This is a genomic window from Streptomyces flavusporus (assembly GCF_046267975.1).
Lineage (GTDB): Bacteria > Actinomycetota > Actinomycetes > Streptomycetales > Streptomycetaceae > Streptomyces > Streptomyces flavusporus.
This window is the reverse complement of the sequence record NZ_CP176503.1, coordinates 2,265,332-2,380,674: the sequence shown is the minus strand read 5'-3', so window position 1 is coordinate 2,380,674 and position 115,343 is coordinate 2,265,332. Positions and strand designations below refer to the sequence as shown.

Genomic DNA, 115,343 nt, shown 5'->3' with positions numbered 1-115,343 from the left:
TCTTCGCGACTGGCGCCAGGAACCCATCGCCCGTCGCCTGCTTCATCAGCCCAGTCGCCGCCGCAGGCGCCAGAAGAACGTTACTTACGATTTCAGAGTAGAGAGAATTCCTGAGAATCGTATAGGCCAAACCTGATCCTTGGAGGTCAAGCTCGGTTTGGTAGTGGTCTTTGGCCGACAGAGCCGGATTCTTCGGCTGAACGCCTCCCACCGAGGTGTACACAACATGACGGATGCCGGCCCGTTGCGCCGCGGCGATTGCGGTCCGGTGCCCGGAAATCCTTCGTCCGAGGTTCATTCCGCTGATGAGGAAGAGTGTATCTGCGCCACTGTAGGCGGCGTTCAGGGACTCAGGATCCCGGTAGTCGCCTCGACAGACACGGAGCCCTTGCTCCGCGCGTCGGCCGAGCTTCTCCGGGTTGCGCGTCACCAGCGTCAGTTCGACACGTGGATCAGCGTTCAGAAGCAGATCAGTGACACGGCGCCCCAAATCCCCCGAGGCCCCGCTGATGACAATCCGGCCCATGGTGTGTCTCCTGTGCCTGTTCTTTGGCGACCCCGAAAGCCGCGGACGTGGCTCCGGCTGGTCGATGCAGCAGCCCGGACTCCGGGCTCTTGCCGCAGACGCCGCGGCTTCCGGGCGGGTGAGGGAAGCCCATGGCCACTGGATGACCACGGGCCTCCGTTGATCACTGCGCGGCGGAGCCGCTGTCCTGGCCCACGTAATGGACGACTCGCGGCCTGGCGACGCAGTGCGGCGCGACCGCCTCGGCGAACGCTTTCGCCTGCGGGCTCTCGGGGAAGATCTCGGTGTGGTCTTCGAGCCGTTCCCAACCGACCCGGAGCAGGTAGGTGTCGGGGTGGTCGGCACTGAGTTGTTGACCGGACTAGCGGGCGACACGCCGGGTGTGAGTGCATCCCCTGCATGGCCTAGTCGGTAGACGTTGCGCATCCGAACGATGAAGGAGCGCAACAGAGTTGACCGCAGCATCTCGTGACATCCAGTTGATCACCCTGCCGCGTTGGGGGCGGGTGGCTGAGGGCATAGGGGCGGTGCCCTGGCTGGTCTTCGATGAAGAGGGAAGGGCGGTGGAGCCGATCCGGAGGTTTCTGGTCGACTTCGTCGCTCGTGACAACCGGCCTGGCAGCGTCCGCAGCTACGCATTCGACCTGCTGCGCTGGTGGCGATGGCTTCGCGTGGTCCAGGTCGAGTGGGACCGCGCAACCTCAGCAGAGGTCCGCGACTTCGTGCTGTGGCTGCGCATCGCGACGAAGCCGCGGACGTCAGCCCGTACGCAGTCGGCGGCGACCGCGGGAACGACCAACACGATCACGAAGAAGCCCTACCTGGACGACCTCTACAAGCCGCGCACGATCCGGCACAGCAACGCCGTGATCCGCAGCTTCTATGAGTTCTGGATCGAGTCGGGCAGCGGACCGCTGGTCAACCCGGTGCCGCTGGCCCGGAGCGTGAGGCGGCGCCCGCACGCTCATCACAATCCGCTGGATCCGTACGGCAGCGAGGGTCGGCTGCGCTACAACCCCAAGGTCCCACGGCGCCGGCCCCGGCAGATGCCGGACGAGCGATGGAATGAGCTGTTCGGGGCCCTGCGCTCCAACCGGGACCGTGCGATCCTCGCCCTCGGGATCAGCAACGCCGCCCGTGCCTCCGAGCTTCTCGGAGTCCGCGGTGTCGACGTCGACTGGGGCGACCAGCTGGTCCGCGTCGAACGCAAGGGCTCCCAGGCCGAGCAGTGGCTGCCCTCCAGCCCGGAGTCGTTCATCTGGCTGCGGCTCTACCAGAGCGAGGGACCGCCGCTGGATCCGCAGGCCCCGTTGTGGTGGACGCTGCGCCGACGCGATCACGGCGAGGGGCTGGCCTATCAGCCCATGAACTACGAGGCCCTGCGCGCGGTATTCCGCCGGGCCAACGCCCTGCTGGGCACGAACTGGTCGATGCATGACCTGCGGCACACTGCCGCGCTGAGGATGGCCCGGGACAAGCGCCTGACATTGCGAGACGTGCAGACCATCCTCGGGCACACGCACTTGAGTACGACCGCCGACATCTACCTGGTCGAAGAAGAAGAGCAGGTCATCGCCCGGGTCCAGGAGTATCTGGCCGACCGCGAGGAGCGCGCAAAACACCCCGCGCCACCAACCGCCGTCGCCTCGGGCTACGAGGCGAGCGACTTGGCGGTGCTGTTCGGGGGTGCTCAGGCATGAGCTACTCAGGAGGACGCCGCGCCAACCGGACCCGACTCGCCGGCACCGGCACGACGCCGCCACGGCCGCTGTTCGTCGAACACGACCTCAAGTCCGACAAGAACCGCGTCGGTCCGCACGACCAGCGCACCCGCGACGAAGTGCTGGCCCTGCTGCCCGCCTCACCGCTCTGGCCGCGCAACAAGTACCGCCGCGGCCTCGATCCTGGCGTCAGGATCCTGGCCTTCACCGGCCGGATCCTGGACTGGCTGGAGACTCACCCCGGAGACGGCTGGCAGGCCCGGTGGCACGCGGCCGGCGCCGACGAGGACAAGGAGATCGTGCACGCTGGCGTCCTGGGCGACGACCAGCGGGACTCCCAGCGCAACGGCGTGATCTCCGGGATGAACCACCTGATGGTCAACCGGATCGTGCTGCCGGGCTACGGCTTCCTGCGCGGCTACAAGGCCACGCGGCTCTTCAAGAATGTCCAGCAGCTCTTCCCCGACGGCAAGCTGGAGCAGATGCGCCGCTACGGCGCCGAGGTCGGCATGACGGCCCGCCACATCGACGAGGGCCTGCGCCTGATCTCGTCGATCATCCTGCACACCGGCCGGGACCTCGATCAGCTCACCGCGGAGGACATCTTCTACCTGCGGGCCCGCGCCCGGCGCGAGAACGGCGAGGCATACGTCGGCACCCACAGCGCCTGGGACCTGCTGCGCGGGGCCGGCGTCATCCAGTCCAAGGACACACTCAAGGGCGCGCTCCGGCACGGGCAGCGGCCGACCACCGAGCTGGTCGACTCCTACAACATCCAGTCCACCCAGATCCGCAATGTGCTCGTGCGCTACCTCGAAGAACGTCGACCCGGCGTCGACTACGGCACCTTCCGTGGACTGGTACGCGAACTGGCTGGCGTCTTCTGGGCCGACATCGAAGCCCACCACCCCGGCATCGACACCCTGCGGATTCCCGACGACGTCATCGACGGCTGGAAGCAGCGGCTGGTGACCTACACCGACAAGAGCGGCCAGGTCCGAGAACGACGCTCACGCATCGACGTCATGATGCGCATCCGCGGGTTCTACCTCGACATCCAGGAATGGGCACACGAAGACCCGTACTGGGCCCAGTGGGCCGTGCCCAGCCCCATCACCCGGGGCGACGGCGCCGGCAACCACAAGATGGTCAAGCAGACCACCGCGCGGATGCACCAGCGGGTGCGGGAACGGCTGCCCCACCTGCCGGTGCTCGTCGAGACCGCGGAGCGAGTACGCCGCGAGGCCGTCGCGCTGCTGGACGCGGCGCGGGCCACCCCGTTCAACGAGATCTTCGAGCACGACGGGAAGCGCTACTTGCGGGTGCTGCCCGCGGTCAACCAAGTGCCCAGCCGCCTCGACCACGGCTCGCCACACGTCTACATCAAGGAAATCGGCAGCACCGGCCGGCGGATCAACCAGAGCGTCGTCGAGGACGACGCCTTCTGGGCCTGGGCCGTCATCGAGACCCTGCGGCATACCGGCGTCCGAGCCGAAGAACTCACCGAGCTGACCCACCTGGCACTGGTCTCCTACAAACTCCCCGACCAACTCCCCGAGAAGGGCGAGGTCGTCCCGCTGCTGCAGATTGTGCCTTCCAAGAGCAACGAGGAACGACTACTGCTGGTCAGCCCCGAGCTGGCCAGCGTCCTGGCCACGATCATCAAACGCCTACGCGACGCGAACGGCGGGAAGATCCCACTCGTCGCGCGCTACGACTCCCACGAGCGCGTCACCGGCCCCCAGCTCCCGCACCTCTTCCAGCGCCGACCCTACTGGCAGCCGCAGGTCATGAGCGAGGCCGCCGTCAAGCGGCTCCTGGACCGCACCCTGGAATGCACCGGCCTGCGGGACCGGGCGGGCGAGCCGCTGCGCTACACACCCCACGACTTCCGAAGGATGTTCGCGACCGAAGCCGTCACTGGTGGCCTGCCCGTCCACATCGCCGCACGCATCCTCGGACACAAGACGCTGACCACCACTCAGGCGTATCTCGCGGTCTTCCAGGACGACTTGATCAGGACCTACCGCAGCTTCCTCGACCGTCGTCGCGCCGCGCGTCCCCAGGAGGAGTACCGGGAGCCCACTCCGCAGGAGTGGCGCGACTTCCAGCAGCACTTCGAACTCCGCAAGGTCTCGCTCGGCACCTGCGGTCGCCCCTACGGCACCCCCTGCAAGCACGAACACGCCCCATTGACTGAACGAACAGTGGGAATTGGGCAGTTCAGGGGGCGGATGCTGCCTGCGGTCACTACGGTCACCGGTCGTGATGGACGATGCTCCCAAGCGGGATCTGGCGACGTTGGTGGTTCCTCGGTGGGGCCGCCTGGTGGAGACCGGCGATCGGTACGAGCCCTATCGGCTCATCGACCCCGACGGTGTGACGGTTGAGGCGGTCGCTGTCTATTTCCAGGAGTTGCTGGCGGCTGGGAAGGCTCCGTCGACGGTCCGCTCCTACGGGATGGATGTGCTCCGGTGGTGGCGGTTTCTGCAGGCAGTGGGCATTTCTTGGGACCGAGCGACCCGGGCAGAGGCCAGGGACTTCAGCCGCTGGATTCAGCTGACGGTCAAACCAAGGCGAGGTAAGACTTCGGCTCGGAGGTCGGTACAGATCGGCAACGCCCCGAACCCTGTGACGGGGAAGCCATCGGCCGGCCCCGGCTACGCCCCAAACACCGTCGCGCACAGCGAGACCGTGCTGCGACGCTTCTACGACATCCACCGCGACGCGGGGTCGGGTCCGCTGCTCAATCCGTTCCCGCTGGATCTGTCACGTCGTTCTGGTCGGCCACACGCGCACCGCAATCCGATGGACGGCTGGAAGCCGGAGCGGGTGGGGCGCTACCGCCCCAGCATTCCGCGGCGCATCCCGCGCTCGATTCCCGACGAGTGGTTCAACTCGCTGTTCGCTGCGCTGCCCTCGAACCGGGACCGGGCCCTGGTCGCGTTCTGGATCTCAACCGGAGTACGGGCCTCGGAGCTGATTGGCATCCGCCATCGCGATGTCGACCCCGGCCAGCAGTTGATCAGTGTGGTCCGGAAGGGCTCGCGGGCGGTGCAGCAGGTGCCGGCGTCGGCGGACGCGTTCGTGTGGTTGCGTCTCTATCAGCAGGACGTACACGGTCAGGTGCCACGTGGTCGTACGCAGCCGGTGTGGTGGACACGACGACGTCCACTGCGGCCGCTGACCTATCACGGTGCCCACCGGATGTTCGAGCGGGTCAATGCCTCGCTCGGCGCCGACTGGACCCTTCACGACCTGCGGCACAGCGCGGCCGCCCGCATGGTGCGCGACCCGAAGCTGACGTTGGCCGACGTGCAATGGGTGCTCGGACATGCGCATTTGTCCGCCACGGAGCTATATCTGACGCCGCACAAGGACGAGGTCGTGGCCGGGGTACTGGCCCATCACGCACGTCAGGCCCGTGAGTACAGCCAGCCGGTGCCGCCGCCTCCGGCGCCGGGATACGACCCGGCGTCGCTGGACGTCTTGTTCGGTCGGTCGTCGTGACCTCCGTCGCCAAGCACGTGACCCGCAAGCCGTTGGAGGTCTCGTACGCGACGGCAGAGCAGGCACAGGCGAGGAACAGCCAGTTGCGGGCGCGCTTTCCGGCCCGGCCGGCCGAGCCGTGGTGGCCGCAGACTGCACAGTCGATGGAGGAGACGCTGCGGCGACTGACGGCGCCGCCGTTTCTCCCGGCGGTCAACGGGACCCGAGCTGGTCGTCGACGCGGGGTGACCAGGCTGCTGCGCTGGCTGTCGAGTCTGCCTGGGGAGACCTGGCAGCAGCGGTGGGCGGCCAGCGGCGCGGAGGATCTGCCCGGAGCTGCCTGGGTGGAGCTGCCGTTGCGGTGGCTGCGCGAGTGCGGGCCCTCGCCGTTGCATGACCGCGAGGACCTGTCCTCGGGGCTACTCATGCTGATCTGCGGAGACGTCATCCGTCCCGGTCTGCCGTGGATGCTCACCCGCACGCATCGGTATCTCGCCTCCGTCATGGCCGAGGTCCGGGACCCCGACGGGTTCGCGCGCCTGCGCCAGCTGGCCGAGTCCGGGCCAGCGAGCTCGCGCAAGGACGCCCAGATCGCCGCGACACGCATCGCGACCCTGCTGGCCTGCAAGGGCGGACTGATCCGCGACATCACGGTCGGCGACTGCGTGGAACTCGTCGATGCCCAGCGCCAGGTTCACGCTCGCGGCGGGCAGAAGAAGATCGACTTCTATCTGCGGCTGCGGGCTTTGGGGATCTTCCCCGAGGGGGCCCCGGCCACGATCCGGGCATTCGGGCTCGCCCTGGGCCAGTTGAGCATCGACGAACTGGTGGACCGCTACCGGCTCCAGTGCCGGCCGGTCCGCGACCTGATCGTCGACTACCTGCGGGAGCGGCAGCCCTCGCTGGACTTCGCCAGCCTGGACGCGATCTCCCGCACTCTCGCGGGCTTGTTCTGGGCCCGGATCGAAGCCCTGGCGCCGGGGGCCGACTCGCTGCGGCTGCCGCCGGCAGTAGCCCGCGAGTGGAAGGAGGAGCTGAAGGTCAAGAAGCGCACCGTCACCGGGCCCGATGGGAAGAGCATCGAGGTCTCCAGCCCACGGCTCAATGCCAAGGACGAGCTCATGCGAGTCCGGGCGTTCTACCTCGACATCGCACAGTGGGCAGTCGAGGAACCGGCCCGCTGGGGGCCATGGGCCGTGCCCTGCCCGATTCGCGATGACGAGATCCACAAGGCGAAGGACCGCAAGCAGCGCAAGGCCCGGATGGACCAGCGCACACGCGAGCGGCTGCCCGTCCTGCCCGTGCTGGTCAGCACCGCCGATCGTCGGCGACGCGCGGCCGCCAACCTGCTCCAGGCGGCGAAGAACACCGAGCCCGGGGCCGTGATCCCCGGCACCGACGGGGCACTGCGCAGAGCTATCGCACCCAAGGCCGCAGGCCACCTGACCTGGGCCGAAGAGACATCCGGCGGACGGCGGCGGAACCTGTCCTACCAGGAAGAGGAGGCGTTTTGGGCGTTCGCCGCGATCGAGGTTCTCCGCCTGACCGGCATCCGCAACGAGGAACTTCTGGAGCTGACGCACCACAGCGTCACCCAGTACCGGCTCCCGTCCACGGGCGAAGTCGTGCCGCTGCTGCAGATCGCCCCGTCCAAGACCGACACCGAACGACTCCTGTTGGTCAGCCCGGAACTCGCCGACGTCCTCAGCACCATCATCAGCCGCCTGCGCAGCCCCAGCGGGGCGATCCCGTTGGTGGCCTCCTACGACGTCCGTGAGAAGGTCTGGAACCCGCCAATGCCGCTGCTGTTCCAGCGCGACATCGGCTCCGAGCACCGCGCGTTCACGCCGACCGCGATCCGAAAACTGTTGATCAATGCCCTGGCCGTCACCGGCCTGACCAACGCCGACGGCGAGACTCTCACCTTCTCGCCTCATGACTTCCGAAGGATCTTCGTCACCGACGCCATCATGAACGGCCTGCCGCCACATATCGCCCAAGTGATCTGTGGGCACAGGAACATTGACACGACAATGGGGTACAAAGCGGTCTATCCCGCCGAGACGATCGAGGCCCACCGCGCGTTCATCACCCGCCGACGAGCCTCTCGCCCCAGCGAAGAGTACCGAACCCCGACAGAAGAGGAATGGGACGCTTTCCTCGCCCACTTCGAGAAGCGAAAGGTGTCCATCGGCACCTGCGCACGCGCCTTCGGAACCCCGTGTGTCCATGAGCACGCTTGTGTCAGATGCTCACTCCTGCGACCAGATCCGGCTCAACGGGCACGGCTCGACGACATTCGCGACAACCTCAATGCGCGCATTGCCGAGGCTGAGCGCGAAGGTTGGCTCGGCGAGATCGAAGGTCTGCGAATCAGCCTCGCCGGAGCGGAGGACAAGCTTGCGCAGATCGACCAGCGGGGCTCGCAGGTTATCGACCTGGGCATGCCGGAGCCACCACGATGCTGAGGATGCGACGCGGTTCAGGCTATGAGCAGGCGGAGGCCGAGATCTGCCGCGTCGAGGTCGGCGAGGTCGCTGTTGCGCCCGGCCCACCGGCCGGAGTCGAGGTCGTCGCTGAGGCTTCGTACCGCCCGCTGCTCGGCCTCCGGCCCGACCCTCGTCCACACCGACATCGCACGGCGCACGTGATCCTCCAGATACGCCCCCGGTCGGCGCCAGTACGCCTCGAACAGGCCGTCAGCGCAGTCCCACGGGATGGGCACCGGCTCAGCGCGGGCGCCGATCGCGTCGGCCATCCCAGCAAGCGAAGGAAATTCTGCGAGGACGGCGGCGAACTCGGGCAGGTAGTCGCGGGTAAGCCAGAACCGGTCCTGCCATCCGGGCTCGTCGGTGTCGAACGTGAGCACCACCACGCGGCGGGCCACGCGCCGCATCTCGCGCAGCCCCGCTATCGGGTCCCCCCAGTGGTGAACGGTGGAGACGGCCATCGCGACGTCGAAGGAGTGGTCCTCGAACGGCAGGCTCTCCGCGGCGGCGGCCACGCACGGCGCCGAGCCGGCAGGCCGCTGCGACCGCATGACCGCCGATGGCTCCACCGCTGTCACGTCCCGGTCGCAGGGCTCGTAGGAGCCGGTGCCAGCCCCGACGTTCAGCACCGTCTGCGCGTCCCCGAGCGCGTCCCAGATCTGCGCGGCGATCCGCGGGTCGGTGCGGCGTGTCGCGGTGTAAGCGCCGCCGATCGCGTCGTACAGCCGTGCGCCGAGCATCTCCAGTTGCTCCTCCGGCGTCACCTTGACTCCCTTCGCCCGTGCCTCGAGTTCTCTGTCGATGGCCGCCACCATGGCATCAGCGTGATCGCGCCGTTCCAGCAGCAGGCCGCGCAGTCGGCGCAGGTGCGCGACCGCGTCGGTGGACGGGTCGCCGACCAGGTCCGCGACCTCCCGCAGTCCGAAGCCCAGGCGCCGGTAGGCAAGTACCTCGCGCAGTCGTTCCACGTCGCTGCCCGAGTAGGCCCGGTACCCGGCTGCAGTTCGCGCCGACGGCCGTACGAGCCCGATCTCGTCATAGTGATGCAGCGTGCGGACGCTCACGCCCGCCAACTCGGCCACGCGTCCCACGGTCAGGTGCTCCTCCACGGCACCGACTATGCAGCCTGACGCCACGTGAGGGTCAAGCGCCTCGCTTCTGGCAGCGAGAGCCGAACGCGGAACAGCGAGTCCGAGGCGACTGCTGCAAGCCACGGCGGGCCAGATCGCCCCTCAGTTCAGCACCGCGGCGAACCCACCCAGTTAGTTCAGAGAAGCCTGCATCCGCTGCCCAGTCCTCCAGATGGACCCCCGCCAGAAGCCCCGCCTCATCGAGATCATCCAAAACCTCCGTGAACGCATCCGCGAGGCCCGCGCCAACGCTGGCTCGGCGAGGTCGAGGGACTTCAGGTCAGCTTCGACGCCGCGATGGCCAAACTCAAGAGCCTCAAGGACATCCCCACCGACGGACGCCCTCAACTGGTTGACCTCGGCATGCCCGTCTTCACTGACACGGCAGCTGTAGTTCGTGATCACGCCGCTGCAGTGACCTCGTTCCAGTAGCGGTGGCAGGTGGCGGCCCGGTGTTGGTGGCGTCGTCGCCAGTGTGACCAGTGCAGGACGTGTTGGGCGTCGGTGACGGGCTGCGGCAGGACGAAAGCCCGTAGAAGCCGCAGGAGTTCGGGTCGGGTGAGGGCGATCATCGGTTCGTGCTCGGTGTCGGGCTCACCGCTTTCGGTGTCGCCGGGGTGCCGGGCGGCGGCCACGGCGAGAAGGGAAGCGGCGATGAGGCTGATCAGACTCCAGCGCATCCAGGAGTTCCAGCAGGTCGCCTGCCCTTGGTCGAGCCCGGCCAGGGACTTCGCGGCCTGGAAATCTTCCTCTACGCGCCAGCGACAGCAGATGACTTCGACGAGGTCGGACAGGGTGACGGGGGTGGTGGAGTGGCAGCGATAGAAGGAGAGTTCACGGGTGTAGCGGTGGCGGCGGACAAGCAGGAAGCTGTGGCCCGTCTCGTGCCCCTGCGGGATGTCGTCGGCGGTCACCTCGATCATTACCCAGTCGTAGTGGCGGTCGCCCTTGGTGCCGTGGCCGGTGCGGATCCGCTGCCAGGCCCTGCGGGGCAGCTTCGCCAGCACGCCGGCGGTGTCGAACCGGCCGGCCGGGGTGGTCACACGGTGCGAGGCGGGTACGGCGACGGCGTAGTCGAAACCGAGCTCGCGTATGCGTCTGCGCAGGTCGACGCCACCGTAGACCTCGTCGGCGGCGACCCAGCGAGCCGGGAAGCCCTGAGCGCGGGCCTGGGCGAGCATCGCGGCGGCCAGCTGCGGCTTGGTCGCGAAAACCAGCTCGTCGGGCACCCCCGTAAGCAGCCGCCGTTCCTCGTCAGCGGCCCAGTCCCGGGTCAGGTACAGGGCGCGGTCAATCAGCGCGTGCCCGGCCGGGCCCACGTAGGTCAGATGGACGGCGACCTGGCACAAGCCGACACCGCCCAGCGCGCCAGAGTACTGATGGGCGGCGCCCACCGCATCGGTCGAGGACTTCGCGTCGCCGGTCTCGTCGACCACCAACATCGCCTGGTCATCAGCGAGATGTCCCACAGTGAAGGCGGCAAGACGCGCACGGACCGCCTCGTCGTCCCACACCGCCCTGGACAGGAAGTGCTGCAGCCGGTGCGGACCGCAGTGCCCGAGCGCCTCGGCCAGCGTCCAGCAGTTGATCCGCTCCAGCCCCATCAGTACCGCCTCGACCGTCTCCCGCAGCGTCCGCCGCGTCTCACGGCGTGGAAAGCAGTCCGCTACCAGCCCCATGGCCGCCCCGAAGCCGTCCCGCCACACCGCCTGCGCTACCGTGACCTCCACGGCCACCGCGTCCTGATTCGTCGTCACAAACGGTCATGATCACGGTGGCCGTACCCATGCCCGCAAGCAGCCTCGTGGAACCGCTGACCAGCCCGGATCCGTTACCGATCACGAACTACAGCTGCCGTGACTGACGACGCACCACCGCCTCAGCCAGATGAGTAGGTGTTTTTCTTCCTAGCGCGTTGAAGCACGGCGCTCCGAGATCCAGATGGAAGGTAGATCGAGCTTGCTCATTGCGACGGATCGTCGTTGCGGAGGGCCGGTGCCCGAGGTCACAATGCGTGGAGGTGCCGGGTGGTCATCCCGGCGAAGTGTTGGAGGCGCTGCTTGTGAACACCGCACCGCGGTGCGCCTCGCCATGCGCGCCAGACGCTGACCACTTCGCTTCGCCCACCGGCTGACCTGCTTCATTCACGGTGGGCGCTTCCCCTTATGGGAGACCACCGTAGTGTCCGAAGACTTCGGGACGGTTGATCGCCGTCCTCTGGCAACGGTTCTTGCCGCCAACCTCGTTTCGATCGCCGGGAATTGCCTTACATACATGGGCGTGCCGTGGTTCGTGCTGCAAAGCACGGGCAGCGCCGCCAGGGCCGGGATCGTCGCGTTCTGCACACTGCTGCCCGCAGTGCTCGCTGCGCTCGTCACCGGTCCGGTCATCGACCGGATGGGCCGACGGCGGGTGAGTGTCGCCTCGGATCTCGCCTGCGGGGTCGCCGTTGCGGCGATCCCGCTGCTGCAGTTCGCCGGCATCCTGCAGTTCTGGATGCTGTGCGTGCTGATGGCGATGACAGGGCTGTTCCGTGCGCCGGGTGAAACCGCTCGCGGCGTCCTGGTGCCCACGCTCGCCGAACGCGCCGGAATGCCGCTGACCAGGGCTGCGGGGCTGTACGACGGTGCGGCACGCTGCGCGGCGCTGACGGCATCCGCTCTCGGAGGGGTGCTGATCGCCGTACTCGGAGCCGAGAACGTCCTGTTGGTAGATGCCGCGACCTTCGCCGTGGCCGCGCCACTGTTCGCGTTCGGGGTGCGCGGCCTGCCCGAGGCGCGGGCCCAACGACGGGCCGAGCCGGCGTCGCTGCGTGTCTACCGTCGTGAACTCGCGGAAGGGTATCACTTCGTGGCGGCCACGCCGTTGCTGCTGGGCCTGTGCCTGATGACGCTGGTCACCAGGGGCCTCGACCAGGGGTGGAGCGCTGTGCTCCTACCCGTGCATGCCCGTGAGGAGCTTGATGGTGCCGTCGATCTCGGTCTGCTGAACGCGGCGTTCGGGGTTTGCGCTCTCACGGGGGCGCTGGTCTATGGGGCGGTGGGCAGCCGCTTTCGGCGGTGGCCCGTGTTCACGATCGCTTTTCTCATCGGGGGCCTGCCGCGCTTCGTGGTGGCCGCCTTCACCGACACCTTCACCCCGCTGGTCGTGATCATGGCAGTTGAGGGCCTCGCCTTCGGTGTGCTCAACCCCATCATGGCCACCGTGACGTATGAGACGGTGCCGGAGGAACTGCGCAGCCGCGTGCTGAGCGCGACAACGGCCTCGGTGCAGATGGTCACTCCGCTGGGCGGACTGGCCGCGGGCTCCCTCGTGGATTCGGTCGGCTTGTCCTCCACGCTGCTGGCGGTTGGCGGTGTGTATCTGCTCGCCACGCTGTGCCCGGTGATCTTCCCGGCCTGGAGGCAGATGGACCGTATCGGTTCTCCCCGCGCCAGGGCGGAGGGCTCGCTGCCGCAGGGTTCGGGGGCGAAACGGGTGTAGTCACGGAGACGGCCGTCTCGGCGCTGCTCACGAACACCTGACGTCGGTGCTCCCCGTCGCGGTACTCAAGCGGGGGGCCCGGCCTTCTTAGTCCGGAAAAGGGAAGCAGCTCGGCGGATCGGCACCCGGGTGCCTCCAGCAACAGATGCCTGGCCGACGCGAAGTCCGCTTCGAGCCGGGCCCCGGCCCCGGGGCGGATGCGGAGTTCGGCGTGCTCGTAGATCATGCGTCCGCTTCACCCCTTTGCGAGCCGCCCATGTCGACGAATCCGCCGCGCAGGAAGATCAGCGGTGGATCGGTGGCCCGCAGTTCCATCGATTCGACCCGGCCGACCACCTGGTAGTGATCGCCTATGAGGTCGACCTTGAACCTGGTGCACTCCAGGGTGACGATCGCCTCGTCCAGCAGCGGGACACCCCGGTCCGACACGCTCCACTCCACGTCGAGGAAGCGGTCTTCACTGCGTCGGGAGAACGCCCGGCACAGCGCGCTGTGGCCGTGGCCGAGGATGTTGACGCCGAAGTGGCTCGCCTCGTAGAGGCGGGGCCAGGTCCTGGAGGAGCGGTCGACGAAGAAGGCGACGAGCGGCGGGTCCAGCGAGACCGAGGTGAACGAGCCGACGGTCATCCCGACCGGCCCGGATCTGGCGTTCGCGGTGACCACGGCCACGCTGGTCGGGACGTGTCCGAGGACGCGCCGGTAGTCGACGGCGTCGTCGACGGCGGACGGGCCGCTGGGAGGCGTGGCGACGGATGGTGTGGTCTGCATGGTCGTCGTGCTCACAGAGCGATCGTCGGCTCGTCGTTGCCCAGCAGCAGCCGGCCGTAGGCCTCCCTGCCGATCTCGGGGGTCACGAGGGCGTGCCGGGCGGCGGTCTCCGCGTCACGCCAGATGCGGCTGAGCACGTTGGCATCGGCGAAGGATCCGGCACCGTTGGCGGTCAGCAGCGTGTCGATCTCTTCCTTGATCAGTTCGGCGATTACGCCGGTATCGTTGCGGATCCGTCCCCGGTCTCCAGGTCGAGCAGCCGGCCATCGGTGGCGGCCTCGTCGATGTCGAGGCAGATGCGGTTCAGCGCGAGCTCCGCCAGATGCAGCTTGGTGGCCGCGTTCGCGACGCCGATCTGGTGGGTGGGTGAGAGCTTCGCCTGCTGGTAGCTGGTGTAGGCCACCGGCTTGAGGGGCAGCTTGGCCCGGGTGATCTCAAGCGCGTGCCGGCCGAGACCGATCTGCGGTGCGGCAAGGATGGCGGAAGCGACTGCGTCGAAGGCCATCGACGCCATCCGCTCATCGGTGTACGGCGTGAGGTAGCGCGATTCGAGCATGTCCTTGACTCGCTGCACCCGGTGCTCAGGCACGAAGTGGTCCTCGACCACGATGGTGTCACTGCCCGTGCCCTTCATCCCGGCGATGAACCACGTCGGCTCGATCGTGAAGGCTTCCGCGGGAATCAGCGCCATCGCCATCGCCATCGGGTCGTCGCCCTCGATGGTGATTCCCAGGCTCGCCCAGTCGGCGGCGAAGGAACCCGAGGCGTATGGCCAGCGACCACTGATCACGTAACCGCCTTCGACCCGCTCCGACTTGCTGCCCGGGGAGAAGATGCCGCACACCTTTGCCTTCGGGTTTGCGCCGAACACATCCTCCTGCGCCTGCGCGGAGGAGGTCGCGACGAATCCGGTGGCGACCGTCATCAACGCGGCGATCCACCCGGTCGACCCGTCCCCACGGGCCACCTCCGCCACCGCTTCGACGGCGGTGCGCAGCGTCGCCCCGTGGCCGCCGTACCGCTTGGGCACGAGCAGGCGGAACACATCCGCGTCATCCAGCGCCTTCACCACCTCCGGGGCCACTCGACGCGCCTCGGAACCCTGCGCGGCGTACTCGCGGATCAGTGGGACCAAATCGGTGGCGCGGCCCACCAGTTCAGCGTCGGGGCTGCCGAGATCCGACATTACGGCGCTGGACGACATTGTCATGGTGCCTGCTTTCTTAGAGCGTCGTGGGTCGATGGATGTCATGACCGACGTCGACCGCACGGAGGGATGGCAGCCAGCATGCGGATGCGCTCCGAGGGGTGTAAAGACAGACACTTCACCAGGAACTTCATGCCTGCGATGCATCAGACGCATGACTCCGCTCCCGGAGGACCGAACACGGCGTGACCCGCCCTGGCCCGGACGAGCCGGAGACCCCGCAGTTTCGCCGCGCCCAACCGTCTTCCGCGCCCTGGAGGAAATGCACCGGCATCGCGCGTTGCCACCTCTGCCTCGACGGCGACGTGATGAAGGTCATCCGGTCGGCGTCCACCCCCCTCCAGATCCCGGTCCGCGACCTGTCGTCATCCCCAGGACCGTCTGCGTCGAAGCCGTCGTGGAGCGACTGCCGGGGCGAAGACGAGCGGCAGTCCGCCCGGCCTGGTCTCGGAGCAGGTCGGTAGACGCCTGCAGGGCGCACGAACCCGGCCGACAGACCTCGCTCCATCACTTCGGCGACGGCGCTGTCGGCAAGCCGCCCGGAGTCGGCGGCGTACCGCCTGTGCAGGTGTCGTGAAACAGGGTCGGGGCCATTGTTGCTGTGGGCCGCTCGATGGGCTTCAGCCTTCAGGGCATGGCCAAGACCCGTGCCGGGAGCCATGTCCCCGACCGCGACGCTCAGTTCCGGCACATCAACGCCACGGCCGAGCGGTTTCTGGCCCAAGGTCTGCCGGTAGTGAGCGTGGATGCGAAGAGGAAGGAGCCGATCGGCGGCTTCGCCCGGGCGGGCCGCACCTACCGCCCCAAGGGGGCGCCGATCACGGCACCGGACCACGACTTCGTGGACCCCGACACCCCGATTGCGATCCCGTACGGCGTCTACGACCTGGGACAGGACACCGGCTGGGTGAACGTGGGCACCGACCGCAACACCGCGGCCTTCGCAGTGGAGTCCATCCGCCGCTGGTGGAACCAACAGGGCCAGCAGGACTACCCAGACGCATCCCGGCTGCTGATCACCGCCGACTCCGGCGGGGCGAACTCCGCCGACTCCCACCTGTTTCAAGAAGGACCTGGCCGCCCTCGCCGACGAGTGCGGACTGACCATCACCGTCCTGCACTTTCCACCCGGAACATCGAAGTGGAACAAGGTGGAGCACCGCCTGTTCTCCCGGATCACCCACAGCCTGCGCGGACGGTCCCTGACCAGCTACGAGGGCCTGCTCCAGAGCATCGCAGCCACCCGCACCAGCACCGGCCTGACCGTCAACGCCGCCCTCGACGAGAACGACTACCCCACCGGCCGCACGCTCACCAAGGACGAGCGCAAGGCGGTCCTGCAGCGCATCCAGCGGGATGCCTTCCACGGGGAGTGGAACTACGCTATCGCCCCATACGGTCCCCAGATGGCACCGCCACCCGAGCCGGACCGGGCGAAGGCACCGCCGATCCCGGCCGAGGCCACCTTCCTGCTCACGCACCCCGCCCTGACCGGCATGTGCCGCGAGCTGTTCGACCGGCTCGTGGAGGAACTCGAACCCTGTCGCCGGGTCCTGGCCGAGGCGGAGCGGGAGAAGAGGAAGGGCCTCAATCGGCGCGGCTACAACCCCGGCTTCGGCTTCCTCGACCACCGCCACCGCGTCCTGGCCGCCGTCCTGAGCCGCCGCAACACCGTCACCCTCACTCTGACGGCCCGACTCCTCGGCCGGGACCGCAACACCCTGAGCTACCACGCCCACCGAACCATGCCCCTGCTTGCCTTCGCCGCGGCCCCCGACATCACCGCAGCCATCACCCAGCCCCGGCGAACCCACCCACCCCGAACGATCGACGCCCTCCAGAACGCGATCGCTGACTACGAAAGCAACATCAAGTCAGGCAGTAGATAGTTGACGGCTCCTGAACCGCTTCCAGTTCATTGAGGACCACCACCGCGCCTGGGGCGTGAAGCGGTTGTGCGCCGTGCTGGAGGTCGCCCGCTCCAGCTTCTACAAATGGCGGGCCGGCCGTGAGGCCCGTGCCGCGCGCGAGCGGGCCGAAGTCGTGCTTGCCGAGCGGATCCGGGCCGTGCACGCCGAGTGGGACGGCACCTACGGCCGCCCCCGGATCACCTCCGAGCTACGCGACGAGGGCGAGCGTGTGAACCACAAGCGCGTCGGGCGGGTGATGCGGAAGTTCGGTATCGCCGGGCTGCGGCTGCGCAAGCGCCAGGTCACCACCGTGCCCGAACCGTCCGCCACCCCGGTGCCGGACCTGTTCCAGCGCGACTTCACCGCGAGCGCACCGAACACCAAGTACGTCGGGGACATCACGTACTTGCCTGTGGGCGACAGCGAGTTCCTGTATCTGGCGACGGTGATCTACTGCTTCTCGCGCCGCCTGGTGGGCTGGTCAATCGCCGACCACATGCGCACCGAGCTGGTCACTGACGCGCTCCGGGCTGCCGCCCGGACGCGGGGCAGCCTGGCCGGCGCCGTTTTTCACAGCGATCACGGGGCGCAGTACACCTCCCGTCAGTTCGCCGAAGCATGCGCCGAGTTGGGGTGCGGCAGTCGATGGGAGCGGTCGGCACCTCGGCGGACAACGCGTTGGCCGAATCGTTCAACGCCGCTCTCAAACGCGAGACACTGCGCGGTGCCCGCCGCTTCGACGGCGCCCGCGCCTGCCGCTTGGCGGTCTTCCGCTGGACCACGCGCTACAACACCCGCCGACGACACTCGGCGAACGGACAGCAGGCACCGATCACCTACGAACAGCAGTCAGCTACCCTGACACTTGCCGCATAACGACACGAACAAGTGTCCACCCTTCGGGGACAAGGCCCCTGGTTTTCCCATGGACCGATGCCCAGGAAAAGGCCTCCCTGTATGCCAGGGCTCTCTGTCACGACGATGGATTCCGCAAGGCGCCTTCGCACACGAAAGGCCGCCTCCGACACATGGCGAATCGCGACTCTGACGGAGAGAACATGCGTGACTACACCAAGCTGTACATCGACGGCGCCTGGCGCGAGCCCCTCGACGGCTCAGTCGTCGATCTGACCGACCCCGCGACCGGCGAGGTGTCCGGCCGGGTGGCGCTCGGCGCCGAGGCCGACGTCGACCTGGCGGTCGCCGCGGCCAACCGGGCATTCCCCTCTTTCTCCCGGACCACCCGCCAGGAGCGTATCGACCTGCTGGAGCGGATCGCCGACGAGTACGAGCGGCGCGCCGAGGACATGGCCCAGGCGGTCACCGCCGAGCTGGGCTGTCCGCTGCCGCTGTCCCGTGCCATGCACGTTGCCGCCGGGCTGATCCAGTTCCGGGCCGCTGCCCAGGTGCTCAAGACGTTCGCGTTCACCGAAGACCGTGGCACCACCCACATCCGCAAGGAAGCCATCGGCGTGGCGGCTCTGATCACTCCGTGGAACTTCCCCGCCCTTCAGCCGGCCGGCAAGACCGCCTCGGCGCTCGCGGCGGGCTGCACCGTCGTCCTCAAGCCGGCTCAGCTGGCTTCGTACTCGGCTGTCGTCCTGGCCGAGATCCTGGAGGCCGCCGGCGTCCCCGCAGGTGTCTTCAACCTCGTCACCGGCCGCGGCTCGGTGATCGGAAACGCGCTTGCCTCGCACCCCGACGTCGCCGTCGTGTCCTTCACCGGCTCGGGTGAGGCCGCGCTCCAGGTGAACGCCGCCGCGGCCAAGAGCGCCAAGCGCGTGGCCACCGAGCTCGGCGGCAAGTCGCCGCAGGTGATCATGCCTGATGCGGATCTGGACGTTGCAGTCGACACGGTGCTCACCTGGCTGATGGCCAACACCGGCCAGATCTGCAGTGCGCCGAGCCGGACCCTGGTGCCGCGCGAGCGGCTGGAGGAGTTCCTGTCCGTGCTGCTCCCGCGGGTGGAGGCGCTCCAGGTCGGCGACCCGCGCGCGGAGGGCACCGACATGGGCCCGCTGATCTCCGGCGAGCAGTGGCGGACCGTCCAGCACTACATCCAGGCCGGCCTGGATGAGGGGGCCCGGCTGCTCACCGGAGGCCTGGGCAAGCCGGATGGCCTGGAGAACGGGCACTTCGTCAAGCCCACGGTGTTCTCCGGGGTCACCAACGACATGACCATCGCCCAGGAAGAGATCTTCGGCCCGGTGATGTCGATCATCACCTACGACACGGTGGACGAGGCTATCCAGATCGCCAACGACACCCGGTACGGCCTCGCCGGTTATGTCACCGGCAGCGATCTTGCGGACGCCGCGGACGTCGCGTCCCGGATCGAAGCGGGCTACGTGATCATCAACAACGCCGAGTTCGACTGGACCGCGCCCTGGGGCGGTTACAAGGAGTCGGGCAACGGCCGCGAATGGGGCCCCGACGGCATGCAGGAGTACCTGGAGACCAAGGTCGTCCTGGGCCGCTGACGGCCGACGCTGGATTCCCACCGGAGATGGCAAGAGCATGAACGTCGGCAAGCTGGCCGCCCCCGAGACCCGGGGGCGCCGGCACCCCACCCAGCATCACCGGCCGCACCGCCCCTGGCACTTCAAGACCGTGGTCGCGATCGTCTTCGTGGTCATGGCCGCCAGCAGCGCGCCGTCTCCGCTGTACGGTCTCTACCAGCAGCAATGGCACTTCGGCACGACCACGTCGACGATCGTCTATGCCTGCTACGCCGTCGGCGCGGTCCTGACCCTGCTGCTGGCCGGGGGCCTGGCCGAGCACCTGGGCACCCAACGGACGATCGTGGTGGCACTGGCCACCATCGTCGTCAGCTTCCTGACATTCCTCCTGGCCACGGGGGCGTGGGCGCTGTGCCTGGCCCGCCTGATCCAGGGCGTCGCGGTCGGGTTGCTCACCAGCAGCGCGGGCTCGGCCCTGGCCGACCTTCACCGGGACCGCAGTCACCAGGCAGCGGCGGCGGCCAACAGCGCGGCGACCTCGACAGGCATCGCGCTGGGCGCGGTGTTCTCCGGCCTCGCCGTCCAGTTCGCTCCCGCGCCGCTGGTCGCCCGTTCGTCGTGCTGACCGTCCTGTCCCTCGGCGGTCTCGCCCTGGTGCGGGCGATTCCCGCCTGGCAGATCGCGCCCGAACGGCTCAGGCCCTGGCGCCCCCGGGTGCTGCGGCTGGGTGCGGAGCCGCGCGGGATCCTGCTCCGGGTGGCCCCCATCGTGACGGCCGGCTGGGCGGTCGTCGGGCCTGACCTTCATGGGGTCCACGAGCACCGTGACGGCGGCGATGATCGCCAAGGGCTACCCCCAGCTCCTGCCGGGGTTCTTCGCCCTGGCCTACCTGGCGGTGAGTGTGCCGGTGGTCGCCCTGGGCGCCGCTGCTTCCCGCTTCGGCGTCGCCGCCGCCTTCTCGGGGTTCGGACTGCTCGTGGCACTGCTCGCCATGGTGGCAGGCGCCATCGCTGTCCGCCGGGGTCGGCCCAGCCGGGAAGGGCCGCTGCTGGCCACAGAGAGCAGTAAATGCTGCTCCCATCGCAGCGATACGAAAATTCGCTGCATCTGACCTGATTTTTCTAACATGGAACGAATGAGAGGTAGTGGCATGGCCACTTGGTTCATCACTGGCGCGTCCCGCGGTTTCGGCCTGGAGATCGCACGCCAGGCACTGGAGCGGGGCGACAAGGTCGTGGCGACGGCCCGCAGGCCCCAGGACGTACAGGACGCGCTCTCCCAGTACGGGGACAGCCTGCTCGCTGTCGCCCTGGACGTCACCGACGAGGCGCAGGCCCGTGAGGCTGTCGAGGCAGCCGTGGAGAGGTTCGGGACGATCGACGTCCTCGTCAACAACGCAGGACGCGGTGTGCTGGGCGCGGTGGAGGAAACGTCCGACGCAGCGTTCCGCTCGGTCTACGACACCAACGTCTTCGGTCTGGCCAACGTCACCCGCGCCGTACTGCCGGTCATGCGCCGGCAGCGGTCGGGCCGCGTTCTCAATCTGAGTTCCATCGGGGGCTTCGAGAGCGTGGCGGGCTTCGGCGTCTACTGCTCGACCAAGTTCGCCGTGGAGGGCCTGTCCGAGGCGATGCGCGCCGAACTGGCGCCGCTGGGGATCCAGGTCACGATCGTGGAGCCGGGATACTTCCGCACCGACTTCCTCGACGCCACCAGCCTGCTCACGGAGGGCCGGCTCATCTCCGACTACGCCGACACCGCCGGCGCGGTGCGCCAGGCCGTCCCCGGGCTCAACCACGCCCAGCCCGGTGACCCGGTCAAGGGAGCCACGGCCATCCTCGCCCTGGCCGACGCCGCCAACCCGCCGCTGCGCGCCCAGCTCGGCAGCGACTGCGCCTCGGCCATGGACCGTAAGATCGCCCAGCTTCGCGAGGAGACCGACACCTGGCGGGAGCTCGCCCTGTCCACGGACCATGACGACGTGACGGTCAGCATCTGACCCGCCGTATGACGCGCAGGGATCGAACGAGAAGGAGACTGCCGTGACAGAACTCGGTGAATACCTGCGCGCCTGCCGCGCCCGGGTCACTGCGGAGCAGGTGGGGCTGCCCACGTCCGGGCACCGCCGGGTGCCGGGACTGCGGCGTGAGGAACTCGCCTCGCTGGCCGGCGTCAGCGTGGACTACATCGTGAGGCTGGAACAAGGCCGCGTGAAGTCCGCCTCGCCCGCCATCCTCACGGCCCTGGCCCGGGCGCTTGAGCTGCGCCCCGACGAGGAGGAATACCTGCTGCGGTGCGCGGCCGAAGCCGGCATCTCCGACCGGGCGAAGCCGGCCGCACCGAGAAACCAGCAGGTATCGCATGCAACCCAGGTCCTCCTGGACAGCATGGTGAACGTCCCGGCACTCGTGCTCGGACGCCGCATGGACATCCTGGCGTGGAACAAACTGAGCGCCGCGCTGTTCACCGACTACTCCAGGCTGCCGGCCAAGCGGCGCAACCACATATGGCTCACCTTCCTCGATCCCGAGGTCCGGGGGCTGTACGCGAACTGGGAGCAAGTGGCCCAGGAGTGTGTCGCCTACCTCCGCATGGACGCCGGCCGTTACCCGAACGATCCCGAACTCGCCCGTCTCGTCGGGGAACTCTCCGTGAAGGACCCCGACTTCCGCCGATGGTGGTCCGACCACAGGGTGCGGGCCCAGCGGCATGGCCGCAAGGAGTTCGTCCACGCGATCGCCGGGGAACTGAGCCTGGACTTCCAGGTGCTGGATGTGCGGGGCTCCACGGACCAGAGCCTGCTCGTCTACACGGCGGAACCGCACTCGCCCAGCACACAGGCCCTGACCTTCCTGGCGGGCTGGGCCGCCACCGAGCTCCCCGCCCGGCCGACGGAGGCGGCAGGACCGCCCCGCCGTCCTGAGGAAGCACCTGCGGCGGGGGAATCCAAGGACGGGGCGTAGCGCATCAGCGGGACGGCCGGGCCGAAACACTTGGGGAGCAGAGTGTGCGACAATCTGCTCCCCAACGTTCGTGTGGGTGTAACCCGTATCACAGGGGCGAAGAGTAGTGCGGCGAGGGGGCCAAGGTCTTTCCCTACGGCTCGACCTGCAGCATGTGAACCGCCGCCGTGGCTACCGCTCGCTGGGCAGCGATGAAGTCGACGATGTCCGTTTCGGGGTGAGGTTGGGGTGGGCTGCTGGTCGCGGGCCTTGGTCGGTTACTGCTTCCTGGCGAAGCTGCCGGTGTCGACCTCGGTGAGGATGCCGAGCTTGACCAGGCGTTTCAGCTTGGCGCGGGTGCCTTCGGTGTTCTTCGGCAGCAGTTCGTGGTGGAGGGCTTCGCAGACATCACGGGCCCTCAGCGGGCCACTGGCGTCGTTGAAGACGGCGAGGATGCGGGGGTAGTCCGGGTGGTCGGGCAGGTCGGGTGAGGCAGTCAACTCGTGCGCTGGGTAGTGGTGGAGGCGGATCAGCGCAAGACCACCCCCAAGATCACCGAGGACCGGGCTCGGATCGAGGGCCGCTGCGGCGCCCTTCTACATCACGGCTGGGGAAGACCCTTACCACAACCGCACACCGCTCGCGTGAGTGCACACAAACTCGCCGTCACCACCCCACCGGCAGTGAGACGGCCTGGTCTGCCCAGAACCATCAACAACCAGCAGAAACACCGCCCTCGACGAACCCAGCCCTTCAGGAATGAGCATTGCTCGATACATGTGGGCGGTGGTGTGCTGGCACCACCGCCCACGGTCGACCTCTGCGGGCGTGCGCGCGGAAGGCGACGCAAGGATCAGTGCGCCCGCGCGCCGGCGGGCGTACTCTCCGCGTCGGGTTCGGCCGGCGCGGCACGTGCGAGGCCCTTGAGCTTCCCCACCGGCATGCGGTACCCGATCGCGGCCGCGGCGCCCGGCCAGCGCAGCAAGGCGCGGCCGTCGGCGCGGTCGCCGTCGACGACCTCTGGCGGTGACGACTGCGGGAAGGTTCCGGCGAACTTGAGGTCGAGGCCGAAGGCCTCCGTCCAGCCGTAGAAGATCGGGTCGAACGGCGGCGCGTCGGCGTCGAGCAGGGCTCCGGCAGCGGCGGCGCCCTGCGTGAGCGCGTTCGTCCACGTCACGTCGCGGCGCAGTGATCCGTCGGCGCGCCGGGTCACCGGGACATCGCAGGCCGCGACGATCCCCGGCGCCACGCGGCAGTGTTCGTCGACGATGAACCCGATGCCGGGAAGGGAGTGCTCCGGAAGGAGGGCGGTCTCCGCCTCGGTGCCCAGTGCGGCCGCGACGAGGTCGGCGTCAAGCCGTTCGCCCTCGGCCGTGATCACGCCGCCGTGCGAGAACGAGCCGCCGCGCGTCGTGATGATCCGCACCCCGTGCTCGCGGGCGCGGTCGCGGAGCGTGTGCGCCAGGTCGCCGATCTTCGCCTCCAGGGCGCCAGGCCGTATGACCATCGCCGTCTCAGCTCCGGAGTCCCGCGCGGCGGAGGCGAGTTCGTAGGCGAGGAAGCCCGATCCGACGATCACCGCGGAGGCGGCGGTGCGCAGCCGCCGCCGCAGCAGGGACCGGGCGTCGTCGAGCGTGGCGAGCACCGCGACGGAGGCGTCCTTCGGCCTTCTCGGCCGCGATCCCGTGGCCAGCACCAGCCCGTCGTACCGGAGGCGATCCCCGTCCGAGGTGTCGACATGGCGGGCGACGGGATCGACATGCACTGCGCGCATGCCGCTGCGTACCTCGGCCCCCGCGACATCCAGGGCGAGGTCCTCGTGTTCGGTGTGGCCCTGCAGGAAGACCTTCGACAGCGGTGGCCGCGAGTAAGGGCCATAGGGGTCGCCACTGACCATGACGACCTCGCCGTCGTGCCCGAGATCGCGCAGGGCCACGGCGGCCGCCGCGGCCGCCGGGCCTCCGCCGACGATGACGACGCGCGAGAGGACCGCGCGTGTCACGCGTCGGCCCGCACGAGCAGCGCGGCCACCGGGCACACCCGGGCACCGGCGGACGCGGCCTCCTGGTCGGGCGCCGACACGTCGCGGCCGACGTGCTCGAACACCACGTAACCCTCGTCGTCGATGCCACGAGCCCCGGTTCGGCGCGGAGCGCGGCCCACTGGTCGGGCCGCTCCGCGAAGATGACGAGGAGATGGGAGATGGCCGTGGCCGTGGTCTCCAGCGAAGGGCCGATGTAGTCGATGAACAGGAGCGGGCACTTCTCCGCGGGGATGACTCCCTGGTCGGCGGCCTCGAGCACGGCCGCACCGAGCGTCCCGGGCATGAGTTCCCGGTTCGCCGCGAGCTCATGGGCGAATTCGACCATGAGCTGGGTCATCTCGAGGTTGTGTGGGGTGCGTTCGGTATCGGGGCCCAGCAGATCGGTGCCCACCTTCGCCCATTCGTAGAGGTGCTCGCGATTGCGTTCGGGCAGGCCGAGGAAGTCGGGGATGACCGCCATCGGCATCACCTGGGCGAGCTCCGCGACACCGTCGATCGCACCCTTCTCGACGACCTGGGTGACCAGGTCCCGTGCCTTCTTCACGACTTCGTCGGTGCGCGCGGATGGCCCGGGGCTGCAGCCCGGAGGCGACGACGGAGCGCAGCACGTCGTGTTCCGGCGGATCGCTGACGAGCGTGTTCCCCTGCATGATCTGGTTCAGCACGGGGTTGAACCCGATGCCCTGCCCGGAGATGAAGGCGTCGTGGTCCGCGAGGACGGCCTTGACCTCCTCGTAGCGCACGACCGCGTACGCGTCGGGCTCCCGGACCTGGACGACGCCGCCCAGCTCGCGCAGCCGGTGGTACTGCTCGTAGCGGACGTGCCGATCCGAGGACGCGAACAGGTCGATCTCGGACGTCGGGGTGGTCGTCATGTCTCCTCCTGGTCAGAGCGACAGCGTCGGCTCTTCGTGGCTGAGCAGGAGCCGCCCGTAGGCTTCCCTGCCGATCTCCGGGGTCAGGTAACCGTGCCGGGCGGCGATGCTGGAGTCCTGCCAGATCCGGCTCAGCACGTTGGCCTCGGCGAACGAACCGGCGCCGTTGGCTGTCAGCAGCAGGTCGACCGCCTTCGAGACCAGTTCGGCGACCGCGCCGGTGTCGTTGCGGATGCGCCCGCGGGTGAGGAGGTCCCGTGCGGCGCAGGCCTGGTCGAGGTCGAGGCTGATCCGGTGCAGTGCCAGCTCCGCCAGATGTAGGTTGGTCGCGGCCTTCGCCACCAGGGTGTGGTGCGTGGGGGAGAGCCGCGCCTGCTGGTAGGCGGTGTGGGCGACCGGCTTCCCGGGCAGCTTCGCACGTGTCACCTCCAGCGCGTGCTTGCCGATGCCCAGCTGAGGTGCGGCGAGGAAGAGGGCCGCAGCACCGGGCAGTGACACCGACGTCAGGCGATGCTCCTTGTCCGAGGAGAGGAAGTTCGCCTCGGCCATGTCCTTGAAACGCTGCACCCGGTGGTCCGGTAGGAAGTGATCCTCGACGACGATCGTGTCGCTGCCCGTGCCCTTCATCCCGGTCATGAACCAGCTCGGCTCGATGGTGAACGCCTCGGCGGGGATGAGGGCGGCGCCCAGTGGATCGTCGCCCTCGAGCAGCAGACCCAGGATCGCCCAGTCCGCCACGAACGAGGCCGAGGAGTACGGCCAGCGACCGCTGACGAGGTACCCGCCGTCGACACGCTCCGACGTGCTGCCCGGCGTGAAGACGCCACCCACCTTGGCCCGAGGGTTCGCGCCGAAGACCTCCTGCTGTGCCTGCTCCGAGAACGTCGCGGCATATCCCGCGCCGGTCATCAGCAGAGAAGTGATCCATCCCGCCGACCCGTCGCCACGGGCGACCTCGGAGACGACGTCGACCGCGGTGCGGATGGTCGCATTGGCGCCGCCCCAGCGCTGGGGAACGAGCAGGTGGAACAGCCCCGCGTCCTCCAGCGCCCGCACCACCTCGGGCACCACGCGCCGGGACTCGTCGCCCTGCGCGGCATGCTCGCGGATGAGGGTGACGAGCTCCGTCGCGCGGGTGACGATCTCGCCGTCGGGGGACGACGGATCGGTGGGGGCGGTCATCGCTGACTCAGCCACAGTGAGACCTCCATTGGTCACGGGTCAGCGCATGTCGGCTTTGACATTGCTGACCCCGCCAGCTTGGAGAATCCGGGGGGACAGGGGCAATGAGCAGGAACTTCGCCCTGAGGATGCATCTGGTGCATGACGCCGGGCGACTCCCGTCGCGGTGCGTCAGGCCGCGGAGCGTTCCGAACCGCCCGGGGCTTGGGGACCGCCCTGCTCGCGACGAAGCTCAGGAAGCGACCGGGGTGACGGGCCGTCCCTGCCGATCTGCAGGGACGGCCAGGAACTACCGTCCAATCGCGGTGAGTTGTGCAAGGGTCACACCACAGTCAACGCGAGTCGGCACCCCAACCGCACGATGCGCAATGCAATACGACGGAAACGATCGGCGCTGAGGCGCCTTCCTCAGCGCCGTCCAAGCCAGCCCAGCAGCTCAAGTGGACCAGCATCGAGGCAGGGCGTCAGCCGAGCGGTCCCCAGAAGGTTTCGCCGCCGTAGGTGTCGGAGAGCGGCGTCAGCGTCTCGGGCCACACGTCGGCCTGCACCTTCCGACGCTCGTCCTCCGGCCGCACGCGGCCGTCCCAGCCGACCTGCTCCATGTAGTAGTACAGCTGCATCACATGACCGTCGGGGGCAACGGCGTGGATCACGTAGTCGATCCCCTTGTGGATCTCCGGCGGCAGGTCGATCAGCTTCACGCCCTTCTCCTCCAAGAACGCCTTCGCCGCGCGCAGCTGCTCGTAGGAACCGACCTGTACACCGAAGGAGAGCAAGGTGCTGTCCTCCCGCGTACCGAGCACGCGGCGCAGTTCCACTGGGAGGAGTGTCAGGCTGTGGTGCTCTGTGTTCGCCCGCAGGAAGAGAACGCGGTGGCCGGCGATCTCGGATTCCTCGCTCTTCTCCAGGCCGAGGCGCTCGGTGTAGAACCTCTCCGCGGCGTCGATGTCCTGGACAAAGATGCTCACCGGTCCGATCCGCACCGGCTTGAACGGCCGAGCGAGCAGGATGCCACCGACGTCGTACGTCTTCGGCAGCTCGTCGACCCAGCGGTGACCAGACGTCAGATCGACGCCCTCCGCTTGGGCTTCGGCGAGCTCGGTCGACTCAGATTTGTACGGCAGTTCCGGATGGTCGTTGGACCACGGCCACATCACTTCGGGCTTGCTCAGGCCGTCCCAGCCGACCTGCTCGATGCCGTACTCCAGCTCGTTGGTGTGGCCGGTCGGGTCCGGGAAGTAGGTGTGCCAGTTCGAGCCGGGGTCACGGCCGTAGCGTTCGATCTTCTGCCCGAGCTCGTCCAGCCAGAGCCGCGCTTCGACGACCTCGCGGAGGCTGCCGACCTGCCAGGTGATCTGGTTGACCGTGATGTCGGGACGGGCCGGCGGCTCCCCGTGCTCGACCCACGGGCGCGGCATGAGCACGAAGGTGTGGTGGTCGCTGTTGTGCCGGAGGAAGTAGATGCGCTTGTCGGGGACACCGTCGAGCCAGGGGCCCGGGTCGTATTTCCCGAGATCGAGCGTGTCGGCCACCGCGAACCCGAGCAGGTCCCGGTAGAACTTCGCCGACTCGGCGGTGTTGTCGACGCTGATGCCGAAGTGGTTGAGTCGCCGGATCTTGAAGGGCCGGTCGTACAGGACGCCGCCGACGTTGAACTTCTTCGCGGTCATGTGCTCACTCCTCAGCCGGTCGGCTTGACGACTTCGTTGCGGATGGTGCCGATCAGAGTGGAGGAGACCTCAACGACGTCGCCGGGCTTGACGAACAGCGTGTCCGGGAACGAGCCGTCGGTCTCCTGCCGACTGGAGTCGACCGCGGTGCCCTTGGGCGTGCCACTGGCGATCAGGTCACCGGGCCACAGGGTCGTGTCCCTGGACAAGTGCTCACCGAGGGCGGCGAAGGAGTGCACCATGGAATGCGTATTGCCGCTCTGGCGCAGTTCGCCGTTGACCCGGCATTCGATGGGAATGTCCTGCGGATCGATTCCCTCGTTCACAACGATCCAGGGCCCGATCGTGGCAGAGGTGTCGAAGTTCTTCGAGTAGGCAAAGTCGGGGCCGAAGGAGACGTTGTCCCTCACCGACCAGTCGTTGAACAGGGTGTAGCCCCACACATGCGAAGTGAAGTCATCGCTCTTGATATCGCGGCCACCCTTGCCGATCACGACGGCCACCTCCGCCTCGTAATCCAGCCGCTGGGTGCGTGCCGGGTAGCGCAGCGGATCGCCGCTCGCGGAGACGGCGCGATGGTCCTTCACGAAGAACTTCGGCCCTCCCGCGAGGAGACGGTTGATGGTCGCCTCGAGGGCCCTGGCGCGGCTGGAGCGCAAGCTCGGTGTCCAGCTCTTCGACCGTCACCAGAACCGGCTGCACCTCAACAAGTACGGCGAGCTCTTCCGAGCCCATGCCGTGCGGGCGATGAACGAGATCGCGCAGGGAGAGGAGCGGATCACCACCCTTGTCGACCCGGAGCGAGGGGTGGTGTCCCTGGGATTCGTCCACTCCTTCGGCGGGTGGCTCGTGCCGGAGTTGCTGACCCTCTATCGCGACATCGCCCCGAGCACCTCCTTCGAACTCAACGGCGCCGCCGCTGACGCCGTCGTCGACGACGTGCGCAAGGCCGCGTCGACATCGGATTCGTCGCCCCCCGACCTGTCGCCGATGATCTCGAGTGGATTCCGCTCGGTCGCGAGGAGCTGTGCCTCAGCGTGCCGCCTGGGCACGAATTCGAGGGCCGCGACCAGATCGCCGTCGCCGACCTCGCCGACGAGCCCATGGTGGCGCTCAAGGTCGGATACGGGGTGCGGCACGTCACTGACCGGCTGTTCCTGGAGGCCGGCCTCAGCCCGCGGATCGAGATCGAGGTCACCGAGCTCTCCACACTGCGTGCGCTCGTGTCCGCCGGCATGGGAGTCGCCCTCGTGCCGGCCCCGCAACCCGGGCACCCCTCTGCGACCCGGAGCATCCCGCTCAGCGATGCGGGTGCGTTCCGGCCCTACGGCGCGGTGGCACGCCAGTACGGCCCGAGTGGCCGCGCCGCCAGGCGCTTCCTGACCTTCGTCGCAAGCAGGGCGGTCGCCGAGCCTCCGGGCGGTTCGGAACGCTCCGCGGGCTGATGCGCTGCGCCGGGAGCCACTCGACGTCATGCAGTGGACGCATGGTCAGAGCGAAGTTCCCATTCATTGCCCCCTTTCCCTCAGACTCTCCAAGCCGGCGGGGTCAGCAATATCAACGCCGATATTCGTTGACCCGTGACCAATGGAGGTCTCACTGTGACAGGGTCATCGATTGCCGCAACCACCGACCTGTCGACCCCCGACGCCGAGGTCGTCGCCCGCGCGACGCGAACTGCCGCCAGTCGGCGCCAGCAGATGAGTGCGCATCCCAGAGGAAAGCTTCGTGGATGTCATCGCGGATTTCCCAGTGGATCCGCAGTCGGCGGAACCAGTGCAGATGGGCAAATGCACGCACGAGGGCTGTTCGTACGATCCCCGGATGTACTACGACCACACGCGGGAAGCGGAACTCCTACCCTCCGTAAGGGAGTTGCGGGCGACCGCAGGCGAGTTCCTGACCGGGCTCGAAGCTGGCGAAGCCGACTTGAGCGAAGTGACGAGACAGCTCCTCTCAGGGATCAACGAGGTACAGGCGCGACTGCGCGAGGGATGGCTCTACGGGCTGTACGACCAGCGCAACGGTGGGCTCCATTACATCGGGCACACCAAGACCAGACCGGATGCGCGGATGGATGGGCACTTCAGAGCCCACACGGCCGTCGGCGATCGGCTGATCGCTGGCCTGTGCTGCCGGAGACGCCGACGCACAGTAGCCCGCCTACGGCCGTCGTTCGCGCGGGAGAGGGCAGAAGCGACGGCCCCCCTCGACTACAAGAGTTTTGCCGGGGGCGATCTCCGTGAACCCGGCGTCGCGGACCAACGGCAGCCCGATGGAGGTGAGTTCACGCCAACGGGCCGGGTCGGCGGTGCGCACGGCCAGCGGGAAGCCCGCGTCCCGCCAGGCCGCGCGCTCCTCGTCCGACAGCTCCCACCAGGCGAGCTGGGCGCCGTGACCGGCCTGGGCCATGGCCTTGCCGGCCGACATCTCCACGTCCGGGTTCAGCCACAGCACCGGCGCGCTCCGGTCCGCCTCGACGGGCGGCTCCGGGTCGTCGAGGTCGGTGCCGGAGACCTGGAGCTTCGCCAGCTCCTTGGGCCAGCCGTCGAGCGGAACCGGCGGAAACACCCGTACCTCCGCCGCCTTGCCCGTGACCGTGATGCCGGGCAACGCCTCCGACCGCCGCCACTCGGCGCCACGCGCTCGCCGCACCACCTTGCGGATCCGCGCGTCCTGCCAGTCCCGCATCGCCTGCGCCCACTCGCCCTCACCCAGCGACCGCTCGTCACTCAGCATCACCAGGACGGCACGGGCGGCCGTCTCCAGGGCGTCGGTTCGGGCAGGCGGCGCCCCTCGCTCGATCCGCACGACAAGCGGCAGCACAAACTGCGGCGCGGTGTCGCGTGCGCTGGGCTCGGACCGGAAGGGGCTGTCATTCAGTTCGCTGGTCACGCCGTCCAGTCTGCCAACCTCAGGGGCGCAGGGCGGTATCGGTGTGCGGCTGAGCCGCGTGGGCGGCCCCGATCAGCTCGGACACCTTCACGAACCGGTACCCCTGTCGGCGCAGCTCCGGCACGATCACCCGTACCGCGCGCTCGGTCGTCGGGGCCGCGCTGCGCGTGCAGTGCAGTACGACGACCGACCCCGGCCGTACGCCGTCCAGCACGTCCCGGGCCACGGCGTCGGCGTCCGTCGCGAACGCGTCCCCGCTCACCACGTCCCACTGCACCGCGGTCAGGCCGGCTCCGCCGAGCGCGCGCAGTGCCCGTCGGTCGTAGCAGCCGCCGGGGAAGCGGAAGTACGGCTTCGGATCCGGTACGCCCGCCCTGCGGAAGGCGGCGTACGCCCGCTCCACGTCCGCCCGCATCCGGTCCTCGGCGACCGTCGGCAGCCCGTAGCAGTCGGGCGTAAAGGCGTAGTGGCTGTAGGAGTGGTTGGCGACCTCGAAGAGGGGGTCACGGCCGATGCTCCGGGCCTGGATGGGGTACTCCTCCGCCCAGCGTCCGGTCATGAACACGGTGGCCGGCACCTGCAGCGACCGCAGCGTCGCGATCAGCGAGGGGTTGTCGAAACGTTCGCCCGCGGCTGCGCGAGGACCCTGGTCGGCGGTCATGTCCGCGTCGAAGGTGAGCGCGACCGTCCTGCCCTGGGTGCGCGGCCCGTTGGTGAAGACGGGGGTGAGGCCTTCGGGGCCCTGGGCGAGGGTGGGCGCACGGGGGTCGACGGCCGACGGGCCCGGGCGGGCCGGGCGGGGCTGCGGGCGCTCGGTGCCGCCGCAGCCGACGAGGGCGGCGCCGAGTACGCAGACGGCGGTGAGACGTCGTACGGGAAGGATCACCGAATGAACATAAGCAGAAAAGCATATAAACAGGGCATTCGGTCCCTTGGTGTCCCTTCGATGTCACCCGCTCAGCTGTCGTCGATCTCCGGAACCACGCGCGTGCCGTCCGCCTCTCGTGCCGTGGAGCGGGAGTGGTCCGGCGTGTGGGTCTCCAGGAAGCGCAGCAGCTCCACCGGGAACGGCAGCACGAGCGTCGAGTTCTTCTCGGCGGCGACGGCCACGACCGTCTGCAGCAGCCGCAGCTGGAGCGCGGCGGGCGTGTCCGCCATCTGCTGTGCCGCCTCGGCCAGCTTCTTGGACGCCTGGAACTCGGCGTCGGCGTTGATGACCCGGGCCCGCCGCTCCCGGTCCGCCTCGGCCTGGCGGGCCATGGAGCGCTTCATCGTCTCCGGCAGCGACACGTCCTTGATCTCGACCCGGTCCACCTGCACGCCCCAGCCCACGGCCGGGCTGTCGATCATCAGCTCCAGGCCCTGGTTGAGCTTCTCGCGGTTGGACAGCAGATCGTCCAGCTCGCTCTTGCCGATGATCGAGCGCAGCGAGGTCTGGGCCATCTGGGAGACCGCGAACTTGTAGTCCTCGACCCTGATGAGCGCGCTCGCCGCGTCGACCACCTTGAAGTACACGACCGCGTCCACGCGCACGGTGACGTTGTCTCGGGTGATGCCCTCCTGGGCGGGCACGGGCATCGTCACGATCTGCATGTTGACCTTGTACAGACGGTCGACGATCGGGATGATCATCGTGAATCCGGGCGGACGCACGGAACCTTTGAGCCGGCCGAGGCGTAGCACCACACCGCGTTCGTACTGCTTGACCACCCGCGCCGCTGCGGCGAGATACAGCGCGCCCGCGGAACCGACCGTCGCGGCCACGGTCAGGAGTTCGTCGAGCATGACGACCCCCTCACCCGGAGGAGCGTAATGAGTGAAAGCCTTCTCCTGTAAAGATATGCCCGGTCTCGGGTCCGGGGCCATGGTCGGTCCCGGACCCGATACCGGGCCCCGGTCAGGGCGAGGTGACCTTGACCGGTTCGGTGCCGGAGGCACTGTGCCGCTCGGCCCAGCTCTCCAGCGCCGTACGGCAGGCGTGGTCCAGGTGGTGGAGGCCGGACAGGTTCAGCTCGATCGGCCGGTCCTGGGGCAGCGCCTCCAGACTGTCCAGTATCTTCGGCAGCTGCAGGAAGGTCGCGTTGCCGGACAGGTACGCCTGGACCGGTCCGGCGCCCTTGTCTATGACCTCCAGCTTGATGTGCGAGGCCTCCCAGGCGGTCTTGGCGACCGACAGGGCCAGACCGATCAGGACGCCCTCGAACATGTTCACGGCGACGATGGCCACCGCGGTGACGACGAGGATCAGCGCCTCGCCGCGGTGCGTCCGCCACAGCGACGCGATCTGCCGGAACGGGATCAGCTTCCAGCCCGCGTGGACGAGGATGCCGGCCAGCGCGGGCAGCGGGATCAGTGCCAGGGCGCCCGGCAGCAGCGCGGCGAACAGCAGCAGCCAGACGCCGTGCAGGACGCGGGAGGCCTTGGTCTTCGCGCCCGCCTGGACATTGGCCGAGCTGCGCACGATGACCGCGGTCATGGGCAGTGCGCCGAGTGCCCCGCAGACCGCGTTGCCCGCGCCCTGCGCCATCAGTTCCTTGTCGTACTGAGTGCGCTCACCGTCGTGCAGCCGGTCCACGGCTGCCGCGCTGAACAGGCTCTCCGCGGAGGCGATCAGTGCGAAGGCGAGGACGGTGCCGAGAGCTGCCGGGCTCGCCAGCTCGCCGAAGGCGTCGGCGCCCGGCACCTGGACGGCGTCGAGCAGGCCCTGCACCTCCACGGTGGCCACCGGCAGATCGAACGCGAGCGCGGCGAGCGTGGCCAACACCACCGCCGCGAGCGCACCAGGCACCGCCCGCACGGTCTCGGGCAGCCGCTTCCAGAGCACGACCACGGCCACGGTGCCCGCGCCGATCGCGATCGAGGCCAGTGCCGTGGTGCTGCCCACGGCCTCGACGAACGCCTCCGGCAGCCCCGTGATCTTGTCGATGCCGGAGGCCGGGGCCGTCATGCCGGCCGCCGCGTACATCTGGCCCGCGATGATCACGAGCCCGATGCCGGCCAGCATGCCTTCGACGACCGAGACGGAGATGGCCCGGAACCAGCGCCCCAGCTTCAGGGCGCCCATGACGAGTTGGAGCACTCCGGCGGCGAGCACGATCGCGCCGAGCGCGGGCAGCCCGAACTCGCGGACCGCTTCGAAGACCAGCACGGTGAGCCCCGCGGCCGGTCCGGACACCTGCAGGCTGCTGCCGGGCAGCAGGCCGGTGACGATGCCGCCCACGATGCCGGTGACCAGACCGAGTTCGGCCGGGACACCGGAGGCGACGGCCACGCCGACGCACAGCGGCAGCGCGACCAGGAAGACGACGATGGAGGCGCCGAAGTCCTGCTTGAGACAAGGGTATTTGTGGGGGCTTTTCTGGGGGTGTTTGTGAGGAGAATTGGTCATGACGGGATTCACAGGGCCTCGAACGCGTCGGTGGCTGCGCGGTGTTCGCGCACGGTGCCGGTGTGCACCTCGTAGTACCAGCCGTGCAGCCGCAGCCGGCCGTCTGCGAGCCGCTGCTCGACGCACGGATAGGAGCGCAGGCGCAACAACTGGGCCAGCACGTGCTGTTGCACCGCTTCGGCGACCGTCGGGTCCGCCGGATCGGCGGACTTGGGCTCGTCGGCGGCGTGCGCCAGCCAGTCGCGCACGGCAGGTACGGCATCGAGGTCGTCGCCGCGCACCAGCGCGCCGACGGCACCGCAGTGCGAGTGGCCGCAGACCACGACGTCCTGGACGCCGAGCACCTCCACGGCGTACTCGATGGTGGCCGCTTCACCGGTGGGGCGGCCGGAGGTGTACGGGGGAACGATGTTGCCCGCGGTGCGCAGCTCGAACAGCTGGCCGGGGCGGGCGCCCGTGATCAGGGCCGGTACGACCCGGGAATCGGAGCAGGTGATGAACAGGGCCTCGGGGGACTGGCCCTGTGCGAGCTGGGCGAACTCCTCAGGGCGCTGTCCGAACGTGCGGGCGTTGTCGATGAGGGGCTGCATGATGTGGTGATTCCTCCTGGCGCGCCGTCAGGGCGCGTCGGGCGAGCAGGACAGAGGTGGGGGGGGGACTGCTCTGCTCTCAGCAGCGGAAGACCTGAAGTGCCGCTGGAGAGTGGGCTGTCGAGGGTCTCGACGCGTGGTCGTGTGCGACGCTGCGCACGCTCGCGTCGGATTCGGCCCCCTGATCCCGCGCCGGCAGCGGGCGCTCGGGCGCGCAGGGCGCGGAGTCGACCGCGCGGTGGCGGTCGCGGATACGCAGGGGACCGGTCGGGTCCCCGAACTGCGTGTGGTGGTGGCAGGCGGCGTTCTCGGCGCGCAGCGCCTTGCCGGAGGGGGTGGTTCCGGACTGGGCCGCGGCCTCTGCATGACGGGCTGTGTGCGCATGTGCGAAGGACGCCGTGGACGTGAAGAACGGGAGGGTCAGCAGGAGGGCAGTCAGGACGGAGTGCAGCGTGCGGGCCGTCCTACCTCGAAACATGAGCCTCCCTCCGGTTTGTTCACGTCTCTAGTCCGCACCAACGGTTGGTCAACGGTTGGTCAAGAAAGACATTAACCCTGCGAAGTTGTTTGCAGGGTTAACTCGACGTTTCGACTCGAAGAGAGCCTCAAAAGCGAGGGTTATTTGGCGTGATCCAGCCCTTGAATCCGAGGGGTTGGTCCGCTACGGGGCGTCGACCAGGCGCTTGGCGTCCCGGGCCAGTGCGGTCAGCCGGGAGATCGCGCGGAAGTACTTCTTGCGGTAGCCGCCCTTCAGCATGTCCTCGCTGAACAGCTGATCGAACGGCAGTCCCGAAGCCAGGACCGGAACCTCCCGGTCGTAGAGCCGGTCCGCGAGGACGACGAGCCGCAGCGCCGTCGACTGGTCCGGAATCGGCCGCACATCCGTCAGGCACACCGCCTTCAGGCCGTCGGTCAGGGCGCCGTAACGGCTGGGGTGGACCCGGGCGAGGTGGTCCAGCAGGTGCGGGAAGTCGTCGAGCGAGGCGCCCTCCGTGGCGTACGCCGCCTTTGTCACCTGTTCGTCCGAGTACGGGGCCGGAGCCTGAGGCAGGCCGCGGTGGCGGTAGTCCTCGCCGTCGATGCGCAGGGTGCGGAAGTGGGCGGACAGGCCCTGGATCTCGCGCAGGAAGTCGGCCGCGGCGAAGCGGCCCTCGCCGAGCTTGCCCGGCAGGGTGTTCGACGTGGCGGCGAGCGCGACGCCCGCGTCGACCAGCTTGCCGAGCAGGGTGGAGACCAGGACGGTGTCACCCGGGTCGTCGAGCTCGAACTCGTCGATGCACAGGAGGCGGTGGCCGGACAGTGTCCGCACCGTCTGCTGGAAGCCGAGAGCGCCGACGAGGTTGGTCAGCTCCACGAACGTGCCGAACGCCTTCAGCGCGGGCTCGGCCGGGGTGGCGTGCCACAGGGAGGCGAGCAGGTGGGTCTTGCCGACGCCGTAGCCGCCGTCGAGGTAGACGCCGCGTGGTCCCGCCGGGGTCTTGGGAGACCTGGACTTGCCGAACCCGAAGAATCCGCGCCTGCCCGTGCCGGGCACTCCGCCGAGGCCGGTTGCGAAGCCATCGAGGACCCCCACCGCCTCGCTCTGGCTGGGCTGGTTCGGGTCCGGGATGTACGTGCTGAAGCGCACCGAGTCGAAGCGGGGCGGGGGCACCATCTCGGTGACCAGGCGATCCGCGGGGACATGCGGCTCGCGGGCGCACAGGGAGAGCGGGCCGGCTTCGGCTATCGGGCTCCGCCCGGCGGCGGTAGAGGTGGACACGCTTACCCATGCTAAGGGGTGGCTCGGCTGCGGGCTGCGGGCTGTATGTGGCCGGACCCACGCGGGGGACCGCGGGCCGGCAGAGCCCCGCGCCCGCGGGTCGGCCGTGGCTCCGTCGGCGGACAGTTCCTCCTCCGCGTGGAACACTGCACCGCATGCGACGCCTGTTCCCTGTGACCGACCAGACGGACGACCGCGAGTGGAGCCTCGCCGAGCTGGCCGCGGCCTATGCCTATCCCGAGCCCGGGCCGGGAGAGCCGGTGGCGTGGGTGCGGGCCAACATGGTGAGCACGCTCGACGGCGCCGCCCAGCACGACGGTCGCTCGCAGCCCATCTCCAACGCCACCGACATGCGGATCTTCGGTACGCTCCGGGCGCTGGCGGACGTGGTCGTGGTCGGTGCTGAAACGGTCCGTCAGGAGGGGTATCGCCCGGCACGCGCGCGTGCGGAGTTCGCGGGGCTGCGCAAGGCGGCCGGGCAGGGGCCCGCGCCCGCGATCGCGGTGGTCACCGCGAGTCTGGATCTGGACTTCTCGCTTCCGCTGTTCACCTCGCCCCTGGTTCCGACCCTGATCCTCACGGGCGCCGCCGCGGCCCCGGACCGGATCGTGGCGGCCGAGAAGGCCGGCGGCCGGGTGGTGGTCGCCGGTGACGGCGTCGGAGTGGAGCCCGCCCGGGCCGTACGGGCCCTCGCCGAGCTGGGGTACACCCGACTGCTGACCGAGGGCGGCCCACGGCTGCTCGGCCAGCTGGTGGCCGCCGGGGTACTCGACGAGCTGTGCCTGACCGTGTCCCCGATGCTCACCGCGGGGGACGCACAGCGGATCGCAGGGGGGCCGTCGGTGGCGGTGCCGCAGCGTTTCGCCCTGGCGTCCCTGCTGGAAGAGGCCGGGTTTCTGTTCTCCCGTTACTGTCGGTCCTGAGATCGGCGGAATCATCCGTTCCTTTTAGCTTTCGCCGGGCACACTAGGGCTCGCAGTACCCGTGCGATCACGGGGCAGGATGGTTTCCGCAGGGCCTGGTACGGCCCACGGAGGAGAAGGGGCGCCTGGTGTTCACAAGCGTTTTGATGATCGAGAAGGCCCTGACGTCCGCCGACGTGGAGTTCGTCACCACCTTGCACGGGGACGAGCCGGTCACCTTCCACGTGCTGCTCCAGCCGCGCGGCGAGCAGGCGGACCGGTTGCTGCGCGCCATCGACGACCTCGCCCTCGGCGATCTCGACGAGGCGGTGCGCGAGGGTGAGACGCCGGAGGGGGAGGAGGCCAGAAGCGAGGGGCAGCGGGCGCTCGAGGTGTCCCTGCAGGCGCTGCGGGCCTCGGGCAGCGAGGCCGAGGGGCGGCTGATCGAGGCCCACCCGCTCGATGTGCTCAAGGACCTCGTCGAGGAGACCGGTGCCGACGAGGTGATCGTCCTGACCGATCCCCACTACGTGGAGGAGTTCTTCCACCGGGACTGGGCTTCCCGGGCCCGGCACCGGGTCGGAGTGCCGGTGCTGAAGTTGTTCTCGCACAGCAAGGTGTAGTGAGGTGCTGTCGGCCGCAGGCAATAGGCTGGGGCCCGCGTTCGCTCGCGGGCGCTGATCGTCGCATTCGGATCTTGGGGAGATACACGCATGGCACCCGGCCTTCCTACCGCCATGGACCGACCGCACTTCATCGGCATCGGCGGCGCCGGGATGTCGGGCATCGCGAAGATCCTCGCGCAGCGCGGTGCCAAGGTCGCCGGCAGCGACGCGAAGGAGTCGGAGACCGCCGAGGCGCTGCGCGTGCTGGGTGCGACCGTGCACATCGGGCATGCGGCCGAGCACCTCGCGGACGACGCCAGCTGTGTCGTGGTGTCGTCGGCGATCCGTGCGGACAACCCGGAGCTGGCCCGGGCGGCCGAACGGGGCATCCCGGTGATCCACCGCTCCGACGCGCTCGCCGCCCTGATGGACGGCCTGCGCCCGATCGCGGTCGCGGGCACGCACGGCAAGACGACCACCACCTCGATGCTGGCGGTGTCGCTGTCCGAGCTGGGCCTGAACCCGTCGTACGCCATCGGCGGCGACCTCGACGCCCCCGGCTCCAACGCGCTGCACGGTGAGGGCGAGATCTTCGTCGCCGAGGCGGATGAAAGCGACCGCAGCTTCCACAAGTACGCGCCCGAGGTGGCGATCGTCCTCAACGTCGAGCTCGACCACCACGCCAACTACGCGTCGATGGACGAGATCTACGAGTCCTTCGAGACGTTCGCCGGGCGGATCGTGCCCGGCGGGACGCTGGTGATCTCGGCGGACCACGAGGGCGCGCGGGAGCTGACGCGGCGGCTGGCCGGGGCCGTGCGGACGGTGACGTACGGGGAGGCGGACGACGCCGACGTACGTGTCCTGTCGGTCGTGCCGCAGGGGCTGAAGAGCGAGGTCACCGTCCTCCTGGAGGGTGCGGAACTCACCTTCACCGTCTCCGTCCCGGGCCGCCACTACGCCCACAACGCGGTCGCCGCCCTCGCGGCGGGCGCGGCCCTCGGCGTGCCGGCCGCGGAGCTGGCCCCGGCGCTGGCCGCGTACACGGGCGTGAAGCGGCGCCTGCAGCTGAAGGGCGAGGCGGCCGGCGTTCAGGTGATCGACTCCTACGCCCACCACCCGACCGAGATGACGGCGGACCTGGAGGCGATGCGCGCGGCGGCGGGCGACGCGCGCATCCTGGTCGTCTTCCAGCCGCACCTGTTCTCCCGCACCCAGGAGCTCGGCAAGGAGATGGGCCGGTCCCTGGCCCTGGCGGACGCCTCCGTGGTTCTGGACATCTACCCGGCCCGCGAGGACCCGATCCCCGGCGTGACCAGCGAACTGATCATCGAGGCGGCCCGCGCGGCCGGCGCGGACGTGACACCGGTCCACGACAAGGCGGAGGTGCCCGAGGTCGTGGCGGGAATGGCGAAGGCCGGTGATCTCGTTCTGACCATGGGCGCGGGCGATGTCACCGACCTCGGCCCACGCATCCTGGACCGCCTGTCGAAGTGAGGGGCTGAACGCTCATGTCGTACGACGTCGAAAAGCCGGACGAGCAGTGGCGTGCGGAGCTGACGCCGGCCGAATACGCCGTACTGCGCGAGGCCGCCACCGAGCCCGCGTTCACCGGCGAGTACACCGACACCAAGACCAAGGGCGTCTACTCCTGCCGGGCCTGCGGTGCCGAGCTGTTCACCTCGGAGACGAAGTTCGAGTCCCACTGCGGCTGGCCGTCCTTCTTCGACCCGAAGGACACCGACGCCGTGGAGCTCGTCGAGGACCGCTCGTACGGCATGGTGCGCACCGAGGTGCGGTGTGCGCGGTGCGGATCCCATCTCGGGCACGTGTTCGAGGGTGAGGGGTATCCGACCCCCACGGACCAGCGGTACTGCATCAACTCGATCTCCCTGAGGTTGCAGCCCGACGGGGAGTGAGCGCACGTTGTGGCGTGCGTCACGCAAGGTTTAGGGTTGAAGCGCCTGGAGGATCTCCCCACACGGCGAGCCGAACGACGGTGTGCGCCGGGGTCTCCTCCAGGTGAAGGAAGTGGTCCCGTTGTCGGTCGCATGGGACGACATCGGCGGTCTCGTCGATGCTCATGAGCGGTTCCTGGCCGGTGCACGGGTCGAGTCGGACGTACGCGACTCGGTGCTCGACTCCTGGAAGCGGTGCCGGTTCGCGGGGCTCGAGCCGCACCGGCTGCTGATCCCCTACGCGCCGGACCTCGCGGTCGAGGACCCGCTGCTGCGCGCCGCCGAACCGGTGCTCAAGCGTCTGACCGCGTCGTTCGAGAAGGTGAGCATGGCGGTCGTGCTGTGCGACGGGCAGGCCCGCCTGGTCCAGCGGCACGGCGGTGACCGGCAGTTGCTCGCACTGCTCGACGAGGTGAACTTCGCCCCGGGCTTCTGCGCGTCGGAGGAGGTCGCCGGCACCAACGGCGTGGGCACCGCACTGGCCGAGCGGCGGCCCGTCTACGTCGTCGGCCGTGAGCACTTCGCCGACTGCCTGTCCCTGTTCACCTGCGCGGGCGCACCCGTGCGGAACCCGCTCAGCGGACGTATCGAGGCCGTCCTCGACCTCACCTGCCTGAGGGACGAGGGCGACCCCGCCATGGTGCGGCTGGTGCACGATGCCGCCCTGGACATCGAGACCCGGCTGCTGGAGCAGACGACGGAGCGGGAGCGGGCGCTGCTCGCCGCGTACCGGCGGGCCTCGCACGCCGCGGACGGCGGCGACGCATGGCCGCGGCAGCCCGAGCAGGCGCCCACGGGCGCCGAGGCCCTCCACGACGGCGCGGACCTCGGCCGGCTCGATCTCGCCGTGCTGCGGGAGAAGGCCGAGGAGCTCATCGCCTCACCACACCTCACCTTCGACAAGGTGGCCCTCTCCGGTGGCCGAGTGGCGATCCTGCTGCGCCGGCCGATCAGGGGTGATGCCGGTGAGATCGGCGTCGTGGTCGAGGCCCGAGTGCTCGGCGGACCGCGCCTGCGGCACGTGGAACTGGCAACGGACGACCCCGCCGCGCCCGGGGCAACGCCCGTATCCGCCGCCCTCCCGACGGTGACCGCCGTGCCGGTCCCGACGCCGGGGGCTTCCGCCGCGTCGGTCACACCTGGTGTGGCGCCGACTTCTGGGTCGGGTTCGTCTGCTGTGTCGGCGTCTCCTGCCGAGTCTGCATCTTCTGCCGCGCAGACGCCTCCTGCCGCATCGGCACCTTCTGCCGCGTCGGCCCATGCTGCCGTATCGCCGCCGTCTGCGTCGGATGCTCCCGCCGTGTCACCGTTCCTGGCGGCGTCGAGTACGGTTTCCGTGCCGTCGGCGTCGGCCGTCGTCATGCGGACGGTCGTCTCCGCACCGGCCGACCCGGCTGCGCCCGCTGTCTCCGTGCCGGAGGCACTGGCTGCGCCCGCTGTCCCCCCGCCGGAGGCGCCCGCTGCGCCCGCTGTCCCCCCGCCGGAGGCGCCCGCTGCGCCCGCTGTCTCCGCGTTCACCGCGCTGCGGGAGGACGCCGGTGACTCGGCCGCCGACGGCTGGCTGTTGCTCGTCGGTGAGCCCGGTGTCGGTCGGCTGGCCGTGCTGGCGCGCAGGCGGCTCGAGCTGTTGCACGATGCCGGCGTCCGGATCGGAAGGACCCTCGACGTCGCGCACACCGCGGAGGAGCTGGCGGAGGTGACCGTTCCGCGGTTCGCCGACTTCACCGCCGTCGACCTGCCCGACTCCGTGCTGCGCGGCGAGGAGCCGGGGCCGCTCGGCGAGGACACCGCGCTGCGCCGGGTCGCACTGGGCGCCGTACCCGAGGAGTCCCCGTTGCAGGAGACCGACGGAGCGGTCCACTACGGCCCGGCCACGCCGCAGGCCCGCGGTCTGGAGAGCGGCCAGTCGGTGCTGGAACCCGACCTGGCCGCGGCCGAAGGCTGGCACGGCCAGGACGCGGAGGGGACCGAGCGGATGCTCGCGGCGGGCGTCCACTCCCTGATCACCGTGCCGCTGCAGGCGCGCGGCGCAACCCTGGGCGTGGTCAGCTTCTACCGCTCGCGGCAGCCCGCCCCCTTCGAGGACGACGACCTGTCCCTCGCCCAGGAACTGGTCGGCCGCGCCGCGATCTGCATCGACAACGCTCGCCGCTACACGCGCGAGCACACCACCGCTCTGGCCCTGCAGCGCAGCCTGCTGCCCCGCGGGCGTCCCGAGCAGAGCGCGGTCGAGGCCGCCTTCCGCTATCTGCCCGCGCAGGCCGGCGTCGGCGGCGACTGGTTCGACGTCATCCCGCTGTCCGGCGCGCGGGTGGCGCTGGTCGTGGGAGATGTCGTCGGCCATGGTCTGCACGCCGCCGCGACGATGGGCCGACTGCGTACCGCCGTGCACAACTTCTGCTCCCTGGACCTGCCGCCCGACGACCTCCTCACCCACCTCGACGACCTGGTCGGACGGCTCGACCGCGGCGAGGGCTGGGCGGTGGAGAACACCCACCCGGACGCGGGCATCGTCGGCGCCACCTGCCTGTACGTCGTCTACGACCCGGTGTCCCGGCGCTGCAGCCTCACCCGTGCCGGGCATCCCGCCCCGGTGGTCGTCGCCCCCGACGGCACCGTGGAGTTCGTCGATCTGCCGTCGGGGCCGCCGCTCGGGCTCGGCGGGATGCCGTTCGAGACCGTGGAGCTCGACCTGGCCGAAGGCAGCCAGCTCGTGCTGTACACCGACGGCCTGATCGAGGACCGGCTGCGCGACATCGACACCGGCCTGGAGCGGCTGCGTACCGTACTGGCCTGCGTCGGCCGGCCGCCGGAGGAGACCTGTGACGCGGTCCTCGACGCGCTGCTCGCGGACCGGCCGAGCGACGACGTGGCCCTGCTGGTGGCCCGTACGAACGCACTGGGGCCGGAGCGGGTCGCGCAGTGGGAGCTGCCCAGCGATCCGGCGGTGGTCTCCCGCACCCGTGTGGCGGTCACCGACCAGATGGCCGCCTGGGGGCTGGACGACATGGCCTTCACCACCGAACTCGTCGCCAGCGAACTCGTCACCAACGCCATCCGGCACGCGACCGGCCCGGTCCGGCTGCGGCTGCTGCGCGACCGTGCGCTGATCTGTGAGGTCTCCGACGGCAGCAGCACCTCACCCCGGCTGCGCCGCGCCAGGACCGAGGACGAGGGTGGGCGCGGGCTGTTCCTCGTCGCCCAGCTCACCGAGCGCTGGGGGACCCGCTACACCACGGACGGCAAGGTCATCTGGACGGAACAGCCACTGCCCTGAGGCGTCAGCCGGCGGACTCGGCGGCGTGCGGGCTGATCACGCCGAAGGTCACCAGGGCGATGATGACCAGGCCGAGGGCGATGCGGTAGTGCACGAACGGCATGAAACTCCTGGTCTCGATGAACTTCATGAACCAGGCGATGACGGCGTACCCGACGGCGAAGGCGATGAGAGTGGCCAGCAGGGTGGGACCCCAGGTGGCGTGGCCGCCCTCGGTGGCGTCCTTCAGCTCGTAGAGCCCGGAGGCGAGGACGGCCGGGATGGCGAGCAGGAAGCAGTACCGTGCGGCGGCCGCCCGGGTGTAGCCCATGAACAGGCCGCCGCTGGTGGTGGCGCCGGACCGGGAGACACCGGGGATCAGTGCCATCGCCTGGCACAGGCCGTAGATCAGGCCGTCCCGGACGGTGAGGTCGTGCAGGGTCTTGCCCTCGACGACGGTGCGGTGGCGGCCGCCGGCCTCGGCGCGGGCGGCGACGCGGTCGGCGATGCCCAGGACGACGCCCATGGCGATGAGCATGGTGGCGGTCAGCCTCAGGTCGCGGAAAGGGCCCTCGATCTGGTCCTTGAAGGTGACACCGAGCACCCCGATGGGAATCGAGCCGATCACCAGCATCCAGCCCATGCGGGCATCCTGGTCCTGGCGCGTCTTCCGGTCCACCAGGGAGCGGCACCAGGCGCTGATGATGCGGCCGATGTCGGCGCGGAAGTAGATGAGCACGGCGGTCTCGGTGCCGATCTGCGTGATCGCCGTGAAGGCCGCGCCCGGGTCGTGCCAGCCCGAGAAGGCCGCGACGAGCCGCAGGTGCGCGCTCGAGGAGATGGGCAGGAACTCGGTCAGGCCCTGGACCAGGCCGAGGATGACGGATTCAAACCAGCTCATGGGGCTTCAGCCGTTCAGTATGTCGACGTCCGGACGTCGGGAGGTCTGGACGCCCGCAGGTGGTTGCCCGGGGGAACCTGTGCGGTATGTGTCTGTTAAGCGCGTTTTAAGGTGTTCGGTGTGGCTCGATGGCTCCAGTCCTTCCGAAGACCCCCGATGGTGCACGCCGTCGGCCGTGCGGACGCGTCCGCTGCCGGCACCGGCGTGTCGTCGCGGCTGACGACGCTGCGGTCGACCGCGGCCGGGATCGGCACGACGCTGGACGAGGAGACCACCTGCTCGGAGCTGACCAGCGCGGTGTCCGACCTGATCGGCGGCGCCGCGGCGATAGTGCGGGGCGGTACCGAGACGGAGCCGGCGTACGAGGCGGTCAGTGGCGACGCCGCCGTACTGCCGGACATCAAGTGGGCCGCGGCGGTGGTCCGCAGGGTGGGCAGCCGGGTCGGACGGCACGAGGCCGGCCCGGCGCTCTGTGTACCGTTCGCCAGCGGCGAGGACCACTACGGCGTCCTCGTGTGCGCCCGGCAGGAGGGGGTTTTCACGCGCTCGGAGACGGACGCCCTCGCCCTGCTCGCCGAGCGGGCCGCCTCGCACGTCCGGCACGCCCGGGAGCATGACCGGATGGGCCGGATAGTCGGCGATCTTCAGCGCGCGCTGCTCGCCGAGCCCGGCCGGCCGCATCCGAACCTGGACGTCGCGATCCGCTATCTGCCCGTGGGGCACCGCGCCCTGGTCGGCGGTGACTGGTGCGAGACCGTCCGGCTGGACTTCGGGCGGACGCTGCTCGTCGTCGGTGATGTGATGGGGCACAGCATTGAAGCCGCCGTGGACATGACCGCCTACCGTTCGGCCCTGCGCTACATCGCCTCCGCCGACCTTCCTCCGCACCGGGTGCTGCGCCAGCTCGACGACATCGCCTCCAGCGAGTCCGACCGCCGGCCGGCCACCTGTCTGATCGTGCGTGTCGACCCCAACCGCGGACAGGTCACGCTGGCCAGCGCCGGCCATCTGCCGCCCGCGGTGATCGACGGCAAGGGCGACACGTCGCTGATCCCGGTGCCGGTCGGCCCGCCGCTGGGTACGGGACTGGGCGGTTACGAGCCGGCCACGTACGAGCTGGACGCCGAGAGCGCCCTGATGCTGTTCACCGACGGGCTCGTCGAGCACCGCGGCGAGGACATCGACCAGTCCCTGGACCGACTGGCGAGGCTCCACTTCAACGCTTCGGAGGGGGTCGAAGGCATCCTCGACACCGTCCTGGCCCGCCTCGACGCCCGGCACGCGGAGGACGACGTGGCCGTCCTGGCGGCCCGGCTGCGGAACCGGCCGTCCCCGGTGCACGAGGTCTTCGGGCACGCCTGAACGTTTCCACCACGGTCGGGTTCCTTACGAATCCGGGACATCCGGGGGCGGCGGTGCCACCTGCCGGTACCGAGTGCCAGGCTGGCGGCATGGAACAGCAGTCGTACGGGGCGCGGGTTCTGGTCGTCGATGACGACCCGACCGTCTCCGAGGTCGTCGCCGGGTATCTCGACCGAGCCGGATACGTCGTGGACCGGGCCGGTGACGGCCCCGACGCGCTCGCGCGGGCCGCCGTCCACTGGCCGGACCTGGTGGTGCTGGACCTGATGCTGCCCGGCATGGACGGCCTCGAGGTGTGCCGGCGGATGCGGGACCGCGGACCCGTGCCGGTCATCATGCTCACCGCGCGCGGCGACGAGGACGACCGGATTCTCGGCCTGGAGGTCGGTGCCGACGACTACGTCACCAAGCCGTTCAGCCCCCGCGAGCTGGTCCTGCGGGTGGAGTCGGTACTGCGCCGCGCCCGGCCCGGCCGGCAGCCCGCCGGCACCCTGCGGACCGCCGGACTCACCGTCGACCCCGGCGCCCGGCGCGCCGCCAAGAACGGAGTCGAACTCGCCCTGACCCTCAGGGAGTTCGACCTGCTCGCGTTCTTCCTCCGGCATCCCGGACGGGCGTTCGGCCGGGAGGAGCTGATGCGCGAGGTGTGGGGCTGGGACTTCGGTGACCTGTCCACGGTGACCGTCCATGTGCGGCGGCTGCGCGGCAAGGTGGAGGACGATCCGGCCCGGCCGCGGTTCATCCAGACGGTGTGGGGCGTCGGTTACCGCTTCGACTCCGCCGACGGGGAGGCGTGAGCCGTGCGTGACACCCTGCTCATCGCCCTGTTCGCCTTCCTCGGCGCCGCCGCGGCCGGGCTGCTCGGGGCGGGCGTGCTGCTGCTGATCCGCCGGCGCTCACTCACCGCGCACCTCGCCGTGGTCGTCGCCGTCGCCGTCGGTGCCATGCTCGCCGGCACGCTCGCGGTGGCGCAGGCGATGTTCCTGTCCCGGCACGACCTGACCGTCGTGACCACCGTCGTCGCGATGGCCACCGTGGTCTCGATGGCCACCGCGCTGCTGCTCGGCCGCTGGGTGGTCGCCCGCAGCCACGCCCTCACCCTCGCCGCCCGCTCCTTCGGCGACGGCGGCGACTTCACCAGCCCCGACGGCCCGGCTACCGCTGAACTGGCCGCGCTGAGCCGGGAGTTGGAGGCAACCAGCCGTAAACTCGCCGAGTCCCGGGACCGCGAGCGCGCCCTGGAGAGCTCCCGGCGCGAGCTGGTCGCCTGGATCTCGCACGACCTGCGCACCCCGCTCGCCGGACTGCGCGCGATGTCCGAGGCACTGGAGGACGGTGTCGCCGCCGATCCCGACCGCTATCTGCGGCAGATCCGCGCCGAGGCCGAGCGGCTCAACGACATGGTGGGCGACCTGTTCGAGCTCTCCCGCATCCACGCGGGGACGCTGGTGCTGAGCCCGAGCCGGATCTCGGTGTACGACCTCGTCGGCGACGCCCTCGCGGGCGCGGACCCGCTCGCCCGTGAGCACGGCGTACGGCTCGTCGGCGACCGGGTCGAGCCGCTGCCGGTCGAGGTGGACGGCAGGGAGATGAGCCGGGTGCTCGGCAATCTGCTGGTGAACGCGATCCGGCGGACCCCGGCCGACGGTACGGTCGCGGTGGCCGCCGAACGTTCGTCCGACGGTGTGGTCCTGTCCGTGACGGACGGCTGCGGCGGTATCCCGGACGAGGACCTGCCGCGCGTCTTCGACACCGGCTGGCGCGGCACCGACGCGCGGACGCCACCGGCCGGGGCCGGGCTGGGGCTCGCCATCGTGCGGGGCATCGTGGAGGCCCACCACGGCCGGGCCGCCGTACGCAATGTCACCGGTGGCTGCCGATTCGAGGTGACGCTCCCGACGGCCGACACCTGACGCGCCCGCCGGTCGACCGTCTGCCGGCGCTTCCAGAGCAACAGCAGCGGCGACGAGCCGGCGTCCCTGGGCAGCGGGCCGGACGGCACACACTGCCGTTACAGCACCTCGGACGTCACCTACTCCTGAACCTTCCTGAACCCGGAATACTCCTGAACCGGGAGCCGGACGGTGAACACCGTCCTCCCCGGTTCGCCGGCCAGCTCGATCGTGCCGCCGTGGGCCCGCACCAGTGAGCTCGCGACCGACAGCCCGAGCCCGCTGCCGCCGCGGTCGCGGCTGCGGGCCTTGTCGACGCGGTAGAAGCGGTCGAAGACCCGCTCCCGGTCGGCGGCCGGAATCCCGGGTCCCCGGTCGGTGACCCGGACCAGCGCCGCGCCGGCCGTCACGGAGGTCTCCACGCACACCTTTGTGCCGGCCGGCGTGTGCACGGCGGCGTTGGTGAGCAGGTTGTCCAGCACCTGCCGGATCCGCTGCTGATCCAGCCGCAGCCGCACCGGCCCGTCCCCGGTCGTCACCGTCAGCGGGTGGCTCGGGTGCGCGGCGCGGAAGGCGTCCGCGGCCTGCTCGACCAGCTCCACCAGGTCGGCGTCCGCGAGCCGCAGCGGGGCCTCCACCTCGGCGGCGTCCAGCCGGGCGAGCAGCAGCAGGTCGTCCAGGAGGAAGCCCATCCGGGCGGCCTCGGCGCGCAGCCGCGCCAGATGCTTCTCCCGTTCCTCGGGCGCGTTGGCGGCCGCGTACTGGAACAGGTCCGCATAGCCCCGTACCGACATCAGCGGCGTCCGCAGTTCGTGCGAGGCGTCCGCGACGAACCGGCGCAGCCGCTGCTCGGCCTCGGCGCGCACGGCGAGGGAGTCGTCGATGTGCTCCAGCATGGTGTTGAACGCCGTGCGCAGCTCCTCCACCTCCGGCCCGCCGCCTGGGCCGTCGGCCCGCAGCGGCAGCCGCGCCGCCGACTCGGTCAGATCGTGCGAGGCGATGCCGTGCGCGGTGTGCGCCATGTCGCTCAGCGGCTTCAGCCCGCGCCGCAGCATCCTCCGGCCGAACACCACCAGCGCCAGCAGGGCCAGCGCGAACGTGATCACCTGGATCGTGATCAGCTGCCGGACGGTGTCCTCGATGTCGTCCATCGGGGCGGCGCTCACCAGGACCACCCCGGGTTCGACCTCGCAGGCGCGCAGCCGGTAGGTGCCCGCGCCCCTGAGATGCGCGGTGCGCAGGAGTTCCTGGTCCGAGGAGGCCTGGGACCGGGCCAGGGCGGTGAACTCGTCGAGGTCCTTCGGCAGGTCTGCGGCGTCCTCGGGTCTGCGGAGCACGGGGGTGCCGCCCGACACGTCGTACACGGCGTAGAACCAGCGGTAGTACTTCTTTCCCTGCAGCGTGCCGTGATCCGCGATGCTCTTGGACTGGGCGAGCTGGCCGATCTGCAGCTGCTCGTTGAGCTGGGCCGACAGATAGTCCCGCATGTACGTCGTCAGGGCCGTGCCGACGACGGCGAACACGACCAGCGCCAGGGCGCCCAGGCCCAGCGCCAGCCGGGTGCCCAGACGGAGCCTGCGGTACGTCTGCCGGAGCCGGCGGATCACTCGGCGGCCCGCCGGATCACGTATCCGAAGCCCCGGACGGTGTGGATCAGCGGGGAGCCGGTGTCGTCGAGCTTGCGGCGCAGCCGGCTGACGACCAGCTCGACGACGTTGGAGCGGCCGCCGAAGCCGTACTCCCACACATGGTCGAGGATCTGCGCCTTGGTGAGCACGGTCGGCGACTTGCGCATCAGATAGCGCAGCACCTCGTACTCGGTCGGAGTCAGCGTCAGCAGTTTCCCGCCGCGCCGCACCTCACGGGTGTCCTCGTCCATCGTCAGGTCCGCCACCCGCAGCACCGACCGCTGGAAACCGGGCCCGGCGGTGCGCCGCAGCACCGTCCGCAGCCTGGCCATCAGCTCCTCCACGGCGAACGGCTTGACCAGATAGTCGTCACCGCCCCGGGTGAGCCCCGCCACCCGGTCGGATATCCCGTCCCGCGCGGTGAGGAACACCACCGGCACCATCGTCCCCGAACCGCGCAGCCGGTCCAGGATGCCGAAGCCGTCGATGTCCGGCAGCATCAGATCCAGCACGACGATGTCCGGATGGAACTCGGCGGCGCGGCGCAGTGCCTCGTCGCCGGAGTTCGCCGTAACCGCCTCCCACCCCTCGTAGCGGGCGACCGTGGCGACGAGGTCGGCGATGGGCGGGTCGTCGTCCACGACCAGGAGCCGTACTTTTTCCACCCGTTCATAGTGCGCCAACCGTTCTCCCATGCCAGACCAGGTGACCACCCCCGCCCACATCGATATCCACTTGAAAGTCGTACGACAGGAATTCGACAGCTCCCGCCAGCGAAGCTCGGAGTCCTTAAGGCCCCGATCAAGGAGTTGCCTTCCGTGACGACAGTCCAGTCACCTCCCGCGCCCACCGCGGCGCTGCGCCCCAAGGTGGTGGCCCGCACCGGTCTGTACGCCGTGCTGGCCGCAAACGTGGCCGTGGTCACCGTCTTCTTCGTCCAGGCAGGGTTCGCCTCCAACGCGCTGATCGTCCTGGGCCGGCTGGCCGGGCTGTACGGCGCCCTCCTCATGGCCTTCCAACTGCTGCTGGTGGCCCGGCTGCCCTGGCTCGACCGCCGGATCGGCATGGACCGGCTGACCCTGTGGCACCGCTGGGCCGGCTTCTCACTGCTGTGGACCCTGCTGGCCCACGCGGTGTTCATCACCTTCGGTTACGCCGACTCCTCGGGCCTGGACCCGGTGAACCAGCTGATCGACCTGACCGAGACCGTCGAGGGCGTGCTGCGCGCGGTCGTCGCGCTGGCGCTGATCATCGTGATCGGCCTGGTCTCGGCGCGGTTCGCCCGACGTCGGCTGGCCTACGAGACCTGGCACTTCATCCACCTCTACACCTACATCGCCGTCGTCCTGGCCTTCTCGCACCAGGTGGCGGTCGGTACGACCTTCGTCGCCTCGCCGACGGCCACCGCGTATTGGTGGACCCTGTGGGCCGTCGCGCTCGGCTCGGTCGCCCTGGGCCGCGTGCTGCTGCCGCTGTGGCGGAACTACCGGCACCAACTGCGCGTCTCGGCCGTCGTCCCCGAGAACGACAACGTCGTCTCGGTCTACGTCACCGGCCGCGACCTCGACCGGCTGCCCGCGCGGGCCGGCCAGTTCTTCCTGTGGCGGTTCCTCACCCGCGGCCGCTGGTGGCAGGCCAACCCGTTCTCCCTGTCGGCGGCCCCGGACGGCCGCACCCTGCGCCTGACCGCCAAGGCAGCCGGCGACGGCACCGCCGCCCTGCGCCATCTGAAGGTCGGCACCCGGGTCTTCGCCGAAGGCCCCTACGGCGCCTTCACCACCATGCACCGCACCCGCCCCGACGCCCTGCTCATAGCCGGCGGCGTCGGCGTCACCCCCATCCGGGCCCTGCTGGAGGAGCTGCACGGCCACGCCGTGGTGATCTACCGCGTGTCCAGCGACCGGGACGCCGTCCTCTACGACGAGCTGCGCGACCTCGCCCGGGCCAAGGGCGCCGAACTGTATCTGGTCACCGGCCCGGTCGCCCCGGACAAACTGGCGCCCGGCGAGCTGGCCCGGCTGGTCCCGGACGTGGCCGACCGCGACGTCTACGTCTGCGGTCCGCCCGGTATGACGGCCACGGTGCTGCGCAGCCTGCGCGAGCTCGGCGTACCCAAGCCGCAGATCCACTTCGAACGCTTCAGCCTGGCCGGATGACGGGGACGAGGTACCTACCGTGAAACGAGCACTTCCTGTCCTGGTCCTGACCGTCGCCGGACTGATCCCCGTCTGGCGGTACGTGCCCTCGGACGGCACGACCACCACCGAGGCCGCCCAGCCGGCCGCGACACCCTCCGCGGCCTCCACCGCGGGCTCCCCGGACACCTCGGCCCAGATCGTCGTCGCGGGCTCCACCGTCAACACGGAGAAGGGCGCCGTGCAGGTGGAGGTGACCTTCGAGGACGACGCGATCACCGCGATCCGGATGCTGAAGCAGCCGAACCACCCGCAGACCACGGCCGCCGTGCCGACGCTGATCGAGGAGACGCTGCAGGCGCAGAGCGCGGACATCGACGCGGTGTCCGGCGCGACGATCACCAGCGAGGGCTACAAGGAGTCCCTGCAGGCCGCCATCGACGCGAAGGGCGCCTGACATGCAGCGGGTCGAGCACGTGATGGGCTTCCCCGTCTCCCTGCGGATCGACGACGAGCACGTCCCCGCCGGGCTCACCGACGCCGTCTTCGCGTGGCTGCGCGAGGTCGACGAACGGTTCAGCCCCTTCAAGGACGACAGCGAGGTGTCCCGCCTCGACCGGGGCGAGATCGCCCTCGGCGAGGTCAGCGCCGACCTCGCCGAGGTGCTCGACCTGTGCGAGCAGTACCGCCTCGCCACCGGCGGCGCCTTCGACGCCCGCCTGCCCGGCCGCGGCCTCGACCCGTGCGCCGTGGTCAAGGGCTGGTCGGTGCAGCGGGCGGCGGAGCTGCTCACGGCCGCGGGCGTACGGCGGTACTGCCTGAACGCCGGGGGCGACGTGGTCGTCGCGGGCGGGCCATGGCGGGTGGGCGTACGGCACCCCGACCACGCCGACCGGGTGTGCACGGTCCTGGAACTTGACCACGGGGCAGTCGCGACGTCCGCGCTGTACGAGCGGGGCGAGCACATCGTCGACGGGCGCACCGGACGTCCGGCGACCGGCCTGATCAGCGTCACCGTCGTGGCCCCGACCCTGACGGAGGCGGACACCGCGGCCACCGCGGCGTTCGCGATGGGCGCGGAGGGCGTCGCCTGGGCGGCCGGACGGGAGGGCTGCGAGGTGTACGCCGTGGACGCCCGGCGGCGGGTGCGGCGTACGGCCGGGCTGCCCATGGCGGCATGACCGTCGGGGGGGGACTGCAACCGGTCAGCACGCGACGCAATCCGTCGAAGTCCTGCAACACAACCGGTCTAGACTCTCCCCGCAACGGCCCGCCGCCATGGCGAGAGCGGGCAGCGACGGCCAAACCCGAAGGGCGTTCGGCGTTTTGATACGGATAGATTCAGTCACCAAGCGGTACCCGGACGGCACGGTGGCGGTCGACCGCCTGTCACTGGAGATACCGGACCGTTCGATCACGGTCCTCGTCGGGCCGTCGGGGTGCGGCAAGACCACCACCCTGCGGATGATCAACCGGATGGTCGAGCCGAGCGAGGGCCGCATCCTCCTCGACGATGTCGACATCATGCAGCAGCCGGTGAACACACTGCGCCGGTCCATGGGTTACGTCATCCAGAACGCCGGCCTCTTCCAGCACCGCACGATCGTCGACAACATCGCCACCGTGCCCCGCATGCTCGGCTGGGGCAAGGACAAGGCTCGCTCCCGGGCCCGGGAGTTGATGGAACGGGTCGGCCTGGACGCCTCCCTCGCCAAGCGGTACCCCTACCAGCTGTCCGGCGGACAGCAGCAACGCGTCGGCGTGGCCCGGGCGTTGGCGGCCGACCCGCCCGTGCTGCTCATGGACGAGCCGTTCTCCGCCGTCGACCCCGTGGTCCGCAAGGGCCTGCAGGACGAACTCCTGCGGATCCAGGATGAGTTGGGCAAGACCATCGTCTTCGTCACCCATGACATCGACGAGGCCGTCAAGCTCGGCACCATGGTCGCCGTGATGCGCACCGGCGGCCGGCTCGCCCAGTTCGCGCCGCCCTCCGAGCTGCTGTCCCACCCCGCGGACGCCTTCGTCGAGGACTTTCTCGGCGCCGACCGCGGCATCCGGCGCCTGTCCTTCTTCCCGTCCGCCGGGCTGGAGTTGCTCACCGCGCCGATCGTCGCCGTCGACGCCACGGCCGAGCAGATCGCCGCGCGCGACACGACGGACGTCCCCTATCTCCTCGTGACGGACCTGGACGGCAAGCCCCTCGGCTGGAGCGAGCCGCGGGAGCTGGCCGCCGGGAACATCGCGGTGGACCAACTCCTGCCGTACGGGCGGCCGTTCGTGGCAGGCACGGAATCGCTGCGGGCCGCGCTCGACTGCGCCGTCCTCTCGCCCACCGGCTGGGCCGTCGCCGTGGACGGCGAGGGCCGGGCGGCCGGGGTCGTCTCCCAGCAGACCATCGGTGAGGCGATCCGTGGCGCCCACGCCGAGCGACGGGCCGACGGGACGGCCGAGACGGCCCAGAAGGTCGCGCGATGAACGAACTCTTCGACATGCCCAGCGACATCCAGCAGGGTTACTTCGGCGTGGTCGCACTGCACCTGCGCGAAGCACTGCTTCCGGTGCTGGCCGGGCTGCTCGTGGCGCTGCCCGTCGCCCAGCTGTGCGTGCGGCTGCGCTGGCTGTACCCGCCCGTGCTGTGGGTGACGACCGTGCTGTACGCGATCCCGTCGCTCGCCTTCTTCGTCGTCCTCATCGACTACACCGGCCTGAGCGAGCTCACGGTGATGATCCCGCTGGCCGTCTACAGCCTGGTGGTGCTGGTCCCGGCGATCGTGGACGGTGTGCGGTCGGTGCCGCAGGAGACGCTGGCCGCCGCCACCGCCATGGGCTTCGGGCCCGTACGACGCTATGTCCAGGTGCAGTTGCCGATCGCGGCGCCCGCGATCATCGCCGGGTTGCGGGTGGCGTCGGTGTCGAGCATCTCGCTGGTCAGCGTCGGCATGCTGATCGGCAACGAGGGAGCCCTCGGCAACCTGCTCAACAGCGGCATGATCTACCACCAGGAGCGGCTGATCTGGCTCTCCGTGGTGGGCACGGCCGTCCTCGCCATCCTTGTGGACGCCGCACTGATCGTCCTGCGGGTGCTGGTGACGCCCTGGATGCCGCGCGGCGCCCGGAAGAACACGCGCACGACCGCAGTGCAGGAGGCCGCCCGGTGAACGTCCTGAACCACATCGACGCCTTCTTCAGTGACAGCGCCCACTGGCAGGGCTACGACGGCATCCCGACGCGCGTCGTCGAGCACATCGAGTACACGCTGCTGGCGCTCGGCATCGCCGCCGCCGTCGGACTGCCGATCGGCCTGCTCACCGGGCACACCGGACGCGGCGGCAACACGCTCGCCCTGGTCGCCACCGCCGCCCGTGCGCTGCCCAGCTTCGGTCTGATGGTGCTGATGTTCGTGCTGCTCGGCCTGGGCATGGCCCCGGTGATGATCCCCCTGGTCGTGCTCGCCGTCCCGCCCATCCTGGTCACCACCTACGAGGCGATGCGCTCCGTGGACCCCGCGCCGGTGGACGCCGCTCGCGGCATGGGCATGGCCGAGGCCGGGGTCCTGTTCCGGGTCGAACTGCCGGTGGCCCTGCCGCTGATCCTGAGCGGACTGCGCTCGGCGGCCATCCAGATCGTCTCGACGGCCACCATCGCCGCGTACGTCAGCTTCGGCGGCATCGGCCGCTACATCATCGACGGCCTCTACCAGCAGAACTACGAGAAGGTCGTGGGCGGCGCCACCCTGGTCGCCGGGATGGCGCTGGCCACGCTCGCGGTGTTCTGGGCCATCGCCCGCCTCGCGGTGTCGCCCGGCGTGCGCCGCAGCAGCTGAGTCACCCCTCGGTGCGGGCCAGCGCCAGCTCCAGCACGACGAGCAGCGCGTCCCGCACCGAGCCGCGCTCCCGAGCGTCGAACACGATCACCGGGACGTGCTCGGCGACGTCCAGTGCCCAGCGGACCTCCTCCAGGGCGTGCTCGACCTGACCGTCGAAGGCGTTGATCGCCACGGCGAACGGGATCTGCCGGTGCTCGAAGTAGTCCACGGCGGCATAGCAGTCGTCGAGTCGGCGGGTGTCGACGATGACGAGCGCGCCGACCGCCCCCTCGACGATGTCGTCCCACATGAAGCCGAACCGGTCCTGACCGGGCGTGCCGAACAGATACAGCTTCAGCGTGGGATCGATGGTGATGCAGCCGAAGTCCATCGCGACCGTGGTCGTGGTCTTGCGCGGGGTGTGGGAGAGGTCGTCCACCCCCGCCGCGACCTCGGTGATGGCGGCCTCGGTGATCAGCGGCTCGATCTCGGAGATGGCGCCGACGGTGGTGGTCTTGCCCACGCCGAAGCCGCCCGCGATCACCATCTTCACCGGCAGCGGCGGCCGTACGGCCCGCTGCGCGGCCGCGCCGACGGTGAGCGGTTCAGTCGGTGTCACGGAGTACCCCCCGGGAGTCGGGGATGGCGCGGAGGCCATCGATAACCCTTCGCAGGACGGACGCGTCGTGGATGACGGCGGCGTTCGGCACATACACCGCCAGATGTCCGGCGGTGCGCAGGTCCTCGGCGAGGACCCGGACGACGTTGAGATGCAGCCGCAGCCGGGCCGCGATCTCGGCGATGGACTGCGGCTGCTTGCAGGCGGCAACGATGTCGTGCTGCTCGAAGGACAGCCGGTCGAGCGCGTCGAGCCCCTCGGCGGTGGCGATGACCTGGGTCTCGACCGGGATCGTCCGGCCGGACGCGGCCTCGCCCGCGCCCGCCACCCGGCCGGCGGTGACGAGGAACGGCCGTACGGCGGGGACGTGTCCGGCCGGGTCGGGGCCCGGGGGCGTCAAGCCGTCCGCCATGGGGTGTCTTCCTCCTCGACCGGGCGGTGACCGGTCAGCCCGTCGACGGGACGCCGACGCTGTTCTTCAGTTCGAGCACGAGCTGGGGGCTGAGCGCGGCACCGGCGCGGTTGGCGAACAGCGTCATCTCGTAGGCGATGTTGCCCAGTTTGGCCTCCTTGTCGGCGACCACGCCGAGCACGGCGCCGCTGCCGATCGCGGAGACCAGGACATGGCCGCCCTCCAGGTCGATGATGACCTTGTTGAGAGCGCCCAGGCCGTAGTTGCCGGAGGCGCCGGCGGCGAGGCTGGTGAGGCCGGAGACGATCGCCGCCAGCCGCTCGGAGTGGGCCCGCTCCCGCAGCTGTGCCACGGCGATGAGCAGGCCGTCGGAGGACACCGCGATGGCGTCGACAACGCCCGCGGTCTCGGTCGCGAAACGGTTGAGCAGCCATGTGAAGTCGGCTGCGGCGGCCCGCAGTTCGTCCGGCGTGGAGTCTCCCGTGGGAGTGCCACCTGTCGACGTGCTCACTGCTCCGCTCCTTCCGGGAGGTGGTTCTGGTCGTGCGAGTCGCTGGGTTCGCGGGTTCGGTCTGGAGCGCGGCTGTTGCCGCCGCCCTCGTTCGGGGTGTCGCTGTCGCGGTGGGCGCGTTCCACGGCCGCCTCGAACTCCTCCAGGGCGCTGCGGACCGCTTCCGCGTCGGCGGGGGCGGCTGCCGGACGGGCGGCCGTCTGCCGGTCGGCCTCGGCGGTCGTACGGAGCGTGGCGCCCCGGACGCGGCGGCGCAGCGGGCGGGAGCCGTCCGGGGCCGTCTCGGTGCGGGCCTTCGGGATCAGCGGTTTGTCGTCGCCGACCGCGGGTTCGCGCCGGGGGACACGGCGGGGGAGCGGGGTGGGGTCGTCCGCGGGGGCGTCGTGCTGCGGACGTGCGGTGTCCCCTGCGGCGTCCACCGGGTCCCCCGGTACGGCGGCTGAGGGCCGCGGCCCGGCTGCCGGAGCCGGGACGGTCGCCGTCCGCGCACCCGCGCGGTCCTCCGCCGTACCGCCGGAGGCCGGCGCGCTCATCGTGAGCAGCAGCGACGAGGGGATCGTCACCTCGGCCGTCACACCGCCCCCGGGCGTACGGGACAGGGTCACGCCGATCTCCCAGCGGCGGGCCAGGTTGCCCACCACGAACAGGCCGAGCACCTTCGTCGGTACCAGGTCGAGCCGCTCGCGCCGGATCAGCCGGGCGTTCTCCTCGGCCAGCCGCTCGGCGCTCATGCCCAGCCCGTGGTCGGCGACGGTGATCGTCGCACCGGAGTCGCCGCCGCGCACGGTCACCTCGACGGGGCTGCCGGCCGGGGAGAACGACACGGCGTTCTCCAGGAGTTCGGCCACCATCAGCGTCAGGTCGCCGACGATGTCCGGCTCCACCACGATCTCGGTACCGGCGTGCAGTTCGACCCGCTGGTAGCCCTCGATCTGGCCGAGCGCGGCCCGTACGACGTTGGTGAGCGCGGTCGGCCCGGAGTCCAGGACGGTCTCGCGGATACCGGCGAGCAGCATCAGGCTGTCCGCGTTGCGGCGCAGGCGGACCGCGATGTGGTCGATGCGGTAGAGGCGTTCGAGGAGAGCGGGGTCGGTCTCGCCCCGCTCGACGGCGTCGATGAGGGCGAGCTGCCGGGTCGTGAGGTTGCTGACCCGCCGGCCGACGTTGCCGAACATCTCGGCGACGTTGCGCCGGCTGAGCACCTGGCGCTCCAGCAGGGCGGCCGCGGTGGTCTGCACATGGTTGAAGGCCTCGGCGAGATCGCCGATCTCGTCCTTCGCCGTGACCGGGATCTCGCGCAGCCGGGGTGGCGCGTCGTCCTCGGCGTCGTCGTCGGCCACCCGGTCGAGCTCGCGGCCGGCGACGTCGGCGACCTGCCGGGCGGCCCCCGTGAGGGCCTGCACCGGACGGACCACCGAGCGGCGCACCGCCACCGAGAAGGCGCCCCAGAGGACGAAGCCGAGCAGGGCCAGGCTCAGCAGCCAGGCCGCGTTCCACAGGGCGTCGGTGGACGCCTCGTCGGCGCGGTCGGCGATCTGGTCGATGAGCGAGGCGGTGATCTTCAGCCGGCTCTCCGACTGCTCGCGGTAGGCCGGGTAGGCGGACAGGGCGAGGGTGAGCTTCGCCCGGGTCACGGCCGGCGACTCGGACTGCAGCGAGCTGGGGTCGATCTGCAGCTCGGCGTACTGCCGCAGGATGGTCGCCTGCGCGGGGCTGTGCTCGATGCCGCGCAGTTCCTCCGCCTGCTCGTCGGTGGCGAACCGGCCGAAGCGCTCGGCCTGGTGGTGGTACAGCTCGTACGCCCCGACCGCGCTGATGAACTCGATGAGCGCGTTGGAGTCGCCGGTCGTCGCCGAGAACACCGAGGTCTCGAAGGAACTGTGCGCGGCGTCGGCGCGCAGCAGGGAGTCCAGCAGGTTGCCGGTGAAGGTGGCCGCGAGGGCCGTGTTGCGGTCCAGGCCGAGGCCGTCGATCAGGCCCTTGGAGGCGTTGGTGTACGCCGGGTCGATGTTGTCGGCGGGCAGATAGCCCTGCTCGATCGTCCGTCGCAGGTTGCCCAGGCCGCTGACCTCGCGCAGCGCCTGCGCCTCGGTGTCCGGCAGCCGGTCGCCGAAGGTGCTGCGCACCTTGTCGACCTGGACGTCGACCGCCTCCTGGGCCTCGCGGTAGTCGGACAGCTGGGCCTTGATGCCGCTGCCGCCCGCCTCGTGCCGCACGGACAGCAGGATGGCCCGCTGGTGCTCGGTCTCCACCCGCTCGACCAGCTCGGCGACCTGCGCGCTGCTGCGCACGAGCCGAGCCGCGTCCGCCGCCGTCCGCGCCTGGCTCACCTGGTCGGAGATGAGGTAGCCGAGCAGTACGGCCAGCCCGGCGAGCGGCACTCCGACCAGCACGTTGAGCTTGCGGCGGAACGGCCAGCGGTCGGCGAAGCCCCGTATGCCACCCCTCGCTGCGGCTTCGCTCCGCTCGTACGTGGACACCAGGCCTCCTTCGTGGGGTGTCGCACGGCGCGCGAAGAACGCGCGTGTCCGTTCGCGTTTCGTTTTGATCGGCTCCGGCTGGTGTACACCGACACCGGTGCGGTCTGTGTCGCCGCTGTGACCGGAGAGCAACTCCGGTGAGACTATCGCCTCTTGGGTGGTGTGATCGTGCCACTCCAAGTCAAGAATCCGTTACAACCCGCTCCGCTTGAGGAGGCGTTCGTTCTCGGTTCCTTCACAACAGGTCACTCATCGAAGCCAATTGGTGACCTGGGCGCTCTTGACTGATCGAGAACTCGCTGGATTGGATCGGCGGGTGCGGTGTGTCCGCACCCGTACGCCGCACGCACCCGCACGTCCCGCCAACGCCAAGCTTCCCCACCACATCCTCAGCCCGGAACGGGAATTGTGACTTCTACCGTGAAGAGCAGCTGGTCCAGAACACGTCACCGCGGCGCGGCCGCCGTCGCCCTCGCCGTCGCGGCAGCGCTGGTCGCGGGCTGCGGCTCGTCCTCCGACGACGAGTCCGACAACCCGCTCTCGGAGGGCAAGGCGGACGGCGACACCGTCGTCGTCGGTTCCAACAACTTCGCCGAGAGCATCCTCCTCGCCGACATCTACGGCGAAGCCCTGAAGGCCAAGGGCATCAAGGTCGAGTACAAGCCGAACATCGGCAGCCGTGAGACCACCTACGGCCTGCTCAAGAACGGTTCCATCGCCGTTCTGCCCGAGTACAACGGCTCGCTCCTGGCCTACCTCGACCCCGACGCGGAACAGAAGTCGGCCGAGTCCGTGAACGCCGCGGTCAAGTCCAAGCTGGACTCCAAGCTGACCCTGCTGGAGTCGGCGCCGGCCGAGGACAAGGACTCCGTGTCCATCAACGCGGAGACCGCGAAGAAGTACGACCTCACCGCGCAGTCCACGCTCGCGGACCTGAAGGACATCGCCCCGGAACTGGTCATCGGCGGCTCGCCCGAGTTCCAGACCCGGCACCAGGGCCTTGTCGGGCTGGAGAAGGAATACGGCCTGAAGTTCAAGTCCTTCAAGGCTCTCGACGCCGGCGGCCCGCTCACCCAGGCCGCGCTGACCAAGAACACCGTGCAGGCCGCGGACATCTTCACCACCGACCCGACCATCACCAAGGAGAAGTTCGTCGTCCTGCAGGACCCGAAGAACCTCTTCGGGTTCGCCAACGTGACCCCGCTGGTCTACAAGAGCGGGCTCTCGCAGGAGGGCATCGACGCGCTCAACGCGGTCTCCGCCAAGCTCGACACCAAGACGCTGCTCGACCTGGACTCCCAGGTGCAGCTGGAGAACAAGGACCCGCTGGACGTGGCCAAGGCCTGGCTGAAGTCCGTCGGCCTGAACTGACCAACACCGGGCTGCTCCGCCTCGCCGTGCCCCGCGCCGCCCTCGGGCCCGCGGGGCACGCCTGGTGCATGGCCGACCGGCCCTCACTGCACAGCGGTTCACCGCCGCCGTAGCCGCAGGGCCAGAGCCGCGCCGCCGGCGAGGGCCAGCACAGTGGCGGCGCCGCCCGCCAGCAGGGGTGCCGAGGGGCGGAGGGGCGTCGGTCGGCCCGCCCGGTCGTCATGTGCGGAACGCCGGGAGGTGGTCTCGCACCCAGTGCCGGTAGGTGCGGGCGGGACGGCCGAGGAGCGCTGCGACCGTCGGGTCCACGTGCCCCTTCGTCCCGTCCCGACCCCGCCTCGCGCTCTCCAGCAGGGCGTGGGCCACGGGCGCGGGGTAGCGGGCCAGGAGTCCGCCCAGTGCCTGGTCCTCCGCCAACTCTGCGAAGGTCAACGGCCGTTCCAGCAACTCCGCAAGGACCGCCGTCTGTTCCACGGGACTCACCGCCGCGGGACCGGTGAGCGCGTACGCCCGCTCCGCGTGGTCCTCCGGGGCCGTCAGTGCCCGTACCGCGACGTCGGCGATGTCCCGTGGATCCACCGTCGCGTTCGCCGCGGTGCCGTACAGGGCGCGCACCGTGCCGTCCTCGCGGATCGGCCGGGCCCAGCTCAGGGTGTTGGACATGAAGGCACGCGGCCGCAGCAGGGTCCACGACAGACTCGAGGCGCGCAGCAGCCGCTCGTTCTCCCGCTGCCACCGAGTGATCAGATCGGTGGCCCCGGGGTCGGTCACCGCCTGGGCCGAGAGCTTCACCACATGATCGACGCCCGCTGCCTCGGCGGCAGTCAGGAAGTTCTCGTCGTGGGTGTGTGTGAGGGGGTTCGCGGTGACGAGCAGCGCGGACCGCACGCCGGTCAGCGCCGCGCGCAGCGCGCCGGGGTCGTCGAGGTCCCCGGACACCACCTCGGTGTGCGGGCGCACGAGCGCGGCGGCGCGGTGCGCGGTGCGGGTCAGCAGGCGTACGGGCTCGGTGTGGGGCAGGCGTTCGGCCACCAGCCGTCCGACGGTTCCGGTCGCCCCGGTCAGCAGGATCACGACGCGGGAAGGTCGAGCGAGGCGAGGACGCGGGCACCGCGGTCGGCCTTGCTGTCGAGGCCCAGGAGCAGCCCCGGCACGGCGATGCTCGGCAGGATGTGGCCCCACAGCACGGACAGCCGATGCCCGAGGTCGGCCCGGCCGCTCAGCGCCCGCGACATCAGCTGCAGGCCCGCGAAACCGCCGACCAGCAGGTCGACCGTGTCCCGCGGCTCCACCGTGGGCAGCAACTCACCCCGCTCGCGCGCCTGTTCCATGAGCACCATCAGACGCTCGCCCCACTGCCGGAACGGCCCGCTGTGATCGACACCGGAGGGTGTCGCCTGGTCCACTGTCAGCCGTACGCTCCCCCGCAACAGGGGGTTGGTCAGCAGTCGTTCGCCGACCACGAAGGTCATGTCGATGATCTCCTGCAGTCTGCAGGGCTGTTGGGGGACCGCCCCGAACGGCACCTGCTCGTCGAGAACCGCCTGGGCGAGGGACTCCTTGGAGGGGAAGTGGAAGTACAGCGCGCCCTTGGTGACTTCGGCCCGCTCCAGCACCATGGCGATGGTGGTGGAGGTGTAGCCGTGTTCGTCGAAGACCGCGCCGGCGGCTTCCAGGATCGCCCTGCGTGTTCTGATGGCGCGCTCCTGTTTCGCCATGAGAGACCCTCCCCGGCGCCCCCGTTGGCCGGTTCTGGCCGTGGGCGCCACGATCGTGCCGGAACTGCCCCGATCATAGAGTGCTACGGAGTGATCTCATTGAAAACAAACCGGTCGCCTCGTATTCTGGCGCTCACTCGCAGCGGATGGTTCACCGTCCGCCTGGCCTTCGGGGGACCGTAGGAGAGACATGCCTCAACCGCTTGCCGAGACTCCGACCCTGATGGCGACCGTTCCCCGGCAGTTCGTCCACCGCGCGGCCGTCGCCGAGACCTTCCTCACCGGCTGGAACCGCAGCGGCGCCGACCGTTTCTCGGTGGCCGCCCAATGGCCGCGCGCTCACGGGTTACACGTGTCGTCCGACCGTTCCGCGTATGAGCCACTGCTCGTCGTGGAGACGATCCGCCAGGCCGGAACCCTGATCACGCACACCGAGTACGACGTGCCCCTGGGGTACCACTTCGTGCTCCAGCAGTTCGAAGTAGACACGTTTCCCGAGCACTTGACGGTCGGCCCGATACCGGCCGAACCGCTCGTCGAGCTCGACTTCTTCGACGTGCGGTACCGCGGCGGCCGCCCGGCCGGTGCCCGCTACACCGCCGAGGTACTGCTCGACGGTGCCCAAGTGGCCTCCGCCCGCGTCGCCTTCACCTGCGTCGGCGACTCCGTCTACCGCAGGTTGCGCGGCGGCCGTACCCCGGACACCGTGTCCCCGCCGCCCGTACCGCCCGGACTGCCGGCCGACGCCGTGGGCCGCGCCCTGCCCGCGGATGTCGTGCTGGCGCCGACGGAACACGACGACCGCTGGCAGCTGCGGATAGATACCGCGCATCCCGTTTTCTTCGACCACCCCCTCGACCACGCACCAGGCATGCTCCTGCTGGAGGCGGCCCGCCAGGCGGCCTGGGTGCGAGCGGCGAAGGCCGGCTCGCCCGCCTCCTTCCACGCCGTCTTCCATCGCTACGCCGAACTGGACGAACCCGTCTGGATCGAGGCCGTGGAAGAGCGGGACACCGGGATACGGATCGTTGCGACACAGGGGGAGTCGACGGTCTTCGAGTGCCTCGTGGGAGCCGTCGCCGGGTGCGCTATCGTGTGAACAGGGAGAAACAAACGGCGTAACCCGTTTTTATTTCAGGGGAGTCCAGCCGATGGCGAGGCAGTTGCGAGCTGAACAGACCCGCGCGACGATCATCACGGCCGCCGCCGATCTGTTCGACCGTCACGGCTACGAGTCGACCAGCCTGAGCGACATCGTCGAGCACGCCCAAGTCACCAAGGGCGCCCTGTACTTCCACTTCGCGGCGAAGGAAGACCTGGCCCACGCCATCATGGAAATCCAGTCGCAGGCCTCGCGGCAGCTCGCCCGCGAGGTGGACGGCCGGGACTGCGCGTCGCTCGAAGCCCTGATACGCATCACCTTCGGCCTCACCCGGCTCACCGTCGAGGGTCCGGTCGCCCGAGCAGGCCTCCGGCTCGCCACCGGCGGAGTGGGGGTGCGGCCACCGATGCAGCATCCCTTCACCGAGTGGCTGGAGATCGTCTCGCGCAAACTGCTCGGCGCCGTCAAGGAGTCCGACATCCACCCCGACGTGGACGTCGACGTCGTCGCCCACTCGGTCGTCAGCTTCTTCGTCGGTATACGTGTCACCGGCCGCACCCTGGAATCCCTGCTCCGGCTGCCCCGCCGGGTGACCGAGATGTGGTACGTCCTCATCCGCGGACTCGTGCCCGTGACCAGGCGCCCGCGCTATCTCGGCCTCGCCGTACAGCTGGAGCGGGAGATCAGAACGGCATGAGCGGCGCGGTACGGTGAGCCGCATGCCCGCCTCCGCGCCCCTGATCCTCGGCAACGAACCCGGCTCCTTCCCGCACAGCGTGCTGGCCGAACGCCATCCCGCGATCATCCGGCAGGTGCGGGAGGCCTTCCCGTACGGCCCCGACCGCCGGCGCGCGCTCGACGCGCTGCTCGCGAGCTGCACCAAGGGCGTGATCGAACCGCTCCCCGCCGACGCGCACGACCGGGACCGCTGGGCCGCCTGGGGGCTCGACACCTACGCCGGGCGTTCCTGGTTCGACGTACCCTGGCTGTGGTCAGAGAGTTACTTCTACCGCCAACTCCTTGAATCTGTCGGATACTTCGCCCCCGGCCCCTGGCAGGGCATCGACCCCTTCCGCCCCGACAAGCTCGCCGAGCTCGACGCCCCGCAGACGGACGAGGAACTCGCAGCGCTCGACGCCCTGGAGGACCGCCCGGCCGGCGAACGGGACCGGGCCCTGTTGCACGGCTCGCTCTGGGGCAACCGCGCAGACCTGGGCTTCCGGCTGTCCGCCGGCGGAGCCGACACCTCGGCTGCCGTCCCCGGCCTGGTCGCCGACGACAGCGAGACCCTGTGGTCGCTGCTCCCGCCCTCCGGCGCGGGCACCCTGTGCCTGATCGCCGACAACTCCGGCCGCGAGCTCGTCCCCGACCTGCTCCTCATCGCGCATCTGCTCGCCGAGGGCCGCGTCGAGCGGGCGGTCCTGCACGTCAAGCCGCACCCGTACTACGTCTCCGACGCGACCCCGGCCGATGTGCTCGACGCGCTGCGCCGGCTGACGGTGGCGCCGGGCGCGGCCCGCGGCTACGGGCGGCGGCTGTGGGCGGCGCTGATCGACGGCCGTCTCACGGTGCGGGCCCATCCCTTCTCCTGCGGCCCGCTGCCGTACGCCGAGATGCCCGACGACCTGCGCGCGGAGTTCGCCGCCGCCACGGTGACGATCGTCAAGGGCGACCTCAACTACCGCCGCCTCGTGGGCGACCGGCTGTGGCCCCCGACCACGCCGTTCCCCGACGTCACCGGCTGCTTCCCCGGCCCGGTCGCCGCTCTGCGCACCCTGAAGTCCGACGTGATCTGCGGCCTCGACGCCGGTACCGAGGCCGCGCTGGACGCTGCGGAAGGCCCGCGCTGGCGGGTCGGCGGCACGCATGCCCTGATCCAGGCCAGGGCATGAGGCCGCGTCAGGTCGTGTGCCCGGGCCATGGCCGGTGGGCGGTGGCCCGGGAAGGGCGCGCGGACCGACGATGTCGCGCCCGGTACACCGGAGCGGCGGTAGCCCCTCGCGCGACCGCACTGTTCCGGCGCCGGCAGCGGTAACCGGCTCAGCCCAGGCGTACGTCCTGCCACACCAACCGGTGGTCCGACGTCGGGACCGGCCAGCCGCTGCCGACGAGGCGGTACAGCGGGTCGTCGGACGTCGGCCAGAACACACCGTTCGAGACCGGCGTCAGCCCCTTGGAGGGGATGACGTAGTCCACCCGGAGGTTGCCGGGCGCGGTGTCGGAGAAGTCGGCCGTGTCGTAGGCCGGGTTGCCGGTGTGCGCGGTGTTGGCACCGCCCTGGAGCCGCGCGGCCTCCACACCGCCCGCGCTCGAGGGTGGCGTGGCCGGCAGATTCACCGCGGGGTGGTCGAGCAACTGCCGAATGGCGTCGCCGTAGCTGTCCCCGTCGTACGGATCGGCGTTCTGGTCACCGGCGATGACGAAGCGCGCACCGGGCCGCAGCCCGCCGCGTACGCCCTTGTCGTCGTACAGGTAGGACAGCGCCTGCGCCCGCCGATGTAGTCCGCCCACAGCCGGATCTCGTCGTGGTTGCGCCGGCCGTTGCGGTCCTCGACGCCGTCGAAGGTGGGCGGCGTCGGGTGCGAGACGAGGAAGTGCACGGTCTCGTGGCCGATGCGGACCGGCACGTCCCAGTGGCTCTTGGAGGACAACCGGAAGACCGCCTCGGCCTCGTCGCTGTAGTAGTCCTTCGGGAGGAGGTTGTCCGGCATGTCCTTCCACAGGAAGCGCTGGAAGGTGCGCACCGCGCGCGTGTCGATGGGGTACTTGGAGAGCACGAGCATGCCGTACTGGCCGGGGAACCAGCCGTACCCGAAGGCGTCCTGGCCGTACGCGTCCGAACCGGGCGTCGTGACCGCGCCGCCCCGCCCGTCGAAGTCGACCCCGGAGGCGACGCCCGTGTTGACCGGGCCCGTGTAGTGGTACCGGTAGTGGACCGGGCGGGCGCCGTTCTGGCTCATGGCCAGGTAGTCGCGCCGGAACAGGCGCGCCGCCGTGCCGTCGGCGTCGTAGTCGAACTCGTTGATCAGCAGGACGTCCGGGTCGACCCGCTGGATGGTCTCGGCGGCATTGCGCGCCTGCACGTCGTCCGCAGCGGACAGGTCGGTGACGAGCGCGCCCTGAGTGTCGCGGTTCAGCGAGGCGTTGAACGTGGCGAACCGCACCGTCCGCCGGGGACCGGTAGCCGACGCCGGGAACGCCGCGGTACCGGCCAGCGCCGCCCCGGCGAGCGAGGCGAGCGCGGCGCGGCGGGAGAGGTCTCTAGGGTGGTCCATCGGGACTCCGGGAGGTCGGGGACATGTGAATTTCCGTAGTCTGCGCGCGTAGAGATGAACGCCACAAGTCCCGTCGAGAACTCCCGGATTCACCCCCGATTCATCTCGAACGAAGTCGATTCACCTTGAGTCTTGCGAGGGTGTCCCGGCGTTCACGCCGGGGAGGAATCGCATCCCGTGACGGCGGCGCGGAGCGTCGCCGTGTCCGGCCTCCCGGGGCGCGGAGCGCCCGCAATACCCCGGCGGAGCCGCCGGGGGGAAGCGAACGTGTGTGCCCGTGTTCGCTGGTTGTGGTGACTGTGGCGTGATGAGGGCACGGGTGTGCGGGTGTCGCACGTACGGTCTCCTCGCGGAAGTCGGGGTGAGCGGGTGTGGCGGGGATGATGGCGTGCCGGTGGTGAGGGAGGCCGGGGAGGGCGGGCATGCCCGGTACACGTACCGGCTGCGCGTGTCGTCGACCGCCCGCACGCGGTTACTGGCGGAGTGGGACCGGTGCCGGTGGGTGTGGAACGAGTGCGTGGCCAAGTCCAGGGCCGTGCACGCGCACAACACGGCGCACCCCGAGGACAGGCTGACGTGCGGCCCGGCCCGGCTCGACAGGATGCTGACCGAGGCCCGCGAGCGCACCCCGTGGCTGCGCGCGGGCAGTTCGGTGCCGCAGCAGCAGACCATCCGGGACTTCGGCAAGGCCCGCGCCAAGGCGCAGAAGGACATCAAGGAGCGCCTGCCCCTCAGGCAGCGGGCCGGGATGCCCGGGTGGAAGAAGAAGCGCGAGAGCGACCCGACGCTGAACTACACCCGGCGCGGCTTCCGTCTGAAGGGCGGCCGCCTGCACCTCGCCGGGAACATCGTGCTGACCGTGGTGTGGTCGCGGGCCCTGCCCGCTGCCCCGTCCAGCGTGCGCGTGTACTGCGACAGCGTCGGCCACTGGTGGACCTCCTTCGTCGTGCCCGTCGAAGTCCAGCCGCTGCCGGAGACCGGCCAGGTGATCGGCGTGGACTGGGGCGTGAAGGAGACCGCGACCACCACGAGCGACGCCCACGACCTCCCGCACGCCGAGCACGGCCGGAAGGCCCAGGCGAAGCTGTCGCGGTACGACCGGATGATGGCCCGCCGCAAGCCCGCCAAGGGTCAGGCGGCCTCCAGGGGCTACCGCGCGGCCAGGCACCTGCGCGCCAAGGCGCACCAGAAGGTGGCCCGGCAGCGGCAGGACACCGGCCGTAAATGGGCCAAACGCGTCGTATGTGACCACGACGCCATCGCGGTGGAGGACTTCCGGCCGAAGTTCCTCGCCGGGACGTCGATGGCGCGCAAGGCGGCCGACGCCGCGATCGGCGCCACCAAGAAGGCTCTGCTGGAGATGGGCCGCAAGCACGGGCGCGACGTCCGCCTGGTGCATCCCGCGCACACCACCATGGACTGCGCATCGTGCGGAGCGAGAACCAAGCACGCACTGCCGCTGTCGGAACGCACCTACACCTGCACCGCATGCGGAGCCGTGTCCCCCAGGGACAAGAACTCCGCCCGCGTGATGCTCGTCCGGGCTGGTCTCAACCCGGCTGGTGCCGAGGGCGTAAGACCTCCGGGAGCGCCGCTCCAGGAGGCAGCCTGAGCCAGGAATCCCCCTCGTTCACGAGGGGGAGGATTCAAGCGATGGTGTGATCATGCCCGGGCCTACGGATGCCCCCGGTAGGCCACGGGTAGAGCCCGGCCATGACGCAACAGCCCTTCGAACTCCCGCACTTCTACATGCCGTATCCCGCGCGGCTGAACCCACATGTCGACAAGGCCCGGGCCCACTCGACCGTGTGGGCGCGCGAGATGGGCATGCTCGAGGGTTCCGGGATCTGGGAACAGTCCGACCTCGACGCGCATGACTACGGCCTGCTCTGTGCCTACACCCACCCCGACTGTGACGGACCCGCCCTCTCCCTCATCACCGACTGGTACGTGTGGGTTTTCTTCTTCGACGACCACTTTCTGGAGATCTTCAAGCGCACCCAGGACCGCGCCGGCGGCAAGGCCTACCTGGACCGGCTGCCCCTGTTCATGCCGATGGACCTGTCGACCGAGGTGCCCGAGCCGCAGAACCCGGTCGAGGCGGGCCTCGCCGACCTGTGGGCGCGCACGGTGCCCGCCATGTCCGTCGACTGGCGGCGGCGGTTCGCCGTGGCCACCGAGCACCTGCTGAACGAGTCCTTGTGGGAGCTGTCCAACATCAACGAGGGCCGGATCGCCAACCCCGTCGAATACGTCGAGATGCGCCGCAAGGTCGGCGGCGCGCCCTGGTCGTCGGGGCTGGTGGAGTACGCGACGGCCGAAGTGCCCGCGTCCGTCGCCGGGTCGAGGCCGCTCAGGGTGCTGATGGAGACGTTCTCCGACGCGGTGCACCTGCGCAACGACCTGTTCTCCTACCAGCGTGAGGTGGAGGACGAGGGGGAACTCAGCAACGGCGTGCTCGTCCTGGAGACCTTCTTCGGCTGCACCACCCAGGAGGCCGCCGACACCGTCAACGACATCCTCACCTCCCGGCTGCACCAGTTCGAGCACACCGCCCTCACCGAAGTGCCCGCACTGGCCCTGGAGAAGGGCCTCACCCCCGAGGAGGTCGCCGCGGTCGCCGCGTACACCAAGGGGTTGCAGGACTGGCAGTCCGGTGGCCACGAATGGCATATGCGCTCCAGCCGGTACATGAACGAACGCGCCCGCGCCACCTCGCCCTGGCAGGGTCTGACCGGCCCCGGCACGTCCGCCGCCGACGTCGGCGCGCTGCTCGCCACGGCCGGCGCCGAGCGTCTTCGCGCCTATACGCACGTGCCGTTCCAGAAGGTCGGCCCGTCCCTGCTGCCCGACTTCCACATGCCCTTCCAGGTGGAGCTCAGCCCGCACCTGGACGACGCCCGCCACCGCCTCACCGGCTGGGTGCAGCGCATGGGCATCCTCCAGGAGGGCGTCTGGGATCTGGACAAGCTCCGCGCCTACGACCTCGCTCTGTGCTCGGCGGGCCTCGACCCGGACGCGACCCCCGAGGCCCTCGACCTCAGCGCGCAGTGGCTCGCCTGGGGCACGTACGGCGACGACTACTACCCGCTGGTCTACGGCCACCGCCGCGACCTGGCCGCCGCCCGTCTCACCACGGCACGCCTGTCCGCCTGCATGCCCGTCGACGGCGAGGAGGCCCCGGTCCCGGCCAACGCCATGGAGCGCGGACTGATCGACCTGTGGGCCCGGACGACGGCGGGGATGACCTCCGAGCAACGGTGCACCCTGAAGTCCGCGGTGGACGTCATGACCCAGAGCTGGGTGTGGGAGCTGTCCAACCAGCTCCAGAACCGCATCCCCGACCCGGTCGACTACCTGGAGATGCGGCGCGAGACCTTCGGCGCCGACCTCACCATGAGCCTGTGCCGGATGGGCCACGGCCCCGCCGTACCGCTGGAGGTCTACCGCAGCGGCTCCGTCCGCTCCCTGGAGAACGCCGCCGTCGACTACGCCTGCCTGCTCAACGACGTCTTCTCCTACCAGAAGGAGATCGAGTACGAAGGTGAGATCCACAACGCGATCCTTGTCGTCCAGAACTTCTTCGGCTGCGACTACCCGGCCGCGCTGGGCGTCGTCCACGACCTGATGACCCAGCGCATGCAGCAGTTCCAGCACGTGGCCGCGCAGGAACTGCCCGTCGTGTACGACGACTTCGACCTCTCGGACGAGGCGCGCGCGATCATGCAGGGCTATGTGGTCGATCTGCAGAACTGGATGGCGGGCATCCTGAACTGGCACCGGGAGGTCGACCGTTACAAGGCCGACTGGCTGGCCCGGCGCGCCCACGGCTTCCTCCCGGACCGGCCGCCCGCCCTGCCGGTCAGCTGACCTCCCGTACCCGCTCCGCGGTCTGTTCGGCGAGCTCCCGGACGCCGTTCGCGGCGTTCTCCGAGAGCTCGCCGAGTATCGCGTCGGCGGCGGTGAGGACCGTACGAGCGTCCGCGGGAAGGCCTGCGTCGGCCAGGGCGCGGGTGAGGGCGTAGTGCTCCTCGGCGATGAAGCGGCCGAGGTTCACGCCGCGCCAGTGCCGGAAGGAGTCGTCCCCCGGGTCCGCCAGGATGTCCCTCAGGGATCTCAACGTGCTGGCGGCGTAAGGAAGTTGCCCGGAACCGCGTTCCAGGCGGGCCTGGGTCAGGCGGGCCGAGACGCGGTCCCACGCCGTGTCCTGCAGGGTGGCGTAGAGGCGCTGGGCGCGCAGCGCCTGGAGGAGGTCGCCCGCCCTCTCCAATTCGCGGGCGAGCGAGCTGAGCCGCGATGTCTCCAGCCGTTTCGGATCCCCGGCCCGCCGGAGTGTGCCCTGGTCCATGACGATCTCGTCGAGCCTGCGGATCAGTGCGACCCGGGCGATTTCCGTCATGCCCTGGTCCAGGGCCAGTTCGGTCCAGGTGCACAGCGGCTCGTCGGCGGGGTCCGTACCGAACAGCGAGTCGTCCAGTTCCTGGGCCCAGCGCAGCAACTCGGCGGCCCCCGCTCCTGGTTGGGGAATCTCGCTCAGACCGCAGTGCGTGTCATAGTCCGTCTCGCGGACCTCATGCAGCAACGGCAGATCCGAGACATCGCCCCGCAGCCCCACCAGCACGGCCGCGAGCCGTAGTTCGTCGGTCATCGACGAGGACGCCTCGTGCCGCATCAGATGTCGCAGCAGGCCATGGTCGCCCTCGACGCGGTCGAACTGCGCGGCCCGCAGAGCGAGTCGGCGACGTACGGGATCCTCGGGCACCGCGTCCCACACCGCCCGGTCGCCCGCCCGCAGCAGGGCCAGGTCGGCACGTCCCTGCGCGAGCACCGGCTCCCACAGCGGGGGCCGCGGATGGCGGTCGAGCAGGTCGTACGCGCACAATTCCTCCCCGTTGAGCAGCAGGAAGTCGGGCTCGGTGCGCAGCAGGGCGGCATGCAGCAGGCCCACCAGCTCGACGGGGGAGCGCTCGGGCAGGCCCAGTGCGGTGCGGAGTTCGGCCCGCTCCGCATCGATGGAGTAGTCCTCGCGGATCTCGTCCTCGATCTCCGCGATCCGCGCGAGGATCGTCTTCTCGCCGTCCTCGGGCGACAGATCCATGTAGTCGTGCCAGCCGGGCAGACCGATCAGTATCTCCAGCGCTTCGTCCACGCTGGAGCCGATGATCCCCGCCGAGCCCTCGGAGTCCGCGTACAGCACGGAGCCGTCGGCGCACACGAAATAGGTGCCGCCCGTGTCGTCCCCGGCCACCGCCTCCAGCGGTCCGCCCGAGGCCAGGCGGACCGGCTCGACGTGGTCGTGGTCGGCGCGGGCCAGGTCGAAGTTGAAGGGGAACGTGGCCAGTTCGGCCAGCCGGGCGTCCTGCCTGAGGAGCCACAAGGCATGATCGGTCATGTCACAGAACGTAACAGCGACCACTGACAACGGGACGTGCCGCCCGGCTCACACGGGCTGACGCATGTGCTCCACCGCGGCCCGGGCCAGCGCGCGGACCATCGGATGCGGGCGCGAGCCGTCGCCGGACAGTTCCGGCTGGAAGAGCGAGGCCAGAAAGAAGGGGTGGCCCGGGAGTTCGGCGATCCGGACGTGGCCGTCCTCGTCGTGGCCGGAGAAGCGCAGCCCGTGGGCACGCAGGGTGTCGAGGTGGCGGGTGGGACCGTACGCGCAGAAGTAGCGCTCGACCGTCCGCTCGGAGCCGATCACGGACTGGGCGAGCGAGCCCGGCTCGATCGTCACGACGGCTTCGTGGCCGACGAGCGAACAGGCCAGCGGCTCGATGAGCGGGTCCGCGGCGGCGGGGTCGTTCTCCGCGTGCGCCACGCGCGTCAGACCGCAGACGTCACGGGCGTACTCGAGGAGGGCGTGCTGGAACCCGCCGCACGTGCCCAGGAACGGAATGCCCTCCACCCGCGCGGTGCGGATCGCCGTGAGCACACCGGCCTCGCTGCGGTACGGGCTGCCCGGCAGCACCCACACCGCGTCGAAGCCGCGTACGGCGTCGGGGTCCTCGGCGTCCTCGGAGGGGATCCAGTAGGCGTCGAGGACGAGCCGGTCGCGTTCCGTGAGGGCGTCGAGGAGAAGGGGGATACGAGTGTGCGAGGCGACGTTGGGGGAGCGGTCGCCGACCAGGGCCAGGCGGGCTGCTGTGTTCGTCATGGCTGTCATCCTGCGTTCGACCCGAGGTTCACGTCCAACGATGATTTCTGCACGGTCGATAAGCGTTGCTGATGCAGTGGGATCCTGAGGGGCATGGACCCGCACCTCCTGCGTACGTATGTCACCGTCGCCCGCGTCGCCTCGTTCTCCGAGGCCGCGCGGGAACTCGGCTACACCCAGTCGGCGGTCTCCCAGCACATCGCGGCGCTCGAACAGGACCTGGGGGCTCCGCTGCTCACCCGCCGTCCCGTCGCCCCCACGGCGGCCGGCGAGCGACTCCTCGAACACGCGGGTCCGTTGCTGTTGCGCCTGGACGCGGCGCGCGCGGACGTCGTACGGATGGCGGCCGCTCCCGCGCACGGCCTGACACTCGCCGCCGCGCCGACCGCGCTCGGGCCGCGGATCCTGGCCGCGCTCCCGGCCGCGGGGGTGACCCTGCGGGTGCTGTCGCGGGACGGAATTCCGGCGACCGTCGCCACCGGCGCCGCGGACCTCGGCCTAGTCGACGGCCTCGCCGCCCCCAGCGATCCGCTGCGGCTGCCCGACGTGGCGCCGCTGACCACGTACGGCGTGGGGGAGGAGCCCGTGTGCGTCCTCCTTCCCACCACGCAGCCGCTGGCCCGGCGCTCCGGCCTGCGCCTGGGCGACCTCGCCGACGCCCGCTGGCTCGACGCCCCCGACGCAGGGCTGCCGCTGGCCCACCTCCGGGCCGCGAACGGTGGCCATGGCTTCCGCCCGTCCTTGCGCTACGACGGCACGGACGTCCGCACCCTCACCGCCCTGGCCGCCGCGGGCCATGGCCTGACCCTGCTGCCCCGCTCGGCGGGAGAGGCGGTGGCGGGCACGGTCGCCGTCCCGGTCACCGAGCCGCGGGTCGTCCACCGCACGGAGCTGGTGCACGCGGGCTCGCCGCGGGGAGCGGCGGCAGCGGTCGTGGAGGCGTTGACCGCACGGGGGTGAGCCACTATGGCTTCCCGTTCTTGACCATGGGTCAGTCTCACTCGTTCGTGGCTCGTTGTGCGCCGGTGCGCCGGGTAGTGCACCACCGGAGGCGAACCATGAAACAGACTGCGTTGCGTCCCAAGCCGATGCCCGGTCGGGAGCCGGGCGGCGGCACCGGATCGAAGCCCGCCCGAAGGCCGCACGCCGCGCGCCGTCGCGGCCGACGGCTCACGACCCTGCTCTTCGGCCTGTTCATCGGAACGGTGCTGGTGCTGTCCGGCGTCGGACTGGGCACGGTGAGTGCCACGGTGATCGGCATGAGCAAGCTCGCCGAACTCCAGCGACAGGCGGGGCCGACCGGGTCGGCGGCACCGGGGGCGCGTATCAGCCCGTCCCTCTCGTCCCGCCCGAGCCCGTCCATGCCCATCACGACGACGGCCCCCTCACCACCGGCGCCCACGGGGGCGACCCTGGCCGTGGAGGTCGTGGACGCCGAGAAGTCCGGGGCCCTGGTCGTGGGGGTCCACGTCCCGGGACCCGGCTTTGCGGCGGGCCTGGTGCGCGGGGACGTACTCCTCACGTTCGACGGCACTCCCGTCGAGTCGGCGTCGGACCTGGTCCGCGCGGTGGGTACGGCGCGGCCGGGGGAGGCGGTCACGGTGACGGTGCGGCATGAAAGCGGGGGATACCAGCAGTTGACGGTGGTCCCCGGTGTCGTCACGTGACCACGCGGAAGTGGCTGGTCAGTCGTCCTGCGTCGTCCAGGACGTGAAAGGCCAGCCCGACCGGCGCGTCCCGGTCGGCGACCTGCTCGCCCTCCCAGGGCAGCCGCAGCGTCCATGTCACACCGGGACCGACGACCAGGGGCCGTCCGGCGAACGCGGTGGCCGCGGGGGTGTGCGCGTGCCCCGTGACGAGCCCGGCGATCTCGGGGCGGCGCTCCATGAGGGCGGCCAGCCGGTGCGGTTCTCGGAGCCGGTAGGAGTCGGGCAGCGGGTGATGCAGCGCGACGGGCGGGTGGTGGAAGGCGAGCAGCACCGGAACGGTTCCGTCGAGCTCGTCGAGCGTCGCCTCGATCCAGTCGTACGTCTCGTCGTCCAGTGCCCCCTCGTCGCTGCCGGGGATGCTGGAATCGCACATCAGCACGGCGGCGTCGTCGAAGACGTGCGCGCCGTTGACCGGTCCCTGGGCCGCGGGCCGCCCCAGCAGCGCCTTGCGGAACGGCTCGCGGCGGTCGTGGTTGCCCGGGCAGGTCAGGACCGGGAACGGCGCGTCGCCGGTGTCCAGGCCGAGGATGCGGGCGGCCTCCTCGTACTCCGCCTCCGTGCCGTGGTCCGCGATGTCTCCCGTCACCAGCAGCGCGTCCACGTGACCCGGCAGTCCCCACAACCGGTCGCGCACCCGCTCGGCGCGCTCCGTAGCCCGTGGGCTTCCGTCCAGATGCAGATCGCTGATGTGGGCGAGTACGAGCACGGGTGGGGCCTCCCTGGAGCGCGGATTAACGGAATGGCTGCATCTAAGCATTAGATGAAATGGGTGGGCAATGTGAAAGCGTTAGCGGATGGCCTGGGCGTGGCCGGTTTCCGGCCCGGAACCCCGGCTCACCGGCTCGCGCGGCCCCCTCCGGCCGGGCAGGATGCTGCCCGTGGTACCCGCACGGCTCGAGGAGGCCCGGATGACCGGCAGTACGGTTGCGCCCTTCACCGCCGACGACTACCGGGCCCGTATGGAGCGCGCCGCGCGGGCGGCCGCGGACGCCGGGCTCGCGGGGCTGCTGGTGGCGCCGGGGCCGGACCTGGTGTGGCTCACCGGCTATGCACCCACGGCGATCACCGAACGGCTCACCCTCCTGGTCATCGCCGCCGGGATGGATCCCGTCCTCGTCGTCCCCACCCTCGAGGCCCCCGACGCCGCGAAGGCCCCGGGTGCGCCCGCCCTGAGCCTGCGCGACTGGACCGACGGCAAGGACCCCTACGCCGCCACCGCCGCCCTCCTCGACGCCGCAGGACACTTCGGCGTCAGTGACAACGCCTGGGCCATGCATCTGCTGGGCCTGCAGAAGGCGCTGCCCGGCAGTTCCTATGCCTCCCTCACCGAAGCCCTGCCGATGCTGCGCGCCGTCAAGGACGCGGCGGAGCTGGAGCTGCTGGCGGCCGCGGGAGCGGCCGCAGACGCAACGTACGAGGAGATCCGGAAGGTTCCCTTCGCCGGCCGCCGGGAGTCGGACGTCGCCCGCGACCTCGCCGATCTGCTGCGCCGGTTCGGGCACGCCCAGGTCGACTTCACCATCGTCGCCTCGGGCCCGAACGGCGCCAACCCGCACCACGAGGTGGGTGACCGCGTCATCGAACGCGGTGACATGGTCGTCCTCGACTTCGGCGGCCTCAGGAACGGCTACGGCTCCGACACCTCCCGCACGGTCCACGTCGGCGAACCGACCGAGGAGGAGCGCCGGGTCCACGACATCGTGCGCGAGGCCCAGGAGGCCGGCTTCCGCGCGGTGCGGCCGGGAGTCGCCTGCCAGGAGGTCGACCGGGCCGCCCGCGCGGTCATCGCCGACGCCGGGTACGGCGAGTACTTCATCCACCGCACCGGACACGGCATCGGCGTGACGACCCACGAGCCCCCGTACATGATCGAGGGCGAGGAGCAGCCCCTCGTCCCCGGGATGTGCTTCTCCGTGGAGCCGGGCATCTACCTGCCGGGCCGCTTCGGCATGCGCATCGAGGACATCGTGACGGTGACCGAGGACGGCGGCCGACGCCTCAACGACACCACGCGCGAGCTGGTCATAGTGGACTGACCCCAGCCCAGGAGCCCCCCGTACGAACCCGAGTGACGACGGTCCGACCATGACCCAGGCACCGACACCCACCGCGGACACCGTCCGCCGACTGATCCTTTCCCTGCTCAAGGAGGGCGCGGGCGCCGCCGGCCCCGAGATCCGGCCGGTCACCGAGGCCGGCGGGCACGCCACATGGTGGGTCGGTACCCGCCATGTGCTGCGCCTCGCCCCCGACCGCGAGGCCGCCGCGCAGCAGCGCCGTGAACTGCGGCTGCGCGACCTCGTCCGCCCGCACGTCCCGGTCGCCGTGCCGGTCAGTGTGGCGCACGGCGAGTGGGCGCCGGGGCTCACCTACACGCTGGACACCAAGGTGCCCGGCGGCTCGGCCGCGGAGCACGACGTGTCCGCCGTCGGCGAGGCCGATCTGGCCGGACTGCTCACGGGGCTGCGCGAGGTGCCCGTACGGCAGGCGGAGACGCTCGGTGTGCCGCGCGTCTCCCCGCGCTCCCTGGAGGCCCTGCGCCGGGCCGCCGTGCGCGCCGCCGGACGCCTCGCCGCGGCCGACGAGTTCGACGCCGGGCTCCTGCGCCAGCTCACCGGTCCCGCGGCGGTCCAGCTCGCGGCGCAGCCCGGCACCACGGTCCTCGTCCACCATGGCCTCACCGGCGACCACCTCGTGGTCAGCGCCGACGGCCGGGTGCGCGGCGTCCTCGGCTGGGCCGACGCGGTCGTCGGCGACCCCGCCGAGGACATCGCCGGACTCGCCCAAGCCGTGGGCTCCCCGGCCGCCGTGCGCGCCGCCACCCTCGCCGGATACGGCGCCCGCCCCTGTCTGCGCGGTCTGTGGCTCGCCCGCTGCGACAGCGTCGTACGGCTCGCCCAGCGCCTCGCCGGCCGTGGCGACGACCCGCCGGCCCTCCTGAGGACCCAACTGCGCCACGCCTGGGAGGCGATCCTCCTGGAACGCGTGACGGAACTGCGCGAGGACGCCACGGACGACGCGCTGTAGCGCCGCCTGTGACGGGGCCGCGCGCCCGTACGACGCCCTCAGCCGCCTGGCAGGCGCGCGTGGCCCGGCGCCGTGCTCACGGCTGCGCCACCACCACGCACGACTCCCCGGGCACGCGCAGCGCACCTTCCCCGTCCGGGGTCCCGACCGGTTCCCACGCGGCGAGGACCTGGGCCGGACGGGTGCCCAGGGGGATCGTGGCCGTCTCCTTGCCCAGGTTCACGGCCACGCAGACGTCGCCGCGCCGGAAGGCGAGCCAGCGCCCCTCCTCGTCGTAGGCCACCTTGATGACGGAGAGGTCGGGATCGGTGAGGTCCGGCTGTTCGTGCCGGAGCGCGATGAGCCGTCGGTACCAGGCCAGTACGCGCGCGTGGGGCTCGTTGTCGGGTTCGGACCAGTCGAGGCAGGAGCGGTCCCGGGTCGCCGGGTCCTGTGGGTCGGGCACGTCCTCCTCGGCCCAGCCGTGCGCCGCGAACTCCCGCCGCCTGCCGCGCCGTACCGACTCCGCCAGCGCCGGATCGGTGTGGTCGGTGAAGAACTGCCAGGGTGTGCCGGCCGCCCACTCCTCACCCATGAACAGCATCGGCGTGAAGGGGCCGGTCAGTGTCACCGCGGCGGCGCAGGCCAGCAACCCGGGGGACAGGGTGGCGGAAAGGCGGTCTCCCTGGGCGCGGTTGCCCACCTGGTCGTGGGTCTGGCTGTAGCCGAGCAGCCGGTGTGCGGCCACGCGCGTACGGTCCAGCGGACGCCCGTGACGCCGGCCCCGGAAGCTGGAGTACGTGCCGTCGTGGAAGTAGCCGCCCGTCAGCGTCTTGGCGAGCGCCTTGAGGGGAGCGTGTGCGAAGTCCGCGTAATAGCCCTGGGACTCGCCCGTCAGCGCGGTGTGCAGGGCGTGATGGAAGTCGTCGTTCCACTGCGCGTGCACCCCCAGCCCGCCCTTCTCGCGGGCCGTGATGAGCCGTGGATCGTTCAGATCGGACTCGGCGACGAGGAACAGCGGGCGTCCCGTCTCGGCGGCGAGAGCGTCCACCGCGGTCGACAGCTCCTCCAGGAAGTGGCACGCGCGCGTGTCCGCCAGCGCGTGCACCGCGTCCAGCCGCAGCCCGTCGAGCCGGTAGTCGCGCAGCCACGCCAGCGCGCTGCCGACCAGAAACGCCCGCACCTCGTCCGACCCGGGAGCGTCCAGATTGACGGCGACGCCCCACGGAGTGTGGTGCCTGTCCGTGAAGTAGGGCCCGAACTCGGGCAGATAGTTCCCGGACGGGCCGAGGTGGTTGTGTACGACGTCCAGGACCACGCCCAGACCGAGTTCGTGCGCCCGGTCGACGAACCGTTTCAGCGCCTCGGGCCCGCCGTACGGCTCGTGGACCGCCCACAGTGACACCCCCTCGTATCCCCAGCCGTGCCGCCCGGGAAAAGGGCACAGCGGCATCAACTGGACGTGTGTGACCCCCAGTTCGGCGACATGTCCGAGCCGTTCGGCAGCCGCGTCCAGGGTGCCCTCGCGCGTGTACGTGCCCACATGCAGCTCGTACACGACCGCACCCTGCAGCGGGCGGCCCGACCACTCGGTGCGCCATCCGTAGCACCCGTGGTCGACCACCGCGCTCAGGCCGTCCGGGCCGTCCGGCTGCCGGCGCGAACGCGGATCGGGCCGTACGGGCCCGTCGTCCAGCGCGAAGCCGTACCGCGTACCGTCGCGGGCCTCTGCCTCCCCGGTCCACCACCCCGCTCGTTCCGGATCTCGCTCCATCGCGCGCGTGGCGCCGTCGCAATGGAGCGTCACACGGCCGGCCTGTGGTGCCCACACCTCGAACTGCACGGACGGTTCCCCTTCGTCTGCTCACCGTGATGTAGCCCGACCATCGTGCTTCAAACACGATCAATCCGCTTGTGAATACCCCTTTTGCGGCGGGTGTCGTCAGGTACGCGCGGGTGCTGGCCGTTTCCCCGATTTCTGGACACCCGGGGTTCACTGACCGACAATCACGAGCGTGACGTCGTCCTTCGAGTTCCCGACCTATCCCGCGCGGCTCTCCGACGCCGAGCGCGACAAGGCACTGAAGCGCTTGCGTGACGGCGTCGCCATGGGCCGTCTCTCGCACGACACGTTCATCCGGCGCATGGAACTGGCACTCGTCGCCCGACGCTCCGACGAGCTCGCCGTCCTCACCGCCGATCTGCCCACCGAGGGACGCCTGTCCCGTGTGGTGTTCGGCACCGTCGAGGCGGTGTCCGGCTTCACCGAGCGGCTGCGCCGGGCCTGGCAGGCCGAGCGGCTGCCCAAGCTGCTGCTGCCGCACCCGGCGGCCGGGCGCCCGCTGCGCATCGGCCGCGACCCCGGCAGCGGCCTCAGACTGAACCACGAGACGGTCTCCCGCGTCCACGCCGAACTCAGCCGCCAGGGCGGCATGTGGGTGCTGCGCGACCTCGGCTCGACCAACGGCACGACGGTGAACGGACGGCGGGTCATCGGCGCGGCCGTCGTCCGCGAGGGCGACCAGGTCGGCTTCGGGCAGATGGCCTTCCGGCTCGCGGCAAGCTGAGCGGGGCCCGACGCCGCCCTGGGGCACACCCCCATGTCGGCCCGGCCGCCGCGGTGTTGACGTACCCCTGATCTCGTGACTGACTGTGCGTACACCACACACATCAGGTGAACCGACGGCACCACGGAGGTGTGCCCTGCCGCCACTCCTCCGCTATCCGACCGTCGACGAGCTGGAGGCACGAGCGGCCGCCCTCGTCGCCCGCCACCTCCGTACCGCCCGGCTGCGCCGCATCGGCGTCTCCCGCGCGGGCACCCCCCTGCACCTGCTGTCCCTCGGGCACGGCCGCCGTCAGGCCCTGGTCGTGGCCGGACCGCACGCCAACGAGCCCGTCGGCGGCGCCACCGTCCTGCGCCTGGCCGGGCAGGTGCTCGCCGACCGCAGCCTCACCGACGGCGCCGACGTCACCTGGAACCTGCTGCTGTGCCTCGACCCCGACGGACTGCGCCGCAACGAGAACTGGCTGGCGGGTCCGTACAGCCTCGAGAAGTACTTCCGGCACTTCTTCCGCCCCGGCTTCCTGGAACAGCCCGAATGGCTGCCCGAGGGCGCGGACGGAGCCGTCCTGCCGGAGACGCGTGCCCTGCTCGCCCTCCAGGACGAACTGAAACCTTTCTTCCAGGGCTCCCTGCACGGTGTCGACATCGGCGGCGGCTTCGTCGAGCTGACCCGCGACCTGCCCGGCCTCGCCCAACGCGTGGCCCGCGCCGCGGCCCGCTTCGGCATCCCGCGCGAACTCGGTGCCTACGACACCCTGTACTGGCCGAGCCTGGGACCCGCCGTCTACCGGATCCCGTCGCCGCGCCGGGGCGATCTGGCCGCGGCCATCACCGAGGCCGCCGTCGAGTCCACGTGGTACCACCCGCACCGGCACGGCACGGTCACGGCCGTCGTGGAGGCGCCCATGTGGGGTGTGGCGGCCGTGGAGGACGGCTCCGTGCCTGCCGACCCGGACGGGGCGCTGCGCACCGTCAGCCGCACGCTGCGCCACGACACCCTGCTGCTGCGGCGGCTCCTCGCGCGCGTGCGCCCGCATGCCGCCGCGCTCCCGGACGCCGCACGCCTGCTGGCGCCGGTCGACGACTACCTGCTCGTCTGCCCAGGACTTGCCGACGCCTGGGACCCCGACCGGGGTGACCGGGCGCGCCCGCTGCCGCCGCTCAGCAGCGCCCACCTGGCCGCCCTGCGCATCGCCGGGCGGCGCCTTGCCCTGCGGACGGCCGGACTGCTGCACCAGCTCGCCACCGCCACCGGTGACGACCCGGCCGGTGTGCTCCCGGAGCTGGACCCGCTCCTCGACGCGTGGTGCGCCGACTACCGTGACGACTGCGGGGCCCGCTGGATCCCCATGCAGCGCCAGGTCGAGTACCAGTCACAGGTGGTGCTCGACGCGTTCGAACTGGCCCTGCGGCACGCGTCCGCGACCTCCCGTTCGGGTGATCCGGGCTGGGGACCCGAGCCGGTCGTGCCGATGCATCGGGAATGACGCACACCCTCACAGCGAACGTAGTACGGGGCGTTCTGCCTGCGGCGGCCGCCCTGCTCGTCGTCGGCGCGACGCCCGCACAGGGGACGGTCCAGGAGGCCCGCACCGGCGACTGGCTCTACCTCACGGTCACCCGGGGCGACGCCCGGTCCGGCGAACCACGAAGCACCCTGCTGCGGTGCGACCCGCCCCAGGGACACCGGCGGGCCGCCGAGGCCTGCAACCAGCTCGATGCGGTGGACGGCGACATCGGCCGTATCCCGCTGAAGGACGGCTACTGTCCGATGGTCTACGCGCCCGTGACCGCCCACGCCCGCGGACGGTGGAAAGGACGGCCGATCGAGTACCGGGAGACGTTCACGAACAACTGCGCACTGGCGGCCCGTACCGGTGCGGTGTTCGTGCTGGACCGCTGACGCCGGTGGGGAGAGCTCGGCACGCGCGCGTGGAGCGGCGTCGCGACGCCTCGGCGGCAGGGCTTCAGCCCGATCGTTCGCGCGCATGGAGGGCCGCCGCGACGACCGTGCGGGACTGGTGCTCGACCTGGTGCTCCAAGGGCACCCAGCGGGCGCGGAAACGCTCGGCGAAGGCGTCGCTCCACATCGCGACGAGCCGCTCGAGGAGTGGTGACGCGCGGTCGTCGTTCTCCTGAAGGACCCGCAACAGCATCGCCGCGGCACGCAGCGGCAGCCGGCGGGCGAACGCGTCGACGCTGCCCACGTACGCCCTCGTGTGGTCGGCGGGCGGTGTGTGCATCCAGTCCGCGGCCAGGCCCGGCACCAGCTCCAGCGCCCACCTCGCGGCCCGCAACAGGGGCCCGTCGACACCCTCCAGACGCGGCTGCGCCTCGTTAAGCACCCGCTCCACCTCCAGGGTGTCCCGCAGCAGCCGGCTCGCGAGGCGGCGCATCGCCGCGGCCGGCGCCGGATGCGGAGCCGGGTCGTCCACCAGGTCGCTCGCCCACATCGGCACCTCCACGACCGCGGTCAGACCGCCGTAGCGGTGCACGTGGTACCAGGTGCTGCGCCGTGCGTCGTCCGGCATGCTCGGGTACGCCGCGCCCGAACCGGGATCCGGCATCACATGCACCCCCGGGCCCGCCGTGGGCCAGCCGGCGGCGTCCGAGGCGCCCGTCTCCACCGGAATGTGCAGCTCCGCCGCCGACTTGGCGAACGGCTCGGCCAGGCCCGGGATGTCCTTCGTCAACTGCACCCAGCTGCCGCCCAGATCGGTCCCGTGCAGGGTCACCTGGAGGTACGGGTGCAGCTCGTCGATGACCCCGGTCAGGGCGCGCGTCTCGGGCGGCAACCGGTCCGGCGGCAGCACGGCCGGCGACCACTCCGGCTGCTCCGGGCCCGCGGGCCGGAAGAAGCCGAGGTGGTAGTCGAGCAGGCTGCGCGGCGCCGGTGTCACGTGCAGGCTCGCCCCGTCCGGGTCCGCGCACAGCAGGAAGTGCCAGGACACACCGGAGCGCAATGGGCGTTCCTGCACGACCCGTTCGGCGAGCGCGAGAAGCGTGGAGCCCCCGGTCGGCTCGTTCGCGTGGGCGCCCGCGACGACCAGGACGGCGCGCCGGGCGCGGCCGACGGACAGCAGGCGCAGGGGGCGGCCGCCGCGGGAGACGCCGACCTGCCGAACGACACACAAGCGGGGGTGCTGAGCGGCCAACGCCCGGGCGGACGACACGATTTCGGTCACGGTGGGGTAGCGCAGCTCCGGCAGGAGACTCACCCCCGTCATGTTTCCGCCCGGCTTCGCACCCGCAGTACCGCACGGTCTCCGTGCGGTGTCAAGGACGTCGTGGGGGAGGCGCCAGGGGGCTCCCGGAGGCACGCCGGCCGTGTTAACGGCTCCGGCGCCGAACCCATGGCTCCGCGCGCCCTTCAGCCCACCCTCTCCAGCAGGGCGACCGGCAGTGGCGCGAAAAGGTCGTCCACGCGCGTGTGCCCGGTGAACTCCCGCTCCGGAGCCAGTACGTCGGCCCAGCGACCCGGCGGCAGCGTCAGCCGCGTGTCACGCCAGCCGCCCGCCTCCGCCAGCCGCAGCGACAGCCGCGTGACGGCGGTGACGACCTCCCCGGAGCGCACGTACGCCACACAGTGGGACGCCGCAGGCCCCTCGGCGGTCAGTGGCGCGTACGTGGCCGCGTTCCCGAACACCTCCGGCCGCCGCCTTCGCAGCCGCAGCGCCGCCCCGGTCACCGCCCCCTTGTCGCCCAGATCCCCGGGCGGGAACCCGACGGGCCGGCGATTGTCCGGATCGACCAGCGCGCGGTACTCGCCCTCCGTGCCCTGGTACAGATCCGGCACCCCCGGCATCGTCAGGTGGATCAGCGCGGTGCCGAGGACGTTCGCCCGGATGTGCGGCTCCAGCGTGGCGCGCAGGGCGTGCACCCGCTCGCCCGGGGCGCCGCACGGCCCCGCCGCTACGAACGCCGCCACCGCCTCCTCGTACGGGGGCTCCTGTTCCGTCCAGCTCGTGTACAGCCCGGCCTCCCGGATGTGCTTGAGCAGCGCCCGCTGCACCCGGTCCGGATCCGCCGGGCCGAGTCCGAACACCGTCTGCCAGGCCGCCCACGCGAGCTGGGCGTCCGGTACGCCTTCGCCCGTGCGGGTCACCTCGGCCAGCGTGTCCGCCCAGCGCTGCGGACACTCGGTGAGCACGGCCAGCGCCGCCCGCACGTCCGCGCTGCGTTTGGTGTCGTGCGTGGACACCACGGTGCAGGTGCCGGGCCAGTCGCGCTGCACGCGCGCGCAGTGGGCGTGGAAGTCCTCCGGAGGCATGGCGGGGTTCCCTGGGTTCCCGCCCACCTCGGTCGCCGACAGCAGCGGCACATAGCGGTAGAACGCCGTGTCCTCCACGGACTTCGCGCGCAGCGCCGACGCCGTCTGCGCGAACCGGGTCCGGAACTCCAGATGGTCCGGACCGTCACCGTGGCACCCGAGCACCAGGCCGCGTACCACGTCGACCGCACCGGCCTCCTCGGGCACGACGAAGGCCGCCCGGGCCTGCGCGGCGGCCTCCTCGGTGACGACGGAAGCGGCATCGCCGGACTCGTACGGCCGGTACACCTGCAGCCGCACCAGCAGCTCCCGCAGGGCGGTGTGCAGCGTCCAGGGCGCGCGGTCGCGCAGCGCGGGGTCCGGCGACGTGACGCACAGCCGGCTCGCCACCCGGGTCAGCCGGTCCACCTCGGCGGCCAGCTCGTGCTCGAGCACCCGGTACGCGGCGCGGCGTACCGTCGCCTCCCAGTTCCCGCCCCGGTCCGTCTGGGGGGCGGCGAACCGCCGGTACTGGCCGAGGAGTTCCCCGGCGCCCGAGGGGTCCGTGAACAGGCCGTCGACGTGCCGCAGGGCGTCGTAGCCCGTGGTGCCCGCGACCGGCCAGGAGGCCGGCAGGTGCTCCCCGTCCGAGAGGATCTTCTCCACGACCGTCCAGCGGCCGCCGGTCGCCTCGTGCAGGCGCCGCAGGTAGGCGTCGGGATCGGCGAGCCCGTCGGGGTGGTCGATGCGCAGCCCGTCCACCACACCGTCGTGCAGGAGCTGCAGGATCTTTGCGTGCGTGGCCTCGAAGACCTCCGGCACCTCCACCCGCAGCCCGATGAGCTCCGAAATGCTGAAGAACCGCCGGTAGTTGAGCTCGGTGCGGGCCAGCCGCCACCACACCGGGCGGTACCACTGTGCGTCCAGCAGCTGCGGCAACGGCAGCTCCTCGGTGCCCTCGCGCAGCGGGAAGGCATGGTCGTGGTAGCGCAGGACGTCGCCGTCGACCTCCAGACGGTCGATCTCGGCGCCGAGCGGCTGCCCGAGCACCGGCAGCAGCACCTGACCGCCCTGCGCCTCCCAGTCGATGTCGAACCACCGCGCGTACGGCGACTTGGGTCCCTCCCGCAACACCTCCCACAGGGCGCGGTTGTGCCGCGGGGCCATGGCCATATGGTTCGGCACGATGTCCAGCACCAGCCCCAGCCCGTGCTCCTTCGCGGTGCGGGCGAGCGCGCGCAGCCCGTCCTCGCCGCCCAGCTCGGCGCGCACGCGCGCGTGGTCCACGACGTCGTATCCGTGCAGTGAGCCCGGTACGGCCTCCAGGACGGGGGAGAGGTGCAGATGCGAGACGCCGAGCGAGGCCAGGTACGGCACGGCCGCCGCCGCGGCCCCGAACGGGAACTCGGGCTGCAGCTGCAGCCGGTAGGTGGCCGTGGGCACTACCGGGTCAGGACGCTCAGGTGTCATGGAAAGCTACGTACCCGCCCCGCAGGGTTTCCTGTCATCGTCCCCTGCGCGTGAGTGACGAGCACCGCAGCGGGGCTCTCTGAGCCCACACCTAGGCGGGCCGCTGCAACACCGTGAGACTCCGGTCCGGCAGTGTCAGACGGTCGCCGGCAGCCACCTTCGTGTCCGTGCCGGGCGGTACCGCGTCGGGTCGGGCGGTGTCGACGACGACGTGCCACTGGCGTCCGTGATTGACCGGCACGACGAAGTCCAGCGCCTTGGGTGAGGCGTTGAACATCAGCAGGAAGGAGTCGTCGGTGATGCGTTCCCCGCGCGCACCGGGCTCGGAGATCGCGTTGCCGTTGAGGAACACCGTCAGCGCGGACGCCTGGGCGGACTCCCAGTCCCGTTGGGTCATCTCCCGGCCCTCCGGCGTGAACCACGCGATGTCGGACAGGTCGTCGTGGGTGCCCTCCACGGGCCGCCCGTGGAAGAAGCGCCGCCTGCGGAAGACGGGATGGTCCTTGCGCAGCCACACCATCGCGCGCGTGAAGTCGAACAGGTCGCTGCCGTCCTCGGGCCACACCACCCAGGACAGCTCGCTGTCCTGGCAGTAGGCGTTGTTGTTGCCGCGCTGGGTGCGGGCGAACTCGTCGCCGTGGCTGATCATCGGCACACCCTGGGACAGCATCAGCGTGGCGATGAAGTTCCGCATCTGCCGGGCCCGCAGCTCCAGCACCGCGGGGTCGTCGGTCTCGCCCTCCGCGCCGCAGTTCCAGGACCGGTTGTGGCTCTCGCCGTCGCGGTTGTCCTCGCCGTTGGCCTCGTTGTGCTTGTGGTTGTAGGAGACCAGGTCGTGCAGGGTGAAGCCGTCGTGGCAGGTCACGAAGTTGATGGAGGCGAGCGGGCGGCGGCCGTCGTCCTGGTAGAGGTCCGAGGAGCCCGTGAGACGGGACGCGAACTCCGCGAGCGTGCGCTGCTCGCCCCGCCACAGGTCCCGGACGGTGTCGCGGTACTTGCCGTTCCACTCCGTCCACAGGGGCGGAAAGTTGCCCACCTGGTAGCCGCCCTCGCCCACGTCCCACGGCTCGGCGATCAGCTTCACCTGCGACACGACCGGGTCCTGCTGCACCAGGTCGAAGAACGACGACAGCCGGTCCACCTCGTGGAACTGGCGGGCCAGGGTGGCGGCGAGGTCGAAGCGGAAGCCGTCGACGTGCATCTCGGTGACCCAGTACCGCAACGAGTCCATGATCAGCTGCAGGACGTGCGGGGACCGCATGAGCAGGGAGTTCCCGGTCCCGGTGGTGTCCATGTAGTAGCGGGGGTCGTCCGCGAGACGGTAGTACGACGGGTTGTCCAGGCCCCGGAAGGACAGCGTGGGACCGAGGTGGTTGCCCTCGGCGGTGTGGTTGTAGACGACGTCCAGGATGACCTCGATCCCGGCCTCGTGCAGCGCGCGCACCGCCGACTTGAACTCCAGGACCTGCTGCCCGCGGTCGCCCCAGGAGGCGTACGCGTTGTGCGGGGCGAAGAAGCCGATGGTGTTGTAGCCCCAGTAGTTGTTCAGGCCCATGTCCACCAGACGGTGGTCATTGACGAACTGGTGTACGGGCATGAGCTCCAGGGCGGTCACGCCCAGCCCGGTCAGGTGCTCGATGACCGCCGGATGGGCGAGTGCCGCATAGGTGCCGCGCAGTTCCTCCGGCAGCCCCGGGTGCCGCATCGTCAGGCCCTTCACATGGGCCTCGTAGATCACCGTGTGGTGGTACTCGGTGCGCGGCCGCCGGTCGTCGCCCCAGTCGAAGTACGGGTTCACCACGACCGACGACATGGTGTGCGGGGCGGAGTCCAGGTCGTTGCGCCGGTCGGGTGCGCCGAAGGGATAGCCGTAGACCTCCTCGCCCCACTCGATCGAACCGCTGATCGCGCGCGCGTACGGGTCGAGCAGGAGCTTCGCGGAGTTGCAGCGCAGACCCCGCTCCGGGGCGTACGGGCCGTGCACGCGGTAGCCGTACCGCTGCCCCGGCATGACGCCGGGCAGGTACGCGTGCCGCACGAACGCGTCGCTCTCCCGCAGCTCCACCGCCGTCTCGGAGCCGTCGTCGTGCAGCAGACACAGCTCTACTCGGTCCGCGGCCTCCGTGAAGACCGCGAAATTGGTGCCGGCGCCGTCGTACGTGGCACCGAGTGGATACGCCTCTCCAGGCCAGACCTGCATGGATACGACTCTTTCAGCTCGCGCGTGCCGCCGGTGGCGCCTTGGCCTCGAGTCTCCCCGAAAGTGATGGAACCTCCTATGACTTACGTCCCTCTTACCGAGTGACCAGTGCATACGCGGTATGCCGAACCAGTGGGGCAAACACGTACTCCCGTGAAGTCTGGGGGAGTAGGGGGAAGATGTGCGCACGATAGTGCACCGCCATCTGGGCAAGGTGGTGGCCGGTGCGGCCATTGCGGTGGCCTCGACCGCCGTGATGGTCGGAGTCACCCTGCCGGGGACGGCAGGGGCCGACGAAACGGGAGGAAACAAGGCGGGCGGCCAGGCGGCCGCCGCGCAGCAGCTGGGGCAGGACGAGCAGGGCGCGGCCGTCGCGCCGGGCATCGTCGAGGAAGCCCCCGCCGAGGGTGACGAGGGCAGGGGCCGTGACCCGCTGACCGACGACGAGACGGAGCGGGTCGCGAAGCTCGCCCTCAACCGGCAGCTGTTCAACGCCAGTGAGGACGTCGACGGGGACCGTGGCCCGCAGCAGCTCGGCGTCGAGCTCGCCGAGCCCGAGACGAGCGAGCTGGACGACCCGAACGCGCCGCGGCGCGCCGACGTGACGTACTACGACTACAAGGACGACACCCTCGTCACCAGGACCGTCAACCTCGACACCGGCAAGGTCGAGCAGACCTCCACCCACCGCGGCGTGCAGCCGCCGCTGAGCCGTGCCGAGGAGACCGAGGCGGCTCGCCTGCTGCTCGCCGACCCGTTGTCCGCGGGACTGAAGGGCGACTACAAGGACGCCATCGGCAAGGAGCTCACCTCGCCGGACCAGCTGCAGCTGAACAGCATGATCTTCAAGGCGGATCCGGGGATCAGGCCCGCCGCACTCGCCGCCTGCGGCGAGCACCGTTGCGCGACGCTGTCCCCGAAGGCCACGAACGGCCCGTGGATCGACACCCGGGACCTGGTCATCGACCTGAGCACCCGCAAGGTCGTCCAGATCGACCGCGGCTGAGCCGCCCGTCCGTTCGCTTTTCCAACTTGCTTCTCCTGTAAGGGAGTCACTTCTTCATGCGCGTGAACAGATTCAGCCGTGCCCGCAGGCGGACGGCCCTCGGCCTCGCCGTCGCCGCGCTGGCCGCCGGCGTGACGACCGGTGCGGGCCCGGCCACCGCCCAGCCGAAGGCCGCCCCCACGGCGGCCGCCGACTGCAGCACCGCCTACCGGATCGAGCAGAAGCTCGCCTCCGGCACGACGTGGCGAATGTGCTGGCGCTTCGAGAGCAAGGCCGGGATCGTCCTGGAGAGCATCTCCTACCAGCCGCCCGGCGAGTCCCGCCCGATCAAGGTCCTCAACAGCGCCAGGCTGGCCCAGATCCACGTGCCGTACGACGACGGCCTGAGCGAGTACAACGACCTGACGCGGTACAACTTCGGCAACGGCCTGATGAACCTGACCGCCGCGGAGTGCCCCGGCGGCACGATCAAGACGGTCAAGGTCCCGAACACGTCGTACTACGAGGGCCACCCGAACATCAAGGGCCTGTGCACCACGACCCGTTCCCGCGGCCACGCCTACCGCTTCCTGAACGCGGACCAGGACGGAAAGGTCTACCAGGCACAGGGCAAGGACCTGCTCGTCTACACGGTCAACAAGGTCGACTGGTACGAGTACATCACCGAGTGGCGCTTCCAGGACGACGGCACCATCAACATGAACGTCGGCGCGACCGGCAGCCTCTCGCCGTGGGACTACGACGCCGGCGACGGCCGCAGCTGGCCGATCGGCAAGGGCTCCGCGGCGAAGGCGGACAGCCACAGCCACAACGTCTTCTGGAAGCTCAACTTCGCCCTCGACGGCTCTTCCAAGACGAAGGTCGAGCAGTACGACTCGAAGGTCAGCGCCCCGGCCGGCCAGGGCGCGGGCCCGACCGCCAAGACCACCCGTACCAAGGTGACCAAGGAACTGGCGGGCGACATCAAGAACATGCGCTGGTGGCGCGTGGTGAGCACGGCGGGCAAGAACAAGGACGGACACCCGCGCTCCTACGAGCTCGTCCCGGGGCCCACCAGCAAGTACTCCGGCCGCTCCTTCACCAAGCACGACGTGTACTTCACCGAGTACAAGAAGTGCGAGCAGTACGCCAGCGAGAACCAGCCCGGCTGCGGCGCCGGAGCGGGCAGCTCCGTCGACAAGTTCGTGAACGGACAGACCCTCACCCGCCCCGTGGTCTGGATGAACATCGGGTTCCATCACATAGCCCGGGACGAGGACCAGCAGCCGATGCCGGTCCACTGGCAGGGCTTCTCCATCGCCCCGCGCGACGTGACCGCTATGAATCCGCTCACTCCCGCCGCCCTTGCCGGGCAGAACGGCAACTGGAACAGCGGTAGTTGAGAAACGAGCCTGTCCATCCGGCTGCACCGCCGACCGCTCCCGGAGTACCCTTCCTTGATCGTTGAGACGGGGAGTGCTCGGGGGAGCGGAAGGCGGTGCGCGGGTGGGCTCGGGAGGGCTGGAGCTGCCCCCTGGTGACGAGGGTCACGAGGGGAACTCCACAGACGTCCCGCCCGGCACGGTGTCCCTGGCCCGGCCGATGGAGACCCACTCCATCGGCCCCGAACTGGACTGGGACGCCGACGCCTGGCGCGAGGTGCGTACGCGCGCCCAGCGGGCCGGCCGCGCCTACATCTGGTTGAACCTCGTCGAACAGCGGCTGCGCGCGATCGTGGCCGCGGTGCTGCGCCCCATCTACGAACCCGTCCACGGCGACGACTGGGTGGTCGCCGCGGCCGGGCCGGCCGGGCAGGAGTGGGTGCAACGCGCGGTCGCCGTGCGCGAAGTCAGCCGCCGCAAGGGCTACTTGCTCGACCCGGCCGACGACAACGTCCTCAGCTTCCTCACGTTGCCGCAGCTGCGCGAGCTGATGGTGCAGCACTGGCCGTGCTTCGAGCCGTACATCGACGAGCGCCGGGACGTCGAGCTGGCGCTGGACGAGCTCGAGGTCACCCGGAACGTCGTCTCGCGCAACCGCGCCCTGTCCGAGGCGGTGCTGAACCAGGCCGAGCGGGCCTCGGCGCGCCTCCTCGAGATCCTCGGCACGGGCGGCGACATGCCGTCGGCGCGCAGGCTGCCGGTCGACGCGGTCGAGGACCTGGTCGGCGACCGGTACGCGGACGTGGTCGCCGTGCACTCCGACCGGGTGCGGCTGCTGCGCCAGTTCCCGGCCGAGGACATCTTCGGCGGGGCACGCCGGCTCGACGCCATCGGGATCGGCCTCAACCTGCTCGTGCAGAACTTCTCCGGTCGGCGGCTCGTCCGCCTCGCGGAGGCCGGATGCCGGGTGCGGCTGCTGTTCCTGAACCCGGCCTCCAGCGCGGTGAAGCGGCGCGAGCGCGAACTCGGCATCAAGCGGGGTGAGCTGAGCCGCGCGATCGAGATGAACATCCTGCACATGCGCCGGGTGCGGTCCCGGCTGCGTGACCCGGGTGCCTTCGAGATCCAGGTCTTCGACGAGACGCCCCGCTTCACGGCGTACCTCGTGGACGGCGACGGTTCCGACGGCATCGCGGTCGTGCAGTCCTATCTGCGACGGACGCGGGGGATGGAGGCGCCGGTCCTGGTGCTGCGCAACGGCAGCAGGGTGGTCAAGTCGGACGAGATCGACGAAGGCGGGCTTTTCCCTACGTACCGCGAGGAGTTCGAGCTCATGTGGGCGGATTCGCGGCCCGTGTCCTGACCTGTCCCACCGCGGAAGCGGAATGCGGCCCTCTGATTGTCAGTGGCGCATGGGAAGGTGGAGGCCACTGGGGGAACGCACCACCAAGAAGGGGGGCCGCCCATGGGCTGGCACCGGGAGCTGCTGATCGGCTTCGACCTGGAGACGACCGGGACGGATCCGCGCGAGGCGCGCATCGTCACGGGGGCCGTGATCGAGGTCAGGGACGGGCAGCCCATAGGGCACAAGGAATGGCTGGCGGATCCGGGCGTGGAGATCCCGGCGGACGCGGTGGCGGTCCACGGGATCAGCAACGAGCGCGCGGCCGCCGAGGGGCGCCCCGCCGACCAGGTGGCGGACGCCATCGCGGACGTCCTCGTGGCGTACTGGAAGACAGGCGTGCCGGTCGTCGCCTACAACGCGGCCTTCGACCTGAGCCTGCTCTCCGCCGAGCTGCGGCGGTACGCACTACCGTCCCTGCGCGAGCGCCTGGGCGGCCTGGATCCCGCCCCGGTCATCGACCCGTACACCATCGACCGCTGGGCCGACCGCTACCGCCGCGGCAAGCGCAACCTCGAAGCGGTCTGCCGGGAGTACGGCATCACACTCGACTCCGCGCACGACGCCTCCGCCGACGCCCTCGCCGCGGCCCGGCTGGCCTGCGCGATAGCCACCCGCCACCCCAAGATCGCGGCCCTCGGCCCGGCGGAACTGCACCGCCGCCAGATCGAGTGGTACGCCGAGTGGGCGGCGGACTTCCAGAGCTTCCTGCGCCGCAAGGGCGACGCGACGGCGGTGATCGACGGGACATGGCCGCTGAGGGAGCCGGCGGGGGAGCCGGTGGCGGGCGAGACGGTCTGAGGCCGGACCGAAAGGCTGACGGTCAGGTGACGCCCTGAGGGGCGCGGGGCTGTGACGATATGCGGCTCCGCCGCGATGGGGGTCCCCCGCTCATGGGGGTCCCCCCTCGAGCGAAGCCGAGAGTGGGGGGAGAAGCCGAGAGTGGGGGAGCGACCAGCCACATATCACCGGCAGTCGCCCTACAACAGAAAGCCCCCGAACCTCAGGCGCTCAAAACGAATACCACCGCACCGTCTCGTCCCCCTCCCGCAACGAAGCCACCCGCCGCCGAAACTCGACCAACGCCTTCGGATTGCTGGGCGCATGCTGAGCCACCCACGCACAACTGGCCGTCTCTCGCGCGCCGCGCAGCACCGAACACCCCTCCCACTCCCGCACATCCCAGCCGTATGCCTCGACAAACGAGTCATAAGCCGTCGCAGGCACCCCGTATCGGTCACGGGAAAGCACCATGACCACCAGATCGTGCTCACGCAGATCGGCGGAGAAGGTCTCCAGGTCGACCAGGGCGGGACCGTCGGGTCCGACATGGACGTTCCGAGGGAGCGCGTCCCCGTGAATGGGCCCCGGCGGCAGATGAGGCGGCAGCCCACCCGCTGCCGCCGCGAACCCGTCCCGCCGCTCACGCAGATACGCCGCGTCCGCCGGATCGATCGCGTCGCCCGCCAGCCGCAGCCAGCGCTCCACTCCGCCCAGCAGCTCACGGGGCGGTAGCTCGAAGGAGGGCGTGGGAAGGGTGTGGACGACCCGTAGCAGTTCGGCCAGATCCTGTGGCTCGGCGGGCCGTACCGGATCGGGCAGCCGGTGCCACACGGTCACCGGGTGCCCCTCCACCAGCAGCGCCTCGGGTTCGGCCGCCCGCACCGCCGGTACGCCCGCCTCGGCCAGCCACACCGCGATGTCCAGTTCGCGCCGCGCCCGGTCAAAAAGCTCCGCGTCACGGCCCACCTTGACGACCAGGTCACCGGCGGCGAACACCGCGTTCTCGCCCAGGGCGAGCAGCCGCGCGTCCCGCGCCGGACCGGGCAGTACCCCCGCCGCGACCAGTACGTCCCGCGCCCGTGCCTCGTCCATCCGTCCGCCTCCGTGTGGTCGTACGCCTCCGTGAACGGCGTCGGGTTCCCGCCATCCACCGGCCAGTCTCGCATTCGCACAGGTCGGGGCCGTGTGCACGGTGCCTTGACGAGGCCTGCGGCCTTCACGACCATGACGGGGCCCACCCGAGCCGCGCAAAGGGGCTGATTCCGTGACATTGGTGACCGAGGCGGAGAGATCGGTGAGACGCGCGCCGGGCAGCAAGAGGCAGCGGCGCGGCACCGATCACGGCGCCTGGTTCCTCGTACTCCCCGCGCTGATCCCCATCCTGATCCTGAGCGTCGGACCGCTGCTCTACGGCATCCTGCTGGCCTTCACCGACGCCCAGTCCGGACGGACCCAGCCCACCCAGTGGATCGGCGGTCTCAACTTCCGGGATCTGCTGCACGACACGCTGTTCTGGGAATCGTTCCGGATCGGTCTGGTCTGGGCCGTCGGCGTCACCGTGCCGCAGTTCCTGCTGGCGCTCGGCCTCGCCCTCCTCCTCAACCAGGACCTGCGCCTCAGGTGGCTGGCCCGCGCCCTCGCGATCGTCCCGTGGGCGATGCCCGAGGTCGTGGTCGGCGTCATGTGGCGGCTTGTCTACAACCCCGACGCCGGCATCCTCAACGAGACGCTCCGCGACCTGGGCCTCGGCGACGGCCGCGACTGGCTCAGCGGGCTCGGCACCGCCCTGCCCGCCGTGATCGTCGTGGGCATCTGGGCGGGGATGCCGACCACGACGGTCGCCCTGCTCGCCGGCCTGCAGAACACCCCGCGCGAACTGCACGAGGCGGCGGCCGTGGACGGCGCAGGCGCCTGGCGCCGCTTCCGCACGGTCACCTGGCCCGCCCTCAGACCGGTCGCCCTCGCCATCACGGCACTCAACCTGATCTGGAACTTCAACTCCTTCGCCCTGGTCTACGTCCTCACCAGCGGCGGACCCGGCGGCCGAACCCGTCTGCCCATGCTCTTCGCCTATGAAGAGGCCTTCCGTTACGGGCAGTTCGGCTACGCGGCCGCGATGGGATGCGTGATGGTCGCGGTGATCTCGATACTCCTGGCCCTGTTCCTGGTGGGCCGGCTCAGGGGAGGTGACGACGCATGAGGACCAGCCGAGCGGGCCGTGTCGGGCAGTACGTCGCACTGCTCGCGTACCTCGTCTTCCTCGCCTTCCCCTTCCTCTGGCTGATCTCCACCGCCTTCAAACCACCGCGCGAACTGGGCAGCCTGCACCCCACCTGGATCCCGAAGGATCCCACCCTCGCCAACTTCCGCCAGGCCTTCGACGAACAGCCACTGCTGCACGCCGCCCTCAACTCCCTGATCGCCGCGCTCTGCGCCGCCCTGATCGCCGTACTGCTCGCGACCCCGATGGCATACGTCATGGCCCGGCACCGCACCCCGCTCGCGCGGGCGGCGACCGGCTGGGTGGTCGTCAGCCAGGCGTTCCCGCTCGTGCTGGTGATCATCCCGCTGTTCCTGGTCCTGAAGAACCTGCGGTTGATCAACTCGGTGCCGGGGCTGGTCATGGTGTACGTCGTGTGGGCGCTGCCGTTCGCGCTGTGGATGCTCGCCGGGTACGTCCGCGCGGTGCCGCGCGAGCTGGAGGAGGCGGCGGCCGTCGACGGGGCCGGGCGGTTGCGGACGCTGGTGTCGGTGACCGCGCCGCTGCTGGCGCCGGGGATCGTGGCGACGGCTCTGTTTGCCTTCGTCACTGCGTGGAACGAGTTCTTCTTCGCGCTCGTTCTGCTGAAGACCCCCGAGAAGCAGACCCTGCCGGTCGTCCTCACGCACTTCATCGGCGCCGAGGGCGTGGCGGACCTCGGCCCGCTGGCCGCCGCCGCGTTCCTCGCGACGTCGCCCTCGCTGGTCGTGTTCGCGGTCATCCAGCGACGGATCACGGGCGGCATGCTCGCCGGGGCGGTGAAGAACTGATGCGTACGAGACTGCTGTTGGCCCTGGTCCTGACTCTGCTGCTCGCCGGATGCAGCGGCGACGACGGTGGCGGTTCCGACGGCCGTATCACCCTGCGCTTCCAGTCCCTGGCCTGGCAGGAGGAATCCGTCGAGGCCAACAAGGAGCTGGTGAGGGAGTGGAACGCGACCCATCCGGACGTCAAGGTCGAGTACATCCAGGGAAGTTGGGACAGCGTCCACGACCAGCTGCTCACCTCCTTCGAGGGCGGTGAGGCCCCGGACATCATCCACGACGCCTCGGACGACCTCGCGGACTTCGCGTACGGCGGCTACCTCGCCGATCTGACCGACCTGCTGCCGCAGCGGCTCAAATCCGATATTCCAGAACACAGTTGGGATACGGCGACCTTCGGGGACGGGATCTATGGCGTGCCGTTCCTCCAGGAACCGCGGGTGCTCGTCGCCAACGCGAAGTGGCTGAAGGAGGCAGGCGTACGCATTCCGACGCCCGAACAGCCGTGGAGCTGGGCCGAGTTCCGGACGATCACCGACCAACTGAGCGGGAACGGCAAGTACGGCGTCGCCTGGCCGCTCAAGGAGCCCGTCTCGGCCACCCTCAACCTGTCGCTGTCGGCGGGGGGACAGCTGTTCCACCGTGGCGCCGACGGCAAGGTGGCCGTCCGTTTCGAGGCGGCCGACGAGGTGATGCCGCGCACCGTCCACGACCAGGTCAACACCGACCACAGCGCCTCACCCACCACCCTGGGCAGCGGTGGCTCCGACACTCTGCCCGGCTTCTTCGGCGGCAGGTACGCGATGGTCCCGCTCGGCTTCTCCTACCGCCAGCAGATCGTGCAGCAGGCGCCGAAGGGCTTCGACTGGCAGGTGCTGCCCGCCCCGGCGGGCGCCGACGGGCTCACCCAGGGCGTCAGCCCCCAGACGCTGTCCATCGCCGAGGACAGTCCGCACAAGCGGGAGGCGGCGGAGTTCATCGACTTCCTGCTACGGCCGGAGAACATGGTGCGGCTGGCGCTGGGGGACTGGATGCTGCCCACCGGGACCGAGGCTTTGAAGGACCCGGCCCTGCACACCACCGAGAACGACTGGGCCACCGGCACCGCCCTCGCCGAGCACCTGCGCTCGGCGCCCGCGCAGTCCGTTCGGGGCTACCCGGAGTGGAAGGACAAGGTTGCCACGCCCGCCTTCCAGGAGTACTACAGCGGTGCCATCGACCTCGACGAGCTCCGCGAACGGCTGGAGGAGGACGGCAATCTGGTGCTCGCCCGCTATCAGCGCTGAGCAAATCAGGGCGCGGCAGCGGCGGAAAACCCGTTGCCCGGCACTCCTCACCCACCTAGCGTGCTGCTCGTGGGTATCAACGCGATCTACATCTCCGGTCACGGCCGGGGCTGCACGTACTCCATCCGGATGCGCCGTGGCCCCGCAGCCCTGACCGGCCCGGGAAGCCACGTCCGCTGACCGTCGTACGCCGACCGTAGTCCGTCGATCGTCCGCGGTGCGGATTCGCCTGCCGTTCTTCCCTCTGTCTTCCGGTCAGGGCCTTCGTCTGCCCTCTTCACCCTCACGGAAGACAAGGACCGCAGGCCATGGCCCGCCCCACCCGCGTTTCCCGCGCGCTCTCGCAGAACTTCCTCGCCGACCGAGCCGCCACGGAGCGCCTCGCCCGGCTCGCCGTACCGAACCGGCGACACGCCCCTCTGCTCCTCGAAGTCAGCGCGGGCAAGGGCGCGTTGACGGACACGCTCGCCCCGCGCTGCCGGGAGCTGATCGCGTACGAGATCGATCCCCGCCTCGTTCCCGGGCTGCGCGCCCGCTTCTCCGGCATGCCCCAAGTCCGCGTGGCCGCCGGTGACTTCCTCGCAGCACGGCCCCCGCGGACGCCGTTCTCCGTCGCCGGAAACGTGCCCTTCTCGCGCACCGCAGCCGTCGTCGACTGGTGCCTGCGCGCACCCTCCCTCACCGACGCCACACTCCTCACCCAGCTCGAGTACGCCCGCAAGCGCACCGGGGACTACGGCAGCTGGACCCAGCTGACGATCCTGACCTGGCCGCGCCACGAGTGGCGGCTGGTCGGCCGGGTCGGGCGGCACAGTTTCCGGCCCGTGCCGCGCGTCGACGCCGGGATCGTCCGCATCGAGCGCCGCCGCACCCCGCTGCTCGACGCCGCCGCGTACGCGGGATGGCGCGACCTCGTCGAGCTGGGCTTCACAGGGATCGGCGGCTCGTTGCACGCGTCGCTGCGCCGGACCCGCCCCCGGCGCCGGGTGGACGCGGCGTTCCGTGCCGCGCGCCTGGATCCGGGCGTGCTAGTCGGCCAGGTGGCGCCACAGCGCTGGCTGCGGCTGTACGAGGTGCTGGGGCCGTGAGAAGAACGAGTTGCACGAGACGTATCGTCTCGCCTATGGTCTTGGCCATGACCCACATCGCCATGTTCTCCATCGCCGCCCACGGCCACGTGAACCCGAGCCTCGAGGTGATCCGCGAGCTCGTCGCGCGCGGGCACCGGGTGACGTATGCGATCCCGCCGGTGTTCGCGGAGAAGGTCGCCGAAACCGGTGCCGAGGTGAAGCTATGGAACTCGACGCTGCCCTCGCCCGACGACGACCCGGAGGCGTGGGGCAGCACACTGCTGGACAACGTCGAGCCCTTCCTCGGCGACGCCATTCAGGCGCTGCCGCAGCTGATCGAGGCGTACGAGGGCGACGAGCCGGACCTCGTCCTGCACGACATCGCCTCCTACCCGGCCCGGGTGCTGGCCCACCGCTGGGGCGTGCCCGCGATCTCCCTCTCGCCGAACCTGGTCGCCTGGGACGGCTACGAGGAGGAGGTCGCCGAGCCGATGTGGGAGGAGCCGAAGAAGACCGAGCGCGGCCGGGCCTACTACGCCCGCTTCCAGGGCTGGCTGGAGGAGAACGGGATCACCCAGCATCCCGATCCGTTCGCCGGCCGCCCGGCCCGTTCCCTCGTCCTGATCCCCAAGGCGCTGCAGCCCAACGCCGACCGGGTCGACGAGTCCGTGCACACCTTCGTCGGCGCCTGCCAGGGCGGCCGCAGCGCGGAGGGCGACTGGCAGCGGCCCGCCGACGCCGAGAAGGTCGTGCTCGTCTCGCTCGGGTCGGCCTTCACCAAGCAGCCCGACTTCTACCGGGAGTGCGTCAAGGCGTTCGGTGAGCTGCCGGGCTGGCACCTGGTGCTTCAGATCGGCAAGCACATGGACCCGGCCGAGCTGGGGGACGTACCCGAGAGTGTCGACGTACGCTCCTGGGTCCCGCAGCTGGCGATCCTCAAGCAGGCCGACCTGTTCGTCACGCACGCCGGTGCGGGCGGCAGCCAGGAGGGCATGGCCACGGCCACCCCGATGATCGCCGTACCGCAGGCCGTCGACCAGTTCGGCAACGCGGACATGCTGCAGGCGCTCGGCGTCGCCCGCCATGTGCCGGCGGAGCAGGCCACCGCGGAAACCCTGCGCGAGGCGGCGCTCGCGCTCGTCGACGACCCGGAGGTGGCCCGCCGACTGAAGGACCTCCGGGCGGAGATGGCGAAGGAGGGCGGTACGCAGCGGGCGGCCGACCTCATCGAGGCCGAACTCCGGAAGTAGCAGGCACAACTGAGGGCCCGTTGGTTCCCCCGGAACCAACGGGCCCTCGGCGCAAGGCGCAAGGCGGGTCAGACCCCCACCCGTTCCCCCTCCACCGCCGGCGGCCGCGGCTGCGCCACCGCCTCGGCCGACTCGTCGTGCGTGAGGTCCGGCAGCCGGTTCAGCCACTTCGGCAGGTACCAGTTGCGCTCACCGAGCAGCGCCATCACCGCCGGCAGCAGCACGCCGCGGATGATCGTCGCGTCGATCAGCACCGCGGCCGCCAGGCCCACGCCCATCTGCTTCATGGACTGCATGGACAGCGTCCCGAAGATCGCGAACACGGCGACCATGATGACGGCGGCGCTGGTGACGACCCCGGCCGTGGTGACCACGCCGTGCGTGATGGCGTCCCGCGTCGTACGGCCCCGCAGTCGCGCCTCGCGGATCCGCGAGACCACGAACACGTGGTAGTCCATCGACAGGCCGAACAGGATTACGAACAGGAACAGCGGCAGCCAGCTGACGACGGCACCGACGCCCTCCGCGCCCACCAGCGAGGCGCCCCAGCCGTGCTGGAAGACGGCGACGAGGATGCCGTACGCCGCACCCACCGACAGCAGGTTCAGCACGATGGAGGTGACCGCGATCGTCAGTGAGCGGAACGACAGCAGCATCAGCAGGAACGCGAAGACCACGACGAACACGAAGACCGGGACCACCGAGCCGACAAGCTGGTCGTTGAAGTCCTTCGACATGGCGACCCCGCCGGTGATCGGCGCCTGAACGCCGTCGACCTTGCCGAGCGTGTCCGGCCGTACCTCGTCGCGGAGCTTGTCCAGGCTTGCGCCCGCCTTGTCCAGGTCGGAGCCGCCCACCAGCGGGACGTATACGAAAGCGACGTTCTCGGCGTCGTCCAGCTTGATCTCGACCGGGCCGCGCGAGGCGCCCGAACTGACGGCCTGCTCACGGAAGTCGGCGAGGGCGGACCGCACCTCGGACGCGTTGATGTCGTCGGCCTTGACGACCACCTCGGCAGGTTCGGAGCCGCCCGGGAAGGCTTCGTTGACCCGGTTGTACGTCTGCACGATGGGCAGCGAGTCGCCGAACTCCTGGTCCAGGGTGAGGTTCTGCGTCTTCATGCCGACCGCGGGGGCCGCGATCGCGAGCAGCGCACCGGCCGCTACCACGACGGAGACGACGGGCCTGGCGAGCACGCCCCTGAGCACGGCCGTCCAGAACCGGCTCTCCCCGGAGCCGTTGCCCTGACGACGACGGCGGCGCAGGAACGGAATCCGCCCCTTCTCCACCCGTCCGCCCAGCAGCGACAGCAGCGCGGGCAGCACGGTCACGGATCCGACCATGGCGACTGCCACGACCATCAGCGATGCCAGGCCCATCGCCTCGAACTCGGCGAGCCCGGTGAACAGCATGCCGGCCATCGCCACGCACACCGTGACACCGGAGACGATGATCGCCCGGCCACTGGTGGCGGCGGCGACCCTCAGGGCGGTCTGCGCGTCCCGGCCGGCCTCCCGTTCCTCACGCTCGCGGCGCAGGTAGAACAGGCAGTAGTCGACCCCGACGGCCAGACCGACCAGCAGCATCACGGAGTTGGCGGTCTCGCTCATCGGCATCACATGGCTGACGAGGCCCATCAGACCCATCGTCGCCATGATCGCGGTGATCGCCAGCAGCACCGGCAGCAGCGCCGCCACCAGCGCGCCGAAGGCGATCAGCAGGATGCCGAGAGCCACCGGTACGGCGGAGTACTCGGCCTTCTGGAAGTCGTCGCCGAACGCGTCGTCGAACGTCTTCATCATGCTGGCGCCGCCGATCTCCTCGATCCGCAGCGACTCGTGCTTCTGCTGGACGTCCTCGACGGCCTTCAGCACCGGCTCGATGCGCTCACCCGCGGTGTCCGACTCCCCCCGCATGTCGAACTGCACCAGCGCGCTGCGGCCGTCCTCGGAGATCGTCTTCGTGTCGTACGGCGTGGTGATGTCCGTGACCTCACCGGTCGCGTCGACGGCCTCGACGACGGCGGTGACGGCGGCCCGGAACTCCGGGTCCGTCGCCTTCACGCTGCCGTCCCTGGACTGGATCAGCACGGTCTCGGCGGCCGGTTCCTCGATGCCGGCGTCCTCGATGATCCTGGCGGCGGTGTGCGTCTCGCCCTTGAGCTGGTCGCTGTCCGCGACGTCGACTCGGCCCGCCGCCGAACCGAGCCCCATCGCCAGTACGACGAACAGCACCCAGATTCCGACGGCCGCCCATCGGTGCCGGGCGCTCCAGCCGCCTGCCCGGGCGGCGAGTCCCCGCACCCGTGTTTCTCGGTTCCCCATGACGGGCTGCCCCCTCGTGAGCGGCGGCGGCCCCCTGCCGCCACCTTTCGCTTCGAAGGTATGGGCCGGATAAAGCCATCTCGTCGTGCTGCCCGGTGAAGCGCCGGGCGCCCGGGTCCTCCCGACGGCCCCCCTCCTCTCACCACTGGGGAGGACAGCGGCCCCTTACATCCATCGGGAGTTGTCGGGGCCGGCGATCAGGGATCCCCTTCGCACCGTTTGTGATTACGAAACCTTGTTGAACAAGTCACAGGTACGTGTAGGTGTTGATCCGGGCCCGCCCATCGGCCAGAGTTTCGCGCAACCCGCACCACAGGGACGCGGCCGTCGTGCCCGCCCCCACGGGGCACGACGGCCGCTTATGGTGTGCGGGTGACGACGACGTATGCGGCGCTGCTGCGCGGAATCAACGTGGGCGGCGCCAAGAAGATGCCGATGGCCGAACTGCGCACCCTTATGGAGAGCCTCGGCTACGACGGTGTACGCACGTATCTGCAGAGCGGTCAGGCCGTGTTCACGAGCGAGCACGGCGACGAGGAGTCCCTGGCCACCGAGCTCACCCGGGCTGTCGAGCAGAAGTTCGGCTTCGGCGTCGAGGTGATCGTGCGTGACCACGCCTACCTGAAGGCGATAGCCGAGGACTGTCCCTTCCCGGCCGCCGACCTGGAGGCCAAGCAACTCCACGTCACGTACTTCTCCGTGCCCGTCGACGCCGAACGCTTCGCGGAGATCGACCAGGCCGCCTTCCTCCCCGAGGAGTTCCGGCTCGGCGACCGCGCCCTGTACCTGTACGCACCGAACGGCCTCGGCCGGTCCAAGCTCGGCGAGTACCTGGCCAGGCCGCGGCTGAACAAGGGCCTGATCGCCACGACCCGGAACTGGAACACGGTCGTCAAGCTGGTGGAGCTCACCGAGCCGACGGCAGGGTGACCGTGGCCGCCGCCCGGGCGGCCCTCAGGCGCCGACCACCGCCCGCAGCGGCGTCCGCGCCCCGTCGTACCGTTCCAGCAGCACCCGTGCCACCTCCGGCGCCGGGCCGAGGACATCGGCGAGTACGTCCGCCTCGGCCGCGCCCCGTGCGATGCGGTCCGGCAGAAAGCCGGGGGCCAGGACGTACGGGGCGACGGCGATCCGCCGGCAGCCGAGCGCCCGCAGTTCGCGGACCGCGTCCTCGGTGCGGGGAAGGGATGCGGAGGCGAACGCAGGTCGCACGGCGCACCAACCGGTGTGCCGCCACTCCCGCGCGATTTCTGCGATCACCGCGATCGCCTCCGGGTCGGTGGAGCCCGCCGAGGCCAGCACGACCCCGGTCGAGGGCTTGTCGGCCGGCGTCAGGCCCGCCTCGTACAGTCGGCGTTCGAGCGCCGACAGCAGCAGCGGGGAGGGACCCAGCACCTCCGCCTGGCGGATCCGGAGCTGCCGCGGCGCGTCCCGCAGGACCGCCGGGATGTCGGCCTTCGCATGGAACGCCCGGGTCAGCAGGAGGGGAAGGGCCACGACATCGCGGACACCCTCCGCTGCGAGAGACTCCAGTACGCGCTGCACGGACGGGACGTTGAAGTCCAGGAAACCGGTCTCCACGCGCAGCCCCGGCCGCAGCGACCGTACCCGCCGCACGAGGGCGTGCACGGTCGCGGCGTGCCGCGGGTCGCGGCTGCCGTGGGCGATGACGAGGAGTACCGGGTTGCGCATGGGATCAGCTCTTCGCCAACAGGCCGCGGCTGCGCAGCACCCGCCGCTCCAGCGGGCTGAAGATCAGCAGGTCGATCGCGATGCCGACGACCAGGATCAGCAGGATGGCGAGGAACACCATGGACATGGAGCTGGTGTTGCGGCCGTTCTCCAGCAACTGGCCGAGTCCCACACCGAGTTCCGGCGAGGACGCGATGATCTCGGCGGCCATCAGCGACCGCCATGAGAACGCCCAGCCCTGCTTCAGACCGGCCAGGTAGCCGGGCAGCGCGGCCGGCATCACGATGTGCCAGGTGCCCCTCAGGCCCGTCGCGCCCATCGTGCGGCCCGCCCGCAGGAACAGCGGCGGCACCTGGTCGACACCGGAGACAAGGCCGTTGGCGATGGACGGGACGGCGCCGAGCAGGATCACCGCGTACATCATCGAGTTGTTCAGGCCGAGCCAGATCACGGCCGGCGGCACCCACGCCACGGACGGCAGCGACTGCAGACCCGACAGGATCGGCCCGATCGCGGCCCGTACGAACCTCACCCGGGCCACCAGCAGGCCCAGCGGTGTGCCGATCGCCAGCGCCATCAGGAAGCCCAGCAGACCACGCGAGACGCTGGTCCAGATGTAGTCCAGAAGCGTGCCCTGCAGCCAGGCGTCCTCGACCTCGCCCCACACGTCCCCGGGGGAGGGCAGCTTGCTCGGGTCGTCGACGATGTTGAACGAGACCAGCGCCTGCCACACCAGCAGCACCAGCACGATCGCGGTGACCGGCGGCACGATCTTCTGCGTGAAGGTCGTACGGAACGGTGTACGGCCCGTCTGGACCGTCTCCAGGGCGTCCAGGCCCGCCTCGAGCCCGGCCAGGTCGTTGCCGTCCTTGACGGCGGGCGTTTCAGTGCTGGCCATGGCGGCGGATCTCCCCACGCAGTTCTTCGGTGATCTCCAGGGACAGCTCCGCCACGGCGGCGTCCTCGATACGGCGCGGCTGCGGAATGTCGACCCGCCACTCCCGGGCCACGCGACCGGGACGGGAGGAGAGCAGGACGACGCGCTCGGCGAGCCGGACCGCCTCGCGCACGTTGTGCGTCACGAACAGCACCGACAGCCCCGTCTCGCGCCAGATCCGGGTCAGTTCGTCGTGCAGCACGTCACGGGTGATCGCGTCCAGCGCCGCGAAAGGCTCGTCCATCAGCAGCAGCCTGCTGTCCTGGGCGAGCGCACGGGCCAGCGCGACACGCTGGCGCATACCGCCGGACAGTTCGTGCACCCGCTTGCCGTACGCCCCCTGCAGCCGGACCAGCACCAGCAGCTCCTCGGCGCGGCCGCGGCGCTCCGCCTTGGGCATGCCGCGCAGTTTCAGGGCGAGTTCGATGTTCTTGCCCGCGGTCAGCCACGGGAACAGGGCGTGCTCCTGGAACATCAGGGCAGGCCGGCCGTCGGTCGTGATGTCACCGGCGGTCGGCCGGTCGAGGCCCGCCACCAGGTTGAGCAGCGTCGACTTGCCGCAGCCCGAGGCGCCCAGGAGGGTGACGAACTCGCCGGGCGCGACATCGAGCGTGATGTCGTCGAGGACGAGCTGCTGCCCGGCGGGGCCGGCGAAGGACTTCGAGACATGCTCGATGCGTGCGGAGTACTCGACCGACGTACCGGCGTCGGCGGCCTTGGCGAGGGCGGTTGCCATGGTCGTCACCTCCTGGGAACTCAACGGGGCGTGGGATTACTGGGCGCCGAGACCGGCGTCGTCGACGGTCGGCTTGCCCTCGGCGGCGAGGACCTTGTTGAGCAGCGTGAGGTCGTAGATGCCGTTCAGGTCCGGCTGCTCCAGCAGCCCTGCCTCGACGGCGTGCTCGGCCTCGGTGTCGAGGGTGGCGGCGAGGGGGTCGTCGGTGATGTGGATGGACTCCCACGCCGGGTCGAGCACCTCGGCCGGCAGCTCCTTGCCCGAGTCCACCTTGAGCTGGGCGTTCGCGGAGGCCTTGGCCTGGTCCGGGTTGGCGTTGATCCATGCGTTGGTCTTCACGGACGCGCGCAGTACCGCCTCGACGGCCTTCGGGTGATCCTTGAGGAACTTCTGCGACACGATGATGTTCGTGATCACGAACTTCTTGTCGGGCCACAGGTCGGCCTCGTCGAGCAGCACCTTCGCGCCCTCGGCGACCAGCTTGGACGCGGTCGGCTCCGGCACCCACGCGCCGTCGATGGAGCCCGACTTGTAGGCGTCCGGCGTGATCTTGTTGTCCGTGCGGACGACCGAGACGTCGCCCTGGCCGCTCTCCGCGTCGACCTTCCAGCCCTGCTCGGCGATCCAGTTGAGGAACGCCACGTCCTGCGTGTTGCCGAGCTGCGGGGTCGCGATCTTCTTGCCCTTGACGTCGTCCAGGGTCTTGATCTTCTCGGGGTTGACCACCAGCTTCACGCCGCCCGACGCCGAACCGCCGATGATCCTCAGGTTCTTGCCGCCCGACTTGATGTATCCGTTGATCGCCGGGGACGGGCCGATCCAGCCGATGTCGATGGACCCCGAGTTGAGCGCCTCGATCTCGGAGGGGCCGGCGTTGAAGGTCGCGTACTCCGCCTTCGTTCCGCCCAGCTCCTTCTGGAACAGCCCCTCGTTCTGGCCCACCAGCGCGGTCGCGTGGGTGAGGTTGCCGAAGTAGCCGATCTTCACGCTGTCGAGACCGTCGATCTTCTTCGCGCCGGCGACGACCTGCTGCTTGGTGTCGTCCTGCGTCTGGGAGCCGTAGCCGCAGCCGGCGAGCGCGAGGAGGGGGAGTGCGGTTATCGCTGCGAGAGTGCGGCGGAGGGCGGTGGTGGCAGGCACGGGAGGTGGTCCTCTCGTTGGCCCGGCGGGTCACGGTCTGTCAGGTCGTGGCCGGGAGGTCGGCAGGTTTTCGGCGGCGCGCCCGGGGCGCGTGCGTCATCGCGCACATCACGCACATCGCGCCACCCCGCCCTGCCCGCTGCCGAGGGCGCCACTGCCGACGCGGCCGCCCTCCTTCGCGAACGTGGAGAAATAGTCCGTGGAGTTCATGATCAGAAGTCCCACCCGTCGTCCTCGCCCTCGTCCCGGACCGGTTCCGGGGAGGCGAAGGACTCGCCGACCATGCCCGCGGTGAGCGTGGTGCCGTCCGCCGGGTCGATCAGGATGAACGAGCCCGTGCGCCGCGAGTCGGCGTAGGAGTCGACCGGCAGCGGCTCGGCGGTGCGGATCTTCACCCGGCCGATGTCGTTGGCGACGAGCTGCCCCGGGTGCGGGTGCAGGGACAGGTCGTCGAGCGTGAGCCGGGACGGGATGTCCTTGACGATCGCCTTGACCGTGCGGGTGCCGTGCTTGAGCAGGACCCGGTGGCCGACGGTCAGCGGGGCGTCGGCGACGTGGCAGACGGTCGCCTCGATGTCCTGCGTGGTCGGCGGCGCGTCCTTGCTGGGTACGATCAGGTCGCCGCGGGAGATGTCGATGTCGTCCTCCAGCAGGAGGGTCACCGACTGTGTGGTCCAGGCGACATCGACGGGCTTGCCCAGCAGGTCGATGCCGGAGATCTTCGTCGAGCGGCCGGAGGGCAGGACCGTGATCTGCTCGCCGACGTGGAACGCACCGGCCGCGATCTGGCCCGCGTAGCCCCGGTAGTCCGGGTGCTCGGCGGTCTGCGGCCGGATCACGTACTGCACGGGCAGGCGGGCGTGGCAGTGCGCCAGGTCGTGCGCGACCGGGACGGTCTCCAGGTGCTCGAGGACGGTGGGGCCGCCGTACCAGTCCATGCTCGCGGACGGCTCCACGACGTTGTCGCCGTTCAGCGCCGAGATCGGGATCGCGGTCACCTCGGGGACGCCCAGTTCGGTGGCGTACGCCGTGAACTCCTCGGCGATCGCCGCGAACACCTTCTCCTCGTAGCCGACGAGGTCCATCTTGTTGACGGCGAGGACGACGTGCGGGACGCGCAGCAGGGCGGCGATGGCGGCGTGCCGGCGGGTCTGCTCGACGACGCCGTTGCGGGCGTCGACGAGGATCACGGTGAGTTCGGCGGTCGAGGCGCCGGTGACCATGTTGCGGGTGTACTGCACATGGCCGGGGGTGTCGGCGAGGATGAACCGGCGGCGCGGGGTGGCGAAGTAGCGGTAGGCCACGTCGATGGTGATGCCCTGCTCGCGCTCGGCGCGCAGACCGTCCGTGAGCAGCGCGAGGTCAGGACCTTCCTGGCCGCGGCTCGCCGAGGCGCGCTCCACGGCCTCCAGCTGATCGGCGAGGACCGACTTGGAGTCGTGCAGCAGCCGGCCGACGAGGGTGGACTTGCCGTCGTCGACGGAGCCCGCGGTGGCGAACCGCAGCAGGGTGGTGGCCGAGAGCTCCTCGGTCGTGATCGTGCTCATGCTTAGAAGTACCCCTCGCGCTTGCGGTCTTCCATCGCGGCCTCGGACAGCTTGTCGTCGGCCCGGGTGGCGCCCCGCTCGGTCAGGCGGGAGGCGGCGATCTCGGCGATCACCTTCTCGATGGTGTCGGCGTCGGAGTCGACGGCGCCGGTGCAGGACATGTCGCCGACCGTGCGGTAGCGGACCTGCCGCTTCTCGACGGTCTCGCCCTCCTTGGGGCCGCCCCACTCACCGGCGGTCAGCCACATGCCGGACCGCTGGAAGACCTCACGCTCGTGCGCGAAGTAGATCTCCGGCAGCTCGATCTCCTCGCGGGCGATGTACTGCCAGACGTCCAGCTCGGTCCAGTTGGACAGCGGGAAGACGCGGACGTGCTCGCCGGGGGCGTGCCGGCCGTTGTACAGGTTCCACAGCTCGGGGCGCTGGCGGCGCGGGTCCCACTGGGAGAACTCGTCCCGCAGCGAGAACACCCGCTCCTTGGCCCGGGCCTTCTCCTCGTCCCGGCGCCCGCCGCCGAACACCGCGTCGAACTTCTCGCTCTGGATCTTCTCCGTCAGCGGAAGCGTCTGCAGCGGGTTACGGGTGCCGTCCGGGCGCTCCTTGAGCACCCCGCGGTCGATGTAGTCCTGTACGGACGCCACATGGAGGCGCAGCCCATGTGCGGCCACCACACGGTCGCGGTAGTCGAGGACCTCGGGGAAGTTGTGCCCGGTGTCGACGTGCAGCAGCGAGAACGGCACCGGCGCGGGCGCGAACGCCTTCAGCGCCAGATGCAGCATGACGATGGAGTCCTTGCCGCCGGAGAACAGGATCACCGGCCGCTCGAACTCGCCCGCCACCTCCCGGAAGATGTGCACGGCCTCGGACTCCAGGGCGTCCAGATGCGAGAGGGCGTACGGGGTGTCCGTGCCCTCCTCGATCGTGGCGACGGTCGTCATGCCAGTCCCCTTTCGCTGAGCAGGGCGTACACCGACGCCGCGGACTCCTGCACGGTCTGGTTCTGCGACTCGATCCGCAGGTCGGGCGACTCGGGCTCCTGGTACGGGTCGTCGACGCCGGTGAGCCCCTTGAGCTCGCCCGCGGCCTGCTTGGCGTACAGGCCCTTCACGTCGCGCTCGCTGCACACCTCGACCGGAGTCGCCACGTGCACCTCGACATACGCCGTGCCGTTCGTCTGGTGCCGCTTGCGCACCGCGTCACGGCTGTCGGTGTACGGCGCGATCACCGGGACGAGTGCCTTGACGCCGTTGCGGGCGAGCAGCTCGGCGACGAAGCCGATGCGCTGAACATTGGTGTGCCGGTCCTCGCGGGAGAAGCCGAGGCCCGCCGAGATGAACTCGCGGATCTCGTCTCCGTCGAGCACCTCGACGAGGTGGCCCTCTTCGCGGAGCCGGCCGGCCAGCTCGTACGCGATCGTGGTCTTGCCGGCACTCGGCAGACCCGTGAGCCAGACGGTGGCTCCGGTCGTCACGTGTGTCTCCTGAATCTGTGTCATGGTCAGCCGTGCAGCCCACACTCGGTCTTGGCCCGCCCGGCCCAGCGGCCGGCCCGCGCGTCCTCGCCCTCGAGGACCCGGCGGGTGCAGGGGGCGCAGCCGATGGAGGCGTATCCGTCCATCAGCAGCGGGTTGGTGAGGACGCCGTGTTCGGCGACGTAGGCGTCCACGTCGTCCTGGGTCCAGCGGGCGATGGGGGAGATCTTCACCTTCTGGCGCTTCTCGTCCCACGCGACGACCGGGGTGTTCGCCCGGGTCGGGGACTCGTCGCGGCGCAGTCCGGTCGCCCAGGCGTCGTAGGTGCGCAGGCCCTGTTCCAGCGGCTGGACCTTGCGCAGGAAGCAGCACAGGTCGGGGTCCCGGTCGTGCAGCTTCGGGCCGTACTCGGCGTCCTGCTCGGCGACCGTCCGGCGCGGGGTGAGGGTGATGACGGTGACGTCCATCACGGCTTCGACCGCGTCCCGGGTGCCGATGGTCTCCTCGAAGTGGTAGCCGGTGTCGAGGAAGACGACGTCGACTCCGGGCATCGCGCGGGAGGCGAGGTGGGCGACCACCGCGTCCTCCATCGAGGAGGTCACGCAGAACCGCTTGCCGAAGGTGTCCGCGGCCCACTGGAGGATCTCCAGCGCGGAGGCGTCCTCCAGTTCGCGGCCCGCCTGCTCGGCGAGATCCTTCAACTCCTGGGTGGCACGGTCTTCCTGAGCAGTCGTCATTTCCGGTCCCCTCCCGTCGTGTCGTGCTGGAGCCCGCGGGCCAGCAGCCCGAGGAACTTCAGCTGGAATGCGCGGTTGCACGCCGCGCATTCCCAGGCGCCGTGGCCCTGCTCGCTGGGACGCAGGTCCTCGTCGCCGCAGTAGGGGCAGTAGAAGGGAGCGGCACGCTCACTCATGAGAGGGCCTCCTCGGAGGCGCGGGCCGCCCAGGTCGCGAACCGCTCGCCTTCCTCGCGTTCCGCCTGGAAGCGCTTCAGGACGCGTTCCACGTAGTCGGGCAGCTCCTCGGAGGTGATCTTCAGACCGCGCACCTTGCGGCCGAAGCCGGCCTCCAGGCCGAGGGCACCGCCCAGATGCACCTGGTAGCCCTCGACCTGCTCGCCCTGGTCGTTCATGACCAGCTGCCCCTTGAGACCGATGTCCGCCACCTGGATACGGGCGCAGGCGTTCGGGCAGCCGTTGATGTTGATGGTGATCGGCTCGTCGAAGTCCGGGATCCGGCGCTCCAGTTCGTCGATCAGGGAGGCGCCGCGCGCCTTGGTCTCGACGATGGCGAGTTTGCAGTACTCGATGCCGGTGCAGGCCATGGTGCCGCGCCGGAACGGCGAGGGCTTCACCGTGAGGTCCAGCGCCTCCAGACCCTCGGTCAGGGAGTCGACCTGCGACTCGTCCACGTCGAGCACGATCATCTTCTGCTCGACCGTGGTGCGGACCCGGCCCGAGCCGTGTGCCTCCGCCAGGTCGGCGATCTTCGTCAGGGTGGTGCCGTCGACCCGGCCGACGCGCGGGGCGAAACCGACGTAGTAGCGGCCGTCCTTCTGCCGGTGCACGCCGACGTGGTCGCGCCAGCGCTCCACGGGCTGCGCGGGGGCCGGGCCGTCGACCAGCTTGCGCTTGAGGTACTCGTCCTCCAGCACCTGCCGGAACTTCTCCGCGCCCCAGTCGGCGACCAGGAACTTCAGGCGGGCGCGCGTACGCAGGCGCCGGTAGCCGTAGTCACGGAAGATCGAGATGACGCCCTCGTAGACGTCCGGGACCTCGTCCAGTGGCACCCAGGCACCGAGCCGGACGCCGATCTTCGGGTTGGTGGACAGACCGCCGCCGACCCACAGGTCGAAGCCGGGGCCGTGCTCGGGGTGGTCGACGCCCACGAACGCGATGTCGTTGATCTCGTGCGCCACGTCCAGCAGCGGCGAGCCGGAGATCGCGGACTTGAACTTGCGGGGCAGGTTCGAGAACGCCTTGTTGCCGATGATCCTGCGCTGGATCTCGTCGATGGCCGGGGAGCCGTCGATGATCTCGTCGGCGGCGATACCGGCGACCGGCGAGCCGAGGACGACGCGGGGCGTGTCACCGCATGCCTCGGTGGTGGACAGGCCGACCGCCTCCAGGCGGTTCCAGATCTCGGGCACGTCCTCGATCCGGATCCAGTGGTACTGGACGTTCTGCCGGTCGGTGATGTCGGCCGTGCCGCGCGCGAACTCCTGCGAGATCTCCCCGATCACCCGCAGCTGCTGGGTGGTGAGCCGGCCGCCGTCGATGCGCACCCGCAGCATGAAGTACTCGTCGTCCAGCTCCTCCGGCTCCAGGATCGCGGTCTTGCCGCCGTCGATCCCGGGCTTGCGCTGGGTGTACAGGCCCCACCAGCGCATCCGGCCGCGCAGGTCGTTGGGGTCGATGGAGTCGAAGCCGCGCTTGGAGTAGATCGTCTCAATGCGTGTCCGCACATTGAGACCGTCGTCGTCCTTCTTGAACTGCTCGTTGCCGTTGAGCGGGGTGAAGTGTCCCGCGGCCCACTGGCCCTCACCGCGGTGACGGCTCACCTTGCGGCGGGGAGTCGCGGCGGCAGGGTTCTGCGGGGTGGCGGCCATGGTTATAGGTCCTTCGGGACAGGCGGGAAGCGGCTCTGACCTGCGCGTACGGCGCATGTGGGCATACGGGCGCATCGTTGCGCAGGGGCAGACAGAAGGGGGGAGAACGGCGTTGCTGGAGAGGTCTCAGCCTGCCGGACAGATGGCGCTGGACATGCGGCCGAGGTCGACGTGCCGCCGACTCACCAAGGCAATTCCAGTTCCAGACATGACGGAAGCGTGTCATGGCGATCTGGACAGAGTCCAGCTTCGTCCATCATGCGGACACCCTTGTCTCGGATTCCGGAACAAGGGTGTTGTCGCTCACATGACGCGAACGCCGTCTTGTCGGGCCAGGTCAGACAGGGTATGCCCCGGGCCAGGGACCGGGCGCTGCCACCTCCGGCTCCTCCTCGACCTTCGTGTCGAAGAGCTGGAAGCCGCGGCGCAGGTAGTTGTCCATCGCGTACTCGCCGTCCTTGCTGCAGGTGTGCAGCCACACCCGCTTCGTCGACGCCAGGCCCGGCCAGCGGTCCGCCAGGTCCCAGGCGCGCGCGGTGCCGTACGACAGCAGGTGTCCGCCGATGCGTCGCCCGCGGAAGGCGGGAACCAGCCCGAAGTAGACGATCTCCACCACCCCGTCGTCCTGCGGTTCCAGCTCGACGTACCCGGCGGGCGTGCCCCGGTCGTAGGCCACCCAGGTCTCCACCCCGGGCCGGTCGAGGTACTCCCGCCACTGCGCGTAGGTCCAGCCGAGCCGGTCGGTCCAGCGGATGTCGCCGCCGACGGACGCGTACAGGAAGCGGCTGAACTCGGGCGAGGGCACCTCGGCACGGACGATCCGGATGTCGCCCTCCGGAGCGGCGGCCGGGAGCAGGTCGGTGGGTGCACTCTGCTCCAGGGACCAGGTGGTCACGGGGATGTTCGTCATGCCGGACAGGGAATCATCCAGCCCAGCGCCCTGTCGACAGGCCCTAGTCCAGCGCCCGGTCGATCGTGTGCAGCGGCAGCGAGAACAGCATCCGCCCCGACTGCGACCAGACCTCGCCGGTCTCCTCCCAGTGGGACAGGGACTGCGCGGGGCCGCTCCAGCACTGATACGTCTCGTCGGTTCCGCACCGGGCCGCCTGCGCGCCGCTCGGGTCCTGCCGCCACAGCGTCCCGTGCCCGTCCTGCTCACCGGCCGCGCGGGCCAGGTACCACCGGTCGCGGTAGGAGAGCACGCCCCGGACGTCGGTCGTCTTCGTCTCGTAGGCCTCGTAGGGGCCGGTGGTCAGGAGTCCGGCACCCGACGGGTCGTCGCTGAGGGAGTAGCGCCACAGCCGGGTCGGCCGGTCGTCGCCCGCCGGTACCGACTCGCTCGCGACCAGGCTGTCCGGCGTGGTGCTGCGGTCGAGGGAGAGGCCGCCCATGCGGGTCCCGCCCGGCAGGCGGTACGAGCCGACGGCGGGCAGCACGTATCCGATGCCGCGTGCCGCCGGGCCGCCGGGTGTCCGGTCGGTCGTGGCGTCGGTGCCGGTGGTGGTGGCGCGCTGGACGCGGTCCAGGTCGTACACGTACAGGGCGCGCCCCTCGTCGCCGGTGACCAGCAGCTTGTCCTGGTACCAGACCATGCCGGACAGCGGCGACAGGAGTGGGCGGTTGTCGCGGCCGTCGGCGGCGGGGACGGCGAGCAGCACCCAGGTGTAGGAGAGCCGGCCGGGGTCGCCCGCATCCACGAAGGCGACCCGCGCGGCGCCCCTGTGGTCGCTCCAGCCGGAGAGGATCACCCGGTTCGCACCCCAGCGGCCGTCGTCGTCGGCGTCGCCGGAGGTGGTGACCGCGCCCGGCCGCCATCCCCTGGTGTCGTCCTCGGCCCAGCAGTGGGCGCGGGTGGCGGCGGGCGAGACGGGCAGCGCACGGCGCTCGGCGCCGGTGCAGTCGACTGCGGGACGCAGGGTGTGGTCGGCGTCCGCGAGGACGGCGCCGACCCCGACGGTGCCGCCCGCCGCCGAGGCCGGCGACGGGAGCGGCTCCTCGTGGAGGCGCAGTGCCTCGAGCGAGACGTCGGAGGGGAGCGGTTTCAGGGCGCCCGGATCGGTGCCGACCGTGGCCTGGGAGGCGCTGATCAGGGTGGCGGCGCCGGTGAGCGCGAGGGCGGTCCCGGCCAGGAACGCCCGCAGCGCCCGGCCCTGCTTGCGTCGGCGGTGTCTGCCGCGATGCTTCATCCGTCCTCCCGAGGCGGGCCAACTGCGCCTGGTGATCCGTGCGTTGGTCCAGGAGCAGGTGGGGTGACCCGTAGGGGATGCTACGGCAGGTCACCGGCGTCGCGGACGAAGACCCCGTAAATCCGCGGAAGATGCCACCTCGTGACCTTACCGACGCACCCTCGGGTCAGGGCACGGTCGTCGCAGGTCAGGGAACGGTTGCCGACGCCCGGGCCCGGACCACCGCCGGTGCGGTCGAGTGCGGCAGCAGCTCGCGCGGGTCGGAAGGCAGGATCACCTCGATCTCCACACCCTCACGGAAACGGTACGGCCGGTGTTCCAGAAAACTCCCGAGGTACCGCCGGACCCGCGACAGCTCGGCACGCACCGTCACCGTGCGGGCCGGATCGCCGAACATGTCCTGCGCGAGCTGCGCGGCGCTGCGGCCGGCCGGGCGCTGGGCCAGTAGGAACAGCAACTCGCTGTGCCGCGGACTCAGTTCGTGCGTCCAGGAACCCGCGCTGCCGGACACCGTCACCGACCAGCGGCGCGGCTGTCCCAGGTCCAGCACGATCCGGGTGGCCCCGGGCGGCACCGGCTCGTCGGCCGTCCGCACCAGCCAGCCCTCGGCGAGCGGCTCCACCGTGCACAGCCCGAGCGCCGGCAGCCACCGGCGGCCCGCCGACAGCGACTTGGGCAACCCGATCCGGCTGGTGTACGGCATCCCGGTCACCGTCGCGGTCCAGCCGTCCCGGTCCACCACCAGCGCACGGCCGGTCAGCCGGGCGAGCACCGGTGCGCCCACCGCGCGCAGCCGCTCCAGCGCACTCAGATGCAGTTCACGCAGCCGCGCCTCGGCGAGCTTGGCCACCGAATCGACCCAGGCGAGGGTGGCCGGATGCATCGTCTCCAGCGGGCCGCTGACGTCCACCACGCCGATCAGCCGGCCGTCCCGCGGATCCGTGATGGGGGCGCCGGTGCAGGTCCACGAGGCGTGTGAGCGCACGAAGTGCTCCGCGGCGAACACCTGCACGGGCCGCCGTACCACCACCGGGGTGCCCACCCCGTTGGTGCCGACGACGCTCTCCCGCCAGTCGGCGCCGAGCAGGAACCCCAGCCCGTCCGCCTTGCGCAGCACCGCCGAACTGCCCTCCCGCCACAGCACCCGGCCCTCCGCGTCGGCGACCACCATGATGTGGTGAGCGGTGTCCGCGACGGATACCAGCCCTTCCCTGAGCGCCGGCAGCACATGGCGCAGCGGGGACTCCTCGCGGCGCCGCCGGATCTCCTCCGGCGACAGCAGCCCGGATCTGAAGTCGTGCTCCGGGTCCACCCCGCTGCGCTGCATACGCCCCCAGGACTCCCCGATGACCGGCCGAGGAGCGAGGTGTGTGTGCTCTCCGGAGAGGGCGGCCTCGCGCATCTCGCTGAGCACCCGTGCCGCCCGCGCCGCGTCGACGGTGGCGAGCTGCGTCACGTTGATCGGCGACCGCGTCACTGAGTCCTCCCTGGATCGACCCCTGGTGTGCGACCGGTGTCGACCCCTGCGGGCCGCGGTTTCCGGTCGCGCCCTGATGGTCCGTCCCATACTGCCGCCCATTGGTGACGGAGGGGCACACTCCGGTCACCGAGATCGGAAAGTTGCAACCCCTTGCAACCCTGGTGAACAGCAGTACGGTGATTGAAACTTGAGCGACGTCGCCCGTGCGGCGCTCATGGCCTCGAGCAG

99 protein-coding genes and 7 pseudogenes (1 of these 106 cut by a window edge) are annotated in these 115,343 nt (G+C 70.4%); 51 read left to right on the top strand and 55 right to left on the bottom strand.

Annotated features, from left to right (window positions below; translation table 11 throughout):
- Window positions 1-526, bottom strand: the 5' portion of a protein-coding gene (locus ACKTSN_RS11185; RefSeq protein WP_409468964.1) for an SDR family oxidoreductase. Its footprint begins 416 nt before the window's first position; only the first 526 of its 942 coding nucleotides appear in the window; the start codon lies at window positions 524-526; its stop codon lies off the left edge, out of view.
- Window positions 527-978: 452 nt separating this feature from the next.
- On the opposite strand from ACKTSN_RS11185, the gene ACKTSN_RS11180 reads away from it, so the two are divergent.
- From ACKTSN_RS11180 to ACKTSN_RS11165, 4 genes are read left to right on the top strand one after another with little or no spacing between them, the layout of a single operon-like run.
- A complete protein-coding gene (locus tag ACKTSN_RS11180) occupies window positions 979-2,226 on the top strand; it encodes a tyrosine-type recombinase/integrase (protein ID WP_409468963.1) in 1,248 nt (415 codons plus the stop codon).
- Window positions 2,223-4,637, top strand: coding sequence for a tyrosine-type recombinase/integrase (locus tag ACKTSN_RS11175; protein ID WP_409468962.1), 2,415 nt, complete (start codon window positions 2,223-2,225; stop codon window positions 4,635-4,637). The genes ACKTSN_RS11180 and ACKTSN_RS11175 overlap by 4 nt, the downstream gene beginning before the upstream one ends.
- Complete coding sequence (locus tag ACKTSN_RS11170; protein ID WP_409468961.1) at window positions 4,576-5,757, top strand: tyrosine-type recombinase/integrase; 1,182 nt, start codon at window positions 4,576-4,578, stop codon at window positions 5,755-5,757. The genes ACKTSN_RS11175 and ACKTSN_RS11170 overlap by 62 nt, the downstream gene beginning before the upstream one ends.
- Window positions 5,754-8,204: a tyrosine-type recombinase/integrase gene (locus tag ACKTSN_RS11165; protein ID WP_409468960.1), complete on the top strand. Its 2,451-nt coding sequence runs from the start codon at window positions 5,754-5,756 to the stop codon at window positions 8,202-8,204. Before ACKTSN_RS11170 ends, ACKTSN_RS11165 begins: the two co-directional genes overlap by 4 nt.
- A gap of 14 nt (window positions 8,205-8,218) precedes the next feature.
- On the opposite strand, the gene ACKTSN_RS11160 is transcribed toward ACKTSN_RS11165, so the two are convergent.
- Both ACKTSN_RS11160 and ACKTSN_RS11155 read right to left on the bottom strand, forming a co-directional pair.
- Complete coding sequence (locus ACKTSN_RS11160) at window positions 8,219-9,316, bottom strand: MerR family transcriptional regulator (RefSeq protein WP_409474802.1); 1,098 nt, start codon at window positions 9,314-9,316, stop codon at window positions 8,219-8,221.
- A gap of 440 nt (window positions 9,317-9,756) precedes the next feature.
- Window positions 9,757-11,112 (bottom strand): IS701 family transposase, encoded by a 1,356-nt coding sequence (locus ACKTSN_RS11155; protein WP_409468959.1) that lies wholly within the window; start codon window positions 11,110-11,112, stop codon window positions 9,757-9,759.
- Window positions 11,113-11,536: 424 nt separating this feature from the next.
- Here ACKTSN_RS11155 and ACKTSN_RS11150 point away from each other — a divergent pair, with 424 nt between their 5' ends.
- Window positions 11,537-12,838, top strand: coding sequence for an MFS transporter (locus ACKTSN_RS11150; RefSeq protein ID WP_409468958.1), 1,302 nt, complete (start codon window positions 11,537-11,539; stop codon window positions 12,836-12,838).
- 160 nt (window positions 12,839-12,998) lie between these two features.
- Here the strand turns inward: ACKTSN_RS11150 and ACKTSN_RS11145 are convergent.
- From ACKTSN_RS11145 to ACKTSN_RS11125, 5 genes and pseudogenes are all read right to left on the bottom strand, one after another.
- Window positions 12,999-13,064: pseudogene (locus ACKTSN_RS11145) on the bottom strand (hypothetical protein); the annotation flags it as partial.
- On the bottom strand, window positions 13,061-13,621 hold the full coding sequence (locus ACKTSN_RS11140) for a flavin reductase family protein (RefSeq protein ID WP_409468957.1): 561 nt from the start codon (window positions 13,619-13,621) through the stop codon (window positions 13,061-13,063). The gene ACKTSN_RS11140 and the pseudogene ACKTSN_RS11145, both read right to left, overlap by 4 nt.
- Window positions 13,618-13,743: a hypothetical protein gene (locus ACKTSN_RS11135; protein WP_409468956.1), complete on the bottom strand. Its 126-nt coding sequence runs from the start codon at window positions 13,741-13,743 to the stop codon at window positions 13,618-13,620. Before ACKTSN_RS11135 ends, ACKTSN_RS11140 begins: the two co-directional genes overlap by 4 nt.
- Before the next feature lie 3 nt (window positions 13,744-13,746).
- Window positions 13,747-13,806: pseudogene (locus ACKTSN_RS11130) on the bottom strand (hypothetical protein); the annotation flags it as partial.
- Window positions 13,807-13,817: 11 nt separating this feature from the next.
- Window positions 13,818-14,810 (bottom strand): acyl-CoA dehydrogenase family protein, encoded by a 993-nt coding sequence (locus tag ACKTSN_RS11125; protein WP_409468955.1) that lies wholly within the window; start codon window positions 14,808-14,810, stop codon window positions 13,818-13,820.
- A gap of 610 nt (window positions 14,811-15,420) precedes the next feature.
- Here ACKTSN_RS11125 and ACKTSN_RS47540 point away from each other — a divergent pair.
- From ACKTSN_RS47540 to ACKTSN_RS11085, 7 genes and pseudogenes are all read left to right on the top strand, one after another.
- A pseudogene (locus tag ACKTSN_RS47540) lies at window positions 15,421-16,702 on the top strand (ISAzo13 family transposase); the annotation flags it as partial.
- A gap of 7 nt (window positions 16,703-16,709) precedes the next feature.
- Window positions 16,710-17,599, top strand: a pseudogene (locus ACKTSN_RS11110) (IS3 family transposase); the annotation flags it as partial.
- A gap of 182 nt (window positions 17,600-17,781) precedes the next feature.
- A complete protein-coding gene (locus tag ACKTSN_RS11105) occupies window positions 17,782-19,203 on the top strand; it encodes an aldehyde dehydrogenase family protein (protein WP_409467185.1) in 1,422 nt (473 codons plus the stop codon).
- A gap of 37 nt (window positions 19,204-19,240) precedes the next feature.
- A complete protein-coding gene (locus tag ACKTSN_RS11100) occupies window positions 19,241-19,807 on the top strand; it encodes an MFS transporter (protein ID WP_409468954.1) in 567 nt (188 codons plus the stop codon).
- 180 nt (window positions 19,808-19,987) lie between these two features.
- Complete coding sequence (locus ACKTSN_RS11095) at window positions 19,988-20,293, top strand: hypothetical protein (RefSeq protein WP_409468953.1); 306 nt, start codon at window positions 19,988-19,990, stop codon at window positions 20,291-20,293.
- Window positions 20,294-20,332: 39 nt separating this feature from the next.
- Window positions 20,333-21,181: an oxidoreductase gene (locus tag ACKTSN_RS11090; protein WP_409468952.1), complete on the top strand. Its 849-nt coding sequence runs from the start codon at window positions 20,333-20,335 to the stop codon at window positions 21,179-21,181.
- A 43-nt stretch (window positions 21,182-21,224) separates the two neighbouring features.
- Window positions 21,225-22,145 (top strand): helix-turn-helix domain-containing protein, encoded by a 921-nt coding sequence (locus ACKTSN_RS11085; protein ID WP_409468951.1) that lies wholly within the window; start codon window positions 21,225-21,227, stop codon window positions 22,143-22,145.
- Between the two features lie 257 nt (window positions 22,146-22,402).
- On the opposite strand, the pseudogene ACKTSN_RS11080 reads toward ACKTSN_RS11085, so the two are convergent.
- From ACKTSN_RS11080 to ACKTSN_RS11070, 3 genes and pseudogenes are all read right to left on the bottom strand, one after another.
- Window positions 22,403-22,615 (bottom strand): annotated as a pseudogene (locus ACKTSN_RS11080) (hypothetical protein); the annotation flags it as partial.
- 362 nt (window positions 22,616-22,977) lie between these two features.
- Complete coding sequence (locus tag ACKTSN_RS11075; RefSeq protein ID WP_409468950.1) at window positions 22,978-24,126, bottom strand: FAD-dependent oxidoreductase; 1,149 nt, start codon at window positions 24,124-24,126, stop codon at window positions 22,978-22,980.
- Window positions 24,123-24,287: a hypothetical protein gene (locus ACKTSN_RS11070; RefSeq protein ID WP_409468949.1), complete on the bottom strand. Its 165-nt coding sequence runs from the start codon at window positions 24,285-24,287 to the stop codon at window positions 24,123-24,125. The genes ACKTSN_RS11075 and ACKTSN_RS11070 overlap by 4 nt, the downstream gene beginning before the upstream one ends.
- Window positions 24,288-24,475: 188 nt before the next feature.
- On the opposite strand from ACKTSN_RS11070, the gene ACKTSN_RS11065 reads away from it, so the two are divergent.
- The gene (locus ACKTSN_RS11065; RefSeq protein WP_409468948.1) at window positions 24,476-24,799 is read left to right on the top strand and encodes a hypothetical protein; all 324 of its coding nucleotides are present in this window, start codon (window positions 24,476-24,478) and stop codon (window positions 24,797-24,799) included.
- Between the two features lie 256 nt (window positions 24,800-25,055).
- On the opposite strand, the gene ACKTSN_RS11060 is transcribed toward ACKTSN_RS11065, so the two are convergent.
- From ACKTSN_RS11060 to ACKTSN_RS11050, 3 genes are all read right to left on the bottom strand, one after another.
- Window positions 25,056-26,240, bottom strand: coding sequence for an acyl-CoA dehydrogenase family protein (locus tag ACKTSN_RS11060; protein WP_409468947.1), 1,185 nt, complete (start codon window positions 26,238-26,240; stop codon window positions 25,056-25,058).
- A 449-nt stretch (window positions 26,241-26,689) separates the two neighbouring features.
- Entirely contained in the window at window positions 26,690-27,895 is a 1,206-nt protein-coding gene (locus ACKTSN_RS11055) for a VOC family protein (RefSeq protein WP_409468946.1), read from the bottom strand.
- A gap of 11 nt (window positions 27,896-27,906) precedes the next feature.
- A complete protein-coding gene (locus ACKTSN_RS11050) occupies window positions 27,907-28,554 on the bottom strand; it encodes a fumarylacetoacetate hydrolase family protein (RefSeq protein ID WP_409468945.1) in 648 nt (215 codons plus the stop codon).
- 300 nt (window positions 28,555-28,854) lie between these two features.
- Between ACKTSN_RS11050 and ACKTSN_RS11045 the strand changes: the two genes are divergently transcribed.
- Entirely contained in the window at window positions 28,855-29,340 is a 486-nt protein-coding gene (locus ACKTSN_RS11045; protein WP_409474800.1) for a LysR substrate-binding domain-containing protein, read from the top strand.
- 718 nt (window positions 29,341-30,058) lie between these two features.
- On the opposite strand, the gene ACKTSN_RS11040 is transcribed toward ACKTSN_RS11045, so the two are convergent.
- From ACKTSN_RS11040 to zapE, 7 genes are all read right to left on the bottom strand, one after another.
- Entirely contained in the window at window positions 30,059-30,799 is a 741-nt protein-coding gene (locus ACKTSN_RS11040; RefSeq protein WP_409474799.1) for a peptidyl-tRNA hydrolase, read from the bottom strand.
- A 10-nt stretch (window positions 30,800-30,809) separates the two neighbouring features.
- On the bottom strand, window positions 30,810-31,676 hold the full coding sequence (locus ACKTSN_RS11035; RefSeq protein ID WP_409468944.1) for a polysaccharide deacetylase family protein: 867 nt from the start codon (window positions 31,674-31,676) through the stop codon (window positions 30,810-30,812).
- A gap of 71 nt (window positions 31,677-31,747) precedes the next feature.
- Entirely contained in the window at window positions 31,748-32,575 is an 828-nt protein-coding gene (locus tag ACKTSN_RS11030) for a slipin family protein (RefSeq protein WP_409468943.1), read from the bottom strand.
- A gap of 112 nt (window positions 32,576-32,687) precedes the next feature.
- A complete protein-coding gene (locus tag ACKTSN_RS11025; RefSeq protein ID WP_409468942.1) occupies window positions 32,688-34,178 on the bottom strand; it encodes a SulP family inorganic anion transporter in 1,491 nt (496 codons plus the stop codon).
- A gap of 8 nt (window positions 34,179-34,186) precedes the next feature.
- Window positions 34,187-34,768, bottom strand: coding sequence for a carbonic anhydrase (locus tag ACKTSN_RS11020; protein WP_409468941.1), 582 nt, complete (start codon window positions 34,766-34,768; stop codon window positions 34,187-34,189).
- A 79-nt stretch (window positions 34,769-34,847) separates the two neighbouring features.
- Window positions 34,848-35,246, bottom strand: coding sequence for a hypothetical protein (locus ACKTSN_RS11015; protein WP_409468940.1), 399 nt, complete (start codon window positions 35,244-35,246; stop codon window positions 34,848-34,850).
- A 183-nt stretch (window positions 35,247-35,429) separates the two neighbouring features.
- Window positions 35,430-36,527: a cell division protein ZapE gene (gene zapE, locus ACKTSN_RS11010; protein ID WP_409468939.1), complete on the bottom strand. Its 1,098-nt coding sequence runs from the start codon at window positions 36,525-36,527 to the stop codon at window positions 35,430-35,432.
- Window positions 36,528-36,682: 155 nt separating this feature from the next.
- On the opposite strand from zapE, the gene ACKTSN_RS11005 reads away from it, so the two are divergent.
- The 5 genes from ACKTSN_RS11005 (at window position 36,683) to ACKTSN_RS10985 (ending at window position 43,269) form a co-directional block, all read left to right on the top strand.
- Window positions 36,683-37,450 carry a pyrimidine reductase family protein gene (locus tag ACKTSN_RS11005; protein ID WP_409468938.1) on the top strand — a complete coding sequence of 256 codons (768 nt, stop codon included), beginning with the start codon at window positions 36,683-36,685 and terminating at the stop codon, window positions 37,448-37,450.
- Window positions 37,451-37,578: 128 nt separating this feature from the next.
- Window positions 37,579-38,052, top strand: a complete 474-nt coding sequence (locus ACKTSN_RS11000) for an indole-3-glycerol phosphate synthase (RefSeq protein WP_409468937.1) — start codon at window positions 37,579-37,581, stop codon at window positions 38,050-38,052.
- A 90-nt stretch (window positions 38,053-38,142) separates the two neighbouring features.
- Window positions 38,143-39,531 (top strand): UDP-N-acetylmuramate--L-alanine ligase, encoded by a 1,389-nt coding sequence (murC, locus tag ACKTSN_RS10995; RefSeq protein ID WP_409468936.1) that lies wholly within the window; start codon window positions 38,143-38,145, stop codon window positions 39,529-39,531.
- Between the two features lie 14 nt (window positions 39,532-39,545).
- Entirely contained in the window at window positions 39,546-39,953 is a 408-nt protein-coding gene (gene msrB, locus ACKTSN_RS10990; protein ID WP_409468935.1) for a peptide-methionine (R)-S-oxide reductase MsrB, read from the top strand.
- 112 nt (window positions 39,954-40,065) lie between these two features.
- On the top strand, window positions 40,066-43,269 hold the full coding sequence (locus ACKTSN_RS10985; protein WP_409474798.1) for a SpoIIE family protein phosphatase: 3,204 nt from the start codon (window positions 40,066-40,068) through the stop codon (window positions 43,267-43,269).
- 4 nt (window positions 43,270-43,273) lie between these two features.
- Here the strand turns inward: ACKTSN_RS10985 and ACKTSN_RS10980 are convergent, their stop codons facing one another.
- The gene (locus tag ACKTSN_RS10980; protein WP_409468934.1) at window positions 43,274-44,149 is read right to left on the bottom strand and encodes an undecaprenyl-diphosphate phosphatase; all 876 of its coding nucleotides are present in this window, start codon (window positions 44,147-44,149) and stop codon (window positions 43,274-43,276) included.
- Between the two features lie 120 nt (window positions 44,150-44,269).
- Between ACKTSN_RS10980 and ACKTSN_RS10975 the strand changes: the two genes are divergently transcribed.
- The 3 genes from ACKTSN_RS10975 (at window position 44,270) to ACKTSN_RS10965 (ending at window position 47,424) form a co-directional block, all read left to right on the top strand.
- Complete coding sequence (locus tag ACKTSN_RS10975; RefSeq protein ID WP_409468933.1) at window positions 44,270-45,511, top strand: PP2C family protein-serine/threonine phosphatase; 1,242 nt, start codon at window positions 44,270-44,272, stop codon at window positions 45,509-45,511.
- Window positions 45,512-45,600: 89 nt separating this feature from the next.
- A complete protein-coding gene (locus tag ACKTSN_RS10970) occupies window positions 45,601-46,308 on the top strand; it encodes a response regulator transcription factor (protein WP_409468932.1) in 708 nt (235 codons plus the stop codon).
- A gap of 3 nt (window positions 46,309-46,311) precedes the next feature.
- Window positions 46,312-47,424: a sensor histidine kinase gene (locus ACKTSN_RS10965; protein WP_409468931.1), complete on the top strand. Its 1,113-nt coding sequence runs from the start codon at window positions 46,312-46,314 to the stop codon at window positions 47,422-47,424.
- Window positions 47,425-47,543: 119 nt separating this feature from the next.
- On the opposite strand, the gene ACKTSN_RS10960 is transcribed toward ACKTSN_RS10965, so the two are convergent.
- On the bottom strand, window positions 47,544-49,010 hold the full coding sequence (locus tag ACKTSN_RS10960) for a sensor histidine kinase (RefSeq protein WP_409468930.1): 1,467 nt from the start codon (window positions 49,008-49,010) through the stop codon (window positions 47,544-47,546).
- Entirely contained in the window at window positions 49,007-49,726 is a 720-nt protein-coding gene (locus ACKTSN_RS10955; RefSeq protein WP_409468929.1) for a response regulator transcription factor, read from the bottom strand. Before ACKTSN_RS10955 ends, ACKTSN_RS10960 begins: the two co-directional genes overlap by 4 nt.
- 123 nt (window positions 49,727-49,849) lie before the next feature.
- Between ACKTSN_RS10955 and ACKTSN_RS10950 the strand changes: the two genes are divergently transcribed.
- The 6 genes from ACKTSN_RS10950 (at window position 49,850) to ACKTSN_RS10925 (ending at window position 54,989) form a co-directional block, all read left to right on the top strand.
- Complete coding sequence (locus tag ACKTSN_RS10950; protein WP_409468928.1) at window positions 49,850-51,187, top strand: ferredoxin reductase family protein; 1,338 nt, start codon at window positions 49,850-49,852, stop codon at window positions 51,185-51,187.
- A gap of 19 nt (window positions 51,188-51,206) precedes the next feature.
- Window positions 51,207-51,623 carry an FMN-binding protein gene (locus ACKTSN_RS10945; protein WP_409468927.1) on the top strand — a complete coding sequence of 139 codons (417 nt, stop codon included), beginning with the start codon at window positions 51,207-51,209 and terminating at the stop codon, window positions 51,621-51,623.
- A 1-nt stretch (window position 51,624) separates the two neighbouring features.
- The gene (locus ACKTSN_RS10940; protein WP_409468926.1) at window positions 51,625-52,347 is read left to right on the top strand and encodes an FAD:protein FMN transferase; all 723 of its coding nucleotides are present in this window, start codon (window positions 51,625-51,627) and stop codon (window positions 52,345-52,347) included.
- Between the two features lie 145 nt (window positions 52,348-52,492).
- The gene (locus ACKTSN_RS10935; RefSeq protein ID WP_409468925.1) at window positions 52,493-53,641 is read left to right on the top strand and encodes an ABC transporter ATP-binding protein; all 1,149 of its coding nucleotides are present in this window, start codon (window positions 52,493-52,495) and stop codon (window positions 53,639-53,641) included.
- Window positions 53,638-54,324, top strand: a complete 687-nt coding sequence (locus tag ACKTSN_RS10930) for an ABC transporter permease (RefSeq protein WP_409468924.1) — start codon at window positions 53,638-53,640, stop codon at window positions 54,322-54,324. The genes ACKTSN_RS10935 and ACKTSN_RS10930 overlap by 4 nt, the downstream gene beginning before the upstream one ends.
- A complete protein-coding gene (locus ACKTSN_RS10925; RefSeq protein WP_409468923.1) occupies window positions 54,321-54,989 on the top strand; it encodes an ABC transporter permease in 669 nt (222 codons plus the stop codon). Before ACKTSN_RS10930 ends, ACKTSN_RS10925 begins: the two co-directional genes overlap by 4 nt.
- 1 nt (window position 54,990) lies before the next feature.
- Here ACKTSN_RS10925 and ACKTSN_RS10920 read toward each other — a convergent pair whose 3' ends face one another.
- Genes ACKTSN_RS10920 through ACKTSN_RS10905 form a run of 4 tightly spaced genes read right to left on the bottom strand, consistent with a single transcriptional unit; the run spans window position 54,991 to window position 58,993 of the window.
- The gene (locus ACKTSN_RS10920) at window positions 54,991-55,590 is read right to left on the bottom strand and encodes a GTP-binding protein (protein ID WP_409468922.1); all 600 of its coding nucleotides are present in this window, start codon (window positions 55,588-55,590) and stop codon (window positions 54,991-54,993) included.
- A complete protein-coding gene (locus ACKTSN_RS10915; RefSeq protein WP_409468921.1) occupies window positions 55,577-56,002 on the bottom strand; it encodes a DUF742 domain-containing protein in 426 nt (141 codons plus the stop codon). Before ACKTSN_RS10915 ends, ACKTSN_RS10920 begins: the two co-directional genes overlap by 14 nt.
- 34 nt (window positions 56,003-56,036) lie before the next feature.
- Window positions 56,037-56,513 (bottom strand): roadblock/LC7 domain-containing protein, encoded by a 477-nt coding sequence (locus ACKTSN_RS10910; protein WP_224738375.1) that lies wholly within the window; start codon window positions 56,511-56,513, stop codon window positions 56,037-56,039.
- Window positions 56,510-58,993: a sensor histidine kinase gene (locus ACKTSN_RS10905; RefSeq protein ID WP_409468920.1), complete on the bottom strand. Its 2,484-nt coding sequence runs from the start codon at window positions 58,991-58,993 to the stop codon at window positions 56,510-56,512. Before ACKTSN_RS10905 ends, ACKTSN_RS10910 begins: the two co-directional genes overlap by 4 nt.
- Window positions 58,994-59,401: 408 nt before the next feature.
- Here ACKTSN_RS10905 and ACKTSN_RS10900 point away from each other — a divergent pair, with 408 nt between their 5' ends.
- Window positions 59,402-60,364 (top strand): ABC transporter substrate-binding protein, encoded by a 963-nt coding sequence (locus ACKTSN_RS10900; protein ID WP_224734949.1) that lies wholly within the window; start codon window positions 59,402-59,404, stop codon window positions 60,362-60,364.
- Between the two features lie 219 nt (window positions 60,365-60,583).
- Here the strand turns inward: ACKTSN_RS10900 and ACKTSN_RS10895 are convergent, their stop codons facing one another.
- Entirely contained in the window at window positions 60,584-61,438 is an 855-nt protein-coding gene (locus tag ACKTSN_RS10895; protein WP_409468919.1) for an NAD(P)H-binding protein, read from the bottom strand.
- The gene (locus ACKTSN_RS10890) at window positions 61,435-62,082 is read right to left on the bottom strand and encodes a ScbR family autoregulator-binding transcription factor (RefSeq protein WP_409468918.1); all 648 of its coding nucleotides are present in this window, start codon (window positions 62,080-62,082) and stop codon (window positions 61,435-61,437) included. Before ACKTSN_RS10890 ends, ACKTSN_RS10895 begins: the two co-directional genes overlap by 4 nt.
- 190 nt (window positions 62,083-62,272) lie before the next feature.
- Here ACKTSN_RS10890 and ACKTSN_RS10885 point away from each other — a divergent pair, with 190 nt between their 5' ends.
- Genes ACKTSN_RS10885 through ACKTSN_RS10875 form a run of 3 tightly spaced genes read left to right on the top strand, consistent with a single transcriptional unit; the run spans window position 62,273 to window position 65,076 of the window.
- On the top strand, window positions 62,273-63,181 hold the full coding sequence (locus ACKTSN_RS10885) for a ScbA/BarX family gamma-butyrolactone biosynthesis protein (protein ID WP_409468917.1): 909 nt from the start codon (window positions 62,273-62,275) through the stop codon (window positions 63,179-63,181).
- A 52-nt stretch (window positions 63,182-63,233) separates the two neighbouring features.
- On the top strand, window positions 63,234-63,881 hold the full coding sequence (locus ACKTSN_RS10880) for a ScbR family autoregulator-binding transcription factor (protein ID WP_409468916.1): 648 nt from the start codon (window positions 63,234-63,236) through the stop codon (window positions 63,879-63,881).
- A 22-nt stretch (window positions 63,882-63,903) separates the two neighbouring features.
- Window positions 63,904-65,076 carry a damage-control phosphatase ARMT1 family protein gene (locus ACKTSN_RS10875; RefSeq protein ID WP_409468915.1) on the top strand — a complete coding sequence of 391 codons (1,173 nt, stop codon included), beginning with the start codon at window positions 63,904-63,906 and terminating at the stop codon, window positions 65,074-65,076.
- Window positions 65,077-65,224: 148 nt separating this feature from the next.
- Here the strand turns inward: ACKTSN_RS10875 and ACKTSN_RS10870 are convergent, their stop codons facing one another.
- Both ACKTSN_RS10870 and ACKTSN_RS10865 read right to left on the bottom strand, forming a co-directional pair.
- Window positions 65,225-65,695 carry an endonuclease/exonuclease/phosphatase family protein gene (locus ACKTSN_RS10870; RefSeq protein ID WP_409468914.1) on the bottom strand — a complete coding sequence of 157 codons (471 nt, stop codon included), beginning with the start codon at window positions 65,693-65,695 and terminating at the stop codon, window positions 65,225-65,227.
- 131 nt (window positions 65,696-65,826) lie between these two features.
- Window positions 65,827-66,459, bottom strand: a pseudogene (locus ACKTSN_RS10865) (endonuclease/exonuclease/phosphatase family protein); the annotation flags it as partial.
- A gap of 397 nt (window positions 66,460-66,856) precedes the next feature.
- Between ACKTSN_RS10865 and ACKTSN_RS10860 the strand changes: the two are divergent.
- Both ACKTSN_RS10860 and cyc2 read left to right on the top strand, forming a co-directional pair.
- The gene (locus tag ACKTSN_RS10860; RefSeq protein WP_409474797.1) at window positions 66,857-68,071 is read left to right on the top strand and encodes an RNA-guided endonuclease InsQ/TnpB family protein; all 1,215 of its coding nucleotides are present in this window, start codon (window positions 66,857-66,859) and stop codon (window positions 68,069-68,071) included.
- Between the two features lie 101 nt (window positions 68,072-68,172).
- Complete coding sequence (gene cyc2, locus ACKTSN_RS10855; protein ID WP_409468913.1) at window positions 68,173-70,329, top strand: germacradienol/geosmin synthase Cyc2; 2,157 nt, start codon at window positions 68,173-68,175, stop codon at window positions 70,327-70,329.
- Here cyc2 and ACKTSN_RS10850 read toward each other — a convergent pair.
- Window positions 70,322-71,851 (bottom strand): hypothetical protein, encoded by a 1,530-nt coding sequence (locus ACKTSN_RS10850; RefSeq protein WP_409468912.1) that lies wholly within the window; start codon window positions 71,849-71,851, stop codon window positions 70,322-70,324. The genes cyc2 and ACKTSN_RS10850 overlap by 8 nt on opposite strands.
- Window positions 71,852-71,899: 48 nt before the next feature.
- Entirely contained in the window at window positions 71,900-72,613 is a 714-nt protein-coding gene (locus ACKTSN_RS10845) for a CTP synthase C-terminal region-related (seleno)protein (RefSeq protein WP_409468911.1), read from the bottom strand.
- A gap of 93 nt (window positions 72,614-72,706) precedes the next feature.
- Between ACKTSN_RS10845 and ACKTSN_RS10840 the strand changes: the two genes are divergently transcribed.
- Together ACKTSN_RS10840 and ACKTSN_RS10835 are read left to right on the top strand one after the other, a co-directional pair.
- Window positions 72,707-73,573, top strand: coding sequence for a LysR family transcriptional regulator (locus ACKTSN_RS10840; protein ID WP_409468910.1), 867 nt, complete (start codon window positions 72,707-72,709; stop codon window positions 73,571-73,573).
- Window positions 73,574-73,671: 98 nt separating this feature from the next.
- Window positions 73,672-74,280 carry a PDZ domain-containing protein gene (locus ACKTSN_RS10835; protein WP_409468909.1) on the top strand — a complete coding sequence of 203 codons (609 nt, stop codon included), beginning with the start codon at window positions 73,672-73,674 and terminating at the stop codon, window positions 74,278-74,280.
- On the opposite strand, the gene ACKTSN_RS10830 is transcribed toward ACKTSN_RS10835, so the two are convergent.
- The gene (locus ACKTSN_RS10830) at window positions 74,273-75,028 is read right to left on the bottom strand and encodes a phosphodiesterase (RefSeq protein ID WP_409468908.1); all 756 of its coding nucleotides are present in this window, start codon (window positions 75,026-75,028) and stop codon (window positions 74,273-74,275) included. The two genes, ACKTSN_RS10835 and ACKTSN_RS10830, sit on opposite strands and share 8 nt — an antisense overlap.
- 202 nt (window positions 75,029-75,230) lie before the next feature.
- Here ACKTSN_RS10830 and ACKTSN_RS10825 point away from each other — a divergent pair, with 202 nt between their 5' ends.
- Window positions 75,231-76,358 (top strand): M24 family metallopeptidase, encoded by a 1,128-nt coding sequence (locus ACKTSN_RS10825; protein ID WP_409468907.1) that lies wholly within the window; start codon window positions 75,231-75,233, stop codon window positions 76,356-76,358.
- A gap of 49 nt (window positions 76,359-76,407) precedes the next feature.
- Window positions 76,408-77,349 carry an aminoglycoside phosphotransferase family protein gene (locus ACKTSN_RS10820; protein WP_409468906.1) on the top strand — a complete coding sequence of 314 codons (942 nt, stop codon included), beginning with the start codon at window positions 76,408-76,410 and terminating at the stop codon, window positions 77,347-77,349.
- A gap of 76 nt (window positions 77,350-77,425) precedes the next feature.
- Here ACKTSN_RS10820 and treZ read toward each other — a convergent pair whose 3' ends face one another.
- Window positions 77,426-79,171, bottom strand: coding sequence for a malto-oligosyltrehalose trehalohydrolase (gene treZ / locus ACKTSN_RS10815; protein ID WP_409468905.1), 1,746 nt, complete (start codon window positions 79,169-79,171; stop codon window positions 77,426-77,428).
- 172 nt (window positions 79,172-79,343) lie between these two features.
- Here treZ and ACKTSN_RS10810 point away from each other — a divergent pair, with 172 nt between their 5' ends.
- From ACKTSN_RS10810 to ACKTSN_RS10800, 3 genes are all read left to right on the top strand, one after another.
- On the top strand, window positions 79,344-79,895 hold the full coding sequence (locus ACKTSN_RS10810; protein WP_409468904.1) for an FHA domain-containing protein: 552 nt from the start codon (window positions 79,344-79,346) through the stop codon (window positions 79,893-79,895).
- 85 nt (window positions 79,896-79,980) lie between these two features.
- Window positions 79,981-81,381 (top strand): M14 family zinc carboxypeptidase, encoded by a 1,401-nt coding sequence (locus ACKTSN_RS10805; RefSeq protein ID WP_409468903.1) that lies wholly within the window; start codon window positions 79,981-79,983, stop codon window positions 81,379-81,381.
- Entirely contained in the window at window positions 81,378-81,797 is a 420-nt protein-coding gene (locus ACKTSN_RS10800) for an SSI family serine proteinase inhibitor (RefSeq protein WP_409468902.1), read from the top strand. The genes ACKTSN_RS10805 and ACKTSN_RS10800 overlap by 4 nt, the downstream gene beginning before the upstream one ends.
- 64 nt (window positions 81,798-81,861) lie before the next feature.
- Here ACKTSN_RS10800 and ACKTSN_RS10795 read toward each other — a convergent pair whose 3' ends face one another.
- The 3 genes from ACKTSN_RS10795 to glgX all read right to left on the bottom strand — a co-directional run bounded on the left by ACKTSN_RS10795 (window position 81,862) and on the right by glgX (window position 87,813).
- Complete coding sequence (locus ACKTSN_RS10795) at window positions 81,862-83,112, bottom strand: M14 family zinc carboxypeptidase (protein ID WP_409468901.1); 1,251 nt, start codon at window positions 83,110-83,112, stop codon at window positions 81,862-81,864.
- Window positions 83,113-83,264: 152 nt separating this feature from the next.
- The gene (treY, locus tag ACKTSN_RS10790; protein WP_409468900.1) at window positions 83,265-85,613 is read right to left on the bottom strand and encodes a malto-oligosyltrehalose synthase; all 2,349 of its coding nucleotides are present in this window, start codon (window positions 85,611-85,613) and stop codon (window positions 83,265-83,267) included.
- A 91-nt stretch (window positions 85,614-85,704) separates the two neighbouring features.
- Window positions 85,705-87,813: a glycogen debranching protein GlgX gene (gene glgX / locus ACKTSN_RS10785; protein WP_409468899.1), complete on the bottom strand. Its 2,109-nt coding sequence runs from the start codon at window positions 87,811-87,813 to the stop codon at window positions 85,705-85,707.
- A 181-nt stretch (window positions 87,814-87,994) separates the two neighbouring features.
- Between glgX and ACKTSN_RS10780 the strand changes: the two genes are divergently transcribed.
- The 4 genes from ACKTSN_RS10780 (at window position 87,995) to ACKTSN_RS10765 (ending at window position 92,383) form a co-directional block, all read left to right on the top strand.
- Window positions 87,995-88,819 (top strand): Tat pathway signal sequence domain protein, encoded by an 825-nt coding sequence (locus ACKTSN_RS10780; RefSeq protein WP_409468898.1) that lies wholly within the window; start codon window positions 87,995-87,997, stop codon window positions 88,817-88,819.
- 56 nt (window positions 88,820-88,875) lie between these two features.
- Window positions 88,876-90,201 carry a copper amine oxidase gene (locus ACKTSN_RS10775; RefSeq protein WP_409468897.1) on the top strand — a complete coding sequence of 442 codons (1,326 nt, stop codon included), beginning with the start codon at window positions 88,876-88,878 and terminating at the stop codon, window positions 90,199-90,201.
- Window positions 90,202-90,304: 103 nt separating this feature from the next.
- Window positions 90,305-91,543 (top strand): SAV2148 family HEPN domain-containing protein, encoded by a 1,239-nt coding sequence (locus ACKTSN_RS10770; RefSeq protein WP_409474796.1) that lies wholly within the window; start codon window positions 90,305-90,307, stop codon window positions 91,541-91,543.
- A gap of 102 nt (window positions 91,544-91,645) precedes the next feature.
- A complete protein-coding gene (locus ACKTSN_RS10765) occupies window positions 91,646-92,383 on the top strand; it encodes a 3'-5' exonuclease (protein WP_409468896.1) in 738 nt (245 codons plus the stop codon).
- A gap of 210 nt (window positions 92,384-92,593) precedes the next feature.
- Here ACKTSN_RS10765 and ACKTSN_RS10760 read toward each other — a convergent pair whose 3' ends face one another.
- Window positions 92,594-93,457 (bottom strand): phosphotransferase enzyme family protein, encoded by an 864-nt coding sequence (locus tag ACKTSN_RS10760; RefSeq protein WP_409468895.1) that lies wholly within the window; start codon window positions 93,455-93,457, stop codon window positions 92,594-92,596.
- A 172-nt stretch (window positions 93,458-93,629) separates the two neighbouring features.
- On the opposite strand from ACKTSN_RS10760, the gene ACKTSN_RS10755 reads away from it, so the two are divergent.
- From ACKTSN_RS10755 to mgt, 5 genes and pseudogenes are all read left to right on the top strand, one after another.
- Window positions 93,630-94,565, top strand: a complete 936-nt coding sequence (locus ACKTSN_RS10755; RefSeq protein WP_409468894.1) for a carbohydrate ABC transporter permease — start codon at window positions 93,630-93,632, stop codon at window positions 94,563-94,565.
- The gene (locus tag ACKTSN_RS10750) at window positions 94,562-95,395 is read left to right on the top strand and encodes a carbohydrate ABC transporter permease (RefSeq protein WP_409468893.1); all 834 of its coding nucleotides are present in this window, start codon (window positions 94,562-94,564) and stop codon (window positions 95,393-95,395) included. The genes ACKTSN_RS10755 and ACKTSN_RS10750 overlap by 4 nt, the downstream gene beginning before the upstream one ends.
- Window positions 95,395-96,675, top strand: coding sequence for an ABC transporter substrate-binding protein (locus tag ACKTSN_RS10745; protein WP_409468892.1), 1,281 nt, complete (start codon window positions 95,395-95,397; stop codon window positions 96,673-96,675). Before ACKTSN_RS10750 ends, ACKTSN_RS10745 begins: the two co-directional genes overlap by 1 nt.
- Window positions 96,676-96,983: 308 nt before the next feature.
- Complete coding sequence (gene erm(O) / locus ACKTSN_RS10740) at window positions 96,984-97,763, top strand: 23S rRNA (adenine(2058)-N(6))-methyltransferase Erm(O) (protein WP_409468891.1); 780 nt, start codon at window positions 96,984-96,986, stop codon at window positions 97,761-97,763.
- A gap of 10 nt (window positions 97,764-97,773) precedes the next feature.
- Window positions 97,774-98,995 (top strand): annotated as a pseudogene (gene mgt / locus ACKTSN_RS10735) (macrolide-inactivating glycosyltransferase).
- Window positions 98,996-99,063: 68 nt separating this feature from the next.
- On the opposite strand, the gene ACKTSN_RS10730 reads toward mgt, so the two are convergent.
- Window positions 99,064-101,319: an MMPL family transporter gene (locus tag ACKTSN_RS10730; RefSeq protein ID WP_409468890.1), complete on the bottom strand. Its 2,256-nt coding sequence runs from the start codon at window positions 101,317-101,319 to the stop codon at window positions 99,064-99,066.
- 372 nt (window positions 101,320-101,691) lie between these two features.
- Here ACKTSN_RS10730 and ACKTSN_RS10725 point away from each other — a divergent pair, with 372 nt between their 5' ends.
- Window positions 101,692-102,249, top strand: a complete 558-nt coding sequence (locus ACKTSN_RS10725) for a DUF1697 domain-containing protein (RefSeq protein ID WP_409468889.1) — start codon at window positions 101,692-101,694, stop codon at window positions 102,247-102,249.
- Window positions 102,250-102,273: 24 nt separating this feature from the next.
- Here ACKTSN_RS10725 and ACKTSN_RS10720 read toward each other — a convergent pair whose 3' ends face one another.
- The 14 genes from ACKTSN_RS10720 to ACKTSN_RS10655 all read right to left on the bottom strand — a co-directional run bounded on the left by ACKTSN_RS10720 (window position 102,274) and on the right by ACKTSN_RS10655 (window position 115,112).
- Window positions 102,274-103,011: a sirohydrochlorin chelatase gene (locus ACKTSN_RS10720; RefSeq protein ID WP_409468888.1), complete on the bottom strand. Its 738-nt coding sequence runs from the start codon at window positions 103,009-103,011 to the stop codon at window positions 102,274-102,276.
- Between the two features lie 4 nt (window positions 103,012-103,015).
- The gene (locus ACKTSN_RS10715) at window positions 103,016-103,909 is read right to left on the bottom strand and encodes an ABC transporter permease (protein ID WP_409468887.1); all 894 of its coding nucleotides are present in this window, start codon (window positions 103,907-103,909) and stop codon (window positions 103,016-103,018) included.
- Window positions 103,896-104,684: an ABC transporter ATP-binding protein gene (locus tag ACKTSN_RS10710; RefSeq protein ID WP_409468886.1), complete on the bottom strand. Its 789-nt coding sequence runs from the start codon at window positions 104,682-104,684 to the stop codon at window positions 103,896-103,898. Before ACKTSN_RS10710 ends, ACKTSN_RS10715 begins: the two co-directional genes overlap by 14 nt.
- Window positions 104,685-104,720: 36 nt before the next feature.
- The gene (locus ACKTSN_RS10705) at window positions 104,721-105,824 is read right to left on the bottom strand and encodes an aliphatic sulfonate ABC transporter substrate-binding protein (protein ID WP_409468885.1); all 1,104 of its coding nucleotides are present in this window, start codon (window positions 105,822-105,824) and stop codon (window positions 104,721-104,723) included.
- A gap of 212 nt (window positions 105,825-106,036) precedes the next feature.
- Window positions 106,037-107,371, bottom strand: coding sequence for a sulfate adenylyltransferase subunit 1 (locus ACKTSN_RS10700; RefSeq protein WP_409468884.1), 1,335 nt, complete (start codon window positions 107,369-107,371; stop codon window positions 106,037-106,039).
- Between the two features lie 2 nt (window positions 107,372-107,373).
- Window positions 107,374-108,309, bottom strand: a complete 936-nt coding sequence (gene cysD, locus ACKTSN_RS10695; RefSeq protein WP_129801772.1) for a sulfate adenylyltransferase subunit CysD — start codon at window positions 108,307-108,309, stop codon at window positions 107,374-107,376.
- Window positions 108,306-108,866 carry an adenylyl-sulfate kinase gene (gene cysC / locus ACKTSN_RS10690; protein WP_409468883.1) on the bottom strand — a complete coding sequence of 187 codons (561 nt, stop codon included), beginning with the start codon at window positions 108,864-108,866 and terminating at the stop codon, window positions 108,306-108,308. Before cysC ends, cysD begins: the two co-directional genes overlap by 4 nt.
- Before the next feature lie 2 nt (window positions 108,867-108,868).
- Window positions 108,869-109,579 carry a phosphoadenylyl-sulfate reductase gene (locus ACKTSN_RS10685; protein WP_409468882.1) on the bottom strand — a complete coding sequence of 237 codons (711 nt, stop codon included), beginning with the start codon at window positions 109,577-109,579 and terminating at the stop codon, window positions 108,869-108,871.
- Complete coding sequence (locus tag ACKTSN_RS10680; RefSeq protein WP_409468881.1) at window positions 109,576-109,755, bottom strand: hypothetical protein; 180 nt, start codon at window positions 109,753-109,755, stop codon at window positions 109,576-109,578. Before ACKTSN_RS10680 ends, ACKTSN_RS10685 begins: the two co-directional genes overlap by 4 nt.
- Window positions 109,752-111,449 carry a nitrite/sulfite reductase gene (locus ACKTSN_RS10675; RefSeq protein WP_409468880.1) on the bottom strand — a complete coding sequence of 566 codons (1,698 nt, stop codon included), beginning with the start codon at window positions 111,447-111,449 and terminating at the stop codon, window positions 109,752-109,754. Before ACKTSN_RS10675 ends, ACKTSN_RS10680 begins: the two co-directional genes overlap by 4 nt.
- Before the next feature lie 126 nt (window positions 111,450-111,575).
- A complete protein-coding gene (locus ACKTSN_RS10670) occupies window positions 111,576-111,659 on the bottom strand; it encodes a putative leader peptide (RefSeq protein WP_309500612.1) in 84 nt (27 codons plus the stop codon).
- Window positions 111,660-111,786: 127 nt separating this feature from the next.
- On the bottom strand, window positions 111,787-112,359 hold the full coding sequence (locus ACKTSN_RS10665) for a GNAT family N-acetyltransferase (RefSeq protein WP_409468879.1): 573 nt from the start codon (window positions 112,357-112,359) through the stop codon (window positions 111,787-111,789).
- 43 nt (window positions 112,360-112,402) lie between these two features.
- On the bottom strand, window positions 112,403-113,635 hold the full coding sequence (locus ACKTSN_RS10660) for a hypothetical protein (protein ID WP_409468878.1): 1,233 nt from the start codon (window positions 113,633-113,635) through the stop codon (window positions 112,403-112,405).
- A gap of 187 nt (window positions 113,636-113,822) precedes the next feature.
- Window positions 113,823-115,112, bottom strand: a complete 1,290-nt coding sequence (locus tag ACKTSN_RS10655; protein ID WP_409468877.1) for a GAF domain-containing protein — start codon at window positions 115,110-115,112, stop codon at window positions 113,823-113,825.
- Window positions 115,113-115,343 lie beyond the last annotated feature (231 nt).

Coding starts and splice junctions, on each gene's coding strand:
- ACKTSN_RS11175 (WP_409468962.1), top strand. CDS start 2,223: ATGAGCTACTCAGGAGGACGCCGCGCCAACCGGACCCGACTCGCCGGC.
- ACKTSN_RS11125 (WP_409468955.1), bottom strand. CDS start 14,810: ATGTCGTCCAGCGCCGTAATGTCGGATCTCGGCAGCCCCGACGCTGAA.
- ACKTSN_RS11105 (WP_409467185.1), top strand. CDS start 17,782: ATGCGTGACTACACCAAGCTGTACATCGACGGCGCCTGGCGCGAGCCC.
- ACKTSN_RS11100 (WP_409468954.1), top strand. CDS start 19,241: ATGAACGTCGGCAAGCTGGCCGCCCCCGAGACCCGGGGGCGCCGGCAC.
- ACKTSN_RS11095 (WP_409468953.1), top strand. CDS start 19,988: ATGGGGTCCACGAGCACCGTGACGGCGGCGATGATCGCCAAGGGCTAC.
- ACKTSN_RS11090 (WP_409468952.1), top strand. CDS start 20,333: ATGGCCACTTGGTTCATCACTGGCGCGTCCCGCGGTTTCGGCCTGGAG.
- ACKTSN_RS11065 (WP_409468948.1), top strand. CDS start 24,476: ATGGGCGAATTCGACCATGAGCTGGGTCATCTCGAGGTTGTGTGGGGT.
- ACKTSN_RS11055 (WP_409468946.1), bottom strand. CDS start 27,895: ATGACCGCGAAGAAGTTCAACGTCGGCGGCGTCCTGTACGACCGGCCC.
- ACKTSN_RS11030 (WP_409468943.1), bottom strand. CDS start 32,575: ATGCTCGACGAACTCCTGACCGTGGCCGCGACGGTCGGTTCCGCGGGC.
- ACKTSN_RS11025 (WP_409468942.1), bottom strand. CDS start 34,178: ATGACCAATTCTCCTCACAAACACCCCCAGAAAAGCCCCCACAAATAC.
- ACKTSN_RS11020 (WP_409468941.1), bottom strand. CDS start 34,768: ATGCAGCCCCTCATCGACAACGCCCGCACGTTCGGACAGCGCCCTGAG.
- ACKTSN_RS11015 (WP_409468940.1), bottom strand. CDS start 35,246: ATGTTTCGAGGTAGGACGGCCCGCACGCTGCACTCCGTCCTGACTGCC.
- ACKTSN_RS11005 (WP_409468938.1), top strand. CDS start 36,683: ATGCGACGCCTGTTCCCTGTGACCGACCAGACGGACGACCGCGAGTGG.
- murC (WP_409468936.1), top strand. CDS start 38,143: ATGGCACCCGGCCTTCCTACCGCCATGGACCGACCGCACTTCATCGGC.
- msrB (WP_409468935.1), top strand. CDS start 39,546: ATGTCGTACGACGTCGAAAAGCCGGACGAGCAGTGGCGTGCGGAGCTG.
- ACKTSN_RS10980 (WP_409468934.1), bottom strand. CDS start 44,149: ATGAGCTGGTTTGAATCCGTCATCCTCGGCCTGGTCCAGGGCCTGACC.
- ACKTSN_RS10970 (WP_409468932.1), top strand. CDS start 45,601: ATGGAACAGCAGTCGTACGGGGCGCGGGTTCTGGTCGTCGATGACGAC.
- ACKTSN_RS10955 (WP_409468929.1), bottom strand. CDS start 49,726: ATGGGAGAACGGTTGGCGCACTATGAACGGGTGGAAAAAGTACGGCTC.
- ACKTSN_RS10940 (WP_409468926.1), top strand. CDS start 51,625: ATGCAGCGGGTCGAGCACGTGATGGGCTTCCCCGTCTCCCTGCGGATC.
- ACKTSN_RS10930 (WP_409468924.1), top strand. CDS start 53,638: ATGAACGAACTCTTCGACATGCCCAGCGACATCCAGCAGGGTTACTTC.
- ACKTSN_RS10915 (WP_409468921.1), bottom strand. CDS start 56,002: ATGGCGGACGGCTTGACGCCCCCGGGCCCCGACCCGGCCGGACACGTC.
- ACKTSN_RS10890 (WP_409468918.1), bottom strand. CDS start 62,082: ATGGCGAAACAGGAGCGCGCCATCAGAACACGCAGGGCGATCCTGGAA.
- ACKTSN_RS10885 (WP_409468917.1), top strand. CDS start 62,273: ATGCCTCAACCGCTTGCCGAGACTCCGACCCTGATGGCGACCGTTCCC.
- ACKTSN_RS10880 (WP_409468916.1), top strand. CDS start 63,234: ATGGCGAGGCAGTTGCGAGCTGAACAGACCCGCGCGACGATCATCACG.
- ACKTSN_RS10875 (WP_409468915.1), top strand. CDS start 63,904: ATGCCCGCCTCCGCGCCCCTGATCCTCGGCAACGAACCCGGCTCCTTC.
- cyc2 (WP_409468913.1), top strand. CDS start 68,173: ATGACGCAACAGCCCTTCGAACTCCCGCACTTCTACATGCCGTATCCC.
- ACKTSN_RS10850 (WP_409468912.1), bottom strand. CDS start 71,851: ATGACCGATCATGCCTTGTGGCTCCTCAGGCAGGACGCCCGGCTGGCC.
- ACKTSN_RS10845 (WP_409468911.1), bottom strand. CDS start 72,613: ATGACGAACACAGCAGCCCGCCTGGCCCTGGTCGGCGACCGCTCCCCC.
- ACKTSN_RS10840 (WP_409468910.1), top strand. CDS start 72,707: ATGGACCCGCACCTCCTGCGTACGTATGTCACCGTCGCCCGCGTCGCC.
- ACKTSN_RS10835 (WP_409468909.1), top strand. CDS start 73,672: ATGAAACAGACTGCGTTGCGTCCCAAGCCGATGCCCGGTCGGGAGCCG.
- ACKTSN_RS10825 (WP_409468907.1), top strand. CDS start 75,231: ATGACCGGCAGTACGGTTGCGCCCTTCACCGCCGACGACTACCGGGCC.
- ACKTSN_RS10820 (WP_409468906.1), top strand. CDS start 76,408: ATGACCCAGGCACCGACACCCACCGCGGACACCGTCCGCCGACTGATC.
- ACKTSN_RS10800 (WP_409468902.1), top strand. CDS start 81,378: ATGACGCACACCCTCACAGCGAACGTAGTACGGGGCGTTCTGCCTGCG.
- treY (WP_409468900.1), bottom strand. CDS start 85,613: ATGACACCTGAGCGTCCTGACCCGGTAGTGCCCACGGCCACCTACCGG.
- glgX (WP_409468899.1), bottom strand. CDS start 87,813: ATGCAGGTCTGGCCTGGAGAGGCGTATCCACTCGGTGCCACGTACGAC.
- ACKTSN_RS10775 (WP_409468897.1), top strand. CDS start 88,876: ATGCGCGTGAACAGATTCAGCCGTGCCCGCAGGCGGACGGCCCTCGGC.
- ACKTSN_RS10765 (WP_409468896.1), top strand. CDS start 91,646: ATGGGCTGGCACCGGGAGCTGCTGATCGGCTTCGACCTGGAGACGACC.
- ACKTSN_RS10760 (WP_409468895.1), bottom strand. CDS start 93,457: ATGGACGAGGCACGGGCGCGGGACGTACTGGTCGCGGCGGGGGTACTG.
- ACKTSN_RS10750 (WP_409468893.1), top strand. CDS start 94,562: ATGAGGACCAGCCGAGCGGGCCGTGTCGGGCAGTACGTCGCACTGCTC.
- ACKTSN_RS10745 (WP_409468892.1), top strand. CDS start 95,395: ATGCGTACGAGACTGCTGTTGGCCCTGGTCCTGACTCTGCTGCTCGCC.
- ACKTSN_RS10730 (WP_409468890.1), bottom strand. CDS start 101,319: ATGGGGAACCGAGAAACACGGGTGCGGGGACTCGCCGCCCGGGCAGGC.
- ACKTSN_RS10720 (WP_409468888.1), bottom strand. CDS start 103,011: ATGCGCAACCCGGTACTCCTCGTCATCGCCCACGGCAGCCGCGACCCG.
- ACKTSN_RS10715 (WP_409468887.1), bottom strand. CDS start 103,909: ATGGCCAGCACTGAAACGCCCGCCGTCAAGGACGGCAACGACCTGGCC.
- ACKTSN_RS10710 (WP_409468886.1), bottom strand. CDS start 104,684: ATGGCAACCGCCCTCGCCAAGGCCGCCGACGCCGGTACGTCGGTCGAG.
- ACKTSN_RS10700 (WP_409468884.1), bottom strand. CDS start 107,371: ATGAGCACGATCACGACCGAGGAGCTCTCGGCCACCACCCTGCTGCGG.
- cysD (WP_129801772.1), bottom strand. CDS start 108,309: ATGACGACCGTCGCCACGATCGAGGAGGGCACGGACACCCCGTACGCC.
- cysC (WP_409468883.1), bottom strand. CDS start 108,866: ATGACACAGATTCAGGAGACACACGTGACGACCGGAGCCACCGTCTGG.
- ACKTSN_RS10685 (WP_409468882.1), bottom strand. CDS start 109,579: ATGACGACTGCTCAGGAAGACCGTGCCACCCAGGAGTTGAAGGATCTC.
- ACKTSN_RS10680 (WP_409468881.1), bottom strand. CDS start 109,755: ATGAGTGAGCGTGCCGCTCCCTTCTACTGCCCCTACTGCGGCGACGAG.
- ACKTSN_RS10675 (WP_409468880.1), bottom strand. CDS start 111,449: ATGGCCGCCACCCCGCAGAACCCTGCCGCCGCGACTCCCCGCCGCAAG.
- ACKTSN_RS10670 (WP_309500612.1), bottom strand. CDS start 111,659: ATGTCTGGAACTGGAATTGCCTTGGTGAGTCGGCGGCACGTCGACCTC.
- ACKTSN_RS10665 (WP_409468879.1), bottom strand. CDS start 112,359: ATGACGAACATCCCCGTGACCACCTGGTCCCTGGAGCAGAGTGCACCC.
- ACKTSN_RS10660 (WP_409468878.1), bottom strand. CDS start 113,635: ATGAAGCATCGCGGCAGACACCGCCGACGCAAGCAGGGCCGGGCGCTG.